Origin of the sequence: Pedobacter sp. Leaf216 (genome assembly GCF_001421515.1) — a bacterium.
Classification (GTDB): domain Bacteria; phylum Bacteroidota; class Bacteroidia; order Sphingobacteriales; family Sphingobacteriaceae; genus Pedobacter.
In genome coordinates this window covers 115,343-201,567 of record NZ_LMKM01000034.1, presented here as the reverse complement: position 1 = coordinate 201,567, position 86,225 = coordinate 115,343, and the positions used below count along the sequence as shown (strand labels likewise).

Sequence of the window (86,225 nt, the reverse complement as noted above, 5' to 3'; positions counted from 1 at the left end):
ACACCAAACGAAGTTATTCTAACAAACCGCCGTATACCGAACGGTACGTACGGTGGTGTGAGGAGACAGCAGGGAAACTAATTCCCTGCTTCTTACTCGATCGGTTTCATAATAAATGTATAATTGACATTTATGTATTTCAAATGTTACCTAAACAAAATAAACCTTTATAAAAGCCAATAGTCTTTATGCTATAATCCAAACTAACCGAATGAAACAGATTTTTACGCTTCTCCTTATTTTATCATCTATTTACGTTTATGCTCAAAAAACGGGTTCAGTAAGCGGCCGGATAATCCAATCAAAAGATAAAAAGCCGATTGATTACGCCTCTATCGCAGTTAAAAACTTAAGCGATTCGAGCATGGTTGGCGCAGTAAGTACATCAGAAGATGGGAAATTTGTTTTCAAAGGCTTAAAACCCGGTAGCTATAAATTGTATGCTGCATTTTTGGGCTTAAAAAACACCACCAAAGATTTTACCATCTCAGCAGATAAACTGGACATAATACTTAGTGATATTGTTTTAGAGGGGGGTGCAATCGATCTTCAAACAGTTGATATAAAAGCTGAAGTGCCGCCAATTGTAGTAAAAAAAGATACCATAGAGTTTAATGCAAGTTCATTTAAGGTAATAGAAAATGCGGTGGTAGAAGATTTGTTGAAAAAGCTGCCCGGGGTAGAAGTGGATAAAGCGGGAACAGTTAAAGCGCAGGGCGAAACCATTACCAAGGTTAGGGTAGATGGAAAAGAATTTTTTGGCAATGATCCGCTGCTGGCCACTAAGAACCTGCCGGCAGATATGATTGATAAAATCCAGATCATTGATGAACTTTCAGATCAGGCTCAGTTTACCGGCATTGATGATGGCTCTAGAACCAAGATTATCAATATCACTACCAGAAAAGATAAGAAAAACGGATACTTCGGCAATAGCACAGCTGGTTATGGCTCTAACGACCGCTATGATGTAAATGCAAACATAAATCATTTTAAACAGGATAAACGATTGAGTGTTATTGCACAGTTTAATAATGTGAACAAACAAAATTTTGGAGGCGGTTTGGGTGGCGGCAATGGTGGTAGTAACGGTGGCAGGGGTGGAATAACCGATACCAAAGCCGGAGGTTTCAATTTTTCGGATGAATATGCCGATGAAACGGAAATCAGCCTGAGTTATTTTGTCAATAAATCTGATAACCTGATTGTATCGAACAGTGTAAGGCAAAATCTGTTGGGAAATGAGACCACCGTTTTTAAAAACGATCAGGTGAATAACTCCGATCGGTTAAATCACCGACTTAATTTTATGGTAGATACCAAGATTGATTCATTAACCTCACTCCGTATACAACCAAATTTGAGTTATACCGATAATGAGAGCTTAAACAATAGCACCTATACCCGCGATTTTAACAGCTACATGATCACCGGAACGCAATCGTTGAGGAATCACAATACCGCACCATCAATCAGCAATAATATCCTGTTGCGTAAAAAATTTATGCGCAGGGGTAGAACGTTATCGCTTAACTTTAATACCAATATAAACAATAATGATGCTGATAATTACAATACCAACCCTGAAACCCGTAAAGAAAACGGCACTAGCACGCTAAAAACTACCGATCAGTTTAACGATCAGGAGAGCGAATCCATTAATCAGAATACAAGATTGGTATATACCGAGCCATTGGATAAGACCCTGAGCCTGGAGTTTAATTATCAAAATGGTTATAATCACAATACATCCGACCGTTTTACCTATAATTTTAATCCCGCTACCCTGCAATACGATTTATTGGATCAAACCTTCAGTAATGCGTACGAAAATACAATTTTAACCAATTCTGCCGGTTTTAGTTTTAATAAAATGGCTAAAAAATACAACTGGAATGTAGGGATGGCCGTTCAAAATACCGATAGAACCAACAATAACATCAGTAAAGGATTTGTGCTGAAGCAAAACGTATTTAATTATACTCCTTCGGCAATGTTCAGGTACAATTTCAGCAACAGCAAACGTTTGGTATTTAATTACAGGGGCAGTACCAACCAGCCAACCATTCAACAATTACAGCCGATCAGGAACAATACCAATACGCAGAGCGTGCCTGTGGGTAACCCCGATTTAAAGCCCGAATTTAACAATACCCTAAGGGTAGCCTTTAATACTTTCACAGTTGGCAAAAACAGATCGTTGTTTGTAAATTTAAACCTTACCCAAACCACCAATCGGATTGCAAACAGCAGCAGCTTAATTCAGAGTGGAGAAGATCAGGGTAAGCTTGCCGTTACCCCGGTTAACGTAAACGGCGTTTATTCAGGATCAATATCCTCTTCGTTGAGTTTGCCGCTTATGGCCGATAACAAGCTTAATTTTCATGTCAATGTAAGCGGAAACTACGATAGAGACGTAAACTTTACCAACTCCTTAAAAAATATAACCAACAGCTGGGCAATTACCAATGGTTACCGTTTGGTTTCTAATTTAGATAAGCTCGATTTAACCGCAGGAGTAAGCGGCTCTGTAAACCGTGCAACTTATTCCGTTCAGCCAAATTCCAATACACGTTATTATACCTTTAGTCCGAATGTAAGCGTAAGTTATTTATTTCCAGGTGATATCCGCTGGGCTGTAGATGCTGATTATAATCAGAATACTGGAAGAGGGGAAGGCTTCGATACGCATTTCACATTGGTTAACTCTTATATCAGCAAACAGTTTTTTAAAAACAGGGGAACTTTTAAGGCTGCGGTAAACGATTTATTGAACGAAAATCAAGGCATAAGCCGAACGGCAAATAACAATACCATACAGGATGTGAGTTATAATGTATTGAAACGTTATTTTATGTTTTCATTTACCTATTCGTTAAACAGGATGGGCGGAAAAAACCGTATCAGAGGTGGAGAAGAAGGCGGTAGAGGCCGTGGTGGTAATGGCGGCGGTGGCTTTGGTGGTGGCAGGCAGCGGAACTAAATCATCTCAGGGTAAACCTGCATAATTTATCCCGTCCTTAAGGCCGCGTTATTTGGAATAAATCTAAAGAAAGGTTAACTTGCGCCAAATTTAGCACATGAAACTGTCACACCTAAAAGTTGGGGAAAAAGGAACAATTGTAGCATTTACAGATTTAGACATGTCTGTAAAATTGATGGAGATGGGATGCTTGCCCGGCGAGGTGGTAGAGGTAGAACGTTTTGCTCCTTTGGGCGATCCGATGGCCATTCGTGTTGCTGGCTATCAGCTTTGTTTGCGTAAAAGCGAAGCTGATGTTATTATCATACAATAAATAAGCTGGGTTTGGATATTAAAGTTGCGTTAGTTGGTAATCCCAATACAGGTAAATCTACATTATTTAACCGTTTAACAGGGTTAAATCAAAAAATAGGAAATTTTCCAGGGATTACGGTTGATAAGAAAACAGGTTTTACAAAACTTGCCGAAGGTAAAGAAGCCGAAATTATAGATTTACCCGGAACTTATAGTTTATATCCAAAAAGTAGCGACGAGAGTATCGTTTTTCAGGTACTTGCTGATAAAAACAACAGCAGCCACCCCGACGTAATTGTGCTGATTGCTGATGCCTCCAACCTGAAACGTAACATGCTTTTGTATTCGCAGGTTGCAGATTTGGGCATCCCAATGATTTTAGCCTTGAATATGATCGATCTTTCTACCAAGCAGGGGATTGAAATTAATTTGGATAAGCTTGCCGAAAAACTGGGTATTCAGGTTGTTTCAATTTCTGCAAGAAATAATATCGGCATTGATAAGCTAAAGCAGGCCATTGCCAATACCAATAAAATTGCCACCCAGTTTCAGGATGTTGATGTTAATTTTTTGGCTCCTGCAGCCATTAATGCGATTAAATCCAAACTCAACTCAGATAACGATTATTACGCTTTGCAGGTTTTGCACCAGCATGAATACTTAACTTTTTTTACTGAAAAAGAACAGGAAGAAATTGAGGAAATTGAGCAATCACATCACTTTGAATCTTCCAAAATTCAGGCTGCAGAAACCATTGCCAGGTATAAACACCTTAGTACAATCTTGTCTGGAGTGGTTGTCGATAATAATGTAGAAAAGAAATTTTCCTTCAGTGATCGTTTGGATGCTATCCTTACACACAAGGTATGGGGTTTCGCAATTTTCCTGTTCATCCTCTTTGTAATTTTCAATGCCATATTTGCATGGTCATCTTATCCGATGGATTGGATTGAAACCGGTTTTGGTTTTATCACAAGTATTGGTCATGAGTATTTGCCTGCCGGTATGCTTACCGATTTACTTCTTGATGGCGTAATTGCCGGCTTAGGAGGTATTTTTGTTTTTATCCCTCAAATTGCAATTCTCTTTGCTTTTATTTCCATTTTAGAAGATACCGGTTATATGGCCCGGGTTACCTTTATGATGGATAAAATTATGAGTAAGGTAGGCCTTAACGGAAAATCGGTAGTGCCGATGATCGGTGGTTTAGCCTGTGCTGTGCCATCTATTATGGCGGCAAGGAACATTGAAAACTGGAAAGATAGGATGATTACCATCATGGTTACCCCATTGGTAAGCTGTTCGGCAAGGCTCCCGGTATATATTTTAATAATTTCCTTGATTATTCCATCCAAAACCGTGTTAGGCATTTTTAATATGCAAGGTTTGGCACTGATGGTGATGTACCTTGTTGGCATTTTTGCTGCGGTTTTGGTTGCATGGGTGATGAAATTCATCATCAAAACCAAAGAAAGGTCTTATTTTATCATGGAGTTGCCTATTTATCGCATGCCCAGATGGAAAAATGTTTTTTACACGATGTATGAGAAATCGAAAACCTTTGTTTTCGAAGCCGGTAAAGTTATTATAGCCATTTCAATTATTCTTTGGGTGATGGCTTCTTTCGGACCGGGAAACCGTTTTGAGTCCATTGATAAAAAATATGAAACGGCTTTAGCTGACACTACAAAAAATACCGATCACATTAAAACTTTGGTTGCTACCGAGAAGTTAGAAAACTCTTATGTAGGTATTCTTGGTCATGCGATTGAGCCTGTAATCCGCCCTTTGGGTTACGATTGGAAGATTGGGATAGGCTTAATTACCTCTTTTGCTGCACGTGAAGCATTTGTAGGTACCATGGCTACCATTTACAGTGTAGATGGGGGTGACGAAGATACTGGTACAATCAGGACGCGTATGTCGGCCTCAAAAAATAGCCTTACCGGTTTACCTGTATATACTTTTGCCACAGGTATTTCATTAATGCTTTTTTATGCTTTTGCAATGCAGTGCATGAGTACGGTTGCGATTGTTTACCGTGAAACAAAGGGCTGGAAGTGGCCAGTTATCCAGCTGGCTTATATGACTGCCATGGCTTACGTTGCTGCGCTGATTGCTTATCAGTTATTAAAATAAATTGGAGTTAAAATTCATCACTCTTATTTTGTCAGTCTAAGGCTAGTAGAAGGGTCTTTTTCTAAATGATAACCAGAACAATATCTGTGCAATATTAAGTTTCCTCCTGCTCCGTTTTACTTCACCCGGAAAATCGGGTTCGTGTTCACTCCATTCCGCGAAAATAGTTTTAATTTAACTAAAAAGGTGTAAATTAAATGTTTACGGGCTTTTTCGTTTTCTGGAAATACCAAATTATTCATTTTTCGCAAGAAAAAGGTGAGCAATTCGGCGAGCACATTTAATGATATCAATGCTCACCAATTGTAGCTTAAACAATTGTTTATAAGCTAGTTCAATCATCAAACATCTTGAGTGTAAGTGACAGAATTAACAATATTGTTTCACTTTAACCATTTGTCATGAGAACAAACATGAATCTGATTTTTTATTTAAAAAAGCGCTCCGCTTACAAAAACGGTCCCGTAACCATCTATTTGAGGTTTACGGTCGATGGTAGACCGGCAGAAACCTTAACAGGTAAGTCCTGTGATCCGAATGGCTGAAACGCACAGGCTGGGCGGGCTTCAGGTACTAAAGAGGATATCAGGGTTCTAAATGCTTACCTGGATAAGTTGCAGTCCAAGGCTCAGGAACTTCAACAGGTGATGACGATAGCGAACGAAACCGTTACGGCAGAAACGGTTAAAAACCGCTTTATAGGTAAAGCTGACTTGTTTTCTTATCTGGGAAGAAAGAGCCTAGAAGTATATGTTCTATTTCCCGGATTTGACTGGAGATACACCTACTATGGTTTTTCGCATTGTTTTCTTCCCATAATTTGAGACTGAAATACAATGCTCTATTGTAATCCGTAAATGGGGATTAAGCCATCAGAGCCGGATGGTAAAAACTGGGGTGCACAGTTTGTAATGAAATCTGTTGCACACTTTAGCTTCTTCCCTAAATTTTGAGGGTATGTTACAGCTAAATATTAAAAAATGTCGAGCATTTGGTGCGCAGGGAATCACTCAGAAGTGCGTTAATTTTTTGGTCGTCCCAAATGGTTTCAGATCCCGGGCGAGAGGGATTTTGGCACTTTTTCTGATGCCATTGACATATGATTCAACAATTGTAGGGATTTCCCATCAATGCCAATTTAATGTCTGCCCGCATTTCTACATATCCAGTTATATGAATATTTAGATATAGGAATATTCATATATGCGCATATATGACAACATGACAGATCTGATCATTCCATTATGAGAGGAAAAAATCTATTCGGCACGGCAAAATATCATTAAGTACAAAAAACCAGCTTGTAAAGGTCTTCGCTACAAACGAATGCTGTAAGTCATAATTTCCGTACCATTAGAATTTCTCACAATTTCTTTAGAGTTTCTGAGTATCAATTTATGGCTTCCAAGTTTGCTGTTTGAAACAAATTCTCCATCTGGAGTTTGTTCACTGATAATAAACATATGCCAGCCCGCGTTTGACGGAAGTGAGATAATTATTTTTTTCTTAGCCTTCAATTCGTTTTCTATTGTTCTGAAAAGGCTATCTATCGGAAATTTCGCGTCCCGCGGCAAAACAAATTTTTGAAAAAACGTAATGCCGTACAGCAATTGATGAAAAATACGCTTGGGACTTATTTGACCATCCAAAAATTGTAAACTATCAAACTGGACAAGCTGAAGAAAAATTGGAAGACATTTTTACTGGCCATCAAGTATCTTCAATAATAAATCATCTTGACAATTTGCCAAAAATCGCTTTCAATCGCAAGACAAAACAAGTAGCAATATCAAACAAAGACAAAATTGAAGTACTTACTAAATAAAAATACGGGAGGTAACACGGGTCTGGCAAAGTGGCGGTTCAGTCCCGCAGCTACAATTTCGGATATTAAAGTTTGGTTCTCCACATCAATAGTTGTGGCGAAAATCGCCACCTTCGCCAAGCTCAAAACCATTATAGAAATTAAGGGAGTGGCTTAAAAAACGAAACGTTCAATAAACAAAAATCAATGAAATTTAATATGTTTGATATTCAATGGTAACTAAGCGGAATCAATTTCATTTTATCTACATATTTAATAGCTATAAAAAATTAGGTATTCTAATCTGCCTTTTTCTTTTTTTGCACTCTTGCAAAAGCGATAGACAGCTAGATAAAAAGTTTGCAATTAAATTCACAAAGAATCAGAAACTTTATTTCGTTGAAACTGCATATGACAAAGGTGTTAACCACAAATGGGTAAAAGGAAATATCACTTATGCATTAGGATCCAAATTTGAACCTTCAGAACAAGATTTTATCAAAAAAACAATGGACTATATTTCCTCACTAAAAAATCTTCCGCAAATGAGGCTTACCGAGGGACATGGAGATATTACTTTTTATAAGCCCACCACCACTGTCGCTTTCAATAACTTAGCGAAGGATGCGTACTTATGGAGAGGATTTACACGAAGCGAGTACAATTTGGATAACACTCCCAAAAAATCGGATATTTTTATAAAAACAGACCAGACTAATTTAAACATCGAGATAACAATTCAACATGAATTAATGCATACATTAGGTCTTTTATGCCACCCAAATACTAAATTCCTAGAATCCTCTGCTCTAGGCAGGCGATTCTTTAATTCTTCCGATCCAAAGATTTTGCCAAATCTGCCTGAATTGGATTCGAAGGCCTTAATTATTCTCTATGATAAAAGATTTCTGTCTAGATCTAAACAAACCGAAGCCAAAGAAATCCTTGGCCTTAAATGATAAATTTGACTATTTCTTTCATAAATAGCTCCTGATATACAACCCTAATAACCAACCCATAAACTTAAAATTATCTAACAATAAAACGGAGATTAGATGCCAAAAAAAAGCAGAAAATATATACCTACAAACTTAATGATGGATGATTTGGGACAAGGCATTTCTATAGACAAAATCAGTTTTAGAAATTCTGACTTTAATACAGGAGAACTATACGAGTTGGCAACAGAATCGCATAGAGATTCAGGATATACATTCCATTTCATTCAAAAAGGCACCGTTCATATTGAGATAGATTTTCAAAAGTATATAATCACATCACCTACAATTGTATACATGCACCCCAATCAAGTACACCGTATCCTATCCTTTACGGATATAACAGTCTGTGCCTTATCAATGAATAAGGAGAAACTAAATCCTGATTACCTGGATTTTTTGGAAGAAATCTCACCATCTAGGCCATTGCTATTAAATAAACCTCAGCATATAAACATTTTTACCAGTTTTTCCCTTTGTCTAAATTTTTCTAAGCAAAAAAGCAATAAATTATATCAATTACTATTAAAAGACAGTTCAAATACGCTGGTTGCCTTACTCATTTCAGAATTTTTAAATCATAATAATGCAGAAAACACCCTTCCACGATTTGAAATAATCGCGAAGAATTTTAAGCAACATCTGGAAAAAAATTACGTCATTTTAAAACGGCCATCCACGTATGCCCAACTGCTGAATATTTCTACTCATTATCTAAATGAAAGCATAAAAAGTGCCACAGGCTTATCCGTCTCCCAACAGATTCAAGATAGAATTATTTTGGAAGCCAAGCGCCTACTATACCATTCTGATAAATCAGTAAAGGAAATTGCATACGAATTGGGCTATGAAGACTATCCCTATTTTTCCAGGCTATTTACAAAAATTACCGGCATGACCGCATTAACTTTCCGTCAGCAAAAGTACGAATAGTCCAATAGATGCCACCATTAGTCCTTTCCCAATCTCACTCTAAAAGATAGTTTTGCATTATCAAATTTAAAAGAGTTAAGAATGGAACTAAATAAAAGTGTGCTCATATCAGGTTCAAGTTTTGCAGGACTCACAACTGCCTACTGGATGAATAAAATGGGCTATAATGTGACTATCGTGGAAGTTGGTCAATCTCTAAAAAAAGGAGGAACACCAGTAGATATAAAAGACCAAACTGTTGAGATTGTAAAAAGAATGGGTCTCTTCGAGAAGATAAAAGCGAATAGATTAGCATTAGAAAAATGGGAATTTAAAAATGATAAAGATTTAACGGGATACTCAATGTTATTGAGAAATCCCGGTGAAAAAATGCCAGATGATGAGTTTGAAATAGAACGTGATGTGTTACTGAAAATGATGTATGAAGCAGTTAAAGATGATGTGACATTTATTTTCGACAACAGTATTACGGCTTTAAATGAAATGAAAGATTCTGTGGAGGCAATCTTTAAAGACGGCTCCCGACATCAATTTGACTACATATTCGGTTGCGATGGTATACACTCGGCAGTAAGGAGAATTTGGTTTGGGAGCGAAGAAAAGTATACCACTTTTTTAGGACAATATTTCTCTATTGCTATTGTCAACAAATTGCTCATTAAAGAAAGGACCTTGCAAATATATGCTGAGCCAAATAAATCTTTTATGCTAAATGCATACAACGGTAAAACAGACATTGTATTTACTTTCCGGCCAGAAAAAGAAATATCTTATGATTTCCGAAGCCAGGAGCAAATAAAAAAGATCGTATTTGACCAGATGCAAGGTATGAGTTGGAGAGCATCTGAATTAAAAAAAGAATTATTGAATTCAGATTCATTTTACTTTGATAAGTTTTGCCAGATAAAAATGCCCTCATGGACAAAAGGCAGAGTAGCATTAGTTGGGGACGCAGGATATTGTGCTTCTCCAGCAGCAGGTATGGGAGGTTCGCTGGCCATCATCGGGGCGACAGCTTTAGCAGATGCGTTTGCAGAAAACAATCATAATCTTGAGTTGGCTTTTGCAACTTATCATAAAAATTTACGCCCATTTATAGAAGAAGTACAGGAAGGTGTAATTGGAAATCTAGAGGCCTTACTTCCGCGAAATGAAGAAGCTGTTTATAAACAATATGCTGAAGGTATTAGCTTTTAAAGTCACTACAGAGCAATAGTACACCCATATGGTCATCAATACGGGGGATAAATACAAAATGTTTTGATAAATAGCGTTCAGGTTCATTCTTCAAATTATAATTAATACTGTAGGTTGGCTTGAATTTCTGCAATCTGCAAGGCTTAACCACTACATCTACGAAATATTGTCTCCAAAAACGAAAGTATTCATCCCCTACTATTTATCTTTCTTTCAAATGTAAGTTACCTGCACAGATTATGGCAAAGAGAAAAATGTATCATAAAACGCATATTATAAAAAATCGAACACAAATGTAACACATTTATTACATTTCGAATATTTCGAATATTTCATATATTTCTTTTATTTGCATAAAAAATAATTATGAACACTATTGAACAACGTCGTAAACCCTCGAAATCGGAACAAAGAGTTGCACGTGAATCATATCCTGCAGTACTATCTATTCTATCACATATCAATGGAGAAGAAACTGAAATAGAGATCGAAGAAAGCAAAGAGAAAATTAAAATCCCTTCTAGAGCACTTGAATTTTTAAGTGATATTTTAAAAGCGATGAGTGAAGGTAAGCCAATTTCAATAGTTCCTATTGCAACTGAAGTTACCACTCAAAAAGCAGCCGAAATCTTAGGATGTTCTAGGCCCTACTTAATCAAGCTGTTGGAAGAAGGTCGAATCCAATTCGTAAAGGTAGGAAAACATCGTAGGATTAAATTTGAGGATGTAGTAAGCTATAAACAGAAGATGAAAAAGGACCAAAAGCAAAACCTTATTGACATAATGACCTTTGACGAAGAAAACGGATTGTATGATTCATAGTGTTAGATTTAAAGCAGTTCTAGATACCAATGTCATCTTTCCCATTGAAATCAGAGATTTGTTATTTTGGTTTGCTCATTATGAACTTTATACGCCGAAATGGAGTCAAAATATTTTTGACGAATGGAAAAGAGTAATGGTTAGAAAAGGAATTAGTGAAAATGAAGCATTGAAACGTGTAAGCAGAGCAACTCAGGCATTTCCAGATGCTCTGGTACATAACTACGATGGCCTAATCGCAGATTTAAGGTTACCAGATGAAGACGACCGTCATGTGCTTGCAGCAGCTATTAGAACAAATGCTAATGTTATCGTAACTAATAATCTAAAAGACTTCCCGGAAGAATACCTAGATTCTTTTGGTTTAAAAGTGAAAAGTTCAGACTATTTTTTAACTGATATTGTAAGCTCCCCTGTTTTTCAGACCATTCAAAAGTATAGCGGCAGCTGCCTTGAGCCCCTCCAAATCATGATTCATCGGGACTATAGCAAATAACGGGACTACTGTTCCCGAAATCCCACTCAGCGTTCATTTCCTGATTATTAAGAATAACCAATAGCGTTTTACCATATAAGGCATATGAGATCATTTAAGCTTCGTGTTCTTAGATGAAATCTTTTTGCTTTAGTCTTTTTAACCTTAGTCTTTATGCTTTAACCCAATTCTATCTGTCTTTTAATGCTTTCTTCTAATGAAATCAAAGTTTCTGTACGCTGAATGCCGTTTACAGCCTGAATTTCTTCATTTAAAACATGCCTTAAATGGTTTGTATCCCTGCAAATAATTTTGGCGAACATACTATAAGCTCCGGTAGTATAATGCAATTCTACCACCTCCTTAATTTTGCTTAGTTGTGCTACGGCATCCTTATATTGGATTCCTTTTTCGAGGTAGATACCCAAAAAAGCACATATATCGTAGCCAGCCTTCTGTGGATCGATAATTAAGTGTGAGCCTTTGATAATACCCATTTCCTGCAATTTCTTCATACGTACATGTATGGTACCGCCAGAAACAATCAGATCTTTTGCTATTTCTGTATAGGGTTTAGTGGCATCCTGCATCAACTGCTTCAATATATCGATATCAAGGTTGTCAATTTCTAAATTGGTATTGTCTTTTTTAAGCATATTTTTGAATTATGATAAGCGAATTTACGAATATTTATCAATATTATAAAAATAAAATTAATTGTTTAAAATATTTGCAAGGTATCGGTTGATCCTTTACATTTGTATCAAGCAATTAACAAAAAGGGAACGTTCTTTCACAATTGCAGAACATAATGTAGGGTGGTGAAACAGGCAGACACACCTCCTTGTCTCGGTGGCGGAGAATAATGGGAATATACCGGTTTCGGTACTAACCACTCCTTGAAGGTTCGATTCCTTCCCCTACAGCCAGTGCAGTTGGCAATTTACAGTAATTAGTATAATACTAAAAACTAAAATTGGAAACTGTTAACTATTAAAATGTTGGGTGGTGAAATTGGCAGACACGCCTCCTTGTCTCGGTGGTGGGGAATAATGGGACAAACGCAGTTTATTGGGTTGACCACAAATTAATTTTTTGAACTGTAGCTAACTACCCCTTGAAGGTTCGACTCCTTCCCCAACAGCATTTTTTATGAATAATAAGTTAGTTAATCGAGCAATCCTGGATAGGTTGCTCTTTTTCTTTTTGAGGCTATTTATAAAATCATTACATCTTTATGGATATATTGTTATATTACCAGAATAATTAATATTATACCCGTGTAATGCCTGTGATGAAGAAACGCGTTTCAATTAAAGATATAGCCAAACAATTAAATATTTCCATTACTACAGTCTCATTCGTAATTAATGGAAAGGCAAGAGAAAAAAATATTAGCGAATCGCTTACCAAAAAAGTTTTGGATCTTGTTGCCGAATTAAATTACCAGCCTAATGCCCTTGCCACAAGTTTAAGAACGGGTAAAACAAAAATTATCGGTTTTTTGGTTGATGATATTTCGGAACCTTTTTTTGCAGGCATAGCACGCAGAATCGACGAGATTGCCTCTAGCTTAGGCTATAAAATTCTTTTTAGCAGCACACGTAACGACACTGAAAAAGCAATCGAATTGCTGCAGATTTTTAAAGACAGGCACGTGGATGGTTATATTATGGCTTTGCCGGAAGGCCTTGAGGATGAAGTTAAAAAACTCATTCAAACAGATGCGCCGGTTGTTTTATTTGATCGCTATGTACAGGATGTAAAAACCGATTACGTAATAATCGACAATAAAAACAGTACCTACCAGGCAACCGAACACCTGATTGAAAATGGCTACAAAAAAATCGGTTTTGTAACGATCGATACCGTTCAGCAGCAAATGGTAGATCGTTTAACAGGTTATGAGGCCGCAATTGAAGCTTACAGCCTGTCTCCAATTGTTAAGAAAATCAGCTATGTCAATTCTTCAGCATCGATTGAGGAAATGGTGAAATTCTTTAAAGCAGAAAATCAGCTTGATGCAGTGATTTTTGCTGCCAATTACATTTGCCTGGATGGTTTAAGAACTTTTAGGAAGTTGGGTATTAAAATTCATAAAGACCTGGCGGTTGTTTCTTTTGATGACTTCGAGATTCTTGAGTTTTGCGAACCGCCTGTTACCGCCATTGCCCAGCCCTTGGAAGCCATTGCAGAAAACGTTATGAAAATTCTGTTGAACAAACTTAAAAAAACTGCAAAACCTGTTGAGAATGCTCAGGTATCATTGCCAACCATATTAAACATCAGGGGCTCAAGCTTAAAGAAATAAAAAAGGGAATAGATTTTATATCCATTCCCTTTGAAGATCATATTTTGAACAGATTAAACTGTCATGATATCTTTTTCTTTAGCTTCAGCGTGTTTATCAACTTTAACTATATAAGCATCGGTTAATTTTTGTACTTCAGCCTCACCTGTTTTAATTTCATCATCAGAAACACTTTCGCCTTTTAACTTTTGAATTTTAGTATTGGCATCTTTACGGATGTTACGAACCGTAACGCGGCCTCTTTCTGCCTCTTCTTTAACTTTTTTCACCAAATCCCTTCTACGCTCCTCAGTTAGTGGTGGAACCACCAAACGGATTACAATACCATCATTCTGTGGATTGATACCGATATTGGCTACCTGTATTGCTTTTTCGATTGGAGTTAAAAGTGATTTTTCCCAAGGTTGGATTACAATTGTTCTGGCATCAGGTGTGTTGATACTGGATACTTGTGATAATGCGGTTGATGCACCATAATAATCAACATAAATACCATCCAACATCCCAGCTGATGCTTTGCCAGCCCTGATTTTAGTTAATTCAGATTCACAATGATCGATAGCCCTATCCATTGCAGATTGAGCATCCATTAATTGTAATTGTATGAGGTCGTTCATAATTGTGTGTATTTCTACAAAAATAATATTTTTTATTCCTTATTTAACAAGCGTTCCGATAGGTTCGCCATTGGCGATTTTCATGAAATTACCATGTTTATTCATATCAAACACAATAATTGGTACTTGGTTTTCCTCACAAAGGGTAAAAGCCGTCATGTCCATTACATTAAGTCCTTTGTCGTAAACTTCTCTGAAAGAAATTTCTCCGTACTTTGTAGCCAAAGGATCTTTTTCAGGATCTGCAGTGTAAATGCCATCTACACGGGTTCCTTTTAATACAACATCTGCTTTAATTTCAATCGCACGCAAAGCTGCTGCAGAATCGGTAGTGAAATATGGATTTCCTGTTCCGGCACCAAAAATAACCACACGGCCCTTTTCGAGGTGACGGACTGCTCTTCTGCGGATAAACGGTTCACAAATCTGTTCCATTTTTATTGCAGTAAGCAAACGGGTTTTAATACCAACTTTTTCAAGGGCATCCTGTAAAGCCATAGAGTTGATTACGGTGGCCAACATGCCCATGTAATCAGCCTGTGCTCTATCCATCCCACTTTTTTCAGCGCTTAGGCCTCTAAAAATATTTCCTCCACCAATCACGATTGCGATTTCTAAACCTTTGTCGTGTACAGCTTTGATATCTTCCGCATATTGTTTAACGCGTTCATTATCAATTCCATATTGTTTGTCGCCCATTAGCGATTCCCCGCTAAGTTTAAGTAGGATGCGTTTGTATTTCATGACCTCAAAAATATTAACAATTTTTTAATACCTAGCTATGCTTTTTAACAATTGATGTAAATATTTAAATAGAAATACTGATTTTAATAAAAAAGAGCAATAAGTAAAAATATAGCTCGCAATATTGCGCCACTTTTATGGCTGATAATATGCTATAGAAGGCTTAATATCTATTTTAGTTGATAATTAAGGCTTTCCCCTGCTGCGGAAAGATTAGTTTTATTCTTGTTGCATTTCCTGAAATTAATTGCTGCCTTACCTTTTCGGCTGTGTGCTGTGGTGGTTTAGTATGGGTAACAATAAAAGATACCTTTTTAAAGGCTTCCTTATTGGTAAAACTTTCGAGTTTTGACAGCTCACTATAAAAAAGCTTTGGCGTAAGGTGCCCGAACAGTTGCTTTTCAGGTTGCTCATTTGGAAAAGAAACCTCCAAAAAAATTGCTTTTAAAGTACCTGCGTTAATTAGTGGGGCTATTGCTTGCCACAGATTGGAAAGTTTATCTGATTTTTCAATCTCATCTGCTCCGGTATCTCCCAGGTACAAAACATAACTATCGTTATTACTGACCAGAAAAGCCGTACTTTTATAAGGATTGCCATGGCTTAACTCAAATGCCCTTACTTTCATTGCTGTTCCATCAAGCGGATAGGTTTCGCCCTCAAGTATAGGGGTGTAAGTGTACTTTTTTAATTGTGGTTTTTCACCTTCATTTGCAAAATTAGCCCAGGCATCCCAGGTAAAGTATTTATCTCTTAATATATTCAATACTGAAGGTAAGCCATAAATCTTTTTAGCGGTATCTGCTGGTGAATTGATGATCAGGCCTGAAACATGATCTAAATGTGCATGTGAAATTAAATATCCCTTAAGCTGTTTGCGCTGAATTTCTTCACTCACTCCCTTTAATGTTTTGAGCGCTATTGCTTTTTGAATACCGGCATTGATAGTGCCGGCATCTAAACAGATGTAATTCTGATCACCTGTTGGAGCGACCATGTAAGCCGATAAATTGCTTTCATCATCACCGCCCTTAACTCCAAGGGGTATAACGGTAAAAGAATTGTTTTTCTTTTGTGCCCAGGAAGTAATGCAGCAAACTGATAAAAAAAGGAACAGGGAAAAGATTTTTCTAAACATATGGCTATTGATTATATCGTTTCTCCTTTAAAGATTACTTCTTTGAGGTTTAGCATATCATCAAGTATTAAAAAGGTGGCCTGGTCACCAATTTCGATGCTTGCTGTAAGGTTTTCTATTCCGATCAGTTTTGCAGGATAAGTTGTTGCCATTTGTACCGCATCGTTTAAACTGATTCCACAATATGTTACACAGTTTTTAATGGCTGTTAACATGGTTAGTGATGATCCTGAAAGTGTTCCGTTGGGCATAACATATTTATTGTCTTTTTCGATATGCTGGTATGGCCCTGTAGCGCAGGCAGTTACTGCATCAGTGATGAGGAATAAACGCTCTTTTAATAGTTTCTGAGCAAATTTTACTACTTCAAAATCTACATGTTTTCCATCGGCAATAATGCTTGCCATTGCTTTATCATGGTTAAAAACGGCGGTAGGGATGCCTGGTTCGCGGTGGTGGATGGGACTCATGGCATTAAAAAGATGGGTAGTGGTTTGGATACCTTTATTGTAAGCCGCGGTTGCCTCATCAAATGTTGCATTGCTATGGCCCAATGAAACAACAACTCCGCTATCCAATAAATATTCAATAACGGCATCATCCTGAAGCTCGGGAGCGATTGTCATCATTTTGATCACGCCATCTCCAAAATCCATCAGTTTTTTAATTTCATCCAGAGAAGCTTTACGTACATACCCGGGCACATGTGCCCCTAAACGTTTTGGGTTTAAAAACGGACCTTCTAAGTGTAATCCAAGGCAATTTTTGGCAGTGGAACGATGTTCTTTTGCTGCGCTGATACATTTGTTAAAAACTTCTGCAGAATTGGTGGCCATGCAGGCCAGAAATCCCGTTGTTCCTTTTCTCAGCAGATCGTCTTCCATTATTGTCAATGATTCTACAGTTGGATCAGCAGAAAACAGCCTGCCGCCCGAGCCGTAAATCTGTAAGTCGATACACCCGGGAATTACTAAAAAATCACTTGTTGCTGTATGATCGGAATCTTTTATATCTGAAATCAAAGATCCTTCAATAGTGATGGTCTGATTCTTTTTCAGATCGTTATCCTTAAAGTAGGATACATTGGTTATTACTTTAGACATATTAAACGTTTGAGTAAATTTAAGCTTACATGGCCAAAGTTAAATAATGTAGCTAAATATTTGGTTGATAAGGCAAAGCTTCTCAATTCATCGTGGGAAAGTTATTTTCCGAATGAATTGACCGTATGCATGATATGAGCGAAGTTTCAAGATTGCTTCGTTTTTTAGCAATGACTACGGTCTAGGAAATTAAGAAAGGAATGATGTTTATGCCGCCTTAAAAAGCGGAACTGACGGAATCTTTTGCTATAGATCTCTTTATTTCGCTCCGTTTCAGTCGTGATGACCTGAATTATTGGAATATAATGCAAAAAAAAGCTCCAATTTCTTGGAGCTTTTTTAATATGTTTTTTAGTGCTTATGCACCTAATTGTACGCGTTTGAATGCAGTTACAGTTAATCCTTTAGATGTATTATCTAAGAATTTACGAACATCTAATGAACTGTCTTTAACAAACTCCTGGTTTAATAAAGTACTGTCTTTGTAGAATTTATTCAATTTACCTGCAGCAATTTTCTCCACCATTTCTTCTGGTTTACCTTCCTGACGGATTACATCTTTAGCAATTTCAATTTCACGTTGGATAGTAGCAGGATCAACACCATCTTTATCAACAGCAACCGGGTTCATTGCAGCAATTTGCATTGCAACATCTTTACCAGCTTCAGTAATATCTACACCATTAGTGCCTTCAAATACTACCAAAACGCCCATTTTACCATTAGAGTGGATATATGAAACGATTTTCTCACCAGAAATATTTGCATAATCCTGGATAACAATTTTCTCTCCGATTTTACCGGTTAGTTCTGTAATAGTTTCAGCAACTGTACGTCCGTCTTCCAAAGTAATCGCTGATAATTCTTCTGCAGTAGCAGGATTGTTTGCAACTGCTGCAGCTAAAACTGCCTGAGCTAAATTACGGAAATCTTCAACTTTAGAAACTGGTTCAGTTTCGCAAGCTAAAGCAACTAATTTACCATTTGTGCCATCTGCTGAAACATTGATTGATACCAAACCTTCAGATGTAGCATTACCAGAACGAGCGGCAGATACTTTTTGACCTTTTTTGCGCAATAAATCAACTGCTGCTTCGAAATCGCCATTAGCTTCAACTAAAGCTTTTTTGCAATCCATCATACCAGCGCCAGTTTGTTGGCGTAGTTTATTTACATCTGCGGCAGTAATTTGTACTGTAGACATTTTATTTCCTTTTTTAAAGTTTACAATCTTGTTATAACAATTACAGGTTACAAGTTACAAGCGCTAAGTTAAACTCATGTTAAGCCAACTTAAAACCTGAAACCAGTAACCTGCAATTAAAAAATATTACTATTCTTCTGTTTTAGTTTCTTCTGATGAAGGAGCTTCAACTTCTGCCTCAGCAGTAGCTTTTTTAGTAGTTGGTCTTTTTTCACCAGCTGCTCTTGGCTCTTTTGCTTCCGGAGCATCAGCTGCAACTTTCGCTGCTACTGCTTCTTTTTCAGCTTCATCATCTTTCTCGCGTTTACGCTCATCTAAACCTTCTTCAATAGCTTTGATAATTACATCAGTAATTAAAGAGATTGATTTTGTAGCATCATCATTCGCCGGAATAGGGAAATCGATGTTAGAAGGATCAGAGTTGGTATCAACCATCGCAAAAGTTGGGATGTTTAATTTTAACGCTTCAGTTACTGCAATGTGCTCTTTCTTAACATCAATTAAGAATAAAGCTGCAGGTAAACGGTTTAAATCAGCAATACCACCTAAAAGTGATTCTAATTTAATACGCTCACGTTGAATCATTAAACGCTCTTTTTTAGATAAAATCGCATAAGTACCGTCTTTAGTCATTTTATCGATGTTAGACATCTTTTTGATTGACTTACGAACAGTAGCAAAGTTGGTTAACATACCACCTAACCAACGCTCGGTTACGAAAGGCATGTTTACTTTTTTAGCTTGTTCAGCTACGATTCCTTTAGCTTGTTTCTTAGTAGAAACGAATAATACTTTACGTCCTGATTTTACGATTTGTTTAATCGCAGCCGCAGCTTCTTCAGTTTTAGTTAAAGTTTTATTTAAATCTATAATGTGAATTCCATTACGCTCCATGAAAATGTAAGGAGCCATTTTTGGATTCCATTTACGGGTAAGGTGACCAAAGTGTACACCTGCATCCAATAAGTCTTGATAAGTTGTTCTTGCCATTGTCTTTGCCTCCTGTGATTAACGTTTACTGAATTGGAATTTCTTACGCGCTTTTGCACGTCCTGGTTTCTTACGCTCAACCATACGCATATCACGCGTCATTAGGCCTTTAGCACGTAATGCAGGTTTTTTCTCCGCATCTAGTTCAACAATCGCTTTAGCAATAGCCAAACGAACAGCTTCTGCTTGTCCTTTTACTCCACCGCCTTGAACATTTACAGTGATATCATAACGACCTGTAAGTTCAGAAACCTCTAAACTTTGGTTTACGATATATTGTAAAGGTAAAGTAGGGAAATATACTTTGTGATCTTTACCGTTAACGGTAATTGCGCCAGCACCATCTTTTAAGTAGATACGTGCAACAGCTGTTTTTCTTCTTCCTGAAGTGTTAGTAACTGACATTTCTTAAAGTTTAATGGTTTTTGGAGATTGAGCTGCATGAGGGTGAGTTTCACCAGCATACACAAAAAGATTGGTGTAAAGTTTTTTACCCAATTTAGTTTTCGGTAACATACCACGTACCGCTTTCTCGATTACACGTTGAGGGTGTTTCGCCATTAACTCCTTAGGAGAAATAAAACGCTGACCACCTGGATAACCAGTATAAGAAACATATTGCTTTTCGCTGAATTTGTTTCCTGTCAATTTAACCTTGTCTGCATTGATAACAATTACGTTATCGCCGCAATCTACGTGTGGGGTGTACTCAGGCTTGTTTTTACCACGGATGATCATAGCGATCTTCGATGACAAGCGCCCCAAAATCTCGCCTTGCGCATCAACAACAATCCACTGTTTGTTAACAGTTTTCGCATTGGCCGAGACAGTTTTGTAACTTAACGTATTCACTTGCTTGTATTTAATTTATTAAACAATTTATTATTCCCATTAAATTTGGGACTGCAAAGATAGATAGAATACTTTTATTATCAAATAGTTGGTTGAAAAAAGTTTTACGTTTTTACCTTGCGATCGTCACGCCGAATTTATTTCAGTAGCTAAGAGGCTGTATCTTTTTAAGGTTGTGAAAAGTAAAGCCAGAGATTTTTTGGTTATTATCGGCTTGATGCTAATTTTTGTATTTGTTAGAAGTTTATGCCGTTTTAGTATAACTCCGGTATTCCCTTATCCAATGCCATAGAGCAAAAGCAGCAATAATGGTAAAAACCAAATACTCAACCCCCATAAATTTTATGCCTTTTAAGAAATATAAATAGGTGGCCACAACATCAATAATCAGCCAGATGATCCAACACTCTATCCTCTTCTGGATCATTAAAAAAGTGGTAATTACGCTCATCACAAAAATAAAGGAATCAATAAACGGGTAAGCGCTTGGTAAATTGAATAGTAATGGAAGCCAATTGTGTAGCCGGCTTGCAAGCATACCCATCATTATTGTGCCGGCGATACCGATAACCAACAACATTAAAAACTGCCTTAGGGGCATAAAACTAATGCTGAGTTCCTTATTCTTATCTTCTTCTCCTGGTTTGGGATTAGTCCACCGCCACCAACCTAAAATGTTGGTTACAAAAAAGAAAACCATCAAAAACATATCGGGATAAAGCTGACTTTGGTAATATAAAAAAGCAGATAAGAATACGTTAACAATACCTGCAGGCCAGCTCCAAACACTTGCTTTTGCAGAAAGCACAACTGAAATAATTCCTGTTATTACCGCGAAAAATTCCAGGTAGCTCATGTTATAGCCAAGAACCCTAAAAAAAATACTATGCGCATCGAAAAATTCCATCCTGGCGGTTTAAGCTTCTAGAAAAAGCTAAAGTAAATAATTTATTTACGTGTAGGTTTTCTACCAGCAAACAATCCAAAAAAATGGCTGTTATAAGTATATCCAATGGCTAATCGCCGTGTATTTAACCACAAATTTCGTTTATGCAATCTATCGACCAGATTTTCGGTTATCCCATCCCTTTGTTTTTGAAGAACCTGATTATAGGTTTAGTAGCGGTATTATTAGGAATTTTAATCAAATTTATCATCCATAAAACCTTTCTTTTACTTTCACGCTGGTGGGATTTTATTGTAATTAAGTCTATAATTAAACATTTAAGAAGGCCGATTGCCGTATTCATACCCTTATTGTTGCTTAATTTTTCATTAACCTTAATGGAAATGACACCCGCATACCGTCTTCCTTTGACTAAAATGCTGGAAATTTCGCTTACCATTACTTTTGCACTGATTTTGGTAAGGTCAATTAATGTTTTGGAAGATTATTTTTATCTGAAATATGATTTAAATAAAGAAAACAACCTTAAGGAACGGAAAATCCGTACACAGTTACAATTTGTTAGAAAATTTATCGTATCACTGATCATTTTAATTACAGCGGCTATTATTCTGCTTAGTTTTGAGAGTATGCGAAAAATAGGGGCTGGATTGCTTACCGGTGTGGGCATTGGTGGAATTATCATCGGTTTTGCCGCTCAAAAATCTTTAGGAAACTTATTGGCGGGGTTTCAGATTGCTTTTACGCAACCGATCAGAATTGATGATGTTGTTATTGTAGAGGGGGAGTGGGGGAAAGTTGAAGAAATAACGTTGACTTATGTAGTGGTTAATATCTGGGATCAGAGACGCTTAATTTTGCCCATTACTTATTTTATTGAGAAACCTTTTCAAAACTGGACACGTGTATCTGCTGATTTACTTGGAACAGTGTTTTTATACCTTGATTATACCATTCCTATCGAACCATTGCGGCAAGAATTAACCCGGCTTTTAAATGCAGATCCGCTTTGGGACAAACGCGTAAATGTAGTGCAGGTAACAGATAGTACAAAAGACGGTGCTATTGAAGTGCGATTTTTAATGAGTGCTGCTAATTCTTCCAGAGCTTTTGATTTGCGTTGCCATGTGAGAGAGGCAATGATTGCTTTTATTCAAAATAATTATCCGGAAAGCTTACCCAAGAAAAGATTGGAGTTTAAGGATGAAGATAAATCGTCATTTCGGCCTTAGTGGAGAAATCTACAAAGGGATTTTGGATAGATTTCTTTACCTAAAGTTAGCACTGCGTTTCAGCCGAAATGACGATCTTTTTGAAAATGGTTATTTAAACATTCCTTTCAGCTTTGCTAATTTCTCTTGCAGATCGCCATCAGCATCTTTAGGCTCATTGCGCGGCTTGAAATTAGGCTTGCTTTGATTGGGTTTATGTTCTTGCTTTGGTTTATTTTCTTTAGCGTCACGACTCCGGACTTCCGACTTTGGGGCGGTCTCCGTTTTCATTGATAAGGAAATCCTTTTACGGGCCGGATCAACTTCCATTACGGTAACTTCTACCTTTTGATGCACTTTTACTACATCGTTAGGATTGGCCACAAAACGGTTCGCCAATTGGCTGGTATGTACTAAGCCATCCTGGTGTACGCCAATATCAACGAAGGCACCGAAATTGGTAATGTTGGTTACAATTCCCGGTAGTTTCATGCCTACTCTTAAATCTGAAATTTCATTAACGCCATCGGTAAAACTAAAGGCTTCAAATTGCTCACGTGGATCGCGGCCCGGTTTTGCCAGTTCTTTTAATATATCCGTTAATGTAGGTAAGCCAATTTCATCGGTTACGTACTGCTGTGGTTTAATCTGCTTTTGCAGTTGCGTATCTTTCATTAAAGCGGAAACGGTAGTGCCCAGATCCTTTGCCATTTCATCAACCACTGTGTAACGCTCGGGGTGAACACCGCTTGTATCCAAAACATTTTCTGCATTGCGGATGCGTAAAAACCCTGCTGCCTGTTCGTAAGCCTTGTCGCCTAAACGAGGTACTTTTTTAAGGCTTTCGCGGTTTTTAAAAGCACCGTGGGTATTTCTATAATCAACAATATTCTGTGCCAAAGTTGGCCCTAGGCCCGAAACGTAAGCCAAAATTTGTTTAGAGGCTGTGTTTAATTCTACACCAACCGCATTTACAGCACTTATTACAGTATCATCTAAACTCGCCTGTAGTTTATTCTGATCAACATCATGTTGATATTGACCAACACCTATGGATTTTGGATCAATTTTTACAAGTTCTGCCAATGGATCCATTAAACGGCGACCGATTGAAACGGCACCGCGCACGGTAATATCCTGCGTCGGAAATTCCTCTCTGGCCACTTCTGAAGCGGAATAAATTGACGCACCACTTTCATTAACCATAACAATGGTAATATGTGGCAAATTCAATGCACGTACAAAGGCTTCGGTTTCTCTTCCTGCTGTTCCGTTACCAATGGCAATCGCTTCTACATTGTGTTTTTCGCAAAGTTGTTGAATGGTGAATTCGGCATTTTTCACATTTCCCTGCCCGGTGTGCGGGTAAATTGCTGTGTTTTCTAAAAGTTGACCTTGTTTATCTAAACAAACTACTTTACAACCCGTACGGAAACCAGGATCGATAGCAAGCACATTTTTTTGCCCCATTGGTGCCGCCAATAACAATTGACGTGCATTTTCTGCAAAAACACGGATCGCTTCTTCATCTGCCTTCTGTTTGGTTAACACACGAAGTTCAGTTTCCATTGCGGGTTCCAACAAACGTTTATAACCATCTTCCAAAGCTTGTTGCACCTGCTTCGAAGCTGCATTGTTGCTTAAAACAAATTGGTTTTCCAAAATAGTCAGGGCATCTTCCGCGGGCGGGAGCGCATCTAACCGTAAAATAAGTTCTTTTTCGCCACGGCGCATTGCTAATACGCGGTGAGATGCAGCTGTTTTAACAGGCTCGTTCCATTCGAAGTAATCTTTGTATTTAATACCTTCTTCTTCTTTTCCTTTAATTACTTCTGATTTAAAAACAGCTTTCTCCTGAAAGTAAGTACGCATTTTGGTGCGGGCTTCAACATTTTCAGATATCATTTCAGCAATAATATCCCTTGCGCCGGCCAATGCCTCATCTAAAGAGTTTACGCCTTTTTCAGCATCTGTAAATTTATCTGCCGCTAGATTTAAATCAAAATTGTTTTGTTCAAATATTTGTAAGGCCAAAGGCTCCAGTCCTTTTTCTTTTGCCACCGATGCACGTGTTTTACGTTTTGGTTTATATGGCAGGTAAATATCTTCTAAAAGAGAGATGGTTTCGGCTTCATTGATCTTTTTTTCCAGTTCGGGGGTTAACTTTCCCAGGTCAGTCATGGATTTCAGAATAGCTTCACGGCGTTTATCTAAATCGCGCAACTGCAAAACCCGATCGCGGATTGCTGCTACCTCAACCTCATCCAAACTTCCTGTTGCCTCTTTACGATAACGTGAAATAAAGGGTACTGTTGCACCTTCATCTAACAGATTTATGGTGGCGGTTACTTGTTTTTCTGCAACTTTTAATTCGGCTGCAATAATTTTATGGTGGGTTAACATATGCTGATGGTAAAATTAAAGGAAGCAAAGCTAATGAGGATTTACGGGATTTCTGGATTTTTAAAATGAAGTTTTCCACCGAATTTTGTGAGTAAGTTTTTGAGGGAAAAGCTAACTGCATTACGTCATTTCTGTTTAAATTTCTTTAAATCTCTTTCTGCTTTAAACTTGGTAATCCTGGCAATGAGATCCATAGGCAAGGGCTTGTTTAAAGGAAATTGAATAGCTCCTTTACTCCATTTATAACTGTTAAACTCATGTTGAAAGGCTTCAATTCCTGATCCGGTGGGGTAAAAGCCAATATGCTTGGCATATTCTGCAAAGTAAACCAATACCTTGTTCTGTTTGAATGCAGGCATGCCATACCTGATTACTTCTTTAGCATCTGGTGCTGCCTGGCGGATGGTTTCACGAACCTTTTGCAATAACTTTTGCGTTTCAGCAGGGAAACCCGCGATATATTGATCAATATTTTCTGGTTTAGGCTGATCCATATCTAATGGTTTTGCAAGGTGAATTTACAAATATTATTCGCTAATCTGTATATCGTATTTGTGCAATAACCCTGCAAGTCCTGATTTTGAAAATTTTGCTTTTTTGATCCTGTTGTTATCCGGATCTATGGAATAATTGTAAGCTGTTTTGAAATCTGCTTTTTCGAGGATAGTCCTATCAAAAGTAGCATTTAATAAATCGCAATTCTCAAAAGTTGCGTTTGCTAAATCACTTTCAGAAAAATCGACTTCATGCAACTGTGAATTTTTAAAAGCCGTTTTCTTTAGTTTTAATTTATAAAAAGAGGAATGGTCCAGTTTGCAGTTGTTAAAGCTGAATGCCAAACCAAAATCGTTGCAGTTTTCGAACCTTAAGCCCAGCATTTTGCAATCCTGAAAACAGACATCAATTAAAGCAGTTTTGGTTAGGCTTGCTAAACTTAAATTGCAGGAAATATATTCGCAGTCTAAAAACTTCACACCACTTAAATCAGACCCGGAGAAATTGCAGTTGATGAATTTACAGTTTTCGTATTCTGCTTTTGGGAGTGCCCGTATGGTAAAATCGGCTTTTTCGAATGTTTGGTCGGCTATGTAGTTTTCGGGCATATAGGGAATATATTTTACAACGAATATAAAAATTAAGTGCGGTTTTATGGCGCTGAGCAGGAAACTGAATTGTATTTCTTATAAAGATAGGGTTAACTAAACCCGACAGAAATGGAAATACTTTTTGGTGTGTTCTAAAGGAAAGATTTCCTCATCATTCCCCCTCCTCGCAATAGCGACGAAGGATTACTGAACATAAATTTTCGAATACTTACCAAGGAAACACAGAGGACACGGAAAAGGGGAAATAAAAAAATCCCCCAAATTGCTTTGGAGGATTTATATGTTTTTGGTCTTCGACTATGCGCAGACAGTCAATTTTATTTTTTAACGTACATTACTTCTTTTACTGCTTTAACCACGCGTTCAGCATTTGGTAAGCTTGCAGCGATTAGAGTTGGCGAGTATGGAAGTGGAACATCGGCACAGGTAATACGTAAAACTGGCGCATCTAAATAATCGAATGCATGTTTTTGAACCATGAAAGCAATCTCTCCTGAAAGAGATGCCAAAGGCCATGCCTCTTCTACAACAACCAAACGGTTTGTTTTCTTAACAGAAGCGATGATGGTATCGTAATCTATAGGACGTACAGTACGTAAATCGATAACTTCAACATTAATTCCTTCTTTAGTTAATTCTTCTACAGCAGGGTTTACAACGCGAGTTAACATTTTACCAAAAGTTACGATGGTTACATCAGTACCTTCTTTTGTTACATTTGCCTTTCCTAATTCGATATAGTATTCTTCTGCAGGAACATCGCCTTTATCGCCATACATTACTTCAGATTCCATAAAAATAACCGGATCCTGATCTATAATTGATTGTTTTAATAATCCTTTTGCATCGTAAGGTGTAGCCGGAACCACCACTTTTAATCCTGGAGTGTTTGCAAACCAGTTTTCAAAGTTTTGAGAGTGTTGTGCACCTAACTGACCTGCGTTACCTGTTGGGCCGCGGAAAACCATAGGGCATGAGAACTGACCACCGCTCATTGATAAAATTTTAGCAGCACCATTAATAATCTGATCGATAGCTACTAATGAGAAGTTAAAGGTCATAAATTCCACAATTGGAATAAGGCCTGCTGTTGCGGCACCAGTTGCAATACCTGCGAAACCTAATTCGGCAATCGGGGTATCGATAATGCGTTTCGCACCAAATTCATCAAGCATACCCTGACTTACTTTGTACGCACCGTTATATTCTGCTACTTCTTCACCTAATAAAAAAACGCGGTCATCTTTACGCATTTCTTCGCTCATGGCTTCGCGTAGTGCTTCTCTAAATTGGATTTCTCTCATTGTAAATTTTAATAACGGTGGCAAATATAATTATTAATCGCTTTGAAACCAAAGGCTAAAATGCCTATGTTTTGTAATAATTATAGGCAATTTGATTAATTATTTAGCTGTTTTAATAAGTCGTTTTCTGTTTATTCCGTAAATGAAGAAATAATATTGGGTTATTGTGTTTTTGATTAACCGATTGTATTAAAGCTTAAGGATTTTTCGAAATATCTTCTCCAAAATGGATAATATTGCCATTATTATCTAAAGTTGAAAATTGCCGCATGCCCCAAGGCATATTTTTTAATTTTCCGTTCGGATGAATTATGCCTTGGTTGGTATACTCGGCATAAAGTTCGTCAACTGCTGTAACATAGATATAACAACCAGTATTTTTAGGGATACTTTCATCATCGGTTGGCCAAAGATGTATGCTGATATCATCTTTACTGAAAATAAGGTAACCATCCCAGTTGTTGTGGAAAGTAAAGCCAAATTTTTCTGTATAGAATTTTATGGTTTCTTCTGCATTTAATGAGGCGAGTATTGGTGTGGCAGTTTTAAGCATTTTATTATAACTATTGATATAAATTTAGTGATTGGGATTTAACAAGCCATAGATTTCGCTGTCAAGGAACTGGCCTCTAAAATAATAATCCTGTTTAAAATGTGCTTCTTTTACAAAGCCATGTTTGATTAACATCTGCCTTGAAGCATCATTTTCGACGTTGATATTTGCACTGATGGTATGTAGATTCATATCATCGAAACCAAAAGCAATTGATCTTTTTAGTGCCTCGGAAATTATGCCCTTCCGCCAATAATCCGGATGAAGCATATAGCCCATTTCGGCCCTATGGTTGGCAAAGTCTGTTCGCCAGTAACCAACAGAGCCAATCATTTCCTGTGGTTTTTCTTTCAAAGCAATTACCCAGGCAAGGTTATCTCCATTTTCGTAGCCGTTTCTGAAGCGGGAGATAAAATCTTTGATCTCAAAAATATCTTTTGGTCTCTCCCTGTCTATATATTTCATTACCGTTTCATTGGTGCGCATGGCAAAAAGAGCTTCGGCATCGGTAAGATCATGTTCGCGCAGGATTAAACGCTCGGTTTCAAGAATGGGGAAATTTGCAAAATTTAAGGTTAGCATTTTTAAATTTAAGAGATTAACCGCAAAGCACGCAAAGTTTTTCGCAAAGAACACAAAGTTTTGTTTCATCACAGCGCATTCGGCGATTTTCAAGGAGGACACGAAGTTGATATTTTTCACTCCAGCTCTTAGTACTGTGGTAAATCATCCCCTCCAACCATTCTTTTTGGGTTTGTTGGAAAATAAATATTAAGTGTATGAAGCAGCATAGCCGCTACGGTTTTAACCACAAAGAAAACAGAGGAAAATGCACTGAGCACACCGAGTTAATTGTTTAGCAATTTTTCTTCTCCATTACCTCTGTGAAAAACTCTGTACCCTCTGAGGTTATTTTACTAAGCACTTAGCGCACTTTGCGATTTATTTTATTTCTTTGTGGTTGAAACTATTTTCCAAACAGAGTTTTATATAGAGAATACTTATAATTATCTTCAACTGCGCTGGCCACAAAATAGGGAGCTTCGAAAAGTTCTGTTAGCTTTTTCCTCAGTTCAGCTAAAAATTCCGGTTTAATTTCCTCCAGATATGCTCCTGAAAGATTTTGCCTTCCTGATTTAAACCAAACGCCATCTACACTCATCGTTTTAACTACGTACAAATTTGGTTCTACAAACGTCCTGCCCGAAAATTGTTCGTAAGCATATGTATATAACAAAGTTTGAATTAAGGCTTTATTTATATGTTTCCCATCCGAATTGAATAGTTCAGGGATATCCTTAAAAGTGAGTTTATCGCTTCCTGTTTTGTAATCAATTATTTTGGTAACACCATCTTTCACATCAACACGATCAATAAAACCAAAAATTTTAACGCTGGCTTCTTTTCCTCTTAGGGGGAAACTGATTTCGGCTTCTACTTTTTGTTCGAGACTTATAATGGTAAAAGGGGTTTGTGCTTCATCCTGATTCAAAATAATGTTTACATAAGCATCTACAATTGATAAAATTACCTTTTGCATCCCCTTATATTCCATTACCTTATCAGGATTTTTGAACATCACAGCATTAAATGCCCTTTGTATTAAAGCCGGAACTTTTTTTCGTTTATCCTTAATCCGGTCTGCTGTAATTTCTGCTGACCTTAAATCTTCATAAAAGTACTCCATCACCTTGTGTAAAATAGAGCCTATTTCATTTGCTTCAACAACTGCACTAACTTCTTTTGGCTCTTTTATGCCTGCGATATAGTTAAAGAAAAAATCTATCGGATTGGAAATATATTGCGTAAGTGCCGATGGTGAGAGAACTTTCTTTTTGTCGAGGTATTTTTGTAAGGTTTCCTGTATAAAAGCTTTATTGGTTTTTTCGATCTTTACGTCTTTAAATGCTTCAGTTTTAACCTCCAAATTAAGCTCATTGTAGGTAAACTCGAAACCACTTTCGTACTCTAACTGCTTTAATATTCTGCTCGCCTCTCCTGATGTGGATTCATCTGTTAAGCTGTTATAGATAAAATTGATATTCTTGGCCCGCTGTAATAGACGGTACACCATATAGGATGAAATGGCATCTAAATTTTCGAGTACAGGAAGGCCGTAAACGCGACGGATTGAATCTGGAATAAAGCTGTTGCCGATAGATGATTTCGGGATAATACCTTCATTAAAACCTAAAATCACCACTTTATCGAAGTTTAAATTTCTGGTTTCGAGTAATCCCATTACCTGAATGCCGTTTAACGGATCGCCCGAAAGCGGAACGGCAATGGCCTGCAACGATTTTTGAACCAGATAAATTACAAAAGGAATTTCCTCTTTACCGATATGGTTGCTAAAAGTATCATGCAATCTGTTTAACTCCTGAATGGTTTTTACAAATAGTTCGGCATCTATTTTTTTGAGCGTTTTTGCATTTGATAAACGGGTTAAAACATAATCAAGCACGTCGAGTAAATTGCTTACCACATGCTGCGGATCATCAATCTTTCTGTAAAAAGTTTCAAATAACCCACTTTGGCGCAATAATCTTTTGTGGTCAATTTCCACTTCATTTTCTTCCAGTAATGCAGTCAGGATTTTATCGCGCATTTTTTGTGTAAGTCCGGTTAAAGGATGCGTTAAAAAAGCCTCAACATTTCTATAGGTTACTTTATCGCGTTGCAATATTTCAAGCTGACTGGTAAGCCATAAATCTACCAGACCGAAAATACTGGAAGTAGAGAGGGCGAAACCCATGGTAACGTTAAGATCGATTTCTTTTCCGTTGAATATAGTTGGGATGGTCTGTAAAGTTGGAATCAACAAACTTTCATCCGCTAAAACCACCACTGTTTTACCTACAGTTTCAGCATTGGTATAATCATCCTCTAAAATATTGTTCAAAATTTTAGCCTGTGCCGATTGCCCCTGAACTTTAAAAACATTCACCTGGTGTGCTGCGGTTTTCATTAAACTTTCCTGCTCGGCAAATTCATTCTTCAGACCGAGTAAGTTGATGTTTTTGCGCAAAAATAATCCTGCCTCTTGCGATACATCATCCAAATAATAAGTATCGGCATCAAAATAAAATAATGCTTTTCCTGCCTCCTGTAATTGGGTAAATATTTTTGCTTCCGCGCTACTCAAAGCATTAAAACCAACAAAAATGATTTTGCCTTTATCAAAATTTGAAATGAATTCCTGGTGGTTGGTAATATCATCAGCCAGGTACCGGTAAACGGAACCGTTGGTTAAATAGCCCTGATTTTTAAGTGTTGCGTGAAATTTATGGTAAAGCTTGGGCATTCTACGCCACATTTTGATGAAAAGCTCCTGCTGTTTTTTATGTTTTCCTTCTGAATAGGACGTCCAGAACTGGGAAAGAAACTCATATTGTTCAGGGCTTAAATAATCGAAGTCTTTGTTGATAACTGAAATATCTTCTAAATCGCGGTATAATTTTTCTGCATCAACCAGATCGGCATCAATCTGGTTAAAATCGCTTAAGATGATTTTGGCCAGTGGGAAAAACTTATGACTCGAAATGTTTTCCAGTTTTTCTTCTGCGAGCAGTTGGTTGTAGATACGGTGCAGGGTGAAAAACTGAAGGTAAAAATCAGCTATTTTATAACTGGTAGAGCTGGCAAAAAATTCTTGTATGGTAAAAAAAGATGGACTGAAAAAAGGTTTGCCAATAATATCTGCAAAGTGTTTCTGCAAATACGCTGCCGGACGTTTATTGTTAAAAACAATGGCACAGCTTTCCAGCTGGTTTCCAAATCTGGTTACTAAATCTTCGGCAACTTCTTGTAAAAATGGTTTCATCTGCATATTATACTAATTTCAACTTGCCTTTAACCGCGTAGAAAAGATAGGTTTTGATATTCTGATAGCCCATCTCTGAAAGCAATGTTTTGTAGCTATTTACCTGTTCGATGTGTTTGTCGCTTTCCTCTAAAGTAAATTTATAATCAAGAATGATTACTTCATCTGCATTGATCAAAACGCGATCGGGGCGGTGTAGTTTACCATTGGCATCGATGATATTTTTCTCAACAATGCTTTCGCTTGCTTTGCCTAAAATCGCTTGAAGTTCGGGATTATTCAATACCTCAAGTGCTGAACCAATTAGTTTTTGCTTTTCATCTTCTTTAATGATTCCCTGTAAAACCAGGTTGGTTGTATACACATCAACTTCTTTTTCAGTGCTTGCACTGGCCAGGATATCATGTAATAAAGAACCTTTTCTTCCTGATTTTTCGATGTTGAGCAAATGTTTCAGGTGTTTATCTTCTGAAGGAATATAAAGTTCTGATAAACGGGTAGTGGTTGGATAAGATTTTAAGTTAATGAAATTTGATTCTTCAACTTTATTTTCAGTGTTTACGTAATCAACAATTTCGTAAACTCCGTTTTCATCAAACTGCTCATCAAAAGTAAAATTTATCACATCGCCCATATTGGAGAGCTTTAATTCTTTTTTTGCCATCGTGGCGATGTACAAATAATCTTTAGCGCGGGTAGTTGCCACATACAGCATGTTTAAGGCATCCATATTATTGTACAACAGCTCTTCGTAATAGGCTTTTGCAATTGCCGAATCGGCTAAGGCCTCATTGTATTTAAGGGGAATGCCTTTTAGTTCTTTATAAACGGTTTCTTCAGAAGATACCCAAAAAGTGCCATTCGGTTTACCTTTAATTTCCCAGTTGCAAAAAGGGACGAATACTGCCCTGAAAGCGAGTCCTTTAGATTTATGTATGGTAATGATTTGTATGGCATCTGCACCTTCTGGAGAGGGTAGCGATTTTTTGATACCGTCTTCTTCCCACCAGGTCAAAAAAGATATGATACCTTTTTCGCCAAGTTTTCCTGCCGATGCGGTCAGGTCTCTAAAAGCCAACAGGTATGGGAGATTAGCGGTTAAGCTTTTTAAACCATAATTTTCGATTAAAATTTCTACCAGCTCAGGCAGAGGGAGCTGTAACCAACTTTGCCAGTTTTCGCATAATGCTACTGGTAAAACTGAAGTGAGTGTATGTAAAGGCTTGCTATTAAGATTCAAGTAATAATTGGCATCAATCTCTTTATCATGTAATGAATGATACAGCGCAATGCAATTGGCTTTATAAAGTGCAGTTTGGGTTTCTAAACCGATCAGTACTTTTAAAGTATTAATGATAAGCTGTATTGCTGAATTGTTGGAGATCAATAGCGCATCGCCCGATAAAACAGGTAAGTTATGGCCCATTAATTTTTTAACTGTTAATAAGGCCTCACTATTGGAGCGTACCAATATAGCGATATCTTTTAGCGCATACTGCTGCTCATCTTTGAGGTATTTTATTTCTTCAACAAGATCATCCAAAGCGATATCCCTGAAAACGGTTTCAGTAAAACGGGCTTCATTAGGCGCGTGGTCTTTTCCAAATTTTTTAATTTTGATGGTTCCGCCCTTCAAAGTGTTGGTGGCAAAATTTTGAGTCGAGCCACTGTAAATGTCTGTAATAATTTGTTGGTAATGTTGGTCTTGCCACCATTTGGAAATACTTTCAGGTTTGGTGGAAAGGTTTTCATTCAACTCATTCTGCAAAGTAAGGGGGATCGCTTTGTAAAGAAAATTGTTAAAAGTAATGACGTTCTCGGCACTTCTGTAGTTTTCTTCCAAACTTTCTTCTAATACATTTTCTGCACCAACATCAAGTTTAGCATGTTTGTGGAGGATATTCCAGTCGCCATTGCGCCATCGGTAAATCGATTGTTTGGTATCGCCAACTATAAGGTGATCAATCAAATCCTGACTGGGGGTAGCCATCGCATTTGTTAAAAGCGATTTAAAACTTCCCCACTGGCTGGTAGAGGTATCCTGAAATTCATCAAATAAGAAATTGCGGTAACGGTTGCCTACTTTTTCCCAGATGAATGAAGGATTATCGCCTGCATCTTCGGTAATTCCGGAAATCAGTTTTTGGGCATCGCTGATGAGTAGATTATCATTTTCGGCCCGGTATTCTTTCAGTAAGACTGCGATTTCCTGCATTAACCTTAAATAATAAAGGTTTTTGTTAAAAGCAACCGCCAAACTGTAATTTGGTAAATGTGTTAAATAATGCGTTTTTAATTTTTGAAGTATTGGATTAACTGTATCATATGCCTCTGGAAAACTTACGTTTTTTTGAAACCATTCCTCAGGTTGATCGATTAAATTGAAAAGAGGTTCTATCTTAGAAAAATCGCCCCTTGCAACCAAAATAATTTTGGCAAGTGCACTTCGCGATTTTCCTTTCAGGTGTTCTGTTTCTACACCGATTACATTTAATGCTTCATTGGCTTCGGTTGCCAGAGCAATCAATTCATCTTCGAAGTTTTTAATTTCTGATTTGGTAACACTGATGTATTTTTTAAAAAGTTCATCAACGTTTTCCAATCCAAGTGTACTTACCGCATCTTCGAAAATCTGAAACCGCTCAGAAAATATCTCTCCGATCAGATTATAAAGTTCGAATTTATAATTCCAGCTCTTGTTATCACTGATGCGTTCGATAGCCAGATCAATAATCCATTGTAAAAGCTGTTTATTATGGTCTAAAGCTTCATCTAGTTTATTTACAAGGTCATCCTTAACTTTATCATAATTCATTTCCAAATTATAATCGGCATTGAGGCCAAGCTCGAAAGCAAAACCACGGATTACCTTTTGCACAAAACCATCAATGGTACTCACCGAGAAGCGGCTGTAATCGTGCAGGATTTTACGGTAAATTTTATCTGCTTTAAATTGTAGTTCCTGTGCACTTAGTACCGGATAAGCTGTTAAAATCAATTTTCTGTAGTCCTCTATCTTTTGCGAAGGATTACCTTTTGCCAGTCCAAGCAGAACCTCCAGGATTCTGGTTTTCATTTCTTCAGTAGCTTTATTGGTAAAAGTTACTGCTAAAATTTCACGGTATTTATTTTCTCCACTAAAAAGCAGGGTAAGGTAATGTGCGGTAAGACTGAATGTTTTACCGGAACCTGCAGAGGCCTGAAGAATTTTAAGGGGTTGGGGCATATTTATTTCCTAATTTCCTCCTTTGGAGGTATGCTCGCAGAGCGGGTGTTTTAATTATTATTATGACGTTTATATATAATTAAGGATGATTAATTCTATATGCTTTAGTGATATACTCTTCCAATCCAACAATTACAAATTCCATATTGTTCATCACATCCTCAACAGTAATCCGATATACCTTTAGCCCCAACGAGATTAGATAATCTTCTCTTTTTTTATCATAATCCTGTTTTTCATCATGGCTAGAACCATCAATTTCTATTACTAAACCAAGTTTTTTAACGTAAAAATCGACTATATAATTGCCTATAATACGTTGCCTATCAAAATCTATTTTGTGAAAACGTTTTTTTGTTACCTGCATCCAAAAAAGAACTTCTGATAAATTACCAGCCTGCCGTAGTAATTTTGCTCTTTCTTTTAATCGGGGTTGGTAAGGTAAATCGGCTATTGGTGTTAGCTTTAATATTGTTCCATTGATTGCTATATCTTTTTGCAAAGTGCTTTTTAACACCCCGTCCTTCGGACACCCCTCTGGTAGAGGGGAATGCTGGATGCCTAAATTGGCAGGAGTGTTAGTTTTTCTTCGCATTTTTTTGGCTTTGGTTCATTCCCCTCCTTTGGAGGGGTGCTCGCAGAGCGGGGTGGTCAATACAATTCGCTAGCGTTTATTGCTGTAGTTCGTGAATTATTATTTTACCCTAACTTACAACAATTTAAATTTTTCCCGAAGTCATAATATCAACAATTTATCGGGATCAGGCTTTCTTACTTTTCCGTTTATTTAGTGTTTTATGACTGATTCTTGCCGGGCGTTCGGCCATTTCAATCGGAAGGCCAAGCAAATCGCGTATTACCACAGATGCACAAGCGCCGCCGAATGCTGCTGGTAAATAAGAAACTGTACCATAGGCCGAACGTTTAAAATTGCTTCCATCGGTCATAATCATTGAATTTTTGTCCATCTCTTCTGTTGAGAACACAGTTTTGATTTTGCTGGCATTGGCAAGTTTATTTAATCTTTTGCGTACATAACTGGCAAACACGCATTGATAAGTATCAGGCAACAGTGTAATTCTTAATCTAGTCGGATCCATTTTACCACCTGCGCCCATTGAGCTCACAATTGGTATATTTTTTTCTAAAGCGGTGCTGAGTAAGGTGATTTTTGGCATTACACTATCAATGCAATCCATAATGTAATCGAATTCTGATTCTAAAATTTCCCTGCATTTCTCGGGCGTTAGAAAAGTATTTACTACGTGGAGTTTTAATTCAGGATTTATAGCCAATAAACGTTCTTCCATAATTGCTGCTTTGCTCACGCCATGATTGGTTGCCAAAGCTGGCAGTTGCCTGTTGCGGTTGGTTGGATCAACAACATCGCCATCAACTATCGTCATTTCTCCGATTCCTGAGCGGCAGATAAATTCGGCCGCAAAAGAACCTACGCCACCTAAACCGATCACTAGAACGTGTTTAGATTGAAGTTTATCAATTCCGTCGTTTCCCACAAGTAGGGCAGAGCGTGAAAGCCAGGTAGTATCAGACATGTTAAATTTTATAAATTCCCTAATTTTTCAATTTCTTTCTTCATCTCATCCATTAATTGCTGTTCAGTAGGTAGATAAAGTTGATATTTACTTGCAATAATTGTTTTATTATTTTCAGGCAGAGATATTTTTACTACTGCATCATCTCTCCTTCAATGTGTATTCGTTTTTGTCTTGCCACAAAAGAGAAACCATTTCCTATTTCTAACAAAAAATCTTGCAGGTGGGTAATAATGGCGGATTCTAAATCCTTTTCATAATATGCTGTTTCTCTTTTTAGACCCAAAAATTCTAATACCATTGGGTCTTTGATAATCTGAGTTGGTTCAGAAGGCTGTTTTTCTGCTCTAGCTATAGCCAAAACAGATTCAATATCGTTACTTAAGAGCAACCTTTCAAACAGTTGACTATTTACCTGTCTTTCCAATTGTCTTGCCGACCAATTATTTTTTTCAGTTTCTGCGATGTAAAAATCTTTTTTGTCTTGATTATCAATGCTGATCAAGATTTTATAATGCGTCCAGCTGAATTGCGTCCGCAGTGCAGACGCAATTGGAAAAGTGCGGTAAAATTGCCTGTTCCGTTCTAATTGGCGAATAGAAAATCCTGTTCCAAATTGTGGTTGAAATTCATCAGAGATCGATTTTATAAGATATTCGCCATAATTAGCCCTATTTCTGCCATTCTGTTCTTCCTCAAAAATAACCTTACCAATTTGCCAATACATCAGCATTCTCTCCGTATCAACAGAACGTATTGCCCGTTCTTTTGAAGATGTAATGATGGATTGTATTTGTTGTATTAGCTCTTTTTTTAATTGCATTAATATTTAGTTCGAGGAGTGGTATTGATCTCTGTAATTGTGTTATAAGGAAATATATTTACTATTTTAAGGCCATAAGATTTAATGCTAAATTACTAAAAATGTTAGTTTAGTAAGGGGCTTATTAAATTTTATACACTTAACCTTTTCCAGTCGGTAAAAATACGAGCTTTAAGTTCATCAACTGTACATTTTTTTAAAATCGCAGCGGCACTGTAAATGTCTTTAATTGAAACATCAGCATCATCTGTTTCCAAAAAAAAGCTATCGGTACTTTGAATGAGTTTAGAAGCACCAGAATTCTCTTTTAATGCGGCTGTACCGAAAGAAAGTAAAAATCCTTTCGACAATAATTGTCTCCCGAATGCTTCGTTTTTATTAAAACCGTGAATAATCATGGGTACTTTTACACTTAACCGATCTTTAAGTGCAATCAACTCTGAAAAACATTTAACGCAATGCAAAATTAAGGGCTTATTAAGTTTTTCTGCCAATTCGATCTGTTTTTCCAATATTATGATCTGATTCTCCAACTTTTCGCCCCTCAACCGATCTAAACCGCACTCTCCAATCTGTTTAACATTTAATTGATTGGCTACCACAGTTAAATATTTCATTTGAAGTGCCAACTGATCAACCTTGGCAAACCATGGATGTAAACCTACTGAAATTGGCTTTGTTTTAGGCATGGCTAAAAAGATATCGCTGGTTAACGATAAACTTTGAATGCTGGTTACCCCCGGCTCAGTAGCGGCTTTATGGGTATGTATATCTAAAAAGTCCATTGCAAAACAAAGATATGAAAAATGGAAGATGGAGAACCAACGTAAATATGGCACTGAAAACTGTTAACCTTCTGTAAAGAATTTGCGAATAATCTATTGAAGCACTAGACTTTATTACTTTTGTTTATTATTTCAAAAAAACATGAAAAGATTAATCATTTTATTAACAGCCGTGTTGATTTCGACTGCAGCTTTTAGTCAGGCGAAAAAAGAAGGCGTTCATATTTATAACCCACAGGCAGATGCTAAAGCAGAAATTGCGGCGGCGGTTTCAAAAGCAGCCAAAGAAAATAAGCATGTTTTGTTGCAGGTTGGTGGCAACTGGTGCAGCTGGTGTATCGCATTTCACAACCTGGTTGACAGCACAGCAACCCTGAAAAATTACATTAATGATAACTTCGAAACCGTTTTGGTAAATTATAGCCCTGAAAATAAAAACGAGGCTGTTTTAGCCAGTTTAGGTTATCCTCAACGTTTTGGTTTCCCGGTATTTTTAATTTTAGATGGTAAAGGCAAAGTATTGCATATCGAAAATTCTTCATACTTAGAAACTGAAGAAGTAGCTGCAAATGGTAAAAAGAAAGTAGGGCATGACGTAAAGAAAATTACTTCATTTTTAAAAGGATGGACAACAACTGCAGTTAACCCAGAAACTTACAAAGCAAAAGCCAAATAAGCTTTATTGTAGATATCAAATGATAAAAGCCGTTCGGATGCAAATCAGAACGGCTTTCTTTTTAATCGTTTAGCTCATCATCTTCCAATTTATCATCAAGATTTAATTCATAAGAAGCTCTTGATGCCTCATCGGCTTGTTCCAGCAAATATTTATCATGTTCTATGTTGATATCATCGCCACTAATTTCGTTAATATTGTCTACCTCATCCTCTCTGCGTAGTGCATCATTCGGATCGTTCGAATAATTGTCGTCTTCTGGATCTATCATAACATTAAGTTTTAGTATAGATAATCGTTTTGAGGATGAAATTGTTTTAAAGAAAGGTAAAAATTGAAATACTAAAGGGATAGATTGATTAATCCCCCTTAGGCTCTATTTCAGTGGATAAAATATATAATAAAAATGCCGGATCATTCAATCATCCGGCATTAATTCTTTGCGTACCTGGTATCTTAGGGATTAATCTACATACCATCTCCAAATTTATAAAACGGAGCCACACCCACAGGTAATTTTCCTGTTGGTACCAATCTGTTATTGATTACAGCAGCAGCTGAAATCTGCATATAATCTTCTTTTTGATAAGCAACAACCAAACCTTTGCTATTTTCTAAACCAGCTAAGCCAGCAAGATTGTAAGGGTTGGCAAATAGCGCAAAAACTGCATTTTTAGCTGATAATTCTTTAATAAAGTTTTTTACCCCTGCATTTAGCGGCATGTTATTGGCTGGTCTTGACCTGCTGTCGTGGATTCCTACAATTACCTGATCAAAAGCACCGATTTCTCGGGCAATGTTCGATATCTGCGTAGCACTTGCATCTTTATCCAAAACATAATATACCGAGTTATAATAACCTTTCGAAATTTCTTTCTGGAAAGTGGTTACAGAAGGTACACCGATACTGATAATGGCTGTTCTTCTGATCGGAATAAGCCGTTTAATATAATCTTTACCCTTCAGCAAGGTAACCGATGCATTGGCAAGTTCCTGCACCAAAGCATTGCTGGCATTGCGGTTTACGGCGGCCACAACACCCTGGGTAACAATAGTATCCCTTTTGGCTAAACCTGCCCAGTATTTTGCAGTCAGTATTTTGCGCACACTTTGGTCTATTTCAGCCATACTAACACGGTCTTGTCTAACCGCTTTACGCACCAGCTTAATCGCTCTGTCGCTGTTTTCTGATAATTCTATAATATCATTACCAGCAATTATACCCATTAAATCAGCCTCACCATCTTTAAAATATTTCACCACACCCTTCATGTCCATTGCATCTGAAATAATTAAGCCTTTAAAGCCTAATTTTTGCTTTAAAATGCCAGTAACAATAGGTTTTGAAAGGGTTGATGGCAAATTTGGGGTTTTATCCAGCGAAGGGATATTCATGTGTGCAATCATCACACCTGATGCACCTTGTTTAATAAGTTCTTTAAATGGATACATTTCTAATGTATCCAATCGGGTAGCAGAAAAAGTAAGCTGTGGCAAATCGTAATGAGAATCCACATCGGTATCACCATGACCAGGGAAGTGCTTCAGGGTGGTTAATAAACCGCCATCCTGCATACCTTTCATATAGGCAGCCACTTTTGTAGCCACATTGTATTTGTTCTCTCCAAAAGACCGGTAGTTGATTACCGGATTTTTTGGGTTATTATTAATATCCGCATCAGGCGCCAAATTCATCTGCATCCCCATGCGTTTATAATCTTTGGCTACTTCAAGCCCCATTTTGTACAGCAACTCTTTATTTTGAATTGCGCCCAACGTCATTTGATAAGGATAAGAAATAGTGCTATCTAAACGCATGCCAAGGCCCCATTCACCATCATTCGCTACAATTAAAGGAACACGACTTAATTTTTGATAGGCATTAGTTGCCAAAACCTGCCGCCCAGGACCTCCCTGAAAAAAGATAACGCCACCTAATTGTTCTTTTTTGATCACCTGACCAACCGAATCGGTGTATTTTTTACCCAGGTTAGTATGGGCCCGCACAAAAAACATTTGCGCAATACGTTCTCTCCGGTTAAGTTTATTAAAAACAGAATCCACCCATTTTGGTTGGTTGGCCAATAGCTCTAAGTAGGTTTTTTGTTGTGCGCTTGCAGAAAATGCAGTACCGCAAAGGGCAATCAGTATAAAAAAATTTTTTCTCACGAGTTTTGTTGTATCAGCTGCTAAATTAATCATCTAAAGCCGAATTAAACAAAAACCAATCCAAGTAATTGATTTAATACAATATGTTGTAAACCCCGATGGCTTAAACATAAATTTTTAATGCAGTGCTATTTGTACATTCCCTTCCCGTCAATGAAATCGATAACCTTATCTGGCAGAAAAAACTGTACATTTTTCTTTTCTTTAATTGCTTTGCGGATAAAGGTTGATGAAATTTCCATCAACGGGGTTTGCGTAAAAGTAATGGATGGATGGTGCTCCCATTCGCTGGTATTTGCGCCAGGCCGTGGATAAACAAAAATTTGATAGTTTTTTAGCAATACCTCGTAATTTTTCCATTTTTTGAATGATACCAGGTTATCGGCTCCCATAATCAGCACAAATTCCTTTTCAGGGTATTTTTCGTGGAGGTAGGTTAAAGTATCGATGGTATACGATGGCTGAGGCAATGCAAATTCGATATCACTCACCCTGATATGTTCGGCATTTTCAGTGGCAAGTTTGGCCATTTCCAAACGGTCGTACATATTGGTTAAGCCGCTTTTATCCTTTAATGGGTTATGGGGCGAAACCACCAGCCACACTTCATCAAGCCCGGTATGGTTAGCCATATAATTTGCAATCACTAAATGCCCGGTATGGATAGGGTTATATGAACCGAAGAAAAGACCAGTCTTTGGTTTATAGTTTTCAGTTGACATTTTTCAGTTCGATATATTTAAAAAATGAAACAGTTAAGTAACACCGTATTTTTCTGGATTATTTATCATATGATTTAACAATTTTCCAACCTCGTCGCTTTGTGATGTTAAATCTTCATATCGCTCTTGATCAATATATTTACACGCTAATGCAAACTTTAACCAACCTTTGGTCTCGCTATTCTCCATGTCGCTATCCGAAAGCTTACTGATGAAATGAGCTCTATATCTTCGTTTTCTATAAGCTTCAATAAAACAAATATTTGTAGACCGTGAAGATCTTCTGATTTGATCAGTTAGCGCGTACATCTCACCTTTTGGAAAGGATTTACTGAGTTCGAAAATATTCATTGCCAACTCAAATGACTTTTTATAAACCAATAAATCAGGAAAATCGCCCATAAACTAATCTCGTATTTTATTGGAAAAGTATTTATACTACATAAACTGAAAATTGAAAGCTTTCAACTGCTAACTTTTTAAGAAATCTCCCACCAATTGCTCCGCTTCTGCACAGGCAGTAGCCAGATCATAATTTTTTAAAATTACATCAAACTTATCTGCGTAGAGTAATTCTTTTTCAGCTTTAATAAAACGTTCCTGCAATTTCTCTGCACTATCTGTTCCTCTTCCGCTTAAACGTTCTTTTAATACATCCAACGATGGTGGCTGAACAAAAATTGCCAGAGCATCATCTTCATATTTTCTTTTTAAACGGATACCACCTTCCACATCAATATCGAAGATTACGTGTTTGCCATCGTTCCAGATGCGCTCGATTTCTGAGCGTAAGGTGCCATAAAAAGTTCCGTTGTAAACTTCCTCAAACTCTACAAACTCCTGACGGGCAACTTTGTGTAAAAATTCTTCCTTACTGATAAAATAGTAATCGTTTTCATGTGTTTCGGCACCTCTTAGTTCGCGTGTTGTTGCAGAAATAGAAAAGCTCAGCTCAGGAAATTTCGTTAATAAATGATGTACTATAGTTGTTTTACCTGCTCCTGATGGTGCCGAAAATATGATTAATTTGCCTTGTTTCATTTTGTAAGCTGAAAGCAAAAAGCTAAAAGACCAAAGCAGCTTTTTGCTTAGTCTTTAGTCTTTCCGCTTATAATACGTTCAATAATTGTTCCTTTATTTTTTCTAATTCTTCTTTCATACCCACAACAAACTGTTGCATCTGGGCATCGTTAGCCTTGGCACCCATGGTATTAATTTCTCTTCCAATTTCCTGAGAAATAAAACCCATTTTTTTTCCGTTTGCTTCCTTGCTTGCCAAAGTTTGCAAGAAATAATCACAATGACTTTTTAACCGTGTTTTTTCTTCAGTAATGTCAATTTTATCAATATAATAGATCAGTTCCTGCTCAAAGCGGTTTTGGTCGATATTTACCTTACCTACGGCATCATCTAAAAATTGGGTAAATTTATCGCGGATTGCAGAAATCCTTTTAGGTTCCAATTCTTCTACAGATTTGAAATAAGAAAGAATGTTTTTGATCCTTAATGTTAAATCGGCCTTTAAAACAGCACCTTCATCCTCTCTAAATTTATTAAAATTAGCCAAAGCCTCCGTAAAAATCTGGTAAAGGTGGTTCCATTCATCCTCACTTACACTTTCTTCCTTGTAGCTGATCACATCGGGAAAAGTTAAGGCAGTTTGCAGCAAGTTGCTGCTCTCAGCACCCAATTCATTATTAACTGCAATAAGTTGCTTATAATAATGGCTTAATAATGCGGTATTGATGGTAGCACCTGTAACTTCACCATTGGTACGTTCTACATTGATGCTTAAACTTACCTTTCCGCGTTCAATATCTTTACTACAGATGTTGCGCAGGATCAGTTCTTTATCAGAAAAAGCTTTAGGATATTTTAAATTCAGCTCAAGAAATTTGCTGTTGAGCGATTTGATTTCGACACTATACTTTGCATTTGCATAATCGGCTGTTGCTAAGCCGTATCCTGTCATGGATTTTATCATGCGCAAAGGTAAGAAAAATTAGTGAAGAGTTTTTGGATGATGGTTTACTGTTTTCTAAGGATATTGATACACAAAAGTAAATTTTAATAAAAAAAATAACCTGGAATGATTTTTTCATCCCAGGTTATTGAATAATATTGAATTTATTTTCACTTTCACAAATTCCAATTAAACTTATTTTTCAGTTTATGAAACCTAACTGGCACTCGTAACCGCTTGTTTTTTTTAAAACTTTTGTGCCAATCTTAGATTACCTTTTTGCCATCGAAAGTAAATTATTTCAATCGCCTGTTGAGGCTAGTCTGTTCAACTGGCGTAGTTAAAAAATAGCTATTGCCCTAGCTACAATTTGCAACAAATTCCCAAGGGCCCCATTCTTCTGTTTCAGGTACTTGATTAGGGTTTACATACCACTTGTTTTTGTAAATTTTTCCTTTATAATAAACTTTTGTACCAGCGGTTGGGTAAGATTTAGTTGCATCATACGCAGCTATGCCACAGCCTCCTGTGCCGCCTGGTGGATTGGTAGGCGTTGTAGTTGGTGGAATTACAGGTGGTGTAACCGGCGGATTTATAGGTGTTGTTGGTTGGTTTTTATAATCAAAAGCATTGGCAAGAGCAGCCTCTTTGGTTTGCCCGTTTAAAATTTTGCCTGCCATGTTTAAATAAGTAACCCCGGTATAGTTCGTGTTTTTATTCGATAGTAAAGATAAGTTCCAGATCATTATCCCATCATTTTTGCCAGCCCTATTCTGTGAGCCTCCATCGTGAATATATTTAGCCAAATTGGCAACAAATTCTGGTGTATGTTCAAAATATGGTCCCCAAGGCTCACCTGGAACGTGCGTGCCATGTGCAAGTTTAAAGCCGTATTGGTTGGCATAATAGGCATAAGAATCATACATCAGGTTTCGGTTGGGTGCTGCCCCTGTATTGTAAGCCTGATAAGCAATAATATCCAGTTGATCACCAACAGCTTTCATTACAGGTATCATTGCGCCCGTAGATGAGAATCCAAATAAACTAATGCTTTTGGTTGGATCAGTAAAGCTGTACAGAAAATTATCTGTCTCGTTTGTTACCGCATTTCGTTTGCCATAGGCGAAGGGTGATTGAGGATCATCATTATTTAATCCACCCAAAGCACCAGCACCTGCAGGAGCGGTAGTAATAAGATAACCTTCCGATTTTGGCATCAGTTTTCTTGATTCCGAAATGTATTTAGTTAATCTGCCAACATTTAATGCATTGCCCGATTCGCTGAAGCTGGCATTTGGTTCAAATCCCAATCAATTCCCGCAAAACCAATATCGTCAATAAGGTCTTTAATGTGCTGATAATTGATGTTATCGAAGTTTTCTGAAGTATTCCAATAACTTTCGCCACCTATTGAAAGGATTACGCTGATGCCCTTCTGTTTTAAAATGCCAACTGCACGTTTTAGCATTAAACCACCATCTTTAGGATCTGGAGTTGAATAACATTCCAATCCAGTGTTAACAGTAGTAATATTATATGAACCTTTAATATAAGTAAGATTTGGTTTTGCAAATGCAAAAAAAACATGGGTTACACTTGATGGCAATGAAGTAAACGGACTTATCCCATCCTCATTGAGCCACCCTTCGCTCCAACTCGGATAATAGCCAATTGTGATCGGTTTATTTAAACTTGGATTGGTATTCGTATTTACAACAGCCTGTTTTTGCGGAATTTTTAAAGTTCCTTCCGGCGTTAAAGTTTCCAAATTGTCTTTTTTACAGGAAGCAAAAATGGAGAGAAGTACAGTTATGGCCATTAACGCCTTTTTTTTGGATAAAGTAAATTCTGTAGCCAGTGCGTGGCTAGTAGTGAATGATTTGTTCTTCATATTTTAAGTATTAGGTATACTCAAATGTAGTAATAATACTTCATTTTTGCCAATTCCTTTTACTTAACCTCTTTATAAATGCTATATATACCATTATTTCAGGTTTTCTACACAATTCATAATAGAACTCAATGGGATCATTAAATTAGTTTTAAATTAACTTGTCTTAAATAAAATGATCATCCTTTATAAGATCTATGCTGTTTTAATAGAGCCGGAGTAAATTGAGGATTGGATTTCAATTGCCCAAAGGAGAGGCATCATCCTAGCATGTGCTAAATAAAATCTACCGGTTGTTTTCTTATTGTTATTAACGTTTCTTTAACAGTTTACAAGGTTAACAAATGCTAATTTTACAAAAATATCTCACAGGTATGAAAGCATTTTTAACTACAATATCACTTTCATTACTATTGTTCTTTTTTCCTAAAAAAACGCTCGCTCAAAATACCTCAACCAAAGGCGTCATTATAGAAAAAGGAACCCAGCTCCGCATTGCGTTGGCCGTTATTACCAATATTAGCAACAAGCAGGCAGTAGGTAGTAACGATATGGGCCTCTTCGCAATTAAAGCTAAAATTGGCGATACCTTAGTAATCACAAAAAGGCATTTTAACAACATCATTGTGGTGGTGTCCAATGATCAGGATCTGGTTATTAACCTCGTTCGTGCTGATATGTTATTGGAGGATGTAACAATTAGAGCAGAAAACAAACAACAAAATTTGTCAGCTATTAGGTTAGCACACCAGAAGAAAACTTATTTTTATGGTAAAAAACGAAATCCGCTATATTATATGCGCTATCCTTTGGCTGCTGTAATGGAGCTTTTTAGCGCAGAGCGGAAAAATGCAAAACGTTTTGACCGTTATTATGAAAATGAAACGAAGGAATTGGAAATAGACCGGTTTTTTAACGTCAGGATTGTTAAAAATAATACAACATTTACGGGTAAGCAGATGGATAAGTTTATGTTGGATTACAGGCCGAAATATAAACAGATTAAAAACTGGACTAACTACGACGCTGTAGGCTATATTAAAAAATCAGCAAAGCAGTACCTAGATACTTTAACCAAGCCATTATAACGCACAATGAAGCATGTTAAGAATATTCTTTTATTCATCACCTTAGTTATAAGCTTAAATGCAAAAGCACAGAATTTTGTACTTAAAGGTGTGGTGATAGAAAAAGGATCTAATGTGCGGATAGCTTTTGCAGCTATTACCAATATCCGCAGTAAAATGGGGGCAACGAGTAACGATATCGGAATGTTTCAGTTAAATGCCCGGAACGGTGATACCCTGTTGATCCAAAAAAGAAATCTGACTGATCAAAAAATAGTGGTTAAAACAGACGATGATCTGGTAATCTATCTGGTTAGGGAAAGTACGATGCTAGAGGAGGTAACAGTTAAAGGACAAACTAAAAAGCAAGAGATGGAAGGTATAAAAAGAGATTTTAAAAGGAATGGTTCGTTTTTTGAAGGAAAACCACCGTTACTTTTGCTGAGTCCTTTTGGTGGTAGCCCATTAACATTTTTTTATGAGCTTTTTGGTAAAACACCGGCGAGGGCACGTAACTTTAACCGTTATTATAAAAAGGAATTGAGTTTGATTGAGGTGGATAAGTTTTTTAATAAAACCTTAGTCGCAAAAAATACAACTTTAACAGGAAAAGAGCTTGATAAATTTTTGCTCGATTATTACCCAACACGCAGCACAACCCTTAACTGGAATAACTATGATGCTGTTAAATACATCAAAGAATCGGCTAAGAAATATACCGATACTTTGAAACACAATAATTAATTACATAATGAAAAACTTCAAATTTGCCATCATACTATTCGTTCTAACCTCAATCTGCTTCGTTACACAGGCCCAGGATTTTATTGTGAAAGGCGTTGTAATCGAAAAAGGCTCAAATATCAGAATTGCCCTATCAGAAATTACAAATCTGCGTACCGGAATCGGTGTGGGTAGTAATGATATTGGTATGTTTCAACTTAAAGCAAAAATTGGTGATACGCTTCTCGTTATTAAAAGGGATTTGATCGACCAGCGTGTTGTGGTAAACAGTGAGAAAGATTTAGTAATTTATTTGGTTCGTGGAAGCACAACATTGGATGATGTAACCATTAGGGGCAATACCAAACAACAGGATCTTAATGAAATTAAAAGGGAGTTTAAAAATAAGGGCGTATACAACGGAGGCAAAACAACAGTTTTATCAGCAATATTTAGCCCGCTGAATGCATTGTATAATTTACTTGGTACTGACCCAAAAAATGCCCGAAGGTTTGGCCGGTACGCTGATAACGAAATTAAACAGTCGCAGATTGATGTATATTTCAACCAGAGCATCATTAAAAGCAATACCGACTTAAGAGGTGATACCCTGGAAAAATACATGCTAAACTGTCGCCCGGAGTTTGATAAAGCCCAATACTGGAACAGCTACGATTACATTAAATACATTAAAGAATCGTCGAAAAAATTTACGGATACGCTTGGGAAGGGGAAGTAATTTAGTTGGGAGTAGGGAGTTGTGAGTTAGGAGTAGAGCGTATTTGGTACAGCATGAAATCTGAAGCTTTTATTTAAAGCTGTAAAATCTGATCACATGGAGTAAAGAAACAAGCTTGCGTGTGGATTTTTAACGTTTCTGATTAGCTCATTTTATAATTCATGCTATGAACCAATGATTGCTAAACAATAAATTTAAATACTCAACGCTTCGCAGGCTTTTTCTGCCGCTAATTTTTCTGCATTTTTCTTGTTGTAATCTCTTCCGGTGCCCACTTTTTCACCTTCAACTACGGCGCTAATGGTAAATAGTTTGGCACTTTCACCTTCGCCATTTTCAGCCAGTTCGAACATCACATCTTTACCATGGCGTTGGCACCACTCAATAAGTTTACTCTTAAAATTGGTTTCTGTAAGCTCCAGGGTATGGATGTCGATATGTGGTTTTACAATTCTGCGGAGCAAAAACTCTTTGGTAAAGTTATAACCCTTATCCATATAAATGGCACCTACAATGGCTTCAAAAGCATCGCCCAACATCGAATTGTGTTTGGTTTGTATACTTACCGAACGCTGATCGAACTGGATAAGCTTATCAAAACCAATTTTTTTAGCCAATTGGTTTAAATTAGCCCTATTTACAATTTTTGAGCGCATTTCGGTTAAGAAACCTTCTTCTTTGTAGGGATAATGTTTAAAAAGCAATTCTGCAATTACTGAACCTAAAACAGCGTCGCCTAAAAATTCTAAGCGTTCGTTGCTACTTCTGCTGCCATTTTTTAAAACCTTTGCTACAGAGCGATGCCTGAACGCCATTTGATAAAGCGTAACATTGCCCGGAACAAAACCTAAAATGTTTTTCAGCTTTTTAACAAACTCCTTTTGAGGAGAAAGATAAAGTTTATATAATTTTAATATCGGCATTAAATAAATAACACAATTAACGGCTAATTAGCATATTTAACTAAGTTATCTATTTTTAATTAGCATACAAAATTATATAGCAGGGCTGTTTTAATTAATCTTCGAATTTCTTAAAAATAACAGAAGCATTATGGCCACCAAAACCGAACGTATTACTCAAAGCAGCTCTAACAGTACGTTTTTGCGCTTTATTAAAAGTAAAGTTCAATTTAGGGTCAAACGCAGGATCATCTGTAAAGTGATTGATTGTTGGAGGAACAATATCATTTTTAACAGAAAGAATTGCTGCAATAGCTTCAATAGCCCCGGCTGCACCTAAAAGGTGGCCAGTCATCGATTTGGTAGAACTGATGTTTAAACGGTAAGCATCTTCACCAAACAATGTACCAATGGCTTTGGTTTCACTAATATCACCAAGTGGTGTAGAAGTACCATGCACATTGATATAATCTATATCAGCAGTTGTTAAACCAGCATCTTTTAGTGCATTTGTCATTACCATTCTAGCGCCCAAACCTTCAGGATGTGGTGCAGTAATGTGATTAGCATCAGCACTCATTCCACCGCCAACAAGCTCTGCATAAATTTTTGCACCTCTTGCCTTTGCATGTTCAAGTTCTTCTAAAATAATGGTTCCTGCACCTTCACCAGCTACAAATCCATCACGGTCTTTATCAAAAGGACGTGATGCTGTTGCCGGATCTTCGTTTCGTGTTGATAATGCATGCATGGCGTTAAAACCACCCATACCTGCTTCATTGATAATGGCTTCTGAACCACCGCTGATGATTACATCGGCCATACCCAAACGGATATAGTTAAATGCATCAATCATTGCGTTAGTAGAGGAAGCACATGCCGAAACAGTTGCAAAATTTGGCCCACGTAAGCCATATTTGATTGAGATATGCCCAGGAGCGATATCAATAATCATTTTAGGAATAAAAAATGGATTGTATCTTGGCGTACCATCTCCTTTGGCGAAATTCGAAATTTCATCAAGGAAAGTTTTCAATCCACCTATGCCTGCGCCCCAGATAACTCCGATCCGGTTAGTATCTAATTTTTCAAAATCAAAACCACCATCCTTCACAGCCTCATCTGTTGCTACAAGAGCATATTGTACAAACGGATCAAGCTTGCGGGCTTCCTTTTTCTCCAAAAAATCTTCAGGATTAAAGTTTTTTACCTCACAAGCGAATTTGGTTTTAAACTTTTCAGTGTCAAAACCCTTAATAGGAGCAGCGCCACTCACCCCGTTAGTCAATCCTTCCCAAAAATCGGGAACATTATTGCCTATAGGAGTGAGCGCACCCAACCCTGTTACTACTACTCTTTTTAATTCCATTTATACTGAAAAAGCGTAATTCTATTTAACGTTTTTTTCCAAATAAGCAATCGCTTGACCAACTGTACCGATGGTTTCAGCCTGATCATCAGGAATAGCTACATTGAATTCTTTTTCAAATTCCATAATCAACTCTACGGTATCTAAAGAATCTGCACCTAAATCGTTGGTGAATGAAGCCTCTGGCGTAACTTCGCTTTCGTCAACACCTAGTTTTTCTACGATAATAGCCTTAACTCTTGAAGCAATATCAGACATAATTTTATAATTTAATGGTTAAATAATTCTGTGCAAAGAAAAATAAATTCTTACAATTTTCAAATGTTTTTATTTCGATACGTAATTTTGGTATCTCAATAACACAGCGAATATAGAATTAGTTTTTTAATTTCGTTCTGTAAATAATTTATTTCGCTTTGAATAGAACTTACCTAAAACTTACCTTAGACCTTGATTTTATACTGATTGCGATCACAGCACCCTTAAAAGACTATGTGCTTTGCCACAAAATTAATACCCGATTAAATACACAATTTGAGAAAATAGACGACCACGAAATATTTTTTAATATCGATGAACCTGCCTGGTCGTTCTCTAAATATTACTTTTTTGTAGAGCAGGGAGAGGTAGAATACTACTTAATTTGCAATAAAAGCAGCGATGGTTTCTTAATTCCGGAGATGAACAAAGTAGATTTTTTTATCATAATTAAAGAATTTATTGATAAGGAAGATTTGGATTATCTGATCAACGGATTGAATAAACTGCCTGATATACAGGTGGCTGCGAAGATTGATCCGACTAAGTTAAAGAGTAAGGAGAATTTGGTAATATAAAAATTATATACTTGGTGTATTAAATACACTATATTTGACGGTTACAAACAAAGAACAAAAGAACAAAATATATAAAATTTAATGCAGTTTGATTATTTTAGATAATAATTATGCTTTCTTAAACTGCATTGCTAAAATCAATTAATTAAATGAAACCTTTTCATTCGAGAACTAAAATTGTTGCCACGCTTGGGCCTGCGTCAGCAAAACCAGATGTATTATATAGTATGTTTAATGCAGGTTTAGATGTTTGCCGCCTAAACTTTTCGCACGGATCACAAGCAGATCACCAGGCGGTTTTGGATACCATCCGCGATTTAAACAAAAAATACGATTATAATGTGGGTATCCTTGCCGATTTACAAGGACCAAAAATTCGTATTGGTTTAGTAAAAGAAGGTGGTATTAACCTGATTAATGGCAAAACCACTGTAATTACCACCAGCGAATGCATTGGTAACGAAGAACGCATTTACATTACTTATCAAAACTTCCCTCAGGATGTTCAGGCAGGCGAAATTATCCTTTTGGATGATGGTAAACTGCAAATGAAAGTAATTTCTACCAATTTAAAAGATGAGGTGGTTTGCGAGATTGTTCACGGTGGTATTTTAACTTCAAGAAAAGGTGTAAACCTTCCAAATACTAAAGTTTCTATCCCTTCATTAACGCCTGAAGACCGTGAAAATTTAGAATTTGTTCTTGAAAATGATGTAGAATGGATCGGCTTATCTTTCGTACGTAAGGCAGAAGATATCATCGAACTTAAAAAAATAATTGCCGAACGCGGTAAAACTGCCCGTGTAATTGCTAAAATTGAAAAACCGGAAGCCATTGCAAATATCGATGAGATTATTGCAGTTACAGACGGTATTATGGTTGCCCGTGGCGATTTAGGTGTTGAATGTCCGATGGAAGAAGTTCCATTGTTACAGAAAATGATTGTTGCGAAATGTAGAGCAGCTTCTAAACCAGTGATTGTAGCAACACAAATGTTAGAAAGTATGATCACTACACCTCGCCCAACACGTGCTGAGGTGAATGATGTGGCTAACTCTGTTTTGGATGGTGCTGATGCTGTGATGTTAAGTGGAGAAACTTCGGTTGGAGAATTTCCATTGATCGTAATCGAAACCATGCAAAAAATTATTCAAAACATTGAGCAGAACAACTATCCGTTCAATCCTGATAAGTTTTTAAAACCAAAATCGCCATCTTTCTTAAGTGATGCAATTTGTGATTCAGCTTGTTTCTTAGCTAAACAAACCAATGCAGTAGGTATTGTTTCGATGACTTTAAGCGGGTACACTGCTTTCGAAATTTCAAGTCACCGCCCAGAAGCTTTAACCTTTATTTTTACCAGCAACAGGGCTTTATTAAATGCAGTGAGCTTACTTTGGGGCGTAAGGGGTTTCTTCTACGATAAGTGGGAAAGTACCGATAACACCATCATTGAGGTGAATGAATTCTTGAAGAGCAAAAAACTGGTTAAACAAGGCGATATCATCATCAATACAGCTGCTATCCCGATGGAAGCAAAAGGTAAAACCAATATGTTAAAAATTACAGTTGTTGACTAATTAAAAACAACCGTCGAAATATAAATGCTTCCTAAAACTGGGAAGCATTTTTTTTACTTGCTATTTTACACTTTTTATTGATCTTTTTAACGTTGATTATCAACAAAAAATATATTTTTGCAATCCATTCGGAGAGGTGTCAGAGTGGTCGATCGAGCACGCTTGGAAAGCGTGTGTACTGCAAGGTACCGCGGGTTCGAATCCCGCCCTCTCCGCCAAAATGGTTAAAATCCTATCAAAATCCCGGTAAGTTAAATGCTTATCGGGCTTTTTTGTGATCTGAAATGGTAAATAGTTTTCCATACCTGCAACATCACATCGTATTCTTTAAGGTAAATAAAATTGCATTGGTTTTAAGTTAATTGTGAGAAAGCCCGAATTAATTTGTTTGGTTCCTAGTATGCTCCTCTGCACCTTATGCCTAATTTGTATCACGATTAATACCTGTCATTTCCTAAAACAGTATTATTTTTATCGCAAGATTAACTAACATGATAAATAAATATTGGCTTACCGTAACGGCCTGTGCTTTGGCCATTACCGCAAATGCGCAGCAGAAAGCCCTAACAGTAAAAGATTACGAAAGGGCCGAAAGTTTTATGGCTTATAATACGGCAAAATACATCGATCACGCAAGTGTACAGCCAAATTGGTTGGATGGTGATAAATTTTGGTATAGCACTAAAACCGATGGTACAGAACAAACTTTTTTAGTAGATCCGGTAAAGAAAAGCAAAACCTTAACTACCGAATATAAAGGCGGTGCAATGCCATTCCGTAGAGGTGGAGGCCGCAATGAGGTTGTATCTCCCGACGGGAAAAAATCCATATTAATTAAAGATTATAACCTATTTGTTAAAGATATAGCTTCAGGAAAATTAACGCAATTAACAACCGATGGCGTTAAAGATTATGGTTATGCTACTGATAATGCAGGTTGGAAACATAGCGATGCCCCAATTTTGCGCTGGTCTCCTGATTCAAAAAAAATAGCCACTTTTCAACAAGATCAACGCAATTCATCTGATATGTATCTGGTAACCACCAATGTTGGTGCACCTGTGTTAAAAGCCTGGAAATATCCATTACCTGGCGATAAGCAGATTGCAACCATCCGTAGAGTGGTTGTTGATGTAGAAAACCCTAAAGTGGTTTCACTTAACATCCCTGCAGATCAGCATCGTGCTACGCTTAGCGATGATATTTCGAGCAGTGGTACTTTTGATGATATCGACTGGAAGGCAGATGGATCAGAAGTTGCTTTCGTATCGACTTCAAGAGACCATAAAAATGAAAAATTCCGTATTGCAAACGCAACTACAGGTGCTGTTAGAGAGGTTTTTGAAGAAACCGTAAAAACACAGTTCGAATCGGGTCAGGGTGCAATCAACTGGCGTTATCTTCCTGCTTCAAAGGAGATTATCTGGTATTCGGAAAGGGATAATTGGGGTCACCTTTATCTGTATGATGCCACAAATGGTAAAGTAAAAAATCAAATCACCAAAGGTGATTTTGTAATTACCCGATTGCTTAAAGTGGATGAAAAAACGCGTACACTTTATTTTATTGCAAACGGTCAGGATAAAATAAATCCATATTTTGGCCATTTTTACAAAATTGGCTTTGATGGCAAAAAGCTTACCGATTTAACACCAGAAACCGGAAATCATATCGTTTCATTCTCTCCATCAGAAAAATATTTTATCGACAGCTATTCACAGCCAAACGTACCAAATGTTACCTTATTTAAAAGTTTGGATGGAAAACTAATTACAGAATTAGAAAAAGCAGATGTTACCAGACTTGCCGCTACAGGCTGGAAAGCCCCAACTCCGGTTTCAGTTAAGGCAAAAGATGGTAAAACTGATATTTACGGGTTGGTTTTTACGCCAACTAAAATGGATGCCAATCAGAAATATCCGGTTATCGATTATATTTATCCAGGGCCACAGGGTGGCAGCGTAGGTAGCTGGGCTTTTTCAGCTTCAAGAGGCGATAATCAGGCTTTAGCCGAACTCGGCTTTATTGTGGTGGTAATTGAAGGTACCAGTAATCCAGACCGTTCTAAAAGTTTTCATGATATGAGCTATGGCAATATGGCCGAAAACACATTGCCTGATCAGATTTCGGCAATCAAACAGCTTGCGGCTAAATATCCAATTGATACCACTAAAGTTGGCATATGGGGCCATTCGGGTGGTGGCTTTGCTACTGCTACGGCAATGTTCCGTTATCCGGATTTCTTTAAAGTAGGAATTGCTGAATCTGGAAACCATGACAATAGAAACTACGAGGACGATTGGGGCGAACGTTACAATGGTTTAATAGAAAATGCTGATTACGAAGCACAGGCCAATCAGAATTATGCTAAATACCTGAAAGGAAAGCTAATGCTTGTGCATGGTATGATGGACGATAACGTGCCACCTTACAATACTTTATTGGTTGTAGAGGCATTGGAAAAGGCAAATAAATCTTTCGATCTGGTTATATTTCCAAATAGTGCGCATGGTTATGGAGCTTATTCACCTTATATGATGCGCCGCCGTTGGGATTATTTTGTACAACATCTTTTAGGTGCCGAACCACCTAAAGATTACCAGATGAAAGGCCCAACAGCAAGATAATTTTTAAGAGCAACTTTAACAGGTTGCTCTTTTTGTATCTTGTATTAAACAATGCGGGTATTTTAACAGTTTAATTTCAAAAAACAATTTCATGGGAAAAACAAGAGGTCAAAATAACGTAATTATAACCGGTACAACCGGAATGGTTGGCGAAGGTGTATTAATGAAATGCTTGGAAAATCCTGAAATTGATTCCATTTTGGTAGTAAACCGCAAACCATGTGGTTATGTACATCCAAAATTAAAGGAGATTATCCATTCTGATTTTTTTGAATTTTCAGCGATTGAGAATGAGCTTTCGGGTTACAATGCATGCTTTTTCTGCTTAGGAATTACATCAGTAGGCGTAGATAATGATACCTATTTTAAAATGACTTATATTTTAACGATGCATGTTGCTAAAACACTGAGCAGGCTCAATGAAGGTATGACTTTTTGTTACGTATCCGGAGGTGGAACCAACGCAAACGGAAGATTAAAATGGGCACAGGTAAAAGGAAAAACAGAGAATGATTTAATGGCATTGCCTTTTGAGCAGGTGTACAATTTCAGGCCCGGTTTTATTAAACCTTTGCCAAATCAAAAATATGCCCATAAGTTTTATAAATATATCAATTGGATGTTTCCTTTAGGGCGGGCTGTTTATCCAGATGGGTTTTGTACCATGGCTGAGCTTGGCCAGGCGATGATTAATACCTTAAGTCATAACAACCAAAGGAGAATTTTAGAAGGAAAGGATATTATTGCCCTTGCTAAAGAATAAGCCCAGGAGTAATAGTTCCTGAGCTTATCTTAATCAGCAGATTAGGCACTTGGTTTAGGTTAGTTGATTATTTTAGGTTTTTTAATATAAAGCGGCTATTGCATTTTTATCTTTTGTAGATAGTACGCTTGCTCCACTACCGCATTGCCCGCCATTCATTAGTGATGAAGCATCAGTTCCTGATACGCCTGGTACAGGTACACCAGCAGGGTTTTCGCCTCTTGAAGACCAGTTGGTATGGCGAAGTGATATGTTATGGCCAAATTCGTGACAAATTGTTCTGGCACGTTGCGCAAATGAATTACTTGCAATTGCATTTTTGTTGATTCTAATTAACGGTCCGGCTTTTCCATCAACAGGTAATTCACCCATACCACATACTACTGAACCGGGAGTACTCTCCAAAACTTCGTTTTTAATGAGTATATCATAAGGTGCGGTAGTTACAACGTTCAGTCGCAAGGTAGAATTTGGTACAGCATTCCATTGAGCAAGTGCATTGTTAATTTCGCTTAACATTGATGTCATCGAAGGATCAACAAAAACCCTTATATTCAGCTTATTGGTGCTGTTCACAATAGATCCTGAATAATACTGCTCCGTACCTACACCTGCGTTTGAAGGTACTTTCATGTCTTTAGAAAATGATATATCTTCTTCAACAAGATAAAACGAGCCTTTATCTATAATACTGGTTTCCGGAAAGCCAAGATTTTTAATGTATTGTAGTACCCTGTCTGAGTTTTTTACCGTTTCTTGTGGTGCTGTAGTCGTTTCTGGATTTTTTTTACAAGCAGCAATGATCAATGCCACCATCGCAATAACTGCGGTCATTTTTAGTTTGTTTTTCATAAGTTTAAGTTAGTTAGTCCTAATAGCTGATGAAACAAATGTAATGTAAGATGTTACAATCCAATATCCGTTTATCTGATTTTTACACGAAAACTAAATTAAATCAATATGTATTAGTTTAAATACATTATTATATATTAAAATTTACACGAAACCAATTTTGTTGTTTAAGAATGTTTAATTATGCTAAGCATTGTGGAGATTTATTTTAAATGTATATGGGATAAAACATAAAGCTGGCCTGAGGTATCGACAGGTAATCTTTAGGAAATAGATAAGTATTATAAATGAAAAAAGGCTTGTCGGTATGGTATTTATTAATACCGCCCGACAAGCCTAAAATAACTTGAAAAATAATTGATATTAAAATAGATTATTTCTTGTTATCGTATTTTCTTTGATTGTCTTTATTTGATGTTTGATCAGACCGTTGGCCGCCGCCATTTGTGATCCCCTGCATTTTTTTATCAGTTTTAAAGTCGTGGTTAGCCCTATCGGCTATTGAACTTCCCTGAACGGTTGGATTGTTTTTTGGTGTGCTCGTATTTTTCATAACTGTAAAATTTAGTGAACAATAATGCGGAGCGCTGTAATAACAACCAATGTAATGCTAAATATGTTTTAATTTTTTGAATTTGCTCGTCATTAAAGCGAAGTGCAACGGAGTAGCGCAATCTAAATAAATAGATCTCCCCATTCCACTACGCTACAGTTTGTATAACGATTTTGCCTTAATACAACAAAAATATAGTAGGCTTTTTATGAAGATCAATTTCCTCTTTGCGCCAGTTGTAAACACTCTGGGTTTTTATAAATTCATCTTCAGCAGTAAGGTTACTGGCCACACAAACCTGTGTATTGGGTTTGCAGCTTTTCAGTACTTCTTCAAAAAGCTGGTTGTTGCGGAAAGGTGTTTCGATAAAAATCTGTGTTTGCTTATATCGGCTGGCAGATAAATCCAGATCTTTGATTCTTTTGGTACGTTGTTCTTTATCAATAGGTAAATAACCCCAAAAAGCAAAACTTTGCCCATTAAAACCTGAAGCCATTAAAGCCAGTAATATCGAACTTGGGCCTACCAATGGCACAACCTTAATGCCACGTTTATGTGCTTCAGCAACAATATCGGCACCAGGATCGGCAATGCCAGGGCAGCCTGCTTCACTCATAAGCCCTACATCTTTTCCGGCGGCAAGCTCAACAAAAAACTGACCCAGATCTGTACGGTTATGTTTACCATAATCATGTACAATTAAATCTTTCTGTGGCGTTTTTAAACCCGCTTCTTTTAAAAAGCGACGGGCTGTTTTACTGTTTTCTACAATGTAGGTATCAATCTGATTAATGGTATCAACCAAATAAGGGGTAAATGTTTTGTGTGCTACCTCTTCTGCCAATGGTACGGGAATAAGGTATAAAGTGCCTTTTTGCATGGTACAAAAATACTTACAATAAATAGAATTTAAGTTTTAAAGTTTACTACAATGGCAATATAATCTCTTTTATAAATAAAAATGTAGCAAATTTTATTTCTAACTGACTAATTTTCTGCACAATTAAACTTGGCTTAAAACGTTAAATATAAGTTAAATATGCCTTGCAGGGCAATATTTGGATGAAAATGCAAAAACTATGCATGCATATTAAACCTTCTATAATTTTGGTTCTCTAATTGATACACACACATTAGGTTATTAAAATAAACACACAAATGAAAACACTGAAATCTACGGCACTTGTGCTGGGGCTCTTTGCGCTCCTTGCCGGAACCACAACCCTTGTCAGGGCACAAGACTATCAAAACGATTACCAGGATGATGGTTATAGCACTGGCAATGTTTCTTTACAAACTTTTTATGATGAACTCTCTCCTTATGGCACGTGGATTCAGGATCCTCAATACGGATATGTTTGGCGCCCTGATGTAGATCAGAACGAATTCAGACCGTATTATACCAACGGACGGTGGGCGATGACCGAATACGGTAATACCTGGGTTTCCAACTACGATTGGGGATGGGCACCTTTCCACTACGGCCGTTGGGTAATTAACAGCTACAGGCAATGGATTTGGTTACCTGATACCAATTGGGGGCCAGCATGGGTTGATTGGAGAAGTGGCGATGGTTATTATGGATGGGCACCTATGGCCCCAAGTATCAGCATTAACCTGAGTTTTGGCCGTCGTTATTCAGTACCAGAATTTTGCTGGAATTTTATTCCGCAGCGCAACATTTACATCAATACATTCCCTAGGTATGATTATGGAAGAAATAATGTATATATCCGCAATACCACAATCATCAATAATACTTATGTATATAACAGAAGGAATTATTATGGCGGACCAAGGATTGAAGACATCAGACGTGCAACCAATAGAGATGTAACCGTTTACAGATACGCACAAGGATCAAGACCAGGAGCCAGCAGAATTAACAGCAGGGAAGTATCTATTTACAGACCAAGGCCTGAGCGTAATGCTGATAACCGCAGTGCAGCACCTAGAAAATTTGAACAAGGTAATGCAGGTTTTAGCAGAGGCGGCAGAAATGAAGGTTATACCAATCGCGATCAAAGGGGCGGGAATCCCAATAATAATGATAACCGTTTTGGATCAAGAGATAACCGCAGTACGCAACCCGATCGCGGCAATGGCAATGGAGGAAGAGATAACAATAATCAGCCAAATAACAGAGGTGAGGCTTACAATAGGGATGCAAATGGACGTATTAGCCGTAACAATCCAAATGGTGTTGACGGAAGAAACGGACAGGAAAATGTAAACCGTGGCCAGGATCAGCAAAGATTTGACCAGATGAGACAACAGCGTGCACAGCAAGACCGTATGAGTCAGGATCAGCAACGTGCGCAACGCGATGTTCAAGGCCAGCAACGCGGTCAGGTAGATCAACAGCAACGTGCGGCTCAAATGGATCAACAAAGAGCACAACGCAATGAGCAAATGCAACAGCAACGTGCACAGCAGGCTCAGGGGCAACAACAAGAAAGAACGCAACGTGATGCCCAGGTGCAGCAGCAACGTAATGAGCAAATGCAACAGCAACGTGCTCAGCAGGCTCAGGGGCAACAACAAGAGCGTGCGCAGCGTGATGCCCAGGTGCAACAGCAACGTAATGAGCAAATGCAACAGCAACGTACACAACAAGCCCAGGCACAACAACAAGAGCGTGCACAACGTGATGCCCAGGTGCAACAGCAACGCAATGAGCAAATGCAGCAGCAACGTGCTCAACAGGCGCAAGCGCAACAGCAGGAAAGGGCTCAGCGTGATGCCCAGGCTCAACAGCAACGTGCTCAACAGGCGCAACAACAACAACAACAAGAGCGTGCTCAACGCGATGCTCAAGTACAACAACAAAGAGCACAGCAACAGCAGCAACAACAACAACAAAGACAGGAACAAAGAAGAGAAGCACCGCAACAACAAAGAGGCGGTGGTGAAAGTGGAAGGCCATCAAGAGGAGGCAGAGGATAAATAAAAAAGTCCCGATGAAAATCGGGACTTTTTTATTTAAAAAATATTTGTCTTTTTGAAGCCTAAAATGGAGAAATCGTTTTGGCTACTTTGCGCTCCGTTAGAAATGAAAATTGCTTGGGGATTGAAAATTGCATATAGCTATGTCTTTCTAACTGTAATGTTTTTAACAAATCTTCAAAGCAAAAAAACTAAATTACTGACCTGCCGCGGCATGAAGATTACTTAAATCTGTTCCTCGGAAAGTGCTCCCGGCTTCTGGATGGAGGTTTTCAGGATCCAATAGAAAGGTGCTTATACCCAGCTCCAATCCAAATTTAATTTCAGATTCCGCATCATCACCTATAATTAAAATATCGTCTGTATTCAGGTTATATTGTTCAATTAATAATTTAAAGGCTTCCTTTTTATTAGTAGTTGAAACATCTACAACATGCACCTTTTCAAAATCGTTGGCAATGCCGAGCATCTTCACTTTTGATTTTTGCTGTTTCTCAAAACCAGCGGTTACAATAAATTTTTTCCCTTTAAGGCTTTTAATATAATGGTAATCATCACTTGGTTTTAAAGGTTGTGTAACTTCTCTGCTTTGTAAGAAAGCAAGTATATCAGGCATTACTTCTTCTTTAAACTTATATTTTTTGGCAACTTTTTGAAATGGTGTTCTTAACATCTCTTTTTTTGCGAGTTGAAACTCTTCATCACTGATTCCTAAATCTAAATTCTCTAAAAAATGGTACAATTCGCCCATTAATTGCGCCTCATTCGGTTTGGTAAAGTAAATGGTATTGTCCAGATCGATAAAAAATATGTGCTTCATGTAAATGGAATGATTTATGTTGTAATAAAACCAAAACAACAAGTGCGAATTAATGTTTAATTATTTAAAGACTTAAAGTTATGACAAAGGAAACAAAAATTATAGTAGGCGTACTGGCTGGAGCAGCACTTGGTGCAACAATCGCATTGGCGTTATCTTCAGATTCGACAAGTGATTTAAAAGGTAAAGTATCTGATTTCTTTGCCGATTTATTAGATGCTTCTAAAGATAAATTAGCAGGCTTGGCGGATAAAGCTACAGGAGTTGCAGATAAGGTGAAAGATAAAATAGCAGATATAAACGCTTAAAGAATTGGAAATGCCGGAAATATCCGGCATTTTTATTCTAATAATATTCTAACCATTTTTAAATGAACATCGCTTTTCATGGTGCAGCCCGAACTGTTACGGGAAGTAAGCACCTCATTACCATAAAAAACGGCACTCAAATTTTATTAGACTGTGGCTTATTTCAAGGAATGGGCCGAGTTACCGATAAATTAAATGATTTTTTCGGCTTCGATCCCAAAAAAGTTACCTACGTAGTTTTATCCCATGCACATATAGACCATTGTGGTTTATTGCCAAAATTGGTTGCTGATGGTTTTGAAGGAAAAATTTTCTGTACTGCCGCAACCATGGATCTTGCCCGTATCTTAATGATGGATTCTGCAAAAATACAGATGCAGGATGCTGAGTTCTCCAACCGCCATCTACACAAAGGTGAAGAAATGGAAGAGGCACTTTACACTGATGATGACGTTACAAAAACAGTTGGTTTGATGAAAATTGTGGACTATGAACAAGATTTTGAGATCGAATCAGGAATCCGCTTAAAGTTTACCGATGCTGGCCATATTTTGGGTAGTGCTGCGGTTCATCTTACTATTTCAGAAGACGGAAAACCAATACGGATCACATTTTCTGGAGATGTTGGCCGTTATGGCGATTTACTTTTAAAAAGTCCGCAACAGTTTGATCAGGCTGATTATATTTTAATGGAATCTACCTATGGCGATTCGTTGCATAAAGATCTCGATCCGATAGAAGATCTTCTTTTGGAAATTATCACCAATACCTGTAAAGTAAAAAAAGGCAAAGTAATCATCCCAGCTTTTGCTGTTGGCCGTACACAAGAGTTACTTTATGCTTTAAACGGTTTAGAATTAAAAGGCAAATTGCCTGATATTCCTTATTGTGTGGATAGTCCACTATCTTCAAAGGCGACAGAAATTCTAAAAAAACATCCTGAAGTATACAACAATGGAGTAAAAGATACTTTAAAAATCGATCATGATGTATTTGCTTTTAAAGGCTTGCGTTTTATCGAAAGCGTTGAGGAATCTAAAGCATTAAATGATGATCCGCGGCCCTGTGTAATTATTTCTGCATCGGGAATGGCAGAAGCAGGTCGAGTAAAACATCACATCAGAAACAATATCGGGAATCAGAAAAATACCATTTTAATGGTTGGATACTGTGAACCCAATTCGCTTGGTGGTAAATTAATTGCCGGGCAAAAAGTGGTTGAAATTTTTAAAGAAGAACTTGATGTAAAAGCGGAGGTCCGCTCAATAAAATCGATGAGTGCACATGGCGATTACGAAGATTTGCTGCACTTTTTATCTTGTCAAGACCCAGCCAAAGTAAAACAGCTGTTTTTGGTACATGGCGAATATGAAGTACAACAGCATTTTGCAAGCAGGTTAAAAGATAAAGGCTTTAAACATGTTGCCATACCGGAATATCATCAGGTATTTGAAATTGAATAGTTTAAGGTAGTTAATTGAATTTGTTGGATGGCCACTTTAAACCGAGTATAGCGAGTGAGAAATCTAAAATACAGGTTTCCATTTATGTTCATAATTACAAAACCCAACCAACAGTGATGCGCGAAATTAATGGTATGTTAAAACTACGGAGCTAACGATTTTTCTCAATGTTTTAAGCTTTCCTCCTATCTTTGCCTTATGGATGTTTTTGGTAAGGCGTTAACAGATATTTACAGAACTGGCGAAGCAGATACACTTTGGTTGCACAATTCTTATGGCGAACCGGAGGAAATGCCATTGGAATTTTTCTTTCGTGATGATGAAGATATGCCTGTTTTAGAGCTTCAGGCTTTACACATGTGCCATGGGAAAGTGTTGGATATTGGTGCCGGGGTTGGTAGTCATGCCTTACTTTTGCAGGCTTTTAACATTGATGTTACCGCCATTGATATCTCAGAAGCCGCTGTAAACATCATGAAAGATCGTGGCGTAAAAAAAGCACTACTTCAGGATGTTTTTGCCTATTATGAAAAATTCGATACCATTATTATGTTAATGAACGGTATCGGCCTTACCGGAACATTACCTGGTTTTAAAGCTTTTTTGATCAAATTGAAGGATCTTATCACACCTGGCGGACAAGTAATTTTTGATTCTTCAGATATTGCTTATTTGTACGAAGATGTGCCGAAGCCTCAAAACCAATATTACGGGGAGGTATCCTACCAATATGAATATAAAGGAGAAAAAGGAAATTGGTTTAACTGGGTTTATGTTGATGAAGAAACCATTAAACGTATTGCCAAAGAAACTGGATGGGATACAGAAATGATTTTTGATGATGGAGAAGATCAGTATTTGGTAAAATTGACTTTGGCGCAATAATTTAAAAGTCATAAAGCTTTTCATGATTATATTTTAAATCAACAGCCTTTTAGCTTTGTTTAATAAGCATATGAACAATATGAAAATTAAATTGAGCGTTCTAGATCAATCTCCTGTACGTAAAGGCGTAAATGCCCGGAGGGCGATTGAAGAAACCACTATTCTTGCACAAGAAACTGAACGGTTGGGATATCATCGTTTTTGGGTTTCCGAACACCATAACAGCACCAGCTTAGCTGGTTCTACTCCCGAAATTTTAATTGCCCATTTGGCCAACCATACTAAAACTTTAAGAATTGGTTCGGGAGGCATTATGCTGCCTAACCACAGTGCATTAAAAGTTGCAGAAAGTTTCCGATTGTTGGAGGTAATGCATCCCAACCGGATTGATTTGGGAATGGGCAGAGCACCCGGTACCGACCGGATTACGGCCTCAATGCTTAATCCATCAAACAATTGGAGCGAACAGGATTTTGTAGAGCAACTGCGCGAATTGCAACATTATTTACACGATACATCAGACGGTGGCATTCAGGCCAGGATAAAAGCCATACCAATTTCAGAAACTGTGCCTACACAATGGCTGCTGAGCAGTAGCGGCCAAAGCGCATTGTTTTCTGCACATTTTGGAATGGGTTTCTCTTTTGCGCATTTTATTAATCCAAATGGCGGGCCTCAGGCTGTTCAATATTATCGTGAGCACTTTAAGCCCTCAGTTGATCTTGCCCAGCCTGTAGAAAATGTGGCACTTCATGTTTTTTGTTCAGATGATGAAGAAAAGGTAAAACAACAGGAAGCCTTAATGGGTTACCGGTTTTTGCAGCTTGAGAAAGGTAAAGGATTGCCTGCAGTTGGCTGGGATGATATTAAAGCGGTAAGTTATAATGCGGCAGAGCAGGAACGCATTAATGCCAATAAGCAGCGGATGATTTACGGTACACCCGAAGTAATTAAAGAGCGGCTTACTCAACTGGCAGTTGAATATGATGTGAACGAACTGATGGCTGTTACCATTACCGAACATTTTGAGGATAGGGTAAAATCATATGAGCTTTTGGCAGATTTATTTCAGTAAAAACGCCTTAGTGCCTAGGCTTTTGTTTTAACCAACCAAAAAGAGAAGATTATGTGGTCTGTGGAGACACAGACCAAGGAGATCTTTATTGCGATAATCTACTTCTCGGAATAACGCACTAGTGCCTAAGCTTTTTTTTTAATAAACCATATTTAATAATCAAAGAATGTGAAATTTTGTGGTCTGTGGAGACACAGACCACGGAGATCTTTATTGCAATAAACTACTTCTCAGAATAACGCGTTAATACCCTGGCTTTTGTTTTAACAAACCATATTTAATAATCAAAGAATGTGAAATTTTGTGGTCTGTGGAGACACAGACCGCTGAGATTATTACTACTATGCCTAGTTACCCTAAATAACCCTTTAATGCCAAGTTCTGTGTCTCCGCCAACCACTATTAAAGGGGTTAAAAATTAAAAAATGTTTGTCTGCCGCCAACTTTCTGGCCAAAGTTTTGAATGTTATAGGTAAGGGTTAGCATCCCGTATCTACCAAGATTATTACTTTGTGTATCGATAACACTATTTCCAGTAATCTGAATATTCCTGCGTACATTACTCTGCAAGATGTCATTCACAGAAAATTTCAATTGCGCCCTGTCGTTTTTCATAAACAGATAAGTAAGTGCAGCATTCCAGTATTTAATGTTGTTGTTGTATCCGGCAACTTTTTGGCCGTTTATTGTTAATGAATAACTGGTTTCGAATACCAGTTTTTTGGGGTAACGGATAATCAGCTCTGAAGTACTTTGATGCGTATTGTAGCTTACGTTGGTATAATAAGGATCATCGTATCTGCTCCGGTTAAGGCTTATTGAGTACGACTGGTTAATTTCTACCTTATCGTTCAGGTTTAACCTAACACTTCCGTTAGGGCCTACATAAAATACGTTGGCATCGCTTTCTATATTGTTCACTATAATAGGGCTGTGGTCATAATTGGCCCAAAAACCTAAACCTACTTTGATGCTGGTTTTATCCTTTTTAAAATCTTTTGAAATATTGGCTCCACCACTGAAATTATAAATACCATTTTTATTGATCGGATTAACTGTTTGCACGCCATCTTTTATGTTAACTGAATTAACAATGCCGTTTTTTGTAAAATTGCCATAGCCGTATAAATTGTAGTTAATCATGCTTTTAGGGTCGTATTTATACATATTCATGCTTAGACCCTGATTACGGGCGGGTAACAAATTCGGGTTTCCGTTTCTGATGTAAAATGCGTTTGTATTATCGGCAACTGGTTGCAGATAGCTTACATTTGGCTCGGTAAAACGTGCAGAATAGTTAAAACGGAATATTTTATATTTCAGCTGAAATGTTGGCCACATAAAATTATAACGCTGATTAATGTCTGTACTATTGGTGAAACGGTTATTTAATGAAATGTAATTGTGAACAAGCCCTGGCTGTAAATAAAGATCTTTAGTTACTTTGTATCCTAAACTAATGTTTGTATTGGTTTTAAAACCAGCTTGTTTAACTGTTTGCGTTAAATTTGGAATTACAATATCGTAAAGTTGGTTGGCAGGATTCCGGTAAAAAGTACTTAGTGCGTTTTCGCTATTGATGAGGTTTCCGCTTACATCTGCTTTAAAGTTCAGTTTTTTGGTAATCGGTTCAGTATAATTGCCATAAAAATACCCTCTGAAGTTATCGATAGTGTTGTTTCTTAACTGATCAATCTCTGAAGTAGAAGGTGTGAGGTAAAAAACGCTATTGCTTTTATTGTAATTGATAATCGGATTTGGTGTTGCAGAAATATCAGTTCCCAGGTTAAAAGATCTGCCGGCTTTTTTAAAATCCTTACTAAAATCGGCCCTCAATTGATATTTATTGTTCCCGGTATTAAGGTCATTCAGGTTTGCAAGGGCATTGATTACCTGGTTATTAGCATTATTGTTGCGGGTATAAACCATGCTTGCCGAATTATTGGAGCTAAGCACAATTGCCGGTTCAATTGTTAGTTGAGTTAGAGAGTCAATTTGCCAGTCTAGTTTTCCTCCAATATTATGCTTAAGGATAAGAGCAGTGGTATTTTCGTTAGCGTTTGTAATCAACCGATCTGTGCCTAGCGTTTGGTTGGTGTTGGTTAATTTTTCCAACAGGTTATCAGAACGGCCGAAGAAATATTGTGTATTGATTTTGATTCCTTTTTTGGTTAAAGTATTAAAATTAAAACCACCACCTGACGAAGTTTGAACGCCATTGTAGCTACCTCCGAAATTAATGCCATTAAATTCAAAATAACCACCAGAGGTCATCATCATTGAATTAACACCGCTTCTACCAAACCCACCGATGCGTTGTACATCATTTGGATTAAATCCTGGCTGATTGATGTTGTTTGCGTAAGCCAGAATACTTACCTGCGTCGTATCCCTAAAAAAATTCATTAATCCACCGGCCTGATAAAGATCTTTTAATCCGCCACCTGCATATAATTTGCCAAAAGCCCCTTTTTTAATGGCTTTTTTTAATTTTAAGTTAATTATTTGCGGTATTTCAGCTGCTGTTAAGTCCGGATCGCGCCTTTTAGCTTGTTTATCGTCTACCACCTGTACCTTATCAATAATATTTGCCGGAAGGTTTTTGGTTGCAATTTGCTGGTCTCCGCCAAAAAACTCCTTTCCATCTACCAAAATTTTGCTAACAGCCTTACCATTAACCTGGATAGAACCGTCGGCTGCAATGGCAACACCCGGAAGTTTTTTCAGTAAATCTTCTACCACTGCAGAGGGTAGGGTTTTAAACGATTCGGCATTAAACTCAATCGTATCTTTACGAACAATAACGGGTGGCCTTTCTCCCGAAATAACCACTTCATTTAAATCATTGGCCTTGGTAGAAAGATAAAGCGTACCCAGGTTTAATGCAGGGTTAGTGGCAGTAAGTTCTACTTCTTTTCGGTAGGTTCCGTATTGCCAGGCAGTTACCACCAAACGGTATTTAATACCGATGGTTAAGCCATTTATTTTAAAAATGCCCTTATCATCTGATAGTTTGTAGGTACTCAGTAAACTATCACCAGCCTTATAAACAGAAACAGTAGCATAATTTAAGGTAGTTTTGTGATTGGCACTATCCGCTAAAATTCCGGTAATGCTTCCGTTTTTTTGTGCAAACAGGTTCGAAAGAAGTAAGGTTAAGGCGAACGAAAGTATGAGTTTCTTCATGTATGTTTTTTTAGATGAATAGCCTAAAGTATTGGCTATTTTTTTCAGGGATAAATAAATGTGATGAACGCTATAAAAAATGTGATGGATGATGAATAAAGCAATTTATCAGTAGACGCATAAAGGAATTAAATGTTGCATCAACTGAAATGATAACTAAATCTTTAGGTAAAAGTAATACAGTTGAATGCTTTTTGCAAATACGCACAAAAAAATTACAATAAAAAAGAGACGCTATCATAATTATAGATTTGTCGTCCCTGGGTTTTATGATGGGCTGAAGTACCTGTTACGGTGTTTCGGCAGCACAACTTGATATGACCTCTGGAGAAAATCCTTTTATGATAGCGTCTCTTAATACGATTTAGTAAGTTTAGTGGAGATCGTTATAATTCACAATTTTAACTTCAGGGTTTTTTGCTAAAATTTCTTCCATCCATTTTCGGTGCGATGCGCCCACTCCAACAACTACCCTTTTTGCATTTTTGGCTTTGGCCTGTTCGATGATGTTTTTGCACATGCCTTCATTTCTTAACGTCCATTGTGCTATCATGTCTTTTACTTCTTCAGTAGGGAAACCCGCATAACCATAAAAGTTACGGCCTCCATAAAAATTCCATGCTTCATCTAAAGCACCATATTTTACGGAGTTCATGCCAGCATAGGGATCGGCATTGAAAACCTTTGATTCATCATCACTGTAAGCCCAATATTTTTCTATGGCTTTAACTGTAGCTGCTTCTGGCGATGTAGTGTCGGCTTTCGCTTTGCCAATTAAAATTTTGTATAACGAATCTGTTTTGCCCCAGGCCTCATTCCATGGTTTATCATACGTCTGGCAATCCATATTGTAAATCCGATCTTGTTTTAGCTGGTAAATAAGTGGAAAGTAGATTTTACTGTATTCACTTCCTGCTCTGTAAAATCCTTTTTTCTTTAATGAATCGGTATTGCCGAACATCTTTGCGTATTCTGCCTGCTCTTCTTTGCCGAAACTAGGTTTCATGTAATTTTCGAGTACAAAAATTTGGTAATCAGCATTTCCTCTGTCCCAGTTTTTGGTATAATTAACCGCTAAGTTCATCCTGGTTTTATGGTAGTAGGCGAATGAGGAGAGGGCTTTTTGACCTTTTTTAATCTGTGCATCAAGATTTTTTGGAGATTCGGGATTTAATTTTTCTAAATAATCATGTCCTTTTCTAAATGATTTCTTTGCCCAATGGCTTTCTTCCAATTTAGCGTAATCGCCACTTGGCAGGTATTCGCCAAAAACCATATCCGGTTTAAAATTTTTAAGTTTATCAATTATGGCCTGAAAATTTTGTGTTGATTTAGAATTGTCGTGGGAAGAGCCAACAATTACAATTTCGATCTGGTTTTGAGCATTGGATTTAACTGCAACAGCAATTAACAATAAAAATGCAAGGCTAAGTTTTTGTATAGTTCTCATGGTTGTTTCGTTTTTGTTGATTCAAAGATGAGCATACGCGCTTTGCTGCTAAATTTATTTATCCCAACGGTTTAAAATATTATCCCAATCAGAAAAAAATCGATTTCAATGGTTGGGTATTCGAAATTATGGGTTTGCATAACGGTTTCAAGCTTTCGTCCTGCAAAAGAAGCTATTCCATTAGTTTTTGGTTAAAACCAACGATTAATTTAAAAAGATTTTTATAAGCTGTAAGCGGCAAAGTTTCTGGTTTATCGAATACATCGTGGTAGGCCGGCGGACCGCCCTGTGTGTAAATGAAGAATGCCGGAACACCTTTTTCGGTGAAGAAATAATGATCGCTGTTAGCTGCCTTACCTCTTGAATTTATTTTAGAAATATAATGGTTTTGATTATTTATAGCATTGAGTTGGCTAAACGCTTTTGGATAAACCGATGCATTAACAACTGTCATGCCCGCATCGCCGGTGCCCACTAAATCTAAATTAATGAGAAATTTAATTTTGCTTAATGGGACTAATGGATTTTCGACAAAATACCTTGATCCCAATAAACCTGCTTCTTCGGCAGCAAAACAAATAAAACCAATAGAATAGGGTTGCGGATGCACCGCGTAATATTTGGCAAGGCTTAATAAAGTTGCCACACCAGCAGCATTATCATTGGCACCAGGGAAATAAGTATTGGCACCCAATCCACCTAAATGGTCGTAATGGGCCGTAATAATTAGTAAAGAATCGGGAAATTTAGTTCCTTTAACAAAACCACAAACATTAGCTGCATCAAATTTGGGAAGAAATTTATTTTCGATTTCGACACTGATTTTTTTTGGCAGGGTTGTAAAATGTTTTTTGTTGACTTGAATAATTGTCGAAGTTCCTAATTCTGTAGCTACAGACCAGGTGAGTTTATCTTTTAATACAACTTGTAAATGCGGTGATGCTTGATAATTAAAGCTATCGATTTGAGTTAAGTTTGCGGTTTGCTTAATGCCCGGACTTTCATTGTTTACAATAAAATCTTTACCAGGAATAAGTTTTTGGCCGTTAATGGCTAAGCTCATTTTTGCTGGAAAGGTATTAACCGGGAAATTAAAATGTTGGTTATATGTAGTTCCCATTGGCAATAAGCCAATCTTACTGTATGCTGCGGTAAGGTAATCTGCGGCTTTTTTCATTCCTTCTTTAGTGTAACCTCTGCCCCAAAATTGTTTTGAAGTGAGTGTGTTAATTACATTTCTGGTGTAGGTAGAATCTTGTGCAGAACAGTTAATTGTCAGAAATAAAAAGAAGATGAAGCCGCATTTTTTCATTCCGAAATTTAATAAAATAAATTAGTTGTCAAACCTCGCAGGTTTTTGAAAGCTACGAGGTTTTGCATAAAAAATGGTTGATGCTAACAGCCTTAACCGTTAATCATCAACCATCAATATAATGAATTGATTTTACTTTACCAGGTATGGCTGTAAAGCAGTTTTAATTTTCTCTTTGTTTTGGCTTACCGTCCATTTTTCTTTAATAGATTGATCTCCCAAACTAAAAAGTGTTTCGTAAAGTAATTTGCCATTAGCCATTGTTTGAACTTTAAATGTATTTTTCGAACCGATAATATCAGCCCACACCCCACGAACATCAGCCCAATATGCATGCTGGTTAGCCCACCATTTTTGCGCATAGGCGAAAGTTTTAGGGTCTATTTTTGTAAATTCTTCATATCCTTTTTCAACTGCCAATAATTTATCTCCATTGGCAGCACGTATAATTTTTTTATTGTCTTGCTCAAACATCCATCCGTTTTTGGTAATGGTAATCCGGCTGCCCCTGTTGAGTACGTTGTAATCTTTACGTACTGTAGATTCTCTTCTTGGCAGGGGCGAATCTGTTTCGCTCGACCATGAATCATGTCCGCCAACATGGCTCCAGGTTCCATAACCCTGGTAGCGTGGACTATCATCTACCTGGTAAACTTTTTGCGTCCATTTGCCTTTTACATCAGCCGGGGTTAAGTTCCCTTTTTTCCAGGCATTGCCCTCGGTATAAAGCATAATATCGGTATCCTCATAGGTCCAATCCTGGCGCCAGTGCTTAATTACTGTCGTATCATTAATGGCCAGCATGTGCTGGATAACAATGCGTTTAGGTTCGTCTACAATAATTTCTGCCCATTCGTTGCCATGACTTTCATAAGGTTTGCTGAATTTGTAATTTGGATCAGGAGAGGTAACTTCTCCATAATTAAAGTTTACTTCATAAAAACCAGCTAAAGATTTTATTGCTTTTCTATCTTTTTCAAATTTTTCTTCCGGGCTTTCTACTTTGGTTTGAGCGGTTGCATTAAAGGTGAATAAACCTGTTAATACAACAATGAAATTTACAATTTTCATATTATTCAGTTGGTTTTTAAGTATTACGCTGTTGCTGATTTTTTTTTCTTTTTTCCTTTGCCCCACCAGATGATAAACCCGGTAACCGGCAAACTTGCTGCAATTAAACTGGCAAAAAATGCCATTATTTTTCCTGGTAAGCCCAAAATGGCCCCCACATGGATGTCGTAATTCATTCCAATTACTGTTTCACCTCCATTTTTTTCAGATTGATTGGTTCTATGCAATAATTTACCAGAATACTGATCAAACTGAAGCACGTCATAATTCCAATAGGTTTCTTCTCCACGGTAACCTGAAGCATAAATGGTTGCGGTGCCTCCGCTAGCAGGCGACATGCCAATACGGTCTTCATTTTTAAAAATTTCTTTTGCCTTATCGAAAGCAACATCAAAGGGAATCGCTTTGATACTTTTTGTGGAGTCGGATTTAACCTCTACCAATTTTGGCGGTGTAATGCTCCCTGAAGCCACTACATAAACAGTATTCTGGAACCATTGAAATGACCATACCATGCCTGTTAAGGCCAGCATAAGGCAGATTAGCATTACATAAAAGCCTAGTACATTATGCATGTCGTAATTAATGCGTTTAAATTTTGCTTTCCATTTTACCTTAAAACTTTTATCGAAATTTGATTTTTTAAGGTTTTTAGGCCACCACATTACCATACCTGAAATAAGTAGGAATACAAATATGAAGGTAGACCATCCAATTACCTGCTGGCCAATGGGATGATTGATCAGCAAACTCCAATGGATCATTTTTACTACGGCAAAAAACTCATATTTATGGTCGGCAACAAGGGTTACTTTACCTGTGTACGGATTTACCAATACCAGATCATAATAATCAATAGAATCGAAATACCAGAAAGCTTTAGGATCGCCCGCTTTGTAGGTGCCGAATTCCCAAGCCCTTTCTTGCGATTTATAGGCAGAAATAAAACTGATTTTCTTATTGTTTCCCAAAGCTTTTTCGGCATTTGCCTGTAGTAAACTTAAGGGTAAGGTTTTCGCATCGGCAGGTACCTCAACAAAATATGCTTTGCGATGAATCAGCTCTGTAATTTCTTTCTGAAAAACATAAATGCATCCGGTAATACCCAACATCAACACAATTAAACCAGATGCAATACCCAGCCACAGGTGCAGCCAGTCGCTTATCCGCCTTAAACGCGATTTCTTGTTTTTAGATTGATTTGGAGTTTTTGTTATTGCCATTAGCAAGCTGTGGAATGTAAAACCAACTGAATTTTATGATCAGTTGGTTTTGCCTATTGTAAAAATTATAACTACTTAACTTCAGTAGTATAGGTTACTAAATGCCAAACTTTATCATAGTCTTTCCCATTTAATTTTCCTGGGTTTTTCTCTTCAGTAAATGCCTCAAAGAAGTAATTTCCTTTTTGCTCGGGTTTAAAAGTAAACTTTCCATCAGCATCTGTTTCGGTAGGTTGTGCTTTACGGTCAGTGTTAACAACAGTCAATTTTTGTTTTGCAAAAGGAGTTTTGTTATAAATAACCTGATGTACTGATGTTTCACCTACTTTTAAAGTATGTTTATCTGGCCGTATGGTTAACGCCGCTGTTGAGGGATAAACCGTGTTTATTTTTGCATTTCCTACTGCTACATCGGCAAATGCATAATATTCTATTTTGGCTTTTTCATAAATATCAGCTACCTCATGTACAACAGACAGTTTATAAGAACCATCCTGATCAGGAGTAAAACTAGCTTTAAAAAAACGAACATCAGGTGTGCTTGTTAATACTGTAGTGGTTCCATTTGGAGCTGTTAAAACCAAGCTGAATGCTTTTAGGTTACTGAACCATTTGGCTGCAGAATCGGGTTCGTTGCTTTCGTATTCGCCAAAAAAAACTTTTACTTCCTGTGCTTGTCCTTTTTTACCAGTTGATGCGGTTTCTATCCATAAAGCATGTGCAAATGCGTTGGAGATGCCAAACGCTAAAAAGAAGAATAATAATGAGATTTTCGTTTTCATGTTTTCCGTTTTAGGGGTTAAATCATGGGAAACTGATCTGATCCAGTTTCCCATGATGGATTTAATTAAAATTTGTAGGCTATACTTACTCTGTAATTTCTTGGTGCTTCAGCTTGCCATGAATAAACTGCCTGATCGTAGTTGGGGGCGTTCCAATAATTGGTATAATAAGCACCGCTATATAAATACTTATCTAAAATGTTAAATACATTAGCAGTTACCTTTATTTTTTTGTTGGCCCAAAATAAACCACCGTCTAACTTAAAGTAGTCAGGCAGATTTTCATTGGCGTTTTCTCCGCTATATGTGCCAACCGCTCTGCCTGCCAGGTAGGTAAATCCTCCAGAAATACCCGCACCTTTAAGCAGGCCGTTTTGCAATGAATAGGTTAACCATGCATTGGTGGTATGTTTGGAGAAACCCGGTACAACCTGGCCTACAAAAACACCTGATACCCCATCTGCAACTTTGGTTACTTTACCATCTGTGTAAGCGTAATTTGCAATCAGGTTTAAGCCTTTGGCTAATTCTCCACGCAAATCAAACTCTACCCCCTGGGCTCTTTTTTCGCCGATAACGATGCTAAAGGTTTCTCCTGCTTTATTTAGCGGATCTCCCGTAATTTCGTTCTGTTTTGTAATTCGGTATACAGATAAGGTGGTGTTCCAGCGGCCATCAAACCAATCTTTCTTTATTCCAAATTCTTTGTTGTTTCCGGTAATTGGTTTTGCGGTAGAGCCATCGCGGAAAAAGCCGGTTTGAGGTGTGAAAGCTTCATCATAAACTGCATAAACCGAGGTGTTTTTATCTACAGATACACTTAGGCCAACCCTTGGGGTTACATGCTTGGCTTTATCTGCCGGGCTTCCATATGCCGATTGGTTAACGTAAGTATAACGGCCGGCCAGGGTTAAGCGGACGATATTATTAAAAAATCCCAGTTCATCCTGCACATAACCACTCAGGTATTTTTGATCCATCAGGCCTCCTGCCGCAATTGCCCTTTGTAATAAAGGTGTGCTGCGGTTAAAGTTTGGATAACCGTTTGAAGGAAAGCCATAATTAGGGTTATAAACATCAAATGGAGCACTGGCAAGGTCTAAATCATGTGATTGACCCCAATCTGCAAGGTAACTTTTCTTGCCACCATCAAATCCGGCTAAAATACGGTGCACAATGCCACCGGTTTTAACAGTTCCGTTAACAAATAACTGGGCCAATTTCATTGTACTTTCGGCATCCCAAATTCCAACGTTTCGGATCAGTGTTCCATTTGCATTAACCACTGATGGCCATGAGCTTGATCCGTTTTGTAAATATTTGTAGTAAGCGGCCTGCGCAGTAAGTTTCCAGTTTTGGCCCAGCTGTTGTGTCAAGTTTAACGTAACACTATGGTCATTAATCCTTGTTGGTTGTACACCAGGTTGAGTTAAAGTAAAATCTCGTGGTAAACTTGCATAACCAGCCGCGTTAAAAATATAATAAGAACCAACTTCGGTCATTTTTGCATTCTGCAAAGTATATTCTGCTGTTAATTTGGTGCTCGGTGTAATTTGATAGCTTAATACGGGAGCAAAACTGTAACGGTCGTTTTTTTCGAACGGTCTGAATGATCCCTTATTTTGTGCTGCGGCGTTTAACCTGAATAAAAATTTACCATCTGCTGTTAGCTTATGGTCAAAATCAATTGCTGTGCGGTAAAGGTCGAAGCTACCAGCTGTAAAAGAAACTTCACCCTGGTTTAAACCTGTAGGTTTTTTGGTAACCACATTATACATTCCGCTCGGATCGCCATTGCCCAACATAAAGCCCGCTGGTCCTTTTACAAATTCAATATGATCAACAAAGCTCATGTCTTCAGTAAGCGGCCCCCAGTAAGAAGAAACAACATTAAATCCATTGCGCATGGCCTGAATTTGCGATCCACGCATTAAAACATTTGTGTATAAATCTCCCCAGTGTTCAAGGCGCACTGCACCACTTACATTTCTGATCAAACCATCGCTCATGCTAATAATCTGTTGATCTTTAATGATCTGGTTACTTACAATCTGAATGTTTTGTGGAGCTTCCAATAGCGGTTCGTTTAACCTAAGCGTAGCAGATGGTAAGCTTACTTTATACTTTTTGTTTATTCCGGCAACGGTAACCTCTTCCAAAACCTGATCGTTTTCTTTGAGTATAAAGTCAACCGTTTTAGTTTCGCCAGCAACGATTGTAATGCTTTTTTCAGATGCATCAATGCCAACTGCAGTAGCTTTGATGGTGTAAGTGCCTGGCTTTATTCGGTTTATGGTATAGTTGCCGCTTTCATCAGATGTTGTGCCTAAACCTTTGCTTTTTAACCCGATGGAGATAAATGCAGCAGGTTTTCCATTAGAGGTGCTAACCTTACCCTTAATTGTTCCGGATTGCTGGGCAAATGAAAATAGACTAAAAAGAGTGAGTAAGAACGTTAAGCTAATGGGTTTAATTTTATTCATTTTTGATTGTATTGTTGGTTTTAACTAAAATTTGTAAGTAACACTACCAGTGAAGGTTCTTAACCTAAGATTCACTGTGGAACAGCTAATGCGATTTTAAACATGCCCGTATTTATTTGGATTAATTCTAAACAGCTGCAAAATAACGGTAGAAAATCGTATTATCCAAATTATTTTGATTTATTCTAAATAACAGGATTTGAATGGGATTTGCGCTTAAATGACAAAGAGGGTATTTTCTGATCGGGTGATCACTTTAACGTTTTAGTAGCGTGATTTCAACTATTTTCTGCTTTTGCTCAATTGATAAGTTTTAGCTGATTTTAACTAGTTTTTTCGTTAATAAAATATGATGGATTTTGGAAGAAAAATAGCGTTTAAATGGAGTTATGGCGCATTATAGATTGTAAATGTCATTTTTTATGAAATTAAATATTGTGCTGCGCAATTTTATTAGGTTAAAATATGGTATCTGTTAGTTAAAAAAGAGGTAAGGGCTAAGTAAAATTACTGATACTTTTACTTTGTAATCAAACGTAACTAACTAATCATCAATGGAAAAAAATTCTACAAGACACCCCTATGTGAAATTTTTAGCGGCCACATTTTTTTATTTATTAATTCCCTGGCTCGCTTTTGCACAGAAAACAATAAAAGGAACTGTTTTAGATCAAAATAATAAACCTATCCCGGGTGTAACGATCTTGGAAAAAGGGACAAAAAACGGTACTTCAACCAATGCTGATGGAAAGTTTAGCTTAGCTGTACAAAGCGACAAGGCAGTTTTAGTGGCCAGGATAGTCGGTTTTGTTACTGTTGAAAAAACAGTTACGGCGAGTGGTACCATAAACTTTTCTCTGCAGGATGACAATAAAACGCTGGATGAGGTAGTGCTTATTGGTTATCAGAAAATAACCAGGAAAAAATCTACGGCCTCTATTTCCAGTATTTCGGGAAAAGAACTGGCTAATTTACCGGCAGCTAGTTTCGATCAATTGCTACAGGGCAGGCTTTCTGGTGTTAATGTTCAAAACTTTACCGGTCAGCCAGGTGTAGCGCCTACAGTATCAGTACGTGGTAATTCTACAGCTAGCACCAGTTATGATCAGTTTAATACAATTAGATCTCCTTTATATGTGGTTGATGGTGTTCCTCAATCTTCAGATGATTTTGTGCCGCCAAATACCGGAACAGGAACAAATTATTTAGCTGGAATTAACCCGAACGATATCGAATCTATCGATGTTTTAAAGGATGCTTCAGCCGCCGCTATTTATGGTTCTAGAGCTGCAAATGGTGTAATTTTAATCACCACTAAAAAAGGAGTGAGTGGCGATACTAAAGTTAATTTAAGCAGCTATTTTGGTTTTGTTCAACGACCCAACTTACGAGAGGCAACTATCGGCAGTACGGAACGCAGGCAAAAAATGGAAGTTTTACAGCGTCAGCTTAATTATGACCAGAGAAGGCAGCTCCCATACCTCCTTACGGATAGTTTAAACCCGGCTTTCAATGGCAATACTGATTGGCAGGATCTTTTTTATCAGGTAGGTAGAATTAATGATAACAATATAAGTTTAAGCGGGGGTTCGGAAAATGGGATGACGTATCGTTTTAGCGGTGGTTATTATAACGAAGAAGGGGTTGTAAAAGGAACAGGTTTTAAGCGCTACAGCAGTAGAATTAACTTAACTTCAAAAGCATTGAATAAAAAGTTGACCATTAATCCACAATTTGCTTATTCTAGAGCTGACCGAGCCCGTGGTAACGAAGATCCAAATGATCCTTCCAAGCCAACCAAAATCGGGTCTGGGAATTTACCCTCATCACTGATCAATCTTTCGCCTGAAAAACTCGACTTTTTTGTGAGCCCAAACAGCGAAAACCTGGATAAAAACATCAGTAACCAGTTTAGTTTTAACCTGAACTTATCTTACGAATTTAACAAAAACTTTACCCTAAATTCTCAATCATCTTACAAAGCTGATAATACCCGTAGGGATGCCAGTCTAAGTAGTTTGTTAAACAATGGTTTTGGCAATAGTGCAACCAGTTTTTCATCAACTAGAGTTGGCTTAAGAACATCCAACTATTTAAACTATAATGGCAAAATTGGTAAGCATTCGATAAGCGCGGTAGTGGGGCAGGATATTGAATACGATCAATATCAAAATACCCAGGCCAGCGGTTCTGGTGGCGCATCAGATAATATACAAGTTGTAACCGGCTTTCAGCAGGCCAATATTTTCGCCAACTCGCAATACCGCGCACATGGGCTAATTGCTTATTATGGCCGTTTTAATTACGATTATGCAGATAAGTATTTGTTATCCGGAACACTCAGAACTGATGGATCATCGGGCTTTGGTGAAAACAATAAATATGGTGTTTTTCCTTCGATATCAGTAGGCTGGATATTGTCTGAAGAGAATTTCATGAAAAATATCACCAATAATCCTTTTACTTTAGTAAAAATCAGGGGAAGTTATGGTGCTACAGGCAATGAAGATCTAAATAATGCATACGTTCAGTACAACAACTATCTTGTAAATAATGGCGGGTTTTCTGGTAACGGTGGCTCCACTTCATACAATGGCGTTACTGCTATTACGCCCAACTTTAGGAATGGCGTAGCCCAGAAAGATTTAAGCTGGGAAAAATCTACCCAATGGAATATTGGTACCGATTTAGAATTTCAAAATGGTAAATATGCTTTAACCTTTGATGTATACAATAAAGAGGTAAAGGATAAATTATTTAACGTAGACTTACCGGCTACATCTGGTTATGATGTTGCCTATACCAATGCTTTTTCGGTACGTAATTCTGGTATGGAGTTAACCTTCAATGCAACCCCAATCAGCAAGGTAATTAAATGGAATACTTCATTTAATATTTCTTACAACAAAAACCAGATCATGAGTTTGCCTAATGGCGGGCGGGATATTATTTTGAGCGGAGATAGATTTGATAAAACACATATTTTATCAGTGGGAAGCCCAATTAATGCATTTTATTTGTATCAAACAAAAGGTGTGTTCTCACGTACCGGAAATATTCCGCAAAACCCCTTTACCGGTGAGCGTTACCGCAATAGCAATGGAACTTTCAACGAAGGAGATTTTTATCTGGCTGATTTAGATGGCGATTATTTTGTTGATATTTTCAATGATGGTATTAATCCTGATAAAATGCCAATTGGCGATCCAAATCCACGCTTTACCGGCGGTTGGACCAACAACTTTAGTTATAAAAATTTCTCGCTTGGTATTTTTGCCACCTTTACGTTAAAAAGAGATGTATTAAACTTATTTGATTCTGATCGTTTTGCTAATTCACAAGATGGCAATGCTGTAGCAAATTTTGCAAGTTTTTCTACCCCTGATTTAGATAAGATAAATATTTGGCGCAATCCTGGCGATAACGCCGAATACGCTAAATACGATTTAGGAACCTACAGATACTATTATACCGGAGCTCAAACGTTTTTCCTTGAAAAGGGTGGTTACCTGAGAATTAAGAGTATCAATATCGGTTATGATATAAATCCAAGAACATTGAAAAAATGGGGTTTAAGCCAGTTTAAAATATTTGCGATTATGGATAATGTACACATCTTCCAACAATCGAAAAAACTCCCAGATGCAGAAGGTGTAAACGGATATGGTGAATATAATGGAAATGGATATCCAATTCCTAAAAAATACACGCTAGGTCTTCAAGTTCAATTTTAATACCATTAACATGAAAAATATACTTACAAAATTCAGCATATTAATTACTATACTTATTATAGTAACTACCAGTGCATGTAAAAAACTGCTTTACGAAGAGCCCAAAGATGCACCATACGAGCAAACATTTTGGAAAACCTCTAAAGATGTAAGAAGTGCTGTAGCAGGTAATTATGCATTGTTACGTAATGCTATAACCGATAAAAACAACCGATATTACATGTATGGCGATGCAATAGCTAAGAACTATTTTACCATACAGTATACAGGTGACGGGCTTGAAGGGATTCAAGGAGGTGATTTTACCTTTCAATATAACTTAAATTCTTTAGCCAATTACACGCTTTACTATAAAAGCATTGCCATGTCTAACACGATTTTATCAAAGGTAGGCGCAATGACCAATTCTGAGTTATCTGCAGAAGATGATCCAACCGAATTTAGAAATAATACGTTAGGTCAGGCTTATTTTTTAAGGGCTTTGAGTTATTTTATGATGGTAAGGGTTTGGGGCGATGTACCAGTGGTTACCGAAGCCTATGAAGATCCACTAAATGCACCTCAACTTCCTAGAAGACCAAAAGCTGAAGTTATGAAGCTGATTGAGGACGATTGCCATAAAGCGATTAATTTATTAAGCTGGACCTATGCAAACAGTGGGGATGCAAAGGTTACAGCCAATAGAGGATCTACCTATGCACTTTTAGCCCATTTGTATTTGTGGAGAGCAACGATGTCTAACATTACAACAGATGCACCCAACTTAGTTGATGTAAATAGTGCTGATACCACAATCAATACATTAATCAGCAAAGGAGGCTATGCTTTAACAGATACTGCAAATTATAAAAACACTTTTATTGGTCGTTCTACAGAGGGTATTTTTGAAATTAATGTAAGCGAAAACACATTGGAAGGTTCAAACAGCTCTGTTGGAGGTTCCTTCCTAAACGAATCTTATGTTAAAGGCTATGGAAATAACCCAAGGTATTACGTGGTACCAAGTTACTTTAATAATTTTTATACTGATACCGATATCCGGTATAAGAAAGGGTTTGATGTTACCTTGCCTGAAAAGCCAGTGTGTATTAAATACAGCAACGTAATTTACAGAAATCCGGGCCAGAAATTAAATCCTTACTTAAGCAACAACATCATCATCTTCAGATTGGGAGATATGCGGTTGCTAAAAGCCGAAATTGCACTTTATAAAGGAGATGCTGCTACCGCTACAGCAATTATCAATACTTTTAGAAGACGAAACGATCCTAATCCTGTATTGGTAGAGAATGGCTTATCTGTAAGTGATGTTATGGATGAATACATTACAGAACGCTCAAGAGAAATGTTCCTCGAAGGCCACCTTTTTTATGATTTGTTGCGTACCAGGAGGTATTCAAATGTGGTAGACTGGCTGCCAGTTGAAAGATTTAGGAAAGAAGGCTTTTACTGGCCTGTTGATCCTGCTTTGTTTAGAAACAATCCATTATTGAAACAGACCACATATTGGTTGGGTAAAGTATAAATAAGTTGATCCTTAGATTAAAAAACATGAAAAATAATATTTTAATATATATAGCGATTGTTTTGCTGGCCTTATCGGCATGTAAAAAAGACGACTATAAGCGAGATGGAGGCCCAAGTAATGCCAACGTTGATATGACCACTTATGATTACTTAAAATCCAACAGGAATTTTGATTCGTTGGTTAAAGTGATTGATAGAGCCGGTTTAAAAGATGTTGTAAATGGAGATGTAACCTTTTTTGCAACCACAAATTATGGTATTGCTGATTATGTGAAAGCAAAAAAGTATCAGAAAAGTCTTGAGATCAAAAAAGAAAACTTTGATTTTGGAATTAAGGATATTCCAGCACAGGAGTTGAGCGATTCGTTAAAAACCTACCTATTTGCAGGCAAAATCAACAGAGATCAAATTACCTTGGCAGGTAAGCTGTACAATAGTTTGCTGGGTTCTGTGCCAAATGTTCAATATTTGATAAAATTTAGGCGGTCTTTCGAATACACTCAGTACTTAAATTACGTAGATTATGTTACTTATACCAAAGTAATAGGTACAAGAGATGATAAAGAGCCGGATTTAAATGCCATACCAGATAATCAGAGAGATAAAGCTGAAGATGTGCAAACCTCCGGAATAATTACAAAAACTGGAATAGTTCATGTTTTAAACGGTAATCACAGGTTGTTTTTCAACGGACAACCATTAGGAAATTAACCATAAACTTTAATTAAGATGAAAGTTAAATATATTTTAGGTGTACTGTTTGTATTAAGCATGTACGCCTGCACAAAAATTGAGAAGGGTTTTCAAAGTAATGGTATCCGTTATAAAGATAACAATATCTTTGCAAAGAGGGGTTTAATCCTTTTTCAGTCAGACAGGATCAATGCAGATGGTTCTACGCCTCCTTATACATTTAAATTGCTAAATTTAAGAAAAGAGGATGGCTCGCCCGCACCTGCAGAATTTTCTAAGGAATATGAAATTTTGGTATTTAAAGAAGGTACCAGTTTCGATCCGGAAAAGGATGTAACAGTTGAACTTTTAAATAAAAAACGTGAATTGGTAAAAAGATTGCCAATGTATTTCAACGAAAATAGCGGACAATTAACGTTTAACAGGGCATCAACTAACATTCCGTTAGGTAAATATATTTTTGATGTGGAAATGACCAATGTTACCGGCACAAAGCTTTTTCCTAAACTGGCTACAATTAATGTTGTAGATCCTGAATTAGATGACTTGTTTACCATTACAGATAATGTTGCAAATGCATTTAACGATATCAGTGGAGCTGCAACGCCGATGAAAAATCCTATTATTACCTGTACTAAAATTTCAAATCAAGGTGCAAGAGCGATTTTGAAAATGGTTGATAAAAATGGAAAAGTATTTAATCCAAAAGCTGGAGAAATTATTCAAAGGGGTGATAGGCCAATTTTCGAAAACTATGCAAAGTTTAATCCGGTAATACAAACTGATACTGCAATGATTTGCGACTTTGAAGTAGCACCGTTCCCACTTACAAAATATGTTACACCAACTACAGATTGGGGCTTTTTGATGTATTATAGAATACCGAGTAAGTTTGTAACTGTTGATAATTTTCCTGCATCTCTTGGTACTTTTTCTGTAAACCCAAGATGGTCTTGGCAATTGAAACTAGAAGGAACGTATGTAATTCAGGTAAAATTTCCTGATGTTACCAAAAAATAAAATAGCAGCTATTTAATAGCCTCTTACTCGTGATTCTTACATAAAAAGGGCAATTTTCATATCGAAAATTGCCCTTTTTTAATATTTATACAATTCTGATTATTTAATCAATATCGCTTGGAGGCTTAATGCCCGCTCTGTGTCATTGGCAGGTGTTACCAAACCACCACAGATCACATCATAATGATATCCTGCTATAAAAGTTGTGCTTGCAGAGGTAGCTTTAACTGTTCCTGTTGAAGTTTCCTTTGCATCAAAAGTGTAGGTTCCTGCATCCACGGCAATAAATCCGCTTGCGTTTTTAAAAGCTTTATTGGTAATTAATGTGGTAGTGGCACTAGTTTTTGCTAAATCAAGAGCAGGTGCATCTGGCGATAAATTGATAAAACGGATGTATGCTTTATCCGTTGCCGGCAGCGATAGGTCATCACCAATGGTGTAAACATCCAATGCGCCAGGTTTATTGATTAGATAAGATGAATTGTAAGTGCTTGCACTTAGTGCCAGTGTTTTGGTTAATATACTTTCAGAACTGCTGGCGGTGGTAAATTTTAAACTATAAGCGCCTGCAGCATATGAGGTATAGGATGCAGAACCGCCAAATGGCAAAGCTGCCGTACTAACTAAGTTTCCATTAAAATAGGCATTATATGTTGCCAAAGATGGAGAAGTATTAATTACCCTGATATAAGCTATTGTAGGATCGGCGGTTTCTGTTTTTTTACAAGAAGTTAATGCGATTAGTGCGGCTATAAAAAGGAAAGTAAGTGGTTTGAAATGAAATGGAGTAAAATTCTTCATGTTTTTAAATTTGATTTATTTTTTATGGAACATCAATAAAACGATACCTAAGTAGCATTCGCTACAGGCATACAAATATTAGGTTTAAACGGCATAGCAGGATGTTAAATGATGTTAAGCAGATGTTAAAGTTTTATCAGTTTATTTAACAATGATAATTTTAATAGCTAAAAAGGTCTGGCTATTTAATAGAAGTGAAACTTATTACATTCCTTAAAGCATCATTATAGGCCAATAAAGTCAGATTAGTTTAATAAAACCAAAAGCTTAACATAAAAAAATCACGATATTATTGTGTAACTCGATTTTTATTTAAACCTTTGCACCTCAATAGAGTTAAAGCCGTTTTAATACGCAAGAAATGATTAAACAAATTTTACATAAACTTTCAATTTCCTCAACACAAATGGTGTCTGGGAAAGGTTTGTTTATTAATCATTTTCAACCCGTATTTTATTTTCCCACAAGCCGGCAAAATTTCACTCCACGTATTTAGTACCCACACTAAACGTAACGAGGAATTGATCCTCTCTAAAAACCCAATTAACAAGAATACTTATAATTTTTCGTTAGAAAACGAATGGATATTAACGAATTTATAGTGCAGGTCGCACTTCCTGAACATCGTGTATTTGCAGAAGAAATAGTTACCGAGATGGCAGAATCTGCAAAAGCTCGTGGAACAGGAATTGCCAGGCGTTCGCCAGAATACATTTCCAATAAAATGCAAGAAGGCAAATCGGTTATTGCTTTCCACAAAGATGGTTCATGGGCAGGATTTTGCTATATAGAAACCTGGAGCCATGGTCAGTTTGTGGCCAATAGTGGTTTAGTGGTAAGTCCTAAATACCGTAAAGCAGGATTAGCGAAAGCCATTAAAAATGAGATTTTCGGCCTATCCAGAAGGTTATATCCAAAGGCAAAAATATTTGGTTTAACAACCGGTTTGGCGGTAATGAAAATCAATTCTGATTTGGGCTACGAACCTGTAACCTACAGCGAACTTACCCAGGATGAAGAATTTTGGAAAGGCTGCCAGAGCTGCGTCAACTTTGAAATTCTAAAGATGAAAGAACGTAAAAACTGTATGTGCACCGCCATGCTTTACGATCCTGCTGAAAAGAAACATGAAGTGGCCAAGCAATTTGCCGAAGAACTGCAAAAGAAACCCAAATTATATGAGCGTTTTATGCGCATCAAGCAACGTTTAGTTGTTAAACCTAAGCCCAAAACAGGCTTAAAAGCCCTTTTATTTTTATTTACCTTTTTATTTAATAAATAGCATGAAAAAAGTTGTTTTAGCATTTAGCGGAGGCTTAGATACCTCATTTTGTTGTATTTACCTGGCACAGGATCGCGGATTGGAAGTTCACTCAGTAATTGTAAACACTGGTGGTTTCTCTGACGAAGAGTTGCAGGAAATTGAGAAAAGAGCATATGCTTTAGGCGTAAAATCGCATGCTGTTGTTGATGAAACAGAAAGTTATTATGAGGGTTGCATTAAATACCTGGTTTTTGGTAACGTATTAAAAAATGCTACTTACCCATTATCTGTTAGCGCAGAGCGTGTTAGTCAGGCTACTGCTATTGCCAATTATGTAAAAAAAATCGGTGCTGATTATGTAGCACATGGAAGTACAGGAGCTGGTAACGATCAGGTTCGTTTCGATATGATTTTTAACATTCTAATTCCGGAAGTTGAAATCATTACCC

Annotated in this window: 76 protein-coding genes and 3 tRNA genes (1 of these 79 cut by a window edge); 34 read left to right on the top strand and 45 right to left on the bottom strand. The window is 37.3% G+C overall.

The annotated features are described in order from the left end of the window. Positions 1-211 precede the first annotated feature (211 nt). The 10 genes from ASE74_RS20650 (at position 212) to ASE74_RS20610 (ending at position 11,666) form a co-directional block, all read left to right on the top strand. On the top strand, positions 212-2,983 hold the full coding sequence (locus ASE74_RS20650; protein WP_055913321.1) for an outer membrane beta-barrel family protein: 2,772 nt from the start codon (positions 212-214) through the stop codon (positions 2,981-2,983). A gap of 97 nt (positions 2,984-3,080) precedes the next feature. Beyond that, on the top strand, positions 3,081-3,296 hold the full coding sequence (locus tag ASE74_RS20645; protein WP_055913318.1) for a FeoA family protein: 216 nt from the start codon (positions 3,081-3,083) through the stop codon (positions 3,294-3,296). Between the two features lie 11 nt (positions 3,297-3,307). Beyond that, positions 3,308-5,416: a ferrous iron transport protein B gene (gene feoB / locus ASE74_RS20640; RefSeq protein ID WP_082458877.1), complete on the top strand. Its 2,109-nt coding sequence runs from the start codon at positions 3,308-3,310 to the stop codon at positions 5,414-5,416. A 401-nt stretch (positions 5,417-5,817) separates the two neighbouring features. Continuing rightward, positions 5,818-5,961: an Arm DNA-binding domain-containing protein gene (locus ASE74_RS25560; RefSeq protein ID WP_369800205.1), complete on the top strand. Its 144-nt coding sequence runs from the start codon at positions 5,818-5,820 to the stop codon at positions 5,959-5,961. 1,260 nt (positions 5,962-7,221) lie between these two features. Continuing rightward, positions 7,222-7,398: a hypothetical protein gene (locus tag ASE74_RS24845; protein WP_157255493.1), complete on the top strand. Its 177-nt coding sequence runs from the start codon at positions 7,222-7,224 to the stop codon at positions 7,396-7,398. 55 nt (positions 7,399-7,453) lie between these two features. Then, the gene (locus tag ASE74_RS20630; protein ID WP_055913312.1) at positions 7,454-8,179 is read left to right on the top strand and encodes a hypothetical protein; all 726 of its coding nucleotides are present in this window, start codon (positions 7,454-7,456) and stop codon (positions 8,177-8,179) included. A gap of 96 nt (positions 8,180-8,275) precedes the next feature. Then, a complete protein-coding gene (locus tag ASE74_RS20625; RefSeq protein WP_235526181.1) occupies positions 8,276-9,151 on the top strand; it encodes an AraC family transcriptional regulator in 876 nt (291 codons plus the stop codon). A gap of 81 nt (positions 9,152-9,232) precedes the next feature. Further along, positions 9,233-10,348, top strand: a complete 1,116-nt coding sequence (locus ASE74_RS20620) for an FAD-dependent monooxygenase (RefSeq protein WP_055913309.1) — start codon at positions 9,233-9,235, stop codon at positions 10,346-10,348. Between the two features lie 366 nt (positions 10,349-10,714). Next, positions 10,715-11,170, top strand: a complete 456-nt coding sequence (locus ASE74_RS20615; RefSeq protein WP_055913306.1) for a helix-turn-helix domain-containing protein — start codon at positions 10,715-10,717, stop codon at positions 11,168-11,170. After that, positions 11,160-11,666 (top strand): PIN domain-containing protein, encoded by a 507-nt coding sequence (locus ASE74_RS20610; protein WP_082458876.1) that lies wholly within the window; start codon positions 11,160-11,162, stop codon positions 11,664-11,666. The genes ASE74_RS20615 and ASE74_RS20610 overlap by 11 nt, the downstream gene beginning before the upstream one ends. A 158-nt stretch (positions 11,667-11,824) precedes the next feature. Here the strand turns inward: ASE74_RS20610 and ASE74_RS20605 are convergent, their stop codons facing one another. Then, on the bottom strand, positions 11,825-12,301 hold the full coding sequence (locus tag ASE74_RS20605; protein ID WP_055913303.1) for an Lrp/AsnC ligand binding domain-containing protein: 477 nt from the start codon (positions 12,299-12,301) through the stop codon (positions 11,825-11,827). 156 nt (positions 12,302-12,457) lie between these two features. On the opposite strand from ASE74_RS20605, the gene ASE74_RS24840 reads away from it, so the two are divergent. The 3 genes from ASE74_RS24840 (at position 12,458) to ASE74_RS20600 (ending at position 13,956) form a co-directional block, all read left to right on the top strand. After that, positions 12,458-12,574: transfer RNA gene (locus tag ASE74_RS24840), tRNA-Asp, on the top strand. A gap of 70 nt (positions 12,575-12,644) precedes the next feature. Beyond that, positions 12,645-12,789: transfer RNA gene (locus tag ASE74_RS24835), tRNA-Asp, on the top strand. A 150-nt stretch (positions 12,790-12,939) separates the two neighbouring features. Continuing rightward, a complete protein-coding gene (locus ASE74_RS20600) occupies positions 12,940-13,956 on the top strand; it encodes a LacI family DNA-binding transcriptional regulator (RefSeq protein ID WP_055913369.1) in 1,017 nt (338 codons plus the stop codon). A gap of 53 nt (positions 13,957-14,009) precedes the next feature. Here the strand turns inward: ASE74_RS20600 and frr are convergent, their stop codons facing one another. The 9 genes from frr to pnuC form a co-directional block, all read right to left on the bottom strand. Next, positions 14,010-14,573 carry a ribosome recycling factor gene (frr, locus tag ASE74_RS20595; protein WP_055913300.1) on the bottom strand — a complete coding sequence of 188 codons (564 nt, stop codon included), beginning with the start codon at positions 14,571-14,573 and terminating at the stop codon, positions 14,010-14,012. Between the two features lie 39 nt (positions 14,574-14,612). Beyond that, positions 14,613-15,317: a UMP kinase gene (pyrH, locus tag ASE74_RS20590; RefSeq protein WP_055913297.1), complete on the bottom strand. Its 705-nt coding sequence runs from the start codon at positions 15,315-15,317 to the stop codon at positions 14,613-14,615. Positions 15,318-15,492: 175 nt separating this feature from the next. Beyond that, the gene (locus tag ASE74_RS20585; protein WP_055913294.1) at positions 15,493-16,455 is read right to left on the bottom strand and encodes an MBL fold metallo-hydrolase; all 963 of its coding nucleotides are present in this window, start codon (positions 16,453-16,455) and stop codon (positions 15,493-15,495) included. A gap of 11 nt (positions 16,456-16,466) precedes the next feature. Next, positions 16,467-17,558: an N-acetylglucosamine-6-phosphate deacetylase gene (gene nagA / locus ASE74_RS20580; protein ID WP_055913291.1), complete on the bottom strand. Its 1,092-nt coding sequence runs from the start codon at positions 17,556-17,558 to the stop codon at positions 16,467-16,469. A gap of 358 nt (positions 17,559-17,916) precedes the next feature. Beyond that, the gene (tsf, locus tag ASE74_RS20575; protein WP_055913288.1) at positions 17,917-18,762 is read right to left on the bottom strand and encodes a translation elongation factor Ts; all 846 of its coding nucleotides are present in this window, start codon (positions 18,760-18,762) and stop codon (positions 17,917-17,919) included. Between the two features lie 129 nt (positions 18,763-18,891). Beyond that, positions 18,892-19,752: a 30S ribosomal protein S2 gene (rpsB, locus tag ASE74_RS20570; RefSeq protein ID WP_055913285.1), complete on the bottom strand. Its 861-nt coding sequence runs from the start codon at positions 19,750-19,752 to the stop codon at positions 18,892-18,894. An 18-nt stretch (positions 19,753-19,770) separates the two neighbouring features. Further along, complete coding sequence (rpsI, locus tag ASE74_RS20565; protein ID WP_055913282.1) at positions 19,771-20,157, bottom strand: 30S ribosomal protein S9; 387 nt, start codon at positions 20,155-20,157, stop codon at positions 19,771-19,773. A gap of 3 nt (positions 20,158-20,160) precedes the next feature. Further along, positions 20,161-20,604: a 50S ribosomal protein L13 gene (gene rplM / locus ASE74_RS20560; protein WP_010602007.1), complete on the bottom strand. Its 444-nt coding sequence runs from the start codon at positions 20,602-20,604 to the stop codon at positions 20,161-20,163. A 244-nt stretch (positions 20,605-20,848) separates the two neighbouring features. After that, a complete protein-coding gene (gene pnuC / locus ASE74_RS20555) occupies positions 20,849-21,511 on the bottom strand; it encodes a nicotinamide riboside transporter PnuC (protein ID WP_055913278.1) in 663 nt (220 codons plus the stop codon). 143 nt (positions 21,512-21,654) lie between these two features. Between pnuC and ASE74_RS20550 the strand changes: the two genes are divergently transcribed. After that, positions 21,655-22,743, top strand: coding sequence for a mechanosensitive ion channel family protein (locus tag ASE74_RS20550; RefSeq protein ID WP_055913274.1), 1,089 nt, complete (start codon positions 21,655-21,657; stop codon positions 22,741-22,743). 90 nt (positions 22,744-22,833) lie between these two features. On the opposite strand, the gene ASE74_RS20545 is transcribed toward ASE74_RS20550, so the two are convergent. The 12 genes from ASE74_RS20545 to ASE74_RS20485 all read right to left on the bottom strand — a co-directional run bounded on the left by ASE74_RS20545 (position 22,834) and on the right by ASE74_RS20485 (position 38,301). Beyond that, a complete protein-coding gene (locus tag ASE74_RS20545) occupies positions 22,834-25,125 on the bottom strand; it encodes a Tex family protein (RefSeq protein ID WP_055913272.1) in 2,292 nt (763 codons plus the stop codon). Between the two features lie 125 nt (positions 25,126-25,250). Further along, positions 25,251-25,619, bottom strand: coding sequence for an iron chaperone (locus ASE74_RS20540; RefSeq protein WP_055913269.1), 369 nt, complete (start codon positions 25,617-25,619; stop codon positions 25,251-25,253). 33 nt (positions 25,620-25,652) lie between these two features. Continuing rightward, complete coding sequence (locus ASE74_RS20535) at positions 25,653-26,228, bottom strand: pentapeptide repeat-containing protein (RefSeq protein WP_055913266.1); 576 nt, start codon at positions 26,226-26,228, stop codon at positions 25,653-25,655. A 320-nt stretch (positions 26,229-26,548) separates the two neighbouring features. Then, a complete protein-coding gene (locus ASE74_RS20530; protein WP_055913263.1) occupies positions 26,549-27,535 on the bottom strand; it encodes a pyruvate dehydrogenase complex E1 component subunit beta in 987 nt (328 codons plus the stop codon). A 196-nt stretch (positions 27,536-27,731) separates the two neighbouring features. After that, positions 27,732-28,088 carry a VOC family protein gene (locus tag ASE74_RS20525; protein WP_055913260.1) on the bottom strand — a complete coding sequence of 119 codons (357 nt, stop codon included), beginning with the start codon at positions 28,086-28,088 and terminating at the stop codon, positions 27,732-27,734. Between the two features lie 24 nt (positions 28,089-28,112). Next, positions 28,113-28,670, bottom strand: coding sequence for a GNAT family N-acetyltransferase (locus ASE74_RS20520; RefSeq protein ID WP_055913256.1), 558 nt, complete (start codon positions 28,668-28,670; stop codon positions 28,113-28,115). A gap of 385 nt (positions 28,671-29,055) precedes the next feature. After that, on the bottom strand, positions 29,056-31,911 hold the full coding sequence (locus ASE74_RS20510) for a PD-(D/E)XK nuclease family protein (protein ID WP_055913366.1): 2,856 nt from the start codon (positions 31,909-31,911) through the stop codon (positions 29,056-29,058). A gap of 7 nt (positions 31,912-31,918) precedes the next feature. Next, on the bottom strand, positions 31,919-35,137 hold the full coding sequence (locus tag ASE74_RS20505) for an exodeoxyribonuclease V subunit beta (protein ID WP_082458875.1): 3,219 nt from the start codon (positions 35,135-35,137) through the stop codon (positions 31,919-31,921). 79 nt (positions 35,138-35,216) lie between these two features. Beyond that, positions 35,217-35,639: an endonuclease domain-containing protein gene (locus ASE74_RS20500; RefSeq protein WP_200912338.1), complete on the bottom strand. Its 423-nt coding sequence runs from the start codon at positions 35,637-35,639 to the stop codon at positions 35,217-35,219. A gap of 259 nt (positions 35,640-35,898) precedes the next feature. Next, positions 35,899-36,693, bottom strand: a complete 795-nt coding sequence (locus ASE74_RS20495) for a ThiF family adenylyltransferase (RefSeq protein ID WP_055913247.1) — start codon at positions 36,691-36,693, stop codon at positions 35,899-35,901. A gap of 133 nt (positions 36,694-36,826) precedes the next feature. Beyond that, on the bottom strand, positions 36,827-37,516 hold the full coding sequence (locus ASE74_RS20490) for a PDDEXK nuclease domain-containing protein (RefSeq protein WP_235526180.1): 690 nt from the start codon (positions 37,514-37,516) through the stop codon (positions 36,827-36,829). A 131-nt stretch (positions 37,517-37,647) separates the two neighbouring features. Continuing rightward, a complete protein-coding gene (locus tag ASE74_RS20485) occupies positions 37,648-38,301 on the bottom strand; it encodes a TatD family hydrolase (protein ID WP_055913244.1) in 654 nt (217 codons plus the stop codon). Positions 38,302-38,443: 142 nt separating this feature from the next. On the opposite strand from ASE74_RS20485, the gene ASE74_RS20480 reads away from it, so the two are divergent. Further along, positions 38,444-38,977 (top strand): thioredoxin family protein, encoded by a 534-nt coding sequence (locus ASE74_RS20480; RefSeq protein ID WP_055913241.1) that lies wholly within the window; start codon positions 38,444-38,446, stop codon positions 38,975-38,977. Between the two features lie 61 nt (positions 38,978-39,038). On the opposite strand, the gene ASE74_RS20475 is transcribed toward ASE74_RS20480, so the two are convergent. The 8 genes from ASE74_RS20475 to ASE74_RS20440 all read right to left on the bottom strand — a co-directional run bounded on the left by ASE74_RS20475 (position 39,039) and on the right by ASE74_RS20440 (position 45,722). After that, positions 39,039-39,248: a hypothetical protein gene (locus ASE74_RS20475; RefSeq protein ID WP_055913238.1), complete on the bottom strand. Its 210-nt coding sequence runs from the start codon at positions 39,246-39,248 to the stop codon at positions 39,039-39,041. Positions 39,249-39,445: 197 nt separating this feature from the next. After that, entirely contained in the window at positions 39,446-41,179 is a 1,734-nt protein-coding gene (locus ASE74_RS20470) for a glycoside hydrolase family 3 protein (protein WP_055913235.1), read from the bottom strand. A 95-nt stretch (positions 41,180-41,274) separates the two neighbouring features. Continuing rightward, complete coding sequence (gene nadD / locus ASE74_RS20465; protein WP_055913232.1) at positions 41,275-41,868, bottom strand: nicotinate (nicotinamide) nucleotide adenylyltransferase; 594 nt, start codon at positions 41,866-41,868, stop codon at positions 41,275-41,277. A gap of 33 nt (positions 41,869-41,901) precedes the next feature. Beyond that, complete coding sequence (locus ASE74_RS20460) at positions 41,902-42,270, bottom strand: four helix bundle protein (RefSeq protein ID WP_055913229.1); 369 nt, start codon at positions 42,268-42,270, stop codon at positions 41,902-41,904. A gap of 69 nt (positions 42,271-42,339) precedes the next feature. After that, positions 42,340-42,909, bottom strand: coding sequence for a guanylate kinase (gene gmk / locus ASE74_RS20455; protein ID WP_055913226.1), 570 nt, complete (start codon positions 42,907-42,909; stop codon positions 42,340-42,342). A 67-nt stretch (positions 42,910-42,976) separates the two neighbouring features. Continuing rightward, a complete protein-coding gene (locus tag ASE74_RS20450; protein ID WP_055913223.1) occupies positions 42,977-43,840 on the bottom strand; it encodes a YicC/YloC family endoribonuclease in 864 nt (287 codons plus the stop codon). A gap of 350 nt (positions 43,841-44,190) precedes the next feature. Then, positions 44,191-45,141 (bottom strand): hypothetical protein, encoded by a 951-nt coding sequence (locus ASE74_RS20445; RefSeq protein WP_235526179.1) that lies wholly within the window; start codon positions 45,139-45,141, stop codon positions 44,191-44,193. Beyond that, positions 45,093-45,722, bottom strand: a complete 630-nt coding sequence (locus ASE74_RS20440; RefSeq protein ID WP_055913217.1) for a glycosyl hydrolase family 18 protein — start codon at positions 45,720-45,722, stop codon at positions 45,093-45,095. The genes ASE74_RS20445 and ASE74_RS20440 overlap by 49 nt, the downstream gene beginning before the upstream one ends. A 374-nt stretch (positions 45,723-46,096) precedes the next feature. On the opposite strand from ASE74_RS20440, the gene ASE74_RS20435 reads away from it, so the two are divergent. From ASE74_RS20435 to ASE74_RS20425, 3 genes are read left to right on the top strand one after another with little or no spacing between them, the layout of a single operon-like run. Next, a complete protein-coding gene (locus ASE74_RS20435; protein WP_055913214.1) occupies positions 46,097-46,810 on the top strand; it encodes a hypothetical protein in 714 nt (237 codons plus the stop codon). Between the two features lie 6 nt (positions 46,811-46,816). Further along, positions 46,817-47,533 carry a hypothetical protein gene (locus ASE74_RS20430; RefSeq protein WP_055913211.1) on the top strand — a complete coding sequence of 239 codons (717 nt, stop codon included), beginning with the start codon at positions 46,817-46,819 and terminating at the stop codon, positions 47,531-47,533. A gap of 7 nt (positions 47,534-47,540) precedes the next feature. Further along, the gene (locus ASE74_RS20425) at positions 47,541-48,251 is read left to right on the top strand and encodes a hypothetical protein (RefSeq protein ID WP_082458873.1); all 711 of its coding nucleotides are present in this window, start codon (positions 47,541-47,543) and stop codon (positions 48,249-48,251) included. Positions 48,252-48,445: 194 nt separating this feature from the next. Here ASE74_RS20425 and rnc read toward each other — a convergent pair whose 3' ends face one another. The 3 genes from rnc to ASE74_RS20410 all read right to left on the bottom strand — a co-directional run bounded on the left by rnc (position 48,446) and on the right by ASE74_RS20410 (position 50,780). Further along, on the bottom strand, positions 48,446-49,174 hold the full coding sequence (gene rnc / locus ASE74_RS20420; RefSeq protein ID WP_055913205.1) for a ribonuclease III: 729 nt from the start codon (positions 49,172-49,174) through the stop codon (positions 48,446-48,448). Positions 49,175-49,268: 94 nt separating this feature from the next. After that, positions 49,269-50,522 carry a beta-ketoacyl-ACP synthase II gene (fabF, locus tag ASE74_RS20415; protein WP_055913201.1) on the bottom strand — a complete coding sequence of 418 codons (1,254 nt, stop codon included), beginning with the start codon at positions 50,520-50,522 and terminating at the stop codon, positions 49,269-49,271. A gap of 21 nt (positions 50,523-50,543) precedes the next feature. Beyond that, positions 50,544-50,780 (bottom strand): acyl carrier protein, encoded by a 237-nt coding sequence (locus ASE74_RS20410; protein WP_008508386.1) that lies wholly within the window; start codon positions 50,778-50,780, stop codon positions 50,544-50,546. A gap of 158 nt (positions 50,781-50,938) precedes the next feature. Here ASE74_RS20410 and ASE74_RS20405 point away from each other — a divergent pair, with 158 nt between their 5' ends. From ASE74_RS20405 to ASE74_RS20385, 5 genes are all read left to right on the top strand, one after another. Next, positions 50,939-51,358 (top strand): IPExxxVDY family protein, encoded by a 420-nt coding sequence (locus ASE74_RS20405; protein WP_055913198.1) that lies wholly within the window; start codon positions 50,939-50,941, stop codon positions 51,356-51,358. A gap of 149 nt (positions 51,359-51,507) precedes the next feature. Continuing rightward, the gene (gene pyk / locus ASE74_RS20400; protein WP_055913195.1) at positions 51,508-52,938 is read left to right on the top strand and encodes a pyruvate kinase; all 1,431 of its coding nucleotides are present in this window, start codon (positions 51,508-51,510) and stop codon (positions 52,936-52,938) included. Between the two features lie 130 nt (positions 52,939-53,068). Beyond that, positions 53,069-53,156 (top strand) — tRNA-Ser (locus tag ASE74_RS20395). A gap of 273 nt (positions 53,157-53,429) precedes the next feature. Beyond that, positions 53,430-55,565, top strand: coding sequence for a S9 family peptidase (locus ASE74_RS20390; RefSeq protein WP_055913192.1), 2,136 nt, complete (start codon positions 53,430-53,432; stop codon positions 55,563-55,565). Positions 55,566-55,656: 91 nt separating this feature from the next. After that, entirely contained in the window at positions 55,657-56,328 is a 672-nt protein-coding gene (locus ASE74_RS20385) for a hypothetical protein (protein ID WP_055913189.1), read from the top strand. 81 nt (positions 56,329-56,409) lie between these two features. Here the strand turns inward: ASE74_RS20385 and ASE74_RS20380 are convergent, their stop codons facing one another. The 3 genes from ASE74_RS20380 to ASE74_RS20370 all read right to left on the bottom strand — a co-directional run bounded on the left by ASE74_RS20380 (position 56,410) and on the right by ASE74_RS20370 (position 58,613). After that, on the bottom strand, positions 56,410-57,180 hold the full coding sequence (locus ASE74_RS20380) for a M57 family metalloprotease (protein WP_055913186.1): 771 nt from the start codon (positions 57,178-57,180) through the stop codon (positions 56,410-56,412). A 373-nt stretch (positions 57,181-57,553) separates the two neighbouring features. After that, on the bottom strand, positions 57,554-57,733 hold the full coding sequence (locus ASE74_RS20375; RefSeq protein WP_055913183.1) for a hypothetical protein: 180 nt from the start codon (positions 57,731-57,733) through the stop codon (positions 57,554-57,556). Positions 57,734-57,911: 178 nt separating this feature from the next. Continuing rightward, positions 57,912-58,613 (bottom strand): SAM-dependent methyltransferase, encoded by a 702-nt coding sequence (locus tag ASE74_RS20370; RefSeq protein WP_055913180.1) that lies wholly within the window; start codon positions 58,611-58,613, stop codon positions 57,912-57,914. A gap of 278 nt (positions 58,614-58,891) precedes the next feature. Between ASE74_RS20370 and ASE74_RS20365 the strand changes: the two genes are divergently transcribed. Continuing rightward, entirely contained in the window at positions 58,892-60,679 is a 1,788-nt protein-coding gene (locus ASE74_RS20365) for a DUF6600 domain-containing protein (protein WP_055913177.1), read from the top strand. A 196-nt stretch (positions 60,680-60,875) separates the two neighbouring features. Here the strand turns inward: ASE74_RS20365 and ASE74_RS20360 are convergent, their stop codons facing one another. Continuing rightward, entirely contained in the window at positions 60,876-61,499 is a 624-nt protein-coding gene (locus ASE74_RS20360) for an HAD family hydrolase (RefSeq protein ID WP_055913174.1), read from the bottom strand. Positions 61,500-61,579: 80 nt separating this feature from the next. Here ASE74_RS20360 and ASE74_RS20355 point away from each other — a divergent pair, with 80 nt between their 5' ends. The 4 genes from ASE74_RS20355 (at position 61,580) to ASE74_RS20340 (ending at position 65,230) form a co-directional block, all read left to right on the top strand. Continuing rightward, positions 61,580-61,807 (top strand): YtxH domain-containing protein, encoded by a 228-nt coding sequence (locus ASE74_RS20355; RefSeq protein WP_055913171.1) that lies wholly within the window; start codon positions 61,580-61,582, stop codon positions 61,805-61,807. 62 nt (positions 61,808-61,869) lie between these two features. After that, complete coding sequence (locus ASE74_RS20350) at positions 61,870-63,270, top strand: MBL fold metallo-hydrolase RNA specificity domain-containing protein (protein WP_055913168.1); 1,401 nt, start codon at positions 61,870-61,872, stop codon at positions 63,268-63,270. A 198-nt stretch (positions 63,271-63,468) separates the two neighbouring features. Beyond that, positions 63,469-64,155 carry a bifunctional 2-polyprenyl-6-hydroxyphenol methylase/3-demethylubiquinol 3-O-methyltransferase UbiG gene (locus tag ASE74_RS20345; protein ID WP_055913165.1) on the top strand — a complete coding sequence of 229 codons (687 nt, stop codon included), beginning with the start codon at positions 63,469-63,471 and terminating at the stop codon, positions 64,153-64,155. 79 nt (positions 64,156-64,234) lie between these two features. Then, positions 64,235-65,230, top strand: a complete 996-nt coding sequence (locus ASE74_RS20340; protein ID WP_055913162.1) for an LLM class flavin-dependent oxidoreductase — start codon at positions 64,235-64,237, stop codon at positions 65,228-65,230. 411 nt (positions 65,231-65,641) lie between these two features. Here ASE74_RS20340 and ASE74_RS20335 read toward each other — a convergent pair whose 3' ends face one another. From ASE74_RS20335 to ASE74_RS20305, 7 genes are all read right to left on the bottom strand, one after another. Then, a complete protein-coding gene (locus tag ASE74_RS20335) occupies positions 65,642-68,416 on the bottom strand; it encodes an outer membrane beta-barrel protein (protein ID WP_055913159.1) in 2,775 nt (924 codons plus the stop codon). A gap of 373 nt (positions 68,417-68,789) precedes the next feature. Next, a complete protein-coding gene (locus ASE74_RS20330) occupies positions 68,790-69,866 on the bottom strand; it encodes a DUF5694 domain-containing protein (RefSeq protein WP_055913156.1) in 1,077 nt (358 codons plus the stop codon). 172 nt (positions 69,867-70,038) lie between these two features. Next, positions 70,039-71,178: a M28 family metallopeptidase gene (locus ASE74_RS20325; RefSeq protein WP_055913153.1), complete on the bottom strand. Its 1,140-nt coding sequence runs from the start codon at positions 71,176-71,178 to the stop codon at positions 70,039-70,041. Positions 71,179-71,310: 132 nt separating this feature from the next. After that, positions 71,311-72,249: a DUF6607 family protein gene (locus tag ASE74_RS20320; protein WP_157255492.1), complete on the bottom strand. Its 939-nt coding sequence runs from the start codon at positions 72,247-72,249 to the stop codon at positions 71,311-71,313. 23 nt (positions 72,250-72,272) lie between these two features. After that, the gene (locus tag ASE74_RS20315) at positions 72,273-73,472 is read right to left on the bottom strand and encodes a PepSY domain-containing protein (protein ID WP_055913147.1); all 1,200 of its coding nucleotides are present in this window, start codon (positions 73,470-73,472) and stop codon (positions 72,273-72,275) included. A gap of 71 nt (positions 73,473-73,543) precedes the next feature. Next, positions 73,544-74,254, bottom strand: coding sequence for a DUF4198 domain-containing protein (locus tag ASE74_RS20310; RefSeq protein WP_162235829.1), 711 nt, complete (start codon positions 74,252-74,254; stop codon positions 73,544-73,546). 65 nt (positions 74,255-74,319) lie between these two features. Further along, positions 74,320-76,737, bottom strand: coding sequence for a TonB-dependent siderophore receptor (locus tag ASE74_RS20305; protein WP_055913140.1), 2,418 nt, complete (start codon positions 76,735-76,737; stop codon positions 74,320-74,322). 554 nt (positions 76,738-77,291) lie between these two features. On the opposite strand from ASE74_RS20305, the gene ASE74_RS20300 reads away from it, so the two are divergent. From ASE74_RS20300 to ASE74_RS20285, 4 genes are read left to right on the top strand one after another with little or no spacing between them, the layout of a single operon-like run. Next, positions 77,292-80,471, top strand: a complete 3,180-nt coding sequence (locus tag ASE74_RS20300; RefSeq protein ID WP_055913138.1) for a SusC/RagA family TonB-linked outer membrane protein — start codon at positions 77,292-77,294, stop codon at positions 80,469-80,471. 10 nt (positions 80,472-80,481) lie between these two features. Beyond that, positions 80,482-81,996, top strand: a complete 1,515-nt coding sequence (locus ASE74_RS20295; protein WP_055913135.1) for a RagB/SusD family nutrient uptake outer membrane protein — start codon at positions 80,482-80,484, stop codon at positions 81,994-81,996. A 26-nt stretch (positions 81,997-82,022) separates the two neighbouring features. Next, on the top strand, positions 82,023-82,709 hold the full coding sequence (locus ASE74_RS20290; protein ID WP_055913132.1) for a hypothetical protein: 687 nt from the start codon (positions 82,023-82,025) through the stop codon (positions 82,707-82,709). A gap of 18 nt (positions 82,710-82,727) precedes the next feature. Beyond that, positions 82,728-83,711, top strand: a complete 984-nt coding sequence (locus ASE74_RS20285) for a DUF5007 domain-containing protein (protein ID WP_055913129.1) — start codon at positions 82,728-82,730, stop codon at positions 83,709-83,711. Positions 83,712-83,810: 99 nt separating this feature from the next. On the opposite strand, the gene ASE74_RS20280 is transcribed toward ASE74_RS20285, so the two are convergent. Beyond that, positions 83,811-84,512 carry a DUF4397 domain-containing protein gene (locus tag ASE74_RS20280; RefSeq protein ID WP_055913126.1) on the bottom strand — a complete coding sequence of 234 codons (702 nt, stop codon included), beginning with the start codon at positions 84,510-84,512 and terminating at the stop codon, positions 83,811-83,813. 580 nt (positions 84,513-85,092) lie between these two features. Between ASE74_RS20280 and ASE74_RS20275 the strand changes: the two genes are divergently transcribed. Then, positions 85,093-85,794: an N-acetyltransferase gene (locus ASE74_RS20275; protein ID WP_055913123.1), complete on the top strand. Its 702-nt coding sequence runs from the start codon at positions 85,093-85,095 to the stop codon at positions 85,792-85,794. Position 85,795: 1 nt separating this feature from the next. Next, positions 85,796-86,225, top strand: the 5' end (the start) of a protein-coding gene (argG, locus tag ASE74_RS20270; RefSeq protein WP_055913120.1) for an argininosuccinate synthase. Its footprint extends 761 nt past the window's final position; the window shows 430 of its 1,191 coding nt (coding positions 1-430); it begins with the start codon at positions 85,796-85,798; its stop codon lies beyond the right edge, outside the window.

Excerpts from the sequence above, each read along its gene's own strand:
- ASE74_RS20450 (WP_055913223.1), bottom strand. The coding sequence starts at position 43,840 with ATGACAGGATACGGCTTAGCAACAGCCGATTATGCAAATGCAAAGTAT.
- nagA (WP_055913291.1), bottom strand. The coding sequence starts at position 17,558 with ATGTCTAAAGTAATAACCAATGTATCCTACTTTAAGGATAACGATCTG.
- ASE74_RS20300 (WP_055913138.1), top strand. The coding sequence starts at position 77,292 with ATGGAAAAAAATTCTACAAGACACCCCTATGTGAAATTTTTAGCGGCC.
- ASE74_RS20370 (WP_055913180.1), bottom strand. The coding sequence starts at position 58,613 with ATGCAAAAAGGCACTTTATACCTTATTCCCGTACCATTGGCAGAAGAG.
- ASE74_RS20600 (WP_055913369.1), top strand. The coding sequence starts at position 12,940 with ATGAAGAAACGCGTTTCAATTAAAGATATAGCCAAACAATTAAATATT.
- ASE74_RS20365 (WP_055913177.1), top strand. The coding sequence starts at position 58,892 with ATGAAAACACTGAAATCTACGGCACTTGTGCTGGGGCTCTTTGCGCTC.
- ASE74_RS20360 (WP_055913174.1), bottom strand. The coding sequence starts at position 61,499 with ATGAAGCACATATTTTTTATCGATCTGGACAATACCATTTACTTTACC.
- ASE74_RS20435 (WP_055913214.1), top strand. The coding sequence starts at position 46,097 with ATGAAAGCATTTTTAACTACAATATCACTTTCATTACTATTGTTCTTT.
- ASE74_RS20285 (WP_055913129.1), top strand. The coding sequence starts at position 82,728 with ATGAAAGTTAAATATATTTTAGGTGTACTGTTTGTATTAAGCATGTAC.
- ASE74_RS20610 (WP_082458876.1), top strand. The coding sequence starts at position 11,160 with ATGATTCATAGTGTTAGATTTAAAGCAGTTCTAGATACCAATGTCATC.
- ASE74_RS20535 (WP_055913266.1), bottom strand. The coding sequence starts at position 26,228 with ATGCCCGAAAACTACATAGCCGACCAAACATTCGAAAAAGCCGATTTT.
- ASE74_RS20335 (WP_055913159.1), bottom strand. The coding sequence starts at position 68,416 with ATGAAGAAACTCATACTTTCGTTCGCCTTAACCTTACTTCTTTCGAAC.
- ASE74_RS20325 (WP_055913153.1), bottom strand. The coding sequence starts at position 71,178 with ATGAAAAAATGCGGCTTCATCTTCTTTTTATTTCTGACAATTAACTGT.
- frr (WP_055913300.1), bottom strand. The coding sequence starts at position 14,573 with ATGAACGACCTCATACAATTACAATTAATGGATGCTCAATCTGCAATG.
- rpsB (WP_055913285.1), bottom strand. The coding sequence starts at position 19,752 with ATGGCAAGAACAACTTATCAAGACTTATTGGATGCAGGTGTACACTTT.
- ASE74_RS20585 (WP_055913294.1), bottom strand. The coding sequence starts at position 16,455 with ATGTTTAGAAAAATCTTTTCCCTGTTCCTTTTTTTATCAGTTTGCTGC.
- ASE74_RS20390 (WP_055913192.1), top strand. The coding sequence starts at position 53,430 with ATGATAAATAAATATTGGCTTACCGTAACGGCCTGTGCTTTGGCCATT.
- gmk (WP_055913226.1), bottom strand. The coding sequence starts at position 42,909 with ATGAAACAAGGCAAATTAATCATATTTTCGGCACCATCAGGAGCAGGT.
- ASE74_RS20320 (WP_157255492.1), bottom strand. The coding sequence starts at position 72,249 with ATGAAAATTGTAAATTTCATTGTTGTATTAACAGGTTTATTCACCTTT.
- ASE74_RS20280 (WP_055913126.1), bottom strand. The coding sequence starts at position 84,512 with ATGAAGAATTTTACTCCATTTCATTTCAAACCACTTACTTTCCTTTTT.
- ASE74_RS20315 (WP_055913147.1), bottom strand. The coding sequence starts at position 73,472 with ATGGCAATAACAAAAACTCCAAATCAATCTAAAAACAAGAAATCGCGT.
- tsf (WP_055913288.1), bottom strand. The coding sequence starts at position 18,762 with ATGTCTACAGTACAAATTACTGCCGCAGATGTAAATAAACTACGCCAA.
- ASE74_RS20295 (WP_055913135.1), top strand. The coding sequence starts at position 80,482 with ATGAAAAATATACTTACAAAATTCAGCATATTAATTACTATACTTATT.
- ASE74_RS20350 (WP_055913168.1), top strand. The coding sequence starts at position 61,870 with ATGAACATCGCTTTTCATGGTGCAGCCCGAACTGTTACGGGAAGTAAG.
- ASE74_RS20495 (WP_055913247.1), bottom strand. The coding sequence starts at position 36,693 with ATGTCTGATACTACCTGGCTTTCACGCTCTGCCCTACTTGTGGGAAAC.
- rpsI (WP_055913282.1), bottom strand. The coding sequence starts at position 20,157 with ATGTCAGTTACTAACACTTCAGGAAGAAGAAAAACAGCTGTTGCACGT.
- rnc (WP_055913205.1), bottom strand. The coding sequence starts at position 49,174 with ATGCCGATATTAAAATTATATAAACTTTATCTTTCTCCTCAAAAGGAG.
- ASE74_RS20630 (WP_055913312.1), top strand. The coding sequence starts at position 7,454 with ATGGTAACTAAGCGGAATCAATTTCATTTTATCTACATATTTAATAGC.
- ASE74_RS20330 (WP_055913156.1), bottom strand. The coding sequence starts at position 69,866 with ATGAGAACTATACAAAAACTTAGCCTTGCATTTTTATTGTTAATTGCT.
- ASE74_RS20505 (WP_082458875.1), bottom strand. The coding sequence starts at position 35,137 with ATGCCCCAACCCCTTAAAATTCTTCAGGCCTCTGCAGGTTCCGGTAAA.
- ASE74_RS20530 (WP_055913263.1), bottom strand. The coding sequence starts at position 27,535 with ATGAGAGAAATCCAATTTAGAGAAGCACTACGCGAAGCCATGAGCGAA.
- ASE74_RS20410 (WP_008508386.1), bottom strand. The coding sequence starts at position 50,780 with ATGTCTGATATTGCTTCAAGAGTTAAGGCTATTATCGTAGAAAAACTA.
- ASE74_RS25560 (WP_369800205.1), top strand. The coding sequence starts at position 5,818 with ATGAGAACAAACATGAATCTGATTTTTTATTTAAAAAAGCGCTCCGCT.
- ASE74_RS20520 (WP_055913256.1), bottom strand. The coding sequence starts at position 28,670 with ATGCTAACCTTAAATTTTGCAAATTTCCCCATTCTTGAAACCGAGCGT.
- ASE74_RS20625 (WP_235526181.1), top strand. The coding sequence starts at position 8,276 with ATGCCAAAAAAAAGCAGAAAATATATACCTACAAACTTAATGATGGAT.
- ASE74_RS20605 (WP_055913303.1), bottom strand. The coding sequence starts at position 12,301 with ATGCTTAAAAAAGACAATACCAATTTAGAAATTGACAACCTTGATATC.
- ASE74_RS20275 (WP_055913123.1), top strand. The coding sequence starts at position 85,093 with ATGGATATTAACGAATTTATAGTGCAGGTCGCACTTCCTGAACATCGT.
- ASE74_RS20355 (WP_055913171.1), top strand. The coding sequence starts at position 61,580 with ATGACAAAGGAAACAAAAATTATAGTAGGCGTACTGGCTGGAGCAGCA.
- fabF (WP_055913201.1), bottom strand. The coding sequence starts at position 50,522 with ATGGAATTAAAAAGAGTAGTAGTAACAGGGTTGGGTGCGCTCACTCCT.
- ASE74_RS20645 (WP_055913318.1), top strand. The coding sequence starts at position 3,081 with ATGAAACTGTCACACCTAAAAGTTGGGGAAAAAGGAACAATTGTAGCA.
- ASE74_RS20290 (WP_055913132.1), top strand. The coding sequence starts at position 82,023 with ATGAAAAATAATATTTTAATATATATAGCGATTGTTTTGCTGGCCTTA.
- ASE74_RS20310 (WP_162235829.1), bottom strand. The coding sequence starts at position 74,254 with ATGAAAACGAAAATCTCATTATTATTCTTCTTTTTAGCGTTTGGCATC.
- ASE74_RS20425 (WP_082458873.1), top strand. The coding sequence starts at position 47,541 with ATGAAAAACTTCAAATTTGCCATCATACTATTCGTTCTAACCTCAATC.
- nadD (WP_055913232.1), bottom strand. The coding sequence starts at position 41,868 with ATGTCAACTGAAAACTATAAACCAAAGACTGGTCTTTTCTTCGGTTCA.
- ASE74_RS20510 (WP_055913366.1), bottom strand. The coding sequence starts at position 31,911 with ATGAAACCATTTTTACAAGAAGTTGCCGAAGATTTAGTAACCAGATTT.
- ASE74_RS20480 (WP_055913241.1), top strand. The coding sequence starts at position 38,444 with ATGAAAAGATTAATCATTTTATTAACAGCCGTGTTGATTTCGACTGCA.
- ASE74_RS20550 (WP_055913274.1), top strand. The coding sequence starts at position 21,655 with ATGCAATCTATCGACCAGATTTTCGGTTATCCCATCCCTTTGTTTTTG.
- ASE74_RS20525 (WP_055913260.1), bottom strand. The coding sequence starts at position 28,088 with ATGCTTAAAACTGCCACACCAATACTCGCCTCATTAAATGCAGAAGAA.
- ASE74_RS20440 (WP_055913217.1), bottom strand. The coding sequence starts at position 45,722 with ATGAAGAACAAATCATTCACTACTAGCCACGCACTGGCTACAGAATTT.
- ASE74_RS20430 (WP_055913211.1), top strand. The coding sequence starts at position 46,817 with ATGAAGCATGTTAAGAATATTCTTTTATTCATCACCTTAGTTATAAGC.
- ASE74_RS20620 (WP_055913309.1), top strand. The coding sequence starts at position 9,233 with ATGGAACTAAATAAAAGTGTGCTCATATCAGGTTCAAGTTTTGCAGGA.
- ASE74_RS20305 (WP_055913140.1), bottom strand. The coding sequence starts at position 76,737 with ATGAATAAAATTAAACCCATTAGCTTAACGTTCTTACTCACTCTTTTT.
- ASE74_RS20460 (WP_055913229.1), bottom strand. The coding sequence starts at position 42,270 with ATGGGCGATTTTCCTGATTTATTGGTTTATAAAAAGTCATTTGAGTTG.
- ASE74_RS20375 (WP_055913183.1), bottom strand. The coding sequence starts at position 57,733 with ATGAAAAATACGAGCACACCAAAAAACAATCCAACCGTTCAGGGAAGT.
- ASE74_RS20385 (WP_055913189.1), top strand. The coding sequence starts at position 55,657 with ATGGGAAAAACAAGAGGTCAAAATAACGTAATTATAACCGGTACAACC.
- ASE74_RS20380 (WP_055913186.1), bottom strand. The coding sequence starts at position 57,180 with ATGAAAAACAAACTAAAAATGACCGCAGTTATTGCGATGGTGGCATTG.
- ASE74_RS20340 (WP_055913162.1), top strand. The coding sequence starts at position 64,235 with ATGAAAATTAAATTGAGCGTTCTAGATCAATCTCCTGTACGTAAAGGC.
- ASE74_RS20540 (WP_055913269.1), bottom strand. The coding sequence starts at position 25,619 with ATGGATCAGCCTAAACCAGAAAATATTGATCAATATATCGCGGGTTTC.
- pyk (WP_055913195.1), top strand. The coding sequence starts at position 51,508 with ATGAAACCTTTTCATTCGAGAACTAAAATTGTTGCCACGCTTGGGCCT.
- ASE74_RS20490 (WP_235526180.1), bottom strand. The coding sequence starts at position 37,516 with ATGCAATTAAAAAAAGAGCTAATACAACAAATACAATCCATCATTACA.
- ASE74_RS20475 (WP_055913238.1), bottom strand. The coding sequence starts at position 39,248 with ATGATAGATCCAGAAGACGACAATTATTCGAACGATCCGAATGATGCA.
- ASE74_RS20650 (WP_055913321.1), top strand. The coding sequence starts at position 212 with ATGAAACAGATTTTTACGCTTCTCCTTATTTTATCATCTATTTACGTT.
- ASE74_RS20615 (WP_055913306.1), top strand. The coding sequence starts at position 10,715 with ATGAACACTATTGAACAACGTCGTAAACCCTCGAAATCGGAACAAAGA.
- ASE74_RS20345 (WP_055913165.1), top strand. The coding sequence starts at position 63,469 with ATGGATGTTTTTGGTAAGGCGTTAACAGATATTTACAGAACTGGCGAA.
- ASE74_RS20470 (WP_055913235.1), bottom strand. The coding sequence starts at position 41,179 with ATGATTAATTTAGCAGCTGATACAACAAAACTCGTGAGAAAAAATTTT.
- ASE74_RS20545 (WP_055913272.1), bottom strand. The coding sequence starts at position 25,125 with ATGTTAACCCACCATAAAATTATTGCAGCCGAATTAAAAGTTGCAGAA.
- ASE74_RS20485 (WP_055913244.1), bottom strand. The coding sequence starts at position 38,301 with ATGGACTTTTTAGATATACATACCCATAAAGCCGCTACTGAGCCGGGG.
- pnuC (WP_055913278.1), bottom strand. The coding sequence starts at position 21,511 with ATGGAATTTTTCGATGCGCATAGTATTTTTTTTAGGGTTCTTGGCTAT.
- pyrH (WP_055913297.1), bottom strand. The coding sequence starts at position 15,317 with ATGAAATACAAACGCATCCTACTTAAACTTAGCGGGGAATCGCTAATG.